This window comes from Salinicola acroporae (assembly GCF_003206615.1).
Taxonomy (GTDB): domain Bacteria; phylum Pseudomonadota; class Gammaproteobacteria; order Pseudomonadales; family Halomonadaceae; genus Salinicola; species Salinicola acroporae.
In genome coordinates, this window is sequence record NZ_PZJW01000011.1 from 56,415 (window position 1) to 143,783 (window position 87,369).

At 62.3% G+C, this 87,369-nt stretch carries 96 protein-coding genes, 4 tRNA genes and 1 pseudogene (1 of these 101 cut by a window edge); 32 read left to right on the plus strand and 69 right to left on the minus strand.

The annotated features are described in order from the left end of the window. The 3 genes in view from DOM54_RS16050 to DOM54_RS16060 are tightly spaced (at most 11 nt apart) and all read left to right on the plus strand, a layout consistent with a single transcriptional unit that may run on beyond the window. Nucleotides 1-419, plus strand: the 3' portion of a protein-coding gene (locus DOM54_RS16050; protein WP_110717309.1) for a phage tail tape measure protein. It extends 2,386 nt beyond the left edge of the window; 419 of the gene's 2,805 nt are visible here — the last part of the coding sequence; its start codon lies beyond the left edge, outside the window; its stop codon occupies nucleotides 417-419. A gap of 11 nt (nucleotides 420-430) precedes the next feature. Further along, the gene (locus DOM54_RS16055; RefSeq protein WP_110717310.1) at nucleotides 431-874 is read left to right on the plus strand and encodes a phage tail protein; all 444 of its coding nucleotides are present in this window, start codon (nucleotides 431-433) and stop codon (nucleotides 872-874) included. Beyond that, entirely contained in the window at nucleotides 871-1,869 is a 999-nt protein-coding gene (locus DOM54_RS16060) for a phage late control D family protein (RefSeq protein ID WP_110717311.1), read from the plus strand. The genes DOM54_RS16055 and DOM54_RS16060 overlap by 4 nt, the downstream gene beginning before the upstream one ends. Here DOM54_RS16060 and DOM54_RS16065 read toward each other — a convergent pair. The 5 genes from DOM54_RS16065 to DOM54_RS16085 all read right to left on the minus strand — a co-directional run bounded on the left by DOM54_RS16065 (nucleotide 1,846) and on the right by DOM54_RS16085 (nucleotide 5,306). Continuing rightward, nucleotides 1,846-2,550, minus strand: a complete 705-nt coding sequence (locus tag DOM54_RS16065) for a hypothetical protein (RefSeq protein WP_110717312.1) — start codon at nucleotides 2,548-2,550, stop codon at nucleotides 1,846-1,848. The genes DOM54_RS16060 and DOM54_RS16065 overlap by 24 nt on opposite strands. An 89-nt stretch (nucleotides 2,551-2,639) precedes the next feature. After that, nucleotides 2,640-3,278, minus strand: a complete 639-nt coding sequence (locus DOM54_RS16070; RefSeq protein WP_110717313.1) for an Eco29kI family restriction endonuclease — start codon at nucleotides 3,276-3,278, stop codon at nucleotides 2,640-2,642. Next, nucleotides 3,275-4,492 carry a DNA cytosine methyltransferase gene (locus DOM54_RS16075; protein WP_240613936.1) on the minus strand — a complete coding sequence of 406 codons (1,218 nt, stop codon included), beginning with the start codon at nucleotides 4,490-4,492 and terminating at the stop codon, nucleotides 3,275-3,277. The genes DOM54_RS16070 and DOM54_RS16075 overlap by 4 nt, the downstream gene beginning before the upstream one ends. After that, nucleotides 4,476-4,913 carry a very short patch repair endonuclease gene (locus DOM54_RS16080; protein WP_110717314.1) on the minus strand — a complete coding sequence of 146 codons (438 nt, stop codon included), beginning with the start codon at nucleotides 4,911-4,913 and terminating at the stop codon, nucleotides 4,476-4,478. The genes DOM54_RS16075 and DOM54_RS16080 overlap by 17 nt, the downstream gene beginning before the upstream one ends. 42 nt (nucleotides 4,914-4,955) lie before the next feature. Beyond that, a complete protein-coding gene (locus tag DOM54_RS16085) occupies nucleotides 4,956-5,306 on the minus strand; it encodes a LexA family transcriptional regulator (RefSeq protein ID WP_110717315.1) in 351 nt (116 codons plus the stop codon). A gap of 414 nt (nucleotides 5,307-5,720) precedes the next feature. Between DOM54_RS16085 and DOM54_RS16090 the strand changes: the two genes are divergently transcribed. Together DOM54_RS16090 and DOM54_RS16095 are read left to right on the plus strand one after the other, a co-directional pair. After that, nucleotides 5,721-6,236 carry an ImmA/IrrE family metallo-endopeptidase gene (locus DOM54_RS16090; protein ID WP_110717316.1) on the plus strand — a complete coding sequence of 172 codons (516 nt, stop codon included), beginning with the start codon at nucleotides 5,721-5,723 and terminating at the stop codon, nucleotides 6,234-6,236. A 26-nt stretch (nucleotides 6,237-6,262) separates the two neighbouring features. Continuing rightward, the gene (locus DOM54_RS16095) at nucleotides 6,263-6,751 is read left to right on the plus strand and encodes a hypothetical protein (RefSeq protein ID WP_110717317.1); all 489 of its coding nucleotides are present in this window, start codon (nucleotides 6,263-6,265) and stop codon (nucleotides 6,749-6,751) included. Here DOM54_RS16095 and DOM54_RS16100 read toward each other — a convergent pair. The 6 genes and pseudogenes from DOM54_RS16100 to DOM54_RS20620 form a co-directional block, all read right to left on the minus strand. Beyond that, nucleotides 6,748-7,011, minus strand: a complete 264-nt coding sequence (locus DOM54_RS16100) for an SOS response-associated peptidase family protein (RefSeq protein ID WP_110717318.1) — start codon at nucleotides 7,009-7,011, stop codon at nucleotides 6,748-6,750. The genes DOM54_RS16095 and DOM54_RS16100 overlap by 4 nt on opposite strands. Nucleotides 7,012-7,164: 153 nt before the next feature. Further along, nucleotides 7,165-9,192, minus strand: a complete 2,028-nt coding sequence (locus tag DOM54_RS20100; protein ID WP_162619901.1) for a hypothetical protein — start codon at nucleotides 9,190-9,192, stop codon at nucleotides 7,165-7,167. A gap of 333 nt (nucleotides 9,193-9,525) precedes the next feature. Then, a complete protein-coding gene (locus tag DOM54_RS16110; protein ID WP_110717320.1) occupies nucleotides 9,526-9,864 on the minus strand; it encodes a hypothetical protein in 339 nt (112 codons plus the stop codon). A 9-nt stretch (nucleotides 9,865-9,873) separates the two neighbouring features. Further along, the gene (locus DOM54_RS16115) at nucleotides 9,874-10,221 is read right to left on the minus strand and encodes a hypothetical protein (RefSeq protein WP_110717321.1); all 348 of its coding nucleotides are present in this window, start codon (nucleotides 10,219-10,221) and stop codon (nucleotides 9,874-9,876) included. 105 nt (nucleotides 10,222-10,326) lie between these two features. Then, on the minus strand, nucleotides 10,327-10,731 hold the full coding sequence (locus DOM54_RS20460) for a S24 family peptidase (protein ID WP_240613938.1): 405 nt from the start codon (nucleotides 10,729-10,731) through the stop codon (nucleotides 10,327-10,329). Between the two features lie 117 nt (nucleotides 10,732-10,848). Next, nucleotides 10,849-10,992, minus strand: a pseudogene (locus DOM54_RS20620) (helix-turn-helix domain-containing protein); the annotation flags it as partial. Between the two features lie 358 nt (nucleotides 10,993-11,350). Between DOM54_RS20620 and DOM54_RS16125 the strand changes: the two are divergent. Genes DOM54_RS16125 through DOM54_RS16175 form a run of 11 tightly spaced genes read left to right on the plus strand, consistent with a single transcriptional unit; the run spans nucleotide 11,351 to nucleotide 16,554 of the window. Continuing rightward, complete coding sequence (locus DOM54_RS16125) at nucleotides 11,351-11,560, plus strand: hypothetical protein (protein WP_110717323.1); 210 nt, start codon at nucleotides 11,351-11,353, stop codon at nucleotides 11,558-11,560. A gap of 51 nt (nucleotides 11,561-11,611) precedes the next feature. Then, entirely contained in the window at nucleotides 11,612-11,800 is a 189-nt protein-coding gene (locus tag DOM54_RS16130; RefSeq protein ID WP_110717324.1) for a hypothetical protein, read from the plus strand. Continuing rightward, nucleotides 11,797-12,042, plus strand: coding sequence for an ogr/Delta-like zinc finger family protein (locus DOM54_RS16135; protein ID WP_110717325.1), 246 nt, complete (start codon nucleotides 11,797-11,799; stop codon nucleotides 12,040-12,042). Before DOM54_RS16130 ends, DOM54_RS16135 begins: the two co-directional genes overlap by 4 nt. A gap of 44 nt (nucleotides 12,043-12,086) precedes the next feature. Next, nucleotides 12,087-12,473, plus strand: a complete 387-nt coding sequence (locus tag DOM54_RS16140) for a hypothetical protein (protein WP_110717326.1) — start codon at nucleotides 12,087-12,089, stop codon at nucleotides 12,471-12,473. 35 nt (nucleotides 12,474-12,508) lie between these two features. Beyond that, nucleotides 12,509-12,928 (plus strand): hypothetical protein, encoded by a 420-nt coding sequence (locus DOM54_RS16145; protein ID WP_110717327.1) that lies wholly within the window; start codon nucleotides 12,509-12,511, stop codon nucleotides 12,926-12,928. Then, nucleotides 12,925-15,294, plus strand: coding sequence for a replication endonuclease (locus DOM54_RS16150; RefSeq protein ID WP_110717328.1), 2,370 nt, complete (start codon nucleotides 12,925-12,927; stop codon nucleotides 15,292-15,294). The genes DOM54_RS16145 and DOM54_RS16150 overlap by 4 nt, the downstream gene beginning before the upstream one ends. A 36-nt stretch (nucleotides 15,295-15,330) precedes the next feature. Then, the gene (locus tag DOM54_RS16155; protein WP_110717329.1) at nucleotides 15,331-15,546 is read left to right on the plus strand and encodes a hypothetical protein; all 216 of its coding nucleotides are present in this window, start codon (nucleotides 15,331-15,333) and stop codon (nucleotides 15,544-15,546) included. Then, nucleotides 15,539-15,760 carry a TraR/DksA C4-type zinc finger protein gene (locus DOM54_RS16160; RefSeq protein ID WP_110717330.1) on the plus strand — a complete coding sequence of 74 codons (222 nt, stop codon included), beginning with the start codon at nucleotides 15,539-15,541 and terminating at the stop codon, nucleotides 15,758-15,760. The genes DOM54_RS16155 and DOM54_RS16160 overlap by 8 nt, the downstream gene beginning before the upstream one ends. Continuing rightward, nucleotides 15,750-15,965, plus strand: coding sequence for a hypothetical protein (locus tag DOM54_RS16165; protein WP_110717331.1), 216 nt, complete (start codon nucleotides 15,750-15,752; stop codon nucleotides 15,963-15,965). Before DOM54_RS16160 ends, DOM54_RS16165 begins: the two co-directional genes overlap by 11 nt. Nucleotides 15,966-15,976: 11 nt before the next feature. Continuing rightward, the gene (locus DOM54_RS16170) at nucleotides 15,977-16,246 is read left to right on the plus strand and encodes a hypothetical protein (protein ID WP_110717332.1); all 270 of its coding nucleotides are present in this window, start codon (nucleotides 15,977-15,979) and stop codon (nucleotides 16,244-16,246) included. Further along, a complete protein-coding gene (locus DOM54_RS16175; protein ID WP_110717333.1) occupies nucleotides 16,243-16,554 on the plus strand; it encodes a hypothetical protein in 312 nt (103 codons plus the stop codon). The genes DOM54_RS16170 and DOM54_RS16175 overlap by 4 nt, the downstream gene beginning before the upstream one ends. On the opposite strand, the gene DOM54_RS16180 is transcribed toward DOM54_RS16175, so the two are convergent. After that, complete coding sequence (locus DOM54_RS16180) at nucleotides 16,549-17,892, minus strand: site-specific integrase (RefSeq protein WP_110717334.1); 1,344 nt, start codon at nucleotides 17,890-17,892, stop codon at nucleotides 16,549-16,551. The genes DOM54_RS16175 and DOM54_RS16180 overlap by 6 nt on opposite strands. A gap of 567 nt (nucleotides 17,893-18,459) precedes the next feature. Here DOM54_RS16180 and DOM54_RS16190 point away from each other — a divergent pair. The 3 genes from DOM54_RS16190 to DOM54_RS16200 all read left to right on the plus strand — a co-directional run bounded on the left by DOM54_RS16190 (nucleotide 18,460) and on the right by DOM54_RS16200 (nucleotide 20,663). Next, a complete protein-coding gene (locus DOM54_RS16190) occupies nucleotides 18,460-18,801 on the plus strand; it encodes a hypothetical protein (protein ID WP_110717337.1) in 342 nt (113 codons plus the stop codon). A gap of 168 nt (nucleotides 18,802-18,969) precedes the next feature. Beyond that, the gene (locus tag DOM54_RS16195) at nucleotides 18,970-19,779 is read left to right on the plus strand and encodes a molybdopterin-dependent oxidoreductase (RefSeq protein ID WP_110717338.1); all 810 of its coding nucleotides are present in this window, start codon (nucleotides 18,970-18,972) and stop codon (nucleotides 19,777-19,779) included. A 134-nt stretch (nucleotides 19,780-19,913) separates the two neighbouring features. After that, nucleotides 19,914-20,663: a metal ABC transporter permease gene (locus DOM54_RS16200; protein WP_110717339.1), complete on the plus strand. Its 750-nt coding sequence runs from the start codon at nucleotides 19,914-19,916 to the stop codon at nucleotides 20,661-20,663. A gap of 52 nt (nucleotides 20,664-20,715) precedes the next feature. Here the strand turns inward: DOM54_RS16200 and DOM54_RS16205 are convergent, their stop codons facing one another. After that, the gene (locus DOM54_RS16205; RefSeq protein ID WP_110717340.1) at nucleotides 20,716-20,943 is read right to left on the minus strand and encodes a hypothetical protein; all 228 of its coding nucleotides are present in this window, start codon (nucleotides 20,941-20,943) and stop codon (nucleotides 20,716-20,718) included. Between the two features lie 154 nt (nucleotides 20,944-21,097). Here DOM54_RS16205 and rapA point away from each other — a divergent pair, with 154 nt between their 5' ends. Further along, entirely contained in the window at nucleotides 21,098-24,049 is a 2,952-nt protein-coding gene (gene rapA / locus DOM54_RS16210) for an RNA polymerase-associated protein RapA (RefSeq protein WP_110717341.1), read from the plus strand. 49 nt (nucleotides 24,050-24,098) lie between these two features. On the opposite strand, the gene DOM54_RS16215 is transcribed toward rapA, so the two are convergent. Continuing rightward, nucleotides 24,099-25,004 carry a TIGR01777 family oxidoreductase gene (locus DOM54_RS16215; RefSeq protein WP_110717343.1) on the minus strand — a complete coding sequence of 302 codons (906 nt, stop codon included), beginning with the start codon at nucleotides 25,002-25,004 and terminating at the stop codon, nucleotides 24,099-24,101. A gap of 813 nt (nucleotides 25,005-25,817) precedes the next feature. On the opposite strand from DOM54_RS16215, the gene DOM54_RS16220 reads away from it, so the two are divergent. From DOM54_RS16220 to DOM54_RS16255, 8 genes are all read left to right on the plus strand, one after another. Further along, nucleotides 25,818-26,735, plus strand: a complete 918-nt coding sequence (locus DOM54_RS16220; protein ID WP_110710491.1) for a MerR family transcriptional regulator — start codon at nucleotides 25,818-25,820, stop codon at nucleotides 26,733-26,735. Between the two features lie 126 nt (nucleotides 26,736-26,861). Further along, entirely contained in the window at nucleotides 26,862-28,298 is a 1,437-nt protein-coding gene (gene phrB, locus DOM54_RS16225; protein WP_110717344.1) for a deoxyribodipyrimidine photo-lyase, read from the plus strand. A 38-nt stretch (nucleotides 28,299-28,336) separates the two neighbouring features. Continuing rightward, nucleotides 28,337-28,777 (plus strand): nuclear transport factor 2 family protein, encoded by a 441-nt coding sequence (locus tag DOM54_RS16230; protein WP_110717346.1) that lies wholly within the window; start codon nucleotides 28,337-28,339, stop codon nucleotides 28,775-28,777. 54 nt (nucleotides 28,778-28,831) lie between these two features. Beyond that, entirely contained in the window at nucleotides 28,832-29,620 is a 789-nt protein-coding gene (locus DOM54_RS16235) for an SDR family NAD(P)-dependent oxidoreductase (RefSeq protein ID WP_110717347.1), read from the plus strand. After that, the gene (locus tag DOM54_RS16240; RefSeq protein ID WP_110717348.1) at nucleotides 29,617-30,945 is read left to right on the plus strand and encodes an NAD(P)/FAD-dependent oxidoreductase; all 1,329 of its coding nucleotides are present in this window, start codon (nucleotides 29,617-29,619) and stop codon (nucleotides 30,943-30,945) included. The genes DOM54_RS16235 and DOM54_RS16240 overlap by 4 nt, the downstream gene beginning before the upstream one ends. Then, entirely contained in the window at nucleotides 30,936-31,706 is a 771-nt protein-coding gene (locus DOM54_RS16245; RefSeq protein ID WP_110717349.1) for a DUF1365 domain-containing protein, read from the plus strand. Before DOM54_RS16240 ends, DOM54_RS16245 begins: the two co-directional genes overlap by 10 nt. Then, nucleotides 31,703-32,980: an SAM-dependent methyltransferase gene (locus DOM54_RS16250; protein WP_110717350.1), complete on the plus strand. Its 1,278-nt coding sequence runs from the start codon at nucleotides 31,703-31,705 to the stop codon at nucleotides 32,978-32,980. The genes DOM54_RS16245 and DOM54_RS16250 overlap by 4 nt, the downstream gene beginning before the upstream one ends. A gap of 19 nt (nucleotides 32,981-32,999) precedes the next feature. Further along, nucleotides 33,000-33,533, plus strand: coding sequence for a DUF2878 domain-containing protein (locus DOM54_RS16255; protein WP_110717351.1), 534 nt, complete (start codon nucleotides 33,000-33,002; stop codon nucleotides 33,531-33,533). Here the strand turns inward: DOM54_RS16255 and DOM54_RS16260 are convergent. After that, a complete protein-coding gene (locus DOM54_RS16260; RefSeq protein ID WP_110717352.1) occupies nucleotides 33,524-35,359 on the minus strand; it encodes a putative bifunctional diguanylate cyclase/phosphodiesterase in 1,836 nt (611 codons plus the stop codon). The two genes, DOM54_RS16255 and DOM54_RS16260, sit on opposite strands and share 10 nt — an antisense overlap. 232 nt (nucleotides 35,360-35,591) lie before the next feature. Here DOM54_RS16260 and fabA point away from each other — a divergent pair, with 232 nt between their 5' ends. Both fabA and fabB read left to right on the plus strand, forming a co-directional pair. Further along, on the plus strand, nucleotides 35,592-36,107 hold the full coding sequence (gene fabA / locus DOM54_RS16265; RefSeq protein WP_110603352.1) for a 3-hydroxyacyl-[acyl-carrier-protein] dehydratase FabA: 516 nt from the start codon (nucleotides 35,592-35,594) through the stop codon (nucleotides 36,105-36,107). Between the two features lie 13 nt (nucleotides 36,108-36,120). Further along, nucleotides 36,121-37,338, plus strand: a complete 1,218-nt coding sequence (gene fabB / locus DOM54_RS16270; protein WP_110717354.1) for a beta-ketoacyl-ACP synthase I — start codon at nucleotides 36,121-36,123, stop codon at nucleotides 37,336-37,338. Between the two features lie 70 nt (nucleotides 37,339-37,408). On the opposite strand, the gene DOM54_RS16275 is transcribed toward fabB, so the two are convergent. Both DOM54_RS16275 and DOM54_RS16280 read right to left on the minus strand, forming a co-directional pair. Beyond that, complete coding sequence (locus DOM54_RS16275) at nucleotides 37,409-38,167, minus strand: lysophospholipid acyltransferase family protein (protein WP_110717355.1); 759 nt, start codon at nucleotides 38,165-38,167, stop codon at nucleotides 37,409-37,411. Further along, nucleotides 38,164-39,075: a sugar nucleotide-binding protein gene (locus DOM54_RS16280; protein WP_110717356.1), complete on the minus strand. Its 912-nt coding sequence runs from the start codon at nucleotides 39,073-39,075 to the stop codon at nucleotides 38,164-38,166. Before DOM54_RS16280 ends, DOM54_RS16275 begins: the two co-directional genes overlap by 4 nt. Before the next feature lie 210 nt (nucleotides 39,076-39,285). Here DOM54_RS16280 and DOM54_RS16285 point away from each other — a divergent pair, with 210 nt between their 5' ends. Continuing rightward, nucleotides 39,286-40,167 carry an SMP-30/gluconolactonase/LRE family protein gene (locus DOM54_RS16285; RefSeq protein WP_110717357.1) on the plus strand — a complete coding sequence of 294 codons (882 nt, stop codon included), beginning with the start codon at nucleotides 39,286-39,288 and terminating at the stop codon, nucleotides 40,165-40,167. A 10-nt stretch (nucleotides 40,168-40,177) separates the two neighbouring features. On the opposite strand, the gene DOM54_RS16290 is transcribed toward DOM54_RS16285, so the two are convergent. The 7 genes from DOM54_RS16290 to DOM54_RS16320 all read right to left on the minus strand — a co-directional run bounded on the left by DOM54_RS16290 (nucleotide 40,178) and on the right by DOM54_RS16320 (nucleotide 51,231). Continuing rightward, nucleotides 40,178-42,265 carry an OPT family oligopeptide transporter gene (locus DOM54_RS16290; RefSeq protein ID WP_110717358.1) on the minus strand — a complete coding sequence of 696 codons (2,088 nt, stop codon included), beginning with the start codon at nucleotides 42,263-42,265 and terminating at the stop codon, nucleotides 40,178-40,180. 191 nt (nucleotides 42,266-42,456) lie between these two features. Then, entirely contained in the window at nucleotides 42,457-42,918 is a 462-nt protein-coding gene (pgaD, locus tag DOM54_RS16295; RefSeq protein ID WP_110717359.1) for a poly-beta-1,6-N-acetyl-D-glucosamine biosynthesis protein PgaD, read from the minus strand. A gap of 14 nt (nucleotides 42,919-42,932) precedes the next feature. Further along, entirely contained in the window at nucleotides 42,933-44,219 is a 1,287-nt protein-coding gene (gene pgaC / locus DOM54_RS16300) for a poly-beta-1,6-N-acetyl-D-glucosamine synthase (protein WP_110717360.1), read from the minus strand. Further along, the gene (gene pgaB / locus DOM54_RS16305; protein WP_110717361.1) at nucleotides 44,216-46,360 is read right to left on the minus strand and encodes a poly-beta-1,6-N-acetyl-D-glucosamine N-deacetylase PgaB; all 2,145 of its coding nucleotides are present in this window, start codon (nucleotides 46,358-46,360) and stop codon (nucleotides 44,216-44,218) included. Before pgaB ends, pgaC begins: the two co-directional genes overlap by 4 nt. Continuing rightward, entirely contained in the window at nucleotides 46,360-48,576 is a 2,217-nt protein-coding gene (gene pgaA, locus DOM54_RS16310; RefSeq protein WP_110717362.1) for a poly-beta-1,6 N-acetyl-D-glucosamine export porin PgaA, read from the minus strand. Before pgaA ends, pgaB begins: the two co-directional genes overlap by 1 nt. A 644-nt stretch (nucleotides 48,577-49,220) precedes the next feature. After that, the gene (gene ssb / locus DOM54_RS16315) at nucleotides 49,221-49,814 is read right to left on the minus strand and encodes a single-stranded DNA-binding protein (protein WP_110717363.1); all 594 of its coding nucleotides are present in this window, start codon (nucleotides 49,812-49,814) and stop codon (nucleotides 49,221-49,223) included. A 34-nt stretch (nucleotides 49,815-49,848) separates the two neighbouring features. Then, entirely contained in the window at nucleotides 49,849-51,231 is a 1,383-nt protein-coding gene (locus DOM54_RS16320; RefSeq protein ID WP_110717364.1) for an MFS transporter, read from the minus strand. Between the two features lie 161 nt (nucleotides 51,232-51,392). Between DOM54_RS16320 and uvrA the strand changes: the two genes are divergently transcribed. Beyond that, entirely contained in the window at nucleotides 51,393-54,245 is a 2,853-nt protein-coding gene (uvrA, locus tag DOM54_RS16325) for an excinuclease ABC subunit UvrA (RefSeq protein WP_110717365.1), read from the plus strand. 427 nt (nucleotides 54,246-54,672) lie between these two features. Here the strand turns inward: uvrA and rplQ are convergent, their stop codons facing one another. The 45 genes from rplQ to DOM54_RS16550 all read right to left on the minus strand — a co-directional run bounded on the left by rplQ (nucleotide 54,673) and on the right by DOM54_RS16550 (nucleotide 86,965). Then, nucleotides 54,673-55,059, minus strand: a complete 387-nt coding sequence (rplQ, locus tag DOM54_RS16330; protein WP_071230729.1) for a 50S ribosomal protein L17 — start codon at nucleotides 55,057-55,059, stop codon at nucleotides 54,673-54,675. Nucleotides 55,060-55,154: 95 nt separating this feature from the next. Beyond that, a complete protein-coding gene (locus tag DOM54_RS16335) occupies nucleotides 55,155-56,153 on the minus strand; it encodes a DNA-directed RNA polymerase subunit alpha (protein WP_110603329.1) in 999 nt (332 codons plus the stop codon). 81 nt (nucleotides 56,154-56,234) lie between these two features. After that, complete coding sequence (gene rpsD, locus DOM54_RS16340) at nucleotides 56,235-56,855, minus strand: 30S ribosomal protein S4 (RefSeq protein WP_110603327.1); 621 nt, start codon at nucleotides 56,853-56,855, stop codon at nucleotides 56,235-56,237. Nucleotides 56,856-56,867: 12 nt separating this feature from the next. After that, complete coding sequence (gene rpsK / locus DOM54_RS16345) at nucleotides 56,868-57,254, minus strand: 30S ribosomal protein S11 (RefSeq protein WP_009723883.1); 387 nt, start codon at nucleotides 57,252-57,254, stop codon at nucleotides 56,868-56,870. 36 nt (nucleotides 57,255-57,290) lie between these two features. Continuing rightward, on the minus strand, nucleotides 57,291-57,647 hold the full coding sequence (gene rpsM, locus DOM54_RS16350; RefSeq protein WP_110717367.1) for a 30S ribosomal protein S13: 357 nt from the start codon (nucleotides 57,645-57,647) through the stop codon (nucleotides 57,291-57,293). Between the two features lie 131 nt (nucleotides 57,648-57,778). After that, complete coding sequence (rpmJ, locus tag DOM54_RS16355; RefSeq protein WP_031384759.1) at nucleotides 57,779-57,892, minus strand: 50S ribosomal protein L36; 114 nt, start codon at nucleotides 57,890-57,892, stop codon at nucleotides 57,779-57,781. Between the two features lie 30 nt (nucleotides 57,893-57,922). After that, nucleotides 57,923-59,257, minus strand: a complete 1,335-nt coding sequence (secY, locus tag DOM54_RS16360; protein WP_110717368.1) for a preprotein translocase subunit SecY — start codon at nucleotides 59,255-59,257, stop codon at nucleotides 57,923-57,925. After that, nucleotides 59,258-59,692: a 50S ribosomal protein L15 gene (gene rplO / locus DOM54_RS16365; RefSeq protein WP_110603323.1), complete on the minus strand. Its 435-nt coding sequence runs from the start codon at nucleotides 59,690-59,692 to the stop codon at nucleotides 59,258-59,260. Between the two features lie 3 nt (nucleotides 59,693-59,695). Further along, on the minus strand, nucleotides 59,696-59,878 hold the full coding sequence (rpmD, locus tag DOM54_RS16370) for a 50S ribosomal protein L30 (protein ID WP_110603433.1): 183 nt from the start codon (nucleotides 59,876-59,878) through the stop codon (nucleotides 59,696-59,698). 6 nt (nucleotides 59,879-59,884) lie between these two features. Beyond that, complete coding sequence (gene rpsE / locus DOM54_RS16375; RefSeq protein WP_071230722.1) at nucleotides 59,885-60,385, minus strand: 30S ribosomal protein S5; 501 nt, start codon at nucleotides 60,383-60,385, stop codon at nucleotides 59,885-59,887. 11 nt (nucleotides 60,386-60,396) lie between these two features. After that, nucleotides 60,397-60,747, minus strand: coding sequence for a 50S ribosomal protein L18 (gene rplR / locus DOM54_RS16380; protein ID WP_110603321.1), 351 nt, complete (start codon nucleotides 60,745-60,747; stop codon nucleotides 60,397-60,399). A 9-nt stretch (nucleotides 60,748-60,756) separates the two neighbouring features. After that, a complete protein-coding gene (gene rplF / locus DOM54_RS16385; RefSeq protein ID WP_110603320.1) occupies nucleotides 60,757-61,287 on the minus strand; it encodes a 50S ribosomal protein L6 in 531 nt (176 codons plus the stop codon). A 9-nt stretch (nucleotides 61,288-61,296) separates the two neighbouring features. Next, nucleotides 61,297-61,689 carry a 30S ribosomal protein S8 gene (gene rpsH, locus DOM54_RS16390; protein ID WP_110603318.1) on the minus strand — a complete coding sequence of 131 codons (393 nt, stop codon included), beginning with the start codon at nucleotides 61,687-61,689 and terminating at the stop codon, nucleotides 61,297-61,299. A gap of 31 nt (nucleotides 61,690-61,720) precedes the next feature. Beyond that, nucleotides 61,721-62,026, minus strand: a complete 306-nt coding sequence (gene rpsN, locus DOM54_RS16395; protein ID WP_110603316.1) for a 30S ribosomal protein S14 — start codon at nucleotides 62,024-62,026, stop codon at nucleotides 61,721-61,723. Nucleotides 62,027-62,036: 10 nt separating this feature from the next. Next, nucleotides 62,037-62,576 carry a 50S ribosomal protein L5 gene (gene rplE, locus DOM54_RS16400; protein WP_110603314.1) on the minus strand — a complete coding sequence of 180 codons (540 nt, stop codon included), beginning with the start codon at nucleotides 62,574-62,576 and terminating at the stop codon, nucleotides 62,037-62,039. 18 nt (nucleotides 62,577-62,594) lie between these two features. Beyond that, nucleotides 62,595-62,912 carry a 50S ribosomal protein L24 gene (gene rplX / locus DOM54_RS16405; protein ID WP_075563676.1) on the minus strand — a complete coding sequence of 106 codons (318 nt, stop codon included), beginning with the start codon at nucleotides 62,910-62,912 and terminating at the stop codon, nucleotides 62,595-62,597. A gap of 14 nt (nucleotides 62,913-62,926) precedes the next feature. After that, the gene (gene rplN, locus DOM54_RS16410; protein ID WP_075571386.1) at nucleotides 62,927-63,298 is read right to left on the minus strand and encodes a 50S ribosomal protein L14; all 372 of its coding nucleotides are present in this window, start codon (nucleotides 63,296-63,298) and stop codon (nucleotides 62,927-62,929) included. Between the two features lie 54 nt (nucleotides 63,299-63,352). Further along, nucleotides 63,353-63,613, minus strand: coding sequence for a 30S ribosomal protein S17 (gene rpsQ / locus DOM54_RS16415; protein ID WP_110603312.1), 261 nt, complete (start codon nucleotides 63,611-63,613; stop codon nucleotides 63,353-63,355). Beyond that, complete coding sequence (gene rpmC / locus DOM54_RS16420) at nucleotides 63,613-63,807, minus strand: 50S ribosomal protein L29 (RefSeq protein WP_071230713.1); 195 nt, start codon at nucleotides 63,805-63,807, stop codon at nucleotides 63,613-63,615. The genes rpsQ and rpmC overlap by 1 nt, the downstream gene beginning before the upstream one ends. Continuing rightward, entirely contained in the window at nucleotides 63,807-64,220 is a 414-nt protein-coding gene (gene rplP / locus DOM54_RS16425; protein WP_035470382.1) for a 50S ribosomal protein L16, read from the minus strand. Before rplP ends, rpmC begins: the two co-directional genes overlap by 1 nt. A gap of 14 nt (nucleotides 64,221-64,234) precedes the next feature. Then, nucleotides 64,235-64,936, minus strand: a complete 702-nt coding sequence (gene rpsC / locus DOM54_RS16430; protein WP_110717369.1) for a 30S ribosomal protein S3 — start codon at nucleotides 64,934-64,936, stop codon at nucleotides 64,235-64,237. A gap of 11 nt (nucleotides 64,937-64,947) precedes the next feature. Continuing rightward, a complete protein-coding gene (rplV, locus tag DOM54_RS16435) occupies nucleotides 64,948-65,280 on the minus strand; it encodes a 50S ribosomal protein L22 (RefSeq protein ID WP_035470378.1) in 333 nt (110 codons plus the stop codon). A 17-nt stretch (nucleotides 65,281-65,297) separates the two neighbouring features. After that, nucleotides 65,298-65,573 carry a 30S ribosomal protein S19 gene (gene rpsS, locus DOM54_RS16440; protein WP_075563680.1) on the minus strand — a complete coding sequence of 92 codons (276 nt, stop codon included), beginning with the start codon at nucleotides 65,571-65,573 and terminating at the stop codon, nucleotides 65,298-65,300. Nucleotides 65,574-65,595: 22 nt separating this feature from the next. Continuing rightward, nucleotides 65,596-66,423, minus strand: coding sequence for a 50S ribosomal protein L2 (gene rplB / locus DOM54_RS16445; RefSeq protein ID WP_110603309.1), 828 nt, complete (start codon nucleotides 66,421-66,423; stop codon nucleotides 65,596-65,598). Nucleotides 66,424-66,439: 16 nt separating this feature from the next. Continuing rightward, nucleotides 66,440-66,736 carry a 50S ribosomal protein L23 gene (rplW, locus tag DOM54_RS16450; RefSeq protein ID WP_110603307.1) on the minus strand — a complete coding sequence of 99 codons (297 nt, stop codon included), beginning with the start codon at nucleotides 66,734-66,736 and terminating at the stop codon, nucleotides 66,440-66,442. Next, nucleotides 66,733-67,338 (minus strand): 50S ribosomal protein L4, encoded by a 606-nt coding sequence (rplD, locus tag DOM54_RS16455; protein WP_110710471.1) that lies wholly within the window; start codon nucleotides 67,336-67,338, stop codon nucleotides 66,733-66,735. The genes rplW and rplD overlap by 4 nt, the downstream gene beginning before the upstream one ends. 14 nt (nucleotides 67,339-67,352) lie before the next feature. Continuing rightward, the gene (gene rplC / locus DOM54_RS16460; RefSeq protein ID WP_110717370.1) at nucleotides 67,353-67,991 is read right to left on the minus strand and encodes a 50S ribosomal protein L3; all 639 of its coding nucleotides are present in this window, start codon (nucleotides 67,989-67,991) and stop codon (nucleotides 67,353-67,355) included. A 138-nt stretch (nucleotides 67,992-68,129) separates the two neighbouring features. Continuing rightward, nucleotides 68,130-68,441 carry a 30S ribosomal protein S10 gene (gene rpsJ / locus DOM54_RS16465; protein ID WP_035470365.1) on the minus strand — a complete coding sequence of 104 codons (312 nt, stop codon included), beginning with the start codon at nucleotides 68,439-68,441 and terminating at the stop codon, nucleotides 68,130-68,132. Nucleotides 68,442-68,616: 175 nt separating this feature from the next. Beyond that, on the minus strand, nucleotides 68,617-69,810 hold the full coding sequence (gene tuf / locus DOM54_RS16470; RefSeq protein WP_110603301.1) for an elongation factor Tu: 1,194 nt from the start codon (nucleotides 69,808-69,810) through the stop codon (nucleotides 68,617-68,619). A gap of 29 nt (nucleotides 69,811-69,839) precedes the next feature. After that, the gene (fusA, locus tag DOM54_RS16475) at nucleotides 69,840-71,960 is read right to left on the minus strand and encodes an elongation factor G (protein WP_110603299.1); all 2,121 of its coding nucleotides are present in this window, start codon (nucleotides 71,958-71,960) and stop codon (nucleotides 69,840-69,842) included. Between the two features lie 18 nt (nucleotides 71,961-71,978). Beyond that, entirely contained in the window at nucleotides 71,979-72,449 is a 471-nt protein-coding gene (rpsG, locus tag DOM54_RS16480) for a 30S ribosomal protein S7 (RefSeq protein WP_110603297.1), read from the minus strand. 116 nt (nucleotides 72,450-72,565) lie between these two features. Beyond that, nucleotides 72,566-72,940, minus strand: coding sequence for a 30S ribosomal protein S12 (gene rpsL / locus DOM54_RS16485; protein WP_110603295.1), 375 nt, complete (start codon nucleotides 72,938-72,940; stop codon nucleotides 72,566-72,568). Between the two features lie 158 nt (nucleotides 72,941-73,098). After that, nucleotides 73,099-77,325 (minus strand): DNA-directed RNA polymerase subunit beta', encoded by a 4,227-nt coding sequence (rpoC, locus tag DOM54_RS16490; protein WP_110717371.1) that lies wholly within the window; start codon nucleotides 77,323-77,325, stop codon nucleotides 73,099-73,101. A gap of 90 nt (nucleotides 77,326-77,415) precedes the next feature. Then, nucleotides 77,416-81,492 (minus strand): DNA-directed RNA polymerase subunit beta, encoded by a 4,077-nt coding sequence (gene rpoB, locus DOM54_RS16495; protein ID WP_110717372.1) that lies wholly within the window; start codon nucleotides 81,490-81,492, stop codon nucleotides 77,416-77,418. 269 nt (nucleotides 81,493-81,761) lie between these two features. After that, the gene (gene rplL / locus DOM54_RS16500; RefSeq protein WP_110603290.1) at nucleotides 81,762-82,133 is read right to left on the minus strand and encodes a 50S ribosomal protein L7/L12; all 372 of its coding nucleotides are present in this window, start codon (nucleotides 82,131-82,133) and stop codon (nucleotides 81,762-81,764) included. A gap of 94 nt (nucleotides 82,134-82,227) precedes the next feature. After that, on the minus strand, nucleotides 82,228-82,731 hold the full coding sequence (gene rplJ, locus DOM54_RS16505) for a 50S ribosomal protein L10 (protein ID WP_110710468.1): 504 nt from the start codon (nucleotides 82,729-82,731) through the stop codon (nucleotides 82,228-82,230). Between the two features lie 269 nt (nucleotides 82,732-83,000). Then, nucleotides 83,001-83,693 (minus strand): 50S ribosomal protein L1, encoded by a 693-nt coding sequence (gene rplA, locus DOM54_RS16510; RefSeq protein ID WP_110717374.1) that lies wholly within the window; start codon nucleotides 83,691-83,693, stop codon nucleotides 83,001-83,003. A gap of 2 nt (nucleotides 83,694-83,695) precedes the next feature. Continuing rightward, nucleotides 83,696-84,127, minus strand: a complete 432-nt coding sequence (rplK, locus tag DOM54_RS16515; RefSeq protein ID WP_110603284.1) for a 50S ribosomal protein L11 — start codon at nucleotides 84,125-84,127, stop codon at nucleotides 83,696-83,698. A gap of 114 nt (nucleotides 84,128-84,241) precedes the next feature. Further along, complete coding sequence (gene nusG, locus DOM54_RS16520; RefSeq protein WP_110603282.1) at nucleotides 84,242-84,775, minus strand: transcription termination/antitermination protein NusG; 534 nt, start codon at nucleotides 84,773-84,775, stop codon at nucleotides 84,242-84,244. An 8-nt stretch (nucleotides 84,776-84,783) separates the two neighbouring features. Further along, nucleotides 84,784-85,152 carry a preprotein translocase subunit SecE gene (secE, locus tag DOM54_RS16525; protein ID WP_110717375.1) on the minus strand — a complete coding sequence of 123 codons (369 nt, stop codon included), beginning with the start codon at nucleotides 85,150-85,152 and terminating at the stop codon, nucleotides 84,784-84,786. Nucleotides 85,153-85,224: 72 nt separating this feature from the next. Then, nucleotides 85,225-85,300: transfer RNA gene (locus tag DOM54_RS16530), tRNA-Trp, on the minus strand. A 152-nt stretch (nucleotides 85,301-85,452) separates the two neighbouring features. Then, nucleotides 85,453-85,527, minus strand: a tRNA-Thr gene (locus DOM54_RS16535). Nucleotides 85,528-85,548: 21 nt separating this feature from the next. After that, a tRNA-Gly gene (locus tag DOM54_RS16540) sits at nucleotides 85,549-85,622 on the minus strand. Between the two features lie 57 nt (nucleotides 85,623-85,679). Continuing rightward, nucleotides 85,680-85,763, minus strand: a tRNA-Tyr gene (locus DOM54_RS16545). 224 nt (nucleotides 85,764-85,987) lie between these two features. Continuing rightward, entirely contained in the window at nucleotides 85,988-86,965 is a 978-nt protein-coding gene (locus DOM54_RS16550; RefSeq protein ID WP_110717377.1) for a biotin--[acetyl-CoA-carboxylase] ligase, read from the minus strand. Nucleotides 86,966-87,369 lie beyond the last annotated feature (404 nt).

The following is an 87,369-nucleotide window of genomic DNA, read 5'->3' on the forward strand; positions in this document are numbered from 1 at the left end:
CGCGCGAGCTGCTCCGGATCCACTCACCGTCCCGCGCGTTCCGGGAGATCGGCGGCCATACCGTCGAGGGGTTCAACCAGGGGCTGGACCAGAAGCGGGACGAACCGGTGAAGCGTGTCGCCGAGATTGCCAGGCGTGTCACCCACGCCGGCGCCGGTATTGCCTTCGGCGCCGCCGCGCTACCGGTGGCGGCGATGCCCGAGATCCACGCCAGCCATAATGTGGCCCTGGACAGCCGGCCGCCGATGGCCACCGCTACACGCAACATCACCCTCGAGGGCGATTCGATCACGCTCAATGTCTACCCCAGCGAGGGTATGAGCGAGCGCGATCTAGCCCGACTGGTCGGCCAGATGCTCGACGAGCGTGATCGCCAGAAAGCCGCCCGAGCACGGCGCCATCTTTACGACAACGATTGAGGTAAACCGCGATGATGATGGTCTACGGCATGTTCGTGTTCTCGCTGGGCACCGCCGCCTATCAGGATTTTCAGCGCCAGACCCAATGGCGAAACGCCAGCCTGTCGCGAATCGGCAAGCGCCCCTCGATCCAGTTTCTCGGCCCCGGTACCGACAGGATCACCCTCGCCGGCGAGCTCTACCCCGAGTTCACCGGCGGCCAGGCGAACCTCGATCAGCTTCGCGCCATGGGCGAACAGGGGGCGGCGTGGCCGCTGATCGAGGGCACCGGCCGCATGTACGGGCTGTACACCATGGACTCGATGGACGAGAGCAGCGCCCGCCACTTCCGCGACGGCGCCGCCTCGCACATCACGTTCTCGCTATCGCTTTCACGCATCGACGACGACCAGCGCGAGCGCCTGGGCACCCTCTCCGGCGCCGCCCTGCGTGCGGCCACCGGGACGCTGTCATGAGCGCCGTCGGACGACCGGCCCGCACGCCGGATTATCGCCTCGCCATCGGCGGTGAGCAGATCACCCCGCACATTCGTGGCCGGCTCCAGCGCCTCACGCTGACGGATCGCCGTGGCCTCGAGGCCGACCAGCTCGACCTCGAGCTGACCGATGATGATGGCCAGCTCGCCTTCCCCCGTCGCGGCGTAGAGATCCACGTCGCCATCGGCTGGGTCGGTGAGCCGCTCACCGATCGGGGAACATTCATCGTCGACGAGGTCGAGCATTCCGGCGCGCCGGATCGGCTCTCCATCCGCGCCAGCAGCGCCGACTTCCGTGGGCAGTTTCCGGTGAAGCGCACGCAGAGCTGGCACCGCACCACGCTCGGTGACATCGTGGCCACCCTCGCCAAGCGCCACGGGCTCAATCCCAGCATCTCGCGTGAGCTCGGCACCGTCGGCATCGCGCATATCGACCAGACCGACGAGAGCGACATCAACTTCCTGACCCGCCTGGCCGAGCGCCATGACGCCATCGCCACGGTGAAAGCGGGCAACCTGCTGTTCATCCGTGCCGGCCAATCGACCACGGCCAGTGGCCTCGAGATCCCACCGATCGTCATTCGCCGGCAGGACGGCGACCGGCACCGCTACAGCGTGACCGATCGCGACAGCTACTCGGGCGTGGTGGCCGCTTGGCACGACACCGACGTCGGCGAGCGACGCGACGTCATCGCCGGTACCGATGACAACCCCAAGCGCCTGCGGCCCATCCATGCGAGCGAGGAAGACGCCCTCGCCGCTGCCAAGGCCGAATGGCAGCGCCTGCAACGTGGTATCGCCGAATTCGGCCTCATGCTCGCCGAGGGGCGCCCGGACATCTACCCGGAGACGCCGGCGCGCTGCGTGGGCTGGAAGCGTGAGATCGAGGAAACTAAGTGGCTACTGGTCGAGGTGCGCCACGATGTCGGCGATGGAGGGTACTCCAGCGAGCTACGATTCGAGATGAGGTCGTGAGCCTGATTTCGCGGGTTCAGGCGACTGAATCTCCAGCGCGAGGCCAATGATCTCGACCTGGTAGCTGTATCTCGCCGTCAGCCGTCTCATGACCAAAGTGGCCAGGGAAAGACCCAATACAAACGACAGCCCCCAAACGGCTAACCAGTCAACGAAGTTCGCCGCGGTGATTTCATGGCTGAAGGTTCTTGAGAAGATATTGAAGCCCCCTACTCTATCCACGAGGTTCAGGGAGAGAAACAGAAGCGAGAACGCGGCGGTTTTCGATCCGAACAGAAAGCTCATGCGTCGCTCCATCCTCGATACCCGTGTCTGCAGCCAGAGCTTCGTATAGGAGAGAACCTCGGAGGGGAATTGCCCGATGGACTCCACGATGTCTAAATCGTGTTCGAATGCGTTTTCCAAGTCCCTGTAAACAATGTGATTCCATCGCCGACAGTACCAAATGAACAATACCAACGGCGACAGTAGGGACAGCGTTGTGATCGCCATGCTTGCAAGCCCAACCCACAAGGCGAAACCAACCGTGCCAGCATCGAGCTCTCCCAGCCATTCCTGATAGGCGGCCAGCCCCGCCAGAATCGAGAACAGAAATAGACCCAGCCCGAGAGTGAAATTAGAGAAGGTGGAGACACCCTGCTCGAACGGTTGGCGATGTTTGTACGGACGGTAGATCTCCATCCGATCGAGCTCGGATAGAAGCTGCTTGCAAGTTTCCAGGGACATTGAGTTAAGTAATTGTGGATAAGATGTGGACGCGCGTGAATAAATCACGCGCTAATCATGGAGTTGTCATCGGGCGGCGGGTTATTCCGCAGGTGATCCTGGGCTTCTCGAATAATCTGGTCTTGATTCTCCATTCGAGGCTGGCACTTATCCGCCCACGGCCTACCAGGGTGCAAAACATCCCATTTTGGACGCAAGCCAGCGTGACGCCCTTTGCCAGGATCATGATTGCCAAAGCCATCGATTAGGTGATTCCAAATCGGAGAAAACTTGGCGATCAGCAACGACTCCCCCAATGGAATCCAGATGTCGTCGACCACCAGAAACCGATAAAAGAAATCCCCCATGTCGAGATTGTCGACCTTGGCGATGCTTTTCTTGTGATCGTTCAAGCGACGATAGAGGGTCTCGGTCGAATCCGGTGACAGCTTGCCCTTGCGAGCCCCCTCCGGCACGGCCTTGCCCACGTAGATCGGAGCGCTGAAGGTGTCGCCCCGGTTGCGCGAGGCGATCTCGTCGTAAGCGGGGAAATCCCCAGCGTAATAGATCGCGTAAACGCCAGCGCCGCTGAACCTCGATAGCTCCCCTAGGGGACGCACTGGCTGACGAAGCATGGCCTGTCCGACACTCTCGCCCAGATGCTTTTTATCGAGGGGATTGAACGGAATGATGTTATCGGTCATGCCAGCTTCCTATGACGCTGGTTCGCCAGTTGCCGCAGTTGAGTCAGCGCGAGTTGCTCCGCGACGGAGCAAGCCACCGCCCGCCCCAAGGCAACGGGAACCGCGTTACCTAGCTGGCGCATCGTTTCTCCCCACGCGCCATGAAACACATAGCTATCGGGGAAGGTCTGCAGCCGGGCCGACTCACGCACGGTGAAATAGCGCACGCTGCCATCATCTCGCACCATCATGTTCTCGCCACCCGGCACGCCATGATCTCCGGCTTTCAACGTCTTCGATGGCAGATCGAGCGGGCTGCCCGTGTGGCCAGGATAGACACGAGCCCCATCCTGGAACTTGTGATTCACGAAACTCTTGGCTCCGCGCTTGCGCGGATCGGGCACGTCCTGAAGTGCGTCGCGAACGGTCCTCCAGGGCTTACGATCCAGCGGGATGAAGCTATCCGACAACTTGCGAATGCGGGACTCGGAACGCGCCGGGCGCGCCGGCCGTTTTTTCAGCGAGATTCCGTGCCGGCCCCAGTACTCGCCCGTCACCCATTGGGAGTGAAGAAGCGCATCCTGCGAGTGCGTCGGCGTGGGGAACGACCACTCCGCGCCCAGATCGGCGCGAAAACCAACGATGAAGACACGCTCGCGCTTCTGGGGCACGCCATAATCGGCGGCGTTCACCAGTGTGGGCACCACGTTGTAGGTTAGCCCGTTGAAATGTTGCGCCCCGGAGGTCTTCTCTTCCTGCAGGCGCTTCAGGTGATCGGCCCACGTCTCGCCCTCGCGGCGTGCCACCTCGGGGAACTCGAGCTGAAGCAAGATGTACTGGTAGTAGTTCGCGAAGCTCGAGCGTGTCAGCCCCTTCACGTTCTCGATGATGAATGCCTTGGGCTTCAACCGGCGCACGACGTCGACCGTGGCCGGGAACATATCGCGGGAATCCCCGAAAGCCTTGTGCCGTCCACCCATGGAGAAGGGCTGGCAAGGCGGCCCACCGGCAAGAAGGTCGATATCCTCCGGCACGCCCGACCAATCGAACTCCCGCACGTCGCCCGACCAGAGAGGCCAACCCTGGACGAGGGGAAAGCCGTTGTTACTGTTCTCGCGAATGGTATCGCAAGCCCAACGGTCCCACTCGACCACGGCCAAGGACTCGAAGCCCGCCAGGGATACCCCCATTGCCAGGCCTCCGGCGCCCGCGAAGAGCTCAACCGATTTCATCATGATCTACTTCCGCTTCGTTGAGGAAATCACGCACGCGCCGCGCCGTGTCTTCCGGGGTGGATAGCTGGCATTCCCAAACGATCAACACTCGCCAACCCATCTCCTGGAGGCGAAGCTGGTTGCGCCGATCGCGCTGCCGGTTAGCCTCCAATTTCTCGCGCCAGAAGGATACCCGGCTCTTGGGCATGCGGGCCAGCTTGCAGCCTTCGTGACGATGCCAGAAACAACCATGCATGAACACCACGGCCCGCCGCGAGGGGAACACCAGGTCCGGCTTGCCGGGCAGGTACTTGGCATGCAACCGGTAGCGAAACCCCATGGCATGCACCATTCGCCGTAGCCGCATCTCCGGTTTGGTATCCTTGCCCCGCACGCGGGACATACGTTCGCTGCGCTCGCTGGGAGTCAGAGTATCGGTCATGTTGGCCTGTACCGTGGCAAGTCCTAACAGGCTAGCACTGGGTCAAGCCACATACCGCCGCGCCTGACTCACCACCACGCCCAGCAGCATCTCCTCCCGCGCGAAGAGAGACTCCCGCCCCTGCAGCGGTATCAGCCGCACCCGGCCGCCGATGCGCCAGGCTCTCGCCAGCAGGTGCTCCCCCTCTACCTTCGCGACGGTGAGATCCTCGTTGCCGATCATCCGACCTTCATCCGCGATCAGCACGTCGCCCTCGATCAGCGGGCCATCGAAGCCGGCGCCCTCCTTCAGCTCCACGGCGAAGCAACTCGGCGGGAAGCTCCCCAGGTCGTAGCCCGCCAACGCTGGATGCCCCAGCCCCATCATCACCGGCCCTAGGTATTGCACCTGCATGACGCTCCCCACGTATCCGACTTATCGTTACCTCGCGAACCTTGGTGGCTCGCTTACCATCATTACTGTATATTCATACAGCAATGCAAAAAAAGAAAGACTACCGCGCTAGGCGACGCTGGTTGGTGACTGGGCCGAGCCTCGCGATACAGCTTGGCGTTTCGGAACGATCGACGTGATACGAAGAAACGCGCGAAACGGGATGGAATTGAAAAGGATGCCAAAAGCCCTGAAACAGGCCCTATCTACCGTTAGCTTCAAATTGGTGTAATTGACACAAAACGTGACAACCGCCATGATTCGTTTCAACGAAAAGTTGAATTTTTAACCCGTGAGGCACGAATCTCGGCGGGTGAACACACCGCCCGAGCTCACGTGAAGGCGGTGTTCTGTTGGTATAGGGGAGGGTTCAGCATGACGACTGAAACCGCGATTCGGACAGCACAGAAAGCGCTCGATATAGCGTGGGATGGCAAGCTGCCCATCGACCCGACTGCCATCGCACGGAGCCTGCAAGTCACCAATGGCGACTCTCGTCTTGCCATCATCATGGAAGGCGACCCTTCGCTCGGGCCCCACAGCGGGCAAGCCGAGTATGTTATGGCACCCGGCGGGGACTACTATCGCTGCACGTATAACAGCCGCGAAGCATCCTATCGGCAGCAGTTCACCAAGGCTCACGAGCTCGGGCACGTGCTCATGGGTCATGTGGTACCGGGTAAAAGCCCTAAACGCGATACGACGTTCAACGCGCCCGCCGGTGATTGGGATGAGGTTGATGCCAACGCCTTCGCGGCCGAGCTGCTGATGCCCAAGGACTACGTGATCCAGATGGCGAACAAGGTCACTAACATTTCCAAATTGGCCGAGATATTTGGTGTCTCGCCAACCGCCATTCGATATCGCCTGCAGAACCTTGGCTTGCTCTAACCCGGCCATTGGCTGATAGTTGACCCATGTCTGTAGACTTTGAAGCCAGTGACAGCGCGGAGCCGGGCAAGCGAGACCCGGCGGGCGACGACTCATACGATGGCGCCCCAACGCGCCAAGGCATCGACGCGGAAGTTCTCAAGCGAAGAAGGGATGGGCGCCGAATGGCGCTCGTTTCCGTCATTGGCATGGGCATTTTCATTGCGATATTTTTTGGGATCGCCACGTGCTTTGCATGGCGATTTTTTCACCTCTATCTCAAGCACCTTCAACTGGTTGGTCACCGAGGTGGGCAACCAGCGCCAGGGCTGGATGGGCTATTGCCTTTCGTCGTCCCGATGATGCCCGCGTTCTTCTTCTCTCTGCTCGGATTGGTCACGCTCATCACCTGCACCCGCTTCATCACCTCCTATGTGAACTCGACGAACGACGACTCGGACGACGCCAACCTGATCGAGCGAATCGCGCGGAGCATCGCCGGTATTCTCCGGGAGCTAAAAGGCGGCGGATCCTAGGCCGGATTCGCCAACCCCTCATCATCCCCCTCGCCCGGCTTGTTAACGCGGGTTGAGACGGCCCAATGCGTAAACGCCTCCGCCGGCACGTGGCGCACGAAGCGCCGGATGGTGTCGCGATCGGTGAGCGCCGGATCGAGCCAGGGCTCGATGCTTTCATTGGTGAGAATTAGCGGCATCCGGTCGTGAACGTCCACCGCTGAACCGCGAGCGGGTTCGGTCAGTATCGCGACGACCCGCTTGCCGTCAGTGCAATTGATGAGATCAAATCGGTGTTTTCATAGAAGAGGATCAGCAACATTTTCTACCGTGAGTTGCATAAAGAAATGGCTGGGGTTCTTAAGATAAAGCAAGCTTCAAAAATCAATCGGAAAGCTAAGACTACATATGACATTGGCAACAATGCTAATGGATCACTGCAAATAATACTCACCTTCGGCAATGAGGGCCTTCCTATAATCGTCCAGCTCGTTAAAAAATCGTATTACGTCTTGCGTCCCTTTTTCATCATAGAAAATCTCTTTAGCCCTAACAAAAACCCCTTCGGCAATATATACATGCTCAATATGCGAAGAAAGATTTTGCATCTTCAATCTCAAACTAAACGGATTATTCAAAAGAAACATAAAATCTCCAACGCAAGGCTTGCCGCAAACCCATTGGCGATAAATAACTCTCTGCTGCGAACCCAAATGTAGCGTAATTTCGTTATCTGTAAAAAACCGCGAAACTGAAGATATATCGGTGACGTATACACCCCCAAGCTGTTTGTCAAACGATAACGGCAACCCATTGACCAAGCATGGAACAATCTTTGTTATACCATGATTGGAACCAAAATACTTTTCCAGTATTTCAGGATGCTTTTCCAATCCTGAACAAAGCCTTTGAATTTGAATAACATGTTCTTGATAATCATCTGACATATTTCTTGATGTGATGGGACTTCTGGGTATTGCCCTGTTTTTACATTCAAACACAAAAAGATGCGCGCCCCACTTTACAGCAAGATCAAACTGGTATTCTTCGCCTCGCCGATTTTCTTTTATCTTTTTCGGTTGAAAGCCTGATTCACTAAACAGCCTGAACAACCTATTTTCCAGTGCCTCACCTTTAGCTGATAACTTTTCTTTATTTCTACCGACATTAGAGATGACCAATTCGTGCAAAAGGGCCTCCTTTAAGGAGGGGCCATAAAGCATATATTGATCTCCAAACTTTATTAATGGAGTGTCGTATAAATCAATGGAAGTCACCCCAAAGGTAATATTTTCTAGAAACATCTTTGCAATACCTGAAGGCAAGCCCCTTTCAACAAGTAATCTCTTGAAAAAATCCTTGTCTTTGATAGGTAGCAGTGATAAAGCCTCTTCCTCAACATAGTTTTCTCTGATGAAATCCTGTAGCGTTGCGTAGCCCTCTAACCATTGTTCTAGGGTCAACCCTAAACACTTGTTCTTTTCATCATCTAAAGACAGAGAAAGCACCCTCTCAGTGACATACCTGCTGGAAAGTCTATTGAGGAGACCTTGATCGCCCCCCCGTTTTGTTGCTGACAGGTGCTCATAAGTAGTGAAATAAACTTCATTCGCGAGCTGACGCACTCTATGTTCCGCACTGACTTCGTAATATCTCAACACTGTTGGACTTTCAATATCTAAATGCTCTCTGACATGCTCCTTGAACTCGTCAGGCACTTTTTGATTGCTATCTGAATAATTCCATGCACGACCACAATGCCTAATATCTTTTTGCATCGTATCAAAGGCTTTCCAGGTCATTGCATTTAAATTTAGCGCGCTTATTTTTACGACCTGATTTTCATCAGGGCTCTTAAACACTCCAAAGTCAAAAGCACTACCCCTCTTCAATTGTTCGATAAACCCTGTGCTCTTTAGCACAAGAAACACAGATCCAAAAACTACAGACATTGCAGAGTCAGGATGCACCTTATTACCTAGACTATCTTCAATTAAATGCGCTGAATTCATGTCGATAACATTCGACACAGAATTCTCTTCTAGGATGTGTCTTGCCTTCCTACCGATGGCCAAATAATCTTCCGCCGCTCTGACTAATGATGCAGAAACAAGCTCGACAGCAGTCATCTCCTTGACGGCCAGAGTATCTGCGCGCCAGTTGAAGAGGTGCAAAAAGTAGGCGTTAATTATAGGAATAATGCTAATTTTTTTGCATGCGTCAACATAGGATTCAGGATGGTTGACTTTTATCTCATGATTTAAACCATCAATAAAAGATTTAACCCATGATGTTTTTTCAAAATCACCATCTTGCACAACTAGATTTTCATTTCGTAAAACCACGTCTACAAAACTGTCTAAACTTAACTCCCGAAGCACCTCGCCACATAGCTTTACTGACTCCTGAAGATTTTCTGATGTCGAGATTTTTTTGAACTTTTTAAGTTTACGCTTAGTCATTTTCTCTCAAAACCTGCCAGGTGCACCCATAAAAAAATATTAATATTTCGAAGAAATATCCTGCCCTCACAGGCCATAGCACCTCGTGCCACATGTGTTGCTAGATTGCGTGTAACTAATAATACCCATGTGTCGAGCCAAGCGTCTTATTTATTATTATAAAAGCCTTCCCACCTTCCGCCATGCCTGCCTGATGATTTCCACTTCCTCCGGCTGCACCAGCTTCCGCTCGTAGGCCGGATTGTCACTGATCAGTATCCACGTGCCGCTGGCGACGCACTGCACCCTCTTTGGTCGTACGAGAAAGCCCATACAGGGTATGGGCGTATCTTCTCAATCAAAGCTGAACGACTTCTTGTTGCTGGCCGCCTGACTTTCCATCTGGACACAGCTCTCGAGCAAACTATAGCTACCAGAGCCACCGACGGTGGCCACATCATCGCAACCGCCACGGATGTTGGCAGGAATCGATGACCACGCGCCTTTCAGGTGGTCGTAGGAAGACTGCTCCATCTGAATGCAGCTGTTGTAAAGCGAATTGCTGAGATCCCCCGTAATACTCGCCACCTCCGTGCAGTGGCTCTCCACATCGTAGCGAGGGATTGAATCAGCGTTGGCCGCGCCCACGACCAACGAAAGGCATAACAACCCAGGTAGAATGAGGCGCTTCATGGAATCACCTCATGCAATGCTTTGGACGTAGGCCGGCGGAACCTGGCCGTAATCGAAAGATTCCTTTTCCTGCTGACCACTGTTCATCGCAGCACCGAAGATTGCCAAGCCGATGAAGTAGATGATCGGCGAGACGACCAGGCTGACGATCAGTTGGGTAATCCCCATGCCAGTACGCCCGCGCGTGATGACCACGATCGCCACGATGAATGCGACGAAATTCAATGGGCAGCCCACGAACAGGCCAATACCTGGAACGGGTAAGAGAAAGCAGATCCAAGCAACGATCAGAAGCGCCCAGACAGCTTTGACGGGAGCCGACTTGGTCGCATCGGCGGAGGTGGTAACGTCAGACATTTGATTTCCCTTGCGTAATGGCGTGGCTCTATCGGCCACTTCTTTTGCCGTTTGAATATGGAGTCTATGACTCCTAGTTATCGGCAGATCCTTGGTATTTCTAAATCAAGCAATCTCCCCCATCCGCGTCCGCACGCGGCCCATCACGTGGACCTCCTGCATCCTGTCCGGGGCGATCATCTCTTTCTCGTAGTAGCTGTTGTCGCTGATTAGCAGCATCGCGCCGCCGGCCAGGCGCTGCAGACGCTTGATGCGCAGCTCGCCGCTCACCCATACCAGGAACACCCCGGCCTGGGCGAAATTGGTGTCGTTGAGGTCAATGAACACCCAGTCGTCGTCGAACAGCGTCGGCTCCATGGAGTCCCCGCGAACGCGAATGCCGGCGAGGCGGGCACCAACGAGACCCATTTGAGTCAGCGTCTCGAAGTCGATCGTGAAGGTGCCGACAACGCTTTCGTTCTCAAGCGACCGCCCAGCTCCAGCGGCGCCCTCAACATCGTAGAGAGGCACGCCAGTTCCAGCCGAAGCCCGTGACGGAGCAAAGGGGATGGCTGATGCGGACTCACCGCCGGCGCGAATCCCAGTCAGCACGTATTGGACGTCCACCCCAACGGAAGATGCAGCCTCTAGATACTCAGCTCTAGGGCTACGCTCGCCACTTTCGTAACTTGCCTGTGCACGTTTGGACACACCACAAGCGCGCGCAAACTCCTCTTGAGAAAGAGAAATTCGCAGCCTCTCATGTTTTAGGCGCTCATGAATGTGCACCATCTTGCATTCTTCCTTTGACAAATGCTCGTACGAGCATTAGGTTTCTCGTTAATGCACAAACGTGCACAAAGGAACGTTCCAGCATCTGGCTCGGTGCGAGCTCCACAGTTGCACACAACTCCACAAAGGAGATTAACACATGAACGTGCACTCACCGGTAACGCGATCACCCAACGGTTGTAGCTGCCAAGTCATGACCCAGATCACTCCACAAGAAAGGGATCAGCTCAAAGAAGTGGCAACGTCCGAAAGCCGCTCCCTTGCAGCGACTGTCCGGCTCCTGACTCTGCGCGGTTTGGAGTTGTACCAGAAAGAACATATCAAAGCCGTCTCCTGACCCGCACAAGGAATCGTCGCCATGTACCAGGACCCGAAGCGTGTTCGTCAACGCGTCACCGTCTATCTCGATCAGTACGAGGTCGATGTCATCCAGTCGTTCGCCAACCTCTACGGTCTCTCCCGAGCCGAGGTGATGCGCTCGATGATGATGAAGGAAGCGGCCGAGCTTCTCGGTATCGGCGACGTCCGGGATACCGGTGTGGGCAGTATCAGGGCAAAAGCAGGCTGACCCAAGCACCACATCCGGCACCACATCCACCGTGCAAAACGAGACGCCCCCATGCCGCAGCAGACCTTCGACATTCATGAGTTCCAGGAAGAGACGCTCGAACGGGTGCGCCAGCAGGAGGGCCTGGAAACCCGCGATCAAGCAGCGGAACTCCTCGTGAAGCGGCGTTTGCGAAGGGGTGGCTTCGAGCTCACCGGCCGAGGCCGCGCACTTTACCCAATTCAAGGAGGTTCTCGGTGAGGATCTGTTGCCCGCACTGCGGCGAAGCGTCGATCACCCGCACCAGCAAGCGCCCGTCGCCGACGCTCTACGAGGTCTACGCGCAGTGCATCAATCCGGCCTGCGGCTGGGGCGGCAAGATCTATGTCGAGTTCGCCAAGACGCTGACGCTGAGCCGCGACCCGAATACAGACATTCGCATCCCCATGGAGCCCGGCCATCGCCGCGCCTGTATGGAGCAACTGGCCGCGCTGAACGGCTGACCGCTAACGCAACGCCCCAAAGGGCTCATCTCAGGAACGACACCATGACCATCACAACGCTCTCCGCCGGCCCCCGGGCCCGGCAGCTACCCCAACTCGACCCGAAAAACGCCGCGACCGGTTATCTCCTGCGCTATTGCCGGGGGCTGAACCGCCGCGAGGCGCTCGAGAACTGCACCCATTTTCTGATGAGCGAGCACGCCATGCCGGAAGCGAAAGCGGAGCTCGCCGCGATTCACGCCAGTGCCGAGCTGGAATCGCTCAATCATGTCGCGTGGCTAGATCTCGAATCCAGCACCGAGCATGTCGTCGTGCTGCGTACCGCCGGCGGCCTACCGATCTCGTTCACCGTTGGCGACCTGCTCGCCACCCGAGAGCAAGCCCGAGACCGGGGTGCGCTTCGCGTCGTTCGCAGCCGCCCCCTGCAGTAACCCCCACGCCCCCATTCGGAACGCGAGGTCTCACCATGGCAGCCGCGACTCAGACTCTCCCCACCGAGGCAAAACGTCACCTGTCGGTCGTCCAGCCGGATGGCCGTGCCGGCTTCGGCGCCCTGCGCGCCGAGCTGCATGCCCGCTGCGCGGACAAGGATCTGGCCGAACTGTGGGCGGACATGCCGACCAACGAGCGCAAGACGGTGCTGGCCAGCGCCCAGATGCAGGCCCGAGATTCACTGCGCGGCATCGGCGAGATGAGTCGGGCCGAGCGCGATGCGATTCGCGCCGCCATCGGTCGCATGAGCCGCTACGCCCAACGCCTGGGCGAGCGGCTCAAGGGCGAGAGCCCGAATCGGGAACTGGCCGCCAACGCCCGCCGGGCCCTCGCCGAGGGTGACACCAAAGCGGCACTGCACTGGATCGCTCTGATCGAAACGGGGGCGCAATGAGCGCCATCGAACGCTCCCGCCAATGGGGCACGGTCGACTGTCTGCCGTGGCGCGAGGCGATCTTCGAGCGCTTCCCCTCGCTGGCCGAGGATCTGGCCGCCGGCTTCCTGCACGTCGCCAAACGCTACGGCAACGCAGCGGGCAACCGCTGGCTGGCCCGTCAGGCGTCCGATCTGATCGAGCCGGCGCACGTCTACAAGCGCTTCCCGGTCATCGCCGACGATCTGCAGCGTGCCTTCATTGGCCGGCGCAATGCCCAGCCCACCACCATCGAGGGCATCCGCGCCGGTTGCGACTGGCTGCGCGTGGTGGAATCCCGCCTCAAGATTGGCGGCCTCAACGCCACCCACGACGATGACGCGCTGGTCGATTACGCCCGGGCGCAGGCCCGGGCCGTCGAGGACGAACGCAACAAGCTGATCGGTGGCATCGCAGAGCACAACCGCCGCCTACGTCTCGGCCTGCTGCCGCCACCCCGGCGCGTTCGCCAGCCGCGTGGCACTTCGCTCTCTGCCCAGTCGCGGTCCATGGCGCACCAGATCGCAGCGGCGCGCAATCCGCTGACGCCACCGCCGGGCGGTATCCCGCTGATGGCGGTGTTCCGTTGGGAGCGAGCGCCGGTCATGAGTCTGGCCGTGGCAGATGAGATGGCGGCCGCCGCCGCGCGCAAGCGCGCCACACTCCACGGTATCGCGCCGCCGCCGGTGAATCAGAAAGCCAGCGTGCAACTGGCCCGGCTGAGCTGCCCTAGCTTTTGGCGCCGCAAGCTGCGCCGGCTGGCCGGGCGACGTCTCGAGCAGGTCCAGCGCGAGGCGTACCGCGTCCACGCCCAGGCCGGCATCTACTGCAGCGACATGACCATCGAGCGCCGCCGCGCCCAGCGTGTGCGCAACCGCACGCTGCTGGAGACGCTCGAGGCGATCAATCAGGAAGGCCAGACCTACACCCTTGCCGAGCTCGCCGAACTTGGGCTGGCCAATCCGGACCATCGCCGCGCGGAGCTGATGCTGCGCATTCGCGATACCGAGGTCGAGGCCCGCCGCCTCGGTCATGTCGGCATGTTCTACACCGTCACCGCGCCCAGCCGCTTTCACCCGGTCAACGCTAACCGCTACACGGACCGCAAGGGCCGGGAGCGCTACCGCTGCCGCCGCAATCCGAAATACGACGGATCGAACCCACGTGAAGCGCAGCAACACATCCAGAAGGTATGGGCGAAGACTCGCGCCAGGTTGGCGCGCGCCAAGCGGGCCATCTATGGCATCCGCGTGGTGGAGCCCCACCACGACGGCACGCCGCACTGGCATCTGCTGGTGTGGATGAAGCCGGAGGACGTGGAGGCCGTCAGCCAGACCCTGCGCGATTACGCCGAGGAAGAGTCGCCGGAAGAGCTGTTCAACCGGTTCGGCAAGACCACCGCCCGCTTCGATGCCAAGCGCATCGATTACTCGAAGGGCACGGCCGCCGGCTACGTGGCCAAGTACATCTCGAAGAACATCAACGGCGAGCAGTTCGCCCGGGCCGGCATCGATGGCGACGAGTTGGACCGCTACGGTCACGATCTCAACAGCGCCGCCCCGCGCATCGAGGCATGGGCCGCCTGCTGGGGCATTCGCCAGTTCCAGTTCGTGGGGCTGCCCAGCGTCACCGTCTGGCGCGAGATCCGCCGCCTCACCGAGAAGCAGGAAGGCGAGCTTCGCAAGTGGGAGGAAGCCACCAACCCGCTGCCCCGCGCGGCGGCCACCTTCCACCGCATCCGCGAAGCCGCCAACGCCGGCCAGTGGGACCGGTTCCTCCGCCTGATGGGCGGCCCCAATACGCCGCGCAAGCTGCAGCCGATCAAGCCGTGGTCGATCCCCGCCTTCCGCACCGGCAAGGGCGACGACGACTTCAGCCACGCCACCGGCGAGCAGCATCGGGAGTTCATAGAGCGCGGCCGCTACGGCGACGAGATCAAGGTGCCGAAGGGCCTCGCCGTCAGCGATGGCAAGGGCCGCGTTTCCGAGTACCTGACGCGCCTCTATCGCTGGAACGTGCGCCCGAAGCGTGCCGCCGCGTCGGGGTTTTTGGGAGGCGGCGAAGCCGCCGACCCTTGGACTTGTGTCACTAACTGTACGGACCCCGGCACGGGGGCCGGCCAAAGCCTCATCCCTCGGAGCCTGCTGACTCCGAAAGAACTCACCCCGGAGGAGTTGGAGGCCCAACTCCAACGCTATCGAGAGTGGCGCGCCAGCGAACACGTCCGCCAAGAGATGGAAGACGCCGACCTCGAGCACCGAATGATCCAGGCCGCCGTCCGGCGGCACAAAAACTACGCCCCGCCGGTGAGGCAGGGCACCCCCGAATATTTCCCGGAAGGGATCTGACAACAACCGCGCCACGCAGGCGCTGAAGGAGAGAGGATGCAAACCCAGCAACACACCGATCGCGCGGTACCGCGCGGCACCCTGCAGGACGCCGGCGAACTCGCCGTACTGGCACCCAATACAGGCGAAACCCGTCACCGCTACGCCATGGTGATCGCCTTCGACAGCGAGGAAGCGCTACGCCAGGCCGTCACCAGTCACCGCTGCGCGTACCGCGACAGCCAAACCGTGGAGGAACTCAGCCATGGCTGATATCGCCGACAACGCCGGTGAAATCATCGAGCGCCATCTCGCCCACTCGCTCGCTCGACACCAGCTACCGGTGACCGTCGCCGGCGCGATGGAGATCGACTGCGAGGAATGCGGCACCGAGATCCCGAAAGCCCGGCGCCAGGCCGCGCCCTGGGCCACCACCTGCATCGACTGCCAGTCGATCCGCGAAGCCAGGGGGCGCCATGTTCGGTGAACGTATCAAGGGGCCGGCGAAAGTCGCGGCCTTGCTGATCCTCGCGCTTGCGATCGGCGTCGCTCTTCAGCTCGGAACCGCGCTGGCTTCTCGCTTCATGCCACGCATCGAAGTGATCGAGATCCACGCGACTGGTCGCGCCGAGACGGCGGACATGACCATTACCGATCCGCGCCCGGCGATGCCGGGCCGGTACCAGTACTGAGAGGTCGAACGATGGCTGGCAATCACCATGCCCGCGCTGCGGGGATTCTCTGCCGGGATCCAGCTTTCAGGCGCTACCTGGATCAGCGAGCCCGCGCCAAGTTCGGCGCGGATGTGCCGGACGGCACACACAGCGAACAGGACGCCGGCGACTGGATCCGGAAGGCGTGCCGCATCGCGAGCCGCGCCGAACTCGATACCAACCAGCAGGCCGGCGCGACGTTCCGGCTGATCCAGAACCGATTCAATCGCTGGAGAGCGAGAAACAAGGAGGCGTCATGAGAGCCACACAGCCTAACCCTGATCAGGCAATCGCCGACGCGCTGGCGCGCGTCAAAGCGGGCGTGGATCCGTCGATGATCGAGCTGCCCGACATCGTGGTGTTCCCGCGGCTGATCCCGGCCATGCCGGCGACGGCGAGAAAGGCGCGTGGTACCGGTACGCTGCTGGGCCGCCCCGGGCCGCGCTTCGTGAAGCGAGGCCACCAGGTCCGCTATCGTCTGTCGGACGTGTATGAGTGGCTGGAGTCGAGCGAGAGCTACGCCAGCACGGCAGAAGCGGCAATGCACCGTGCTGCCACTGCCTCATGACTGCGGAGAACCATCCTTGCCACGCCCGATCTGAGCGAAGAGCTGCACCGCTTGACGCTTGTGATCGGGCTGGAGGTGAGCGTAATACTTGATGGTGGTCTGGATATCGGAATGCGCCATCAGCTTGCTCACCGTCAGCAGATCAACGCCAGCCATCACCAACTGACTCGCGAAGTTGTGGCGCAACGTGTAGAGCGCCAGGTCTTCATGCAGCCGGCCCAGCTTTCGAACGTTCCTCCACGGGCCGCGCATGCCACTCTTGCCCAGTCGCTTCCCCGATGTCGGCGACGGGAACACATAGCCGCTCCGTGGCTTCCCCTGCTGCTCCCACCACGCTTTCAACACGGCCAGCACGTCATCCGATAACGGGAACGTCTGCGGCTCCGGTGTCTGGTGCGCCGTCTTCTCGATGATCTTGCGAATCGTCCCGAACTCGAAATTGATGTGCGGCCACCGTAGCCCCATCAGATCCCCAGGGCGAAAGCCGGTGTAATACATGGTGAGCAACCAGGGGGAGACGTGATCGACGTAGGCGACGCCGTCGAGATCCGGCAGGTAGCCTTTGCCGTGGGCTCGGCTGTTGCGGCGCCGACGACGCTTCTCTCCCTGATACGCTTCCAAGCCTGCGAAGAACCGACCAACTTCGTCGGGCTCCAGGTAGCGCCGGGCTTCGTCCTCCTCGAGATCCTCCTCCGTGAGCGCTGGCTTCTGGAGGCGAACGCCGCTGATCGGGTTGGCGGGGATCACTCCACGGTGAGCGGCGTGATTCAGCAGCGTCTGCAACGCCCCGTAGGATCGGGAAAGCGTCGAATAAGCGAGACCCCGGACGGGTGGCTCGGCATTCAGGTCGCTTGTCTCCATCTTCGCTTGCCAGCGCTCGACATCGCCGCGGTCGAGCCCATCCATCGGACGGTTGAGCCAGTCGGGAAAGTCACGCTCGATCCGCCTGAGCGTGGCGTCGCCATCCTTGCGACGTCGCTGGTGATCGGCGTAATCGCCCCGCAGGTAGACGCCCAGCGTCTGCTGCTGTCGGTAAACCGCCTGGGCTTTCGCCTCCTCCAACACCGCCCGGGGGTCGCCACCACGTGCCACGATCCCAAGCGTCTCGCGGGCGGACTCACGTGCCTGGGCGGCGGTCAGCTCCCCATACCTGCCGAGCGTCAGAACCCGCCGCGTGTTTCCCGTGTTGTAGTAGGAGACACGCAACGCCAGGCCTCGCTGCCCAGCGCGCACGTGATAGCCTCCCAGCTCGCTATCCCACACCTCATCGCCGTTCGGCAGCTCGCGCGTGAGGCGATCGAGCGCCCGCGTAGTCAGCTTTTCGGTGGTTTTACCCATGGCCGTTTCTAGGTTCCATATAGGTTCTGAAAGGAGGATAAAACCGGATAAGTTCGGCAACAACCGGAAAAGACAGCATGCGCGTAACGCGTTGATTTAAATTGTATAGAGTTTTCCACTTGAGATTGTGGTTATCTCAAGTTATCTTATCCACAGGCCTTCGGGAGGCAGAGGTCGTAGGTTCGAATCCTGCTATTCCGACCACCGTATTGCAAAACGCCCGCTCAGGCCCTGCCTGGCGGGCGTTTTTACGTCTGGCCGACGAAGTCGTCCTGCAATGCGCCGCGCATCGCCACCCTGATGCCCGGACGTGCCTCGCGCTGACCTCGCCCGCCGGTCCCACCTAAGAAGCATGGGCAAGCGCGGCCACACTCCCTAAAGTGATAGAGGAGAGTGATGCCGGAGACTGGCTGGAGCGAATCAAGGCGTTCCAGCCCGGGTAGCACGACGCAGAGTCTACGAAGCCGGCGCCTTGTGAAGCCGCTCATCGGGCAGCATCCTCGCCTCTCGCCACCAGCGCTTGCCAGGAGCCCGTTCGCCACCGGCATGCCCGCCAGGAGAATCCTCATGTCCACATGGCTTCGCACCACCACCATCGCGCTCTGCCTTGCCTTGGCCAGCGCCGCGCAGGTCAGCGCACAGGACAGCGAGGCACCGCCCCCCTGGCCGGCGAAAGCCGTCGAGGCGTCCCAGGCGCAGTGCCGCGCCAACATCACCGCCAGTGGCATTGAGGGGCCCAAGGTCGAGCGCTACTGCGAATGCGCCACCAAGGCCCTGCAGGCGCGTTTTTCCGCAGCGGAGGTGCGCAAGATGCAACGCAACTACGATCCAGGCGATGGCGAAGACAGCCGCCCCCCCGAGCTCGACAAGACGCTCGACCAGTGCTCGCCGGTTCTCGAGTCCCAATAACTCCTGGCGGCTGCACACGCCTTGCAGCCGCGACGCGATCGTCCTAGACAAGAGCATGAGCAGGTAAGCGCAGCGAGTCGCACCACCGCAGCGGCCATCGTGGAACGCCTGGCCTGTCGGCACACCAAGGCAGGCGCCATCGACCGTCGATCTCGAGGATACGATTGCATGACGCACGCCACCGCACGCCGGGTTCGGCGCCATCGGCTTCCCGTCCGGCTCTGGCACTGGTTCAATCTTTGGTGCCTGATCGTACTGCTGATGAGCGGCCTGCAGATATTCAACGCTCACCCCGCACTCTACTGGGGCAGCGCTTCGGATTTCTCCGACCCCTGGCTGGAGATGTACGCCATCCGCGGCGCCGGCGGCGAGATCCAGGGCCAGACCGCACTCGGTCCCTGGGTCTTCGATACCACCGGCGTGCTCGGCTACTCCGGCCACGGCGACCAGGCCAGCTTTCGCGGATTCCCGGCCTGGCTGACCCTGCCGAGTCATCAGTACCTGACCATGGGGCGACTCTGGCACTTCTTCTTTGCCTGGCTATTCGCCGGCGCTGGCGCGATCTTCGCTCTCTACGTCCTGTTCAGCGGCCACCTGAGACGCGATCTCTGGCTACCGGCGGCGCAGTGGCGCGGCCCGGTGCTGGCCGATCTGCTCGACCGTGCCGGCGTCGGGCCGCGGGCCCGCTACGTGGTCTTCCACTGCATGGACCAGTTGGGGGGCGAGGACTATTACTACGAGAGCCTGGATCTGAACGAGGCGCGCCACCCGCAGACGATACTCGCCTACTCGCTCAACGACGAGCCGCTACCCATCGCCAACGGCGCACCGCTGCGACTGCGCGCGGAGCGCCAGCTAGGGTACAAGATGGCAAAGTATCTCTCCTCGATCACGCTGGTAGAGAGCTTCGAGTCCATCGCGGGAGGCGCGGGCGGCTACTGGGAGGACCGAGGCTACACCTGGTATGCCGGCATCTGAGGGCGGCGACACCGTCGTGCCGCGGCGGGAGCGATGCTTGACAATCTCGCGCGATCGACTGAACTCGAGATAGCGGCTTTCTCAGAAAACTTAGCCCGATGGCCGCCCCACGATTCGCAAGGAGAAGGATTCTCATGCCAGCTATCCACGCCACTCGCGCGCTTCGCATGGTGCTGTTCGGGCTGACCGTCGGCTGCTTCGCCGCCAGCGCCCTTGCAGCGCAGAACGCTCCCAACCACCTGCGCGGCACCATCACGGCCGTCGACGACGACGGCATTACCGTCGAGTCCCTCACCGATGGCAGCAGCCACCGGGTGACGATCGGCGACGACACCCGACTCGCCGCCGTCAGCAAGAGCAGCCTAGACGAAATAGCAGAAGGAACGTTCATCGGCACCGCCAATATGCCCGGCGAGGATGGGCAGCCGGCGACAGCCCTGGAGATGGTGATCTTCCCGGAATCGATGAACGGCACCGGCGAGGGCGACTATCCCTGGGACATGCCGCGCGGCGCCACCGAGGGCGGATCCGGCGGTGAAAAACTGGGCGGCAGCGGCAGTGGCTCGACCATGACCAACGGCACCGTCAGCGCCACCGACAGCGGTGGCAAGATGGGCGGGGCCTCCAGTGGCTCGACCATGACCAACGGCACCGTGAACCGTGCCGCCGACGAAGACGGCATGATGACGCTGACCGTCGACTATGGCGATGGCAGCAAGCAGATCCGCGTGCCAAGCGATATTCCCACCGTGAAGGTCAGCAAGGGCTCCATGGACGATCTCAAGCAGGATGCGGCGGTCTTCGTCGCCGGAGACATCACCCAGGATCCGATCGAGGCCAAGGCGGTCATCGTCGGGCGCGATGGTACCGTGCCACCGATGTGAATCACCGCCGCAGCCGGCCGCGCCCTCCCGCCTGGCCGCTGACGAGACCCGCTCAGGCGTCGTCGCGCATCCCTTGCCGGCGACGTGCCTTGTTGCGCCGATAGCGCCGTACCAGCGCCAGCCAGCCGGCAGCCACCAGCATCGCGGCAAGCGTCACCCCCTGCCAAGGTCTCGCCTCATCCCCCAGCACGGTTTCCAGCGTGATGATCAGGATGAAGCCCGCCGCCTGGCTGGCGATGGCCATTCGTCGCAGGCCGTCTCGTTGACTTGTTCCCGCCATGCCTCCTCCTCGAGCCCCGGAATGGACGCCGGCGCAGTGTAACGCCGTTGACCAGGCATGCCGAACCCTTCAGTGCTTAAGGCCGCCCCCGGTTTAGGCTAGAATGCGTCGCCCATTCGATCCGTTCCCGCAGCGTACACACGACCGAGGCACCATGAGCGATTTCTCTCCCGGCCAGCGTTGGATCAGCGACGGCGAAACCGAGCTCGGACTCGGCACCATCCTCACCGTCGATGCACGCAGCGTTACCGTGCTGTTCACCGCCAGTCAGGAAACCCGCACCTACAGCGCCCGCCAAGCCCCCCTGACCCGCGTCGTATTCGGGCCTGGCGATCGCATCGACACCGCCGACGGCGGACAACTGGCCGTCGAGCGCATCGAGGAGCGCGATGGGTGCGTGATCTATCATGGCCAGACCGACGACGGCGAGACCGTCTCGCTCAGCGAAGCCAAGCTCTCCGATAGCATGCGTTTCCACCAGGCCCAGGACCGCTTGCTGACCGGGCAGGTCGATCGCAACGACTGGTTCGAATTGCGCTACCGCTCGCTGCACCACCACCAGCGCATCGCCCGCAGTCCGGCGCTGGGGCTCGCGGGACCCCGTATCGATCTGATCCCGCACCAGCTGTACATCGCCGACGAGGTGTCACGGCGTCACGCGCCGCGGGTGCTGCTTGCCGACGAAGTCGGATTGGGCAAGACCATCGAAGCGGGCTTGATCCTGCATCGCCTGCTGTTGACCGGTCGCGTCGATCGCGCCCTGATCCTGGTGCCCTCCAGCCTGACGCACCAATGGTTGATCGAATTGCTGCGCCGTTTCTCGCTGTCGGTCACCCTGCTCGACGAGGCTCAGAGCGAGGCGTTCGACGAAGAGAACCCCTTCGAGAGCGGCCAGTGCATCCTGGCCAGCCAGGAGTGGCTGTTCGCCAACCCCCACCGGCAACGCCAGATCGAGGAGTGCCAGTGGGACCTGCTGATCGTCGACGAGGCACATCACCTCGACTGGTCGCCGCAGGCGGAAGGGCCGGGGTATGCCTGCATCGAGAGGCTCTCGGCGCGTATCGCGGGCCTTCTGCTGCTGACCGCGACGCCGGAGCAGATGGGGCTTGAGAGCCATTTCGCCCGACTGCGTCTGCTCGACCCAGACCGCTATCACGATCTGGAGCGTTTCCGTGAAGAGGAGGCTGGTTACACGGCCGTGGCGGCGGCGATCGAGGCCCTCGAGCAGCTACCGGGAGACGCCGCTGCTCGCGATCGCATCGGCGCCATCATCGACGACGGCGACAGCCGCGCGCTGCTCGAAACGTTGCTGAATCCCGAAAGCGATATCGATCAGCAGCAGAGCGCCCGACGCCAGCTGCGCGAACAGCTACTGGATCGCCATGGCACCGGCCGCGTCATGTTCCGCAACAGTCGGCGTCATGTGGGAGGGTTCCCCGAGCGTCACCTCCATGTCGCGTCGCTGCCGATGCCCGCGGCCTACTGTGACCAGTTTCTAGAGCTGCGCGAGGGTAATGACCATTTTGCCGCCCGCCTGACCGCTGCCGATCTGGGCACCCACGACGCCCGCCTGTATCCCGAAGTGGCATACCGCGCCCTGCACGATGACGCGATCCACGCTGACACGCCATGGTGGCAGTTCGACCCCAGGGTCGAATGGCTGATCGACCAGCTCGAAACACTGGGCAGCCAGCAGAAGGTTCTGGTGATCGCCCATCAACGTCAGACCGCGGTGAATCTGGCCGAGGCGATGCGAGTGCGAGCCGGCATCCAGGCGCCGGTCTTTCATGAAGAGATGAGTCTGGTCGAGCGCGACCGCGCGGCAGCCGCTTTCGCCGACGACGATAGCGGCTGCCAACTGCTGATCTGCTCGGAGATCGGCTCGGAGGGGCGTAACTTCCAGTTCTGCCACCATCTGGTGATGTTCGATCTGCCGTGGCACCCCGATCTCCTCGAGCAGCGCATCGGACGGCTCGACCGCATCGGCCAGCTGCACCCCATCGATATCCATGTTCCGGTGATCGACGGCAGCCCCTCCGAGGTTTTGCTGCGCTGGTATCGGGATGGCCTCGCTGCATTCGAGGCCCCGCACGCCGCGGGCGGTGACGTGCTCGAGGCCTTCGGCGACGCCCTGCGCGAAAGCCTCGACGACGGTCATGAAGAGAGTAACGGCCTGGATTCCCTGATCGAGGAGACTCGCGCCTTCAACGACGCCCGCCTCGCCGAGCGCGAAGCCGGTCGCAACCGTCTGCTGGAGTGGAATGCCTGCCGCCCCGAGCGGGCCGACGCGGTGATCAGCACGGTCGTGGAGCAGGACAACGACAGCGCCCTGCCGCGCTACGTCGACCAGGCGCTGGATGTGTTCGGCGTCGATGGGCGGGATCTCGGCAATGGGCTGATGCACCTCACCCCGGGGGCGCACATGATCGACAGCCTTCCCGGCCTGGCCCAGGGCGACGAGGGGTTCACCGTCACCTACTCGCGGACTAGAGCCCTGGCACGCGACGATATCCAGCGTCTTTCCTGGGAACACCCGCTGGTCATGACCGTGATGGAGCGCGTGCTCGACTCCAGCCTCGGCAACACCGCGCTCGCCCTGCTCAAGCATCCCAGCATCCCCGGCGGCAGACTGATGCTCGAGCTGATCTATCGCACCCACTGCCCGGCGCCGCGCAGACTGCAGTTGGGGCGCTTCCTGCCGGATACCGGGATCCGCGTTCTGCTCGACGAGAGCGGTACCAATCTGTCGGACAAGGTCACGTTCAGCGGACTCTCCCGCAACCTCCAGCGGGTCAAGAAAGGCGTTGCCAGGGAGCTGCTGAAGTCGCGCCATGATCAGCTCCGGGAACTGCTGGCGGAAGGAGAGCGGGAAGCACGACGCGAGCTGCCGACGCTCGTCGAGCGCGCACAGCGGGAGATGCGGGAGACGCTGGACCTGGAACTCTCGCGGCTCAAGGCACTGTCGCAGCACAACGGCGCCATCCGCGACGATGAGCTACGTGCGATGAGCGACGAGCGGCACGCACTCGACACCGTCATCGAGAGCGCAACGCTGCGTCTCGATGCGGTGCGCGTGATCGTCACCGTCGACAAGGATGCACGCTAGGCGGCGCCCGCGACGCGCTGCCAGGAAAGCGGCAATCGCCACCCGCCGCTCAGCGGGAAACGATGGCCGCCAGCGCCTCGTCCAGGGTGGGATAGCGGAAGGTGAAACCGGCTTCCTGCAACCGTCGCGGCAGCATGCAGGCGCCGGTCAGCAGCAGTCGGGACATCTCTCCCAGCCCGAGCTTCAGGAGCGGGGCCGGAACGCATAGCGCTGCGGGGCGATGCAGATGGCGCCCCATCGCACGGGTGAATTCGGCATTGGTCACCGGGTTGGGCGCCGAGCCGTTGAAAGCCCCACTTAACGCGGAGTCCTCGAGCAGGAATTCGATCGCGCCGACCAGATCCTCGCGATGGATCCACGGCATGTACTGCCGCCCGCTGCCGAGACGTCCGCCCAACCCCGCCTTGAACGCCGGCATCATCTTGGCCAGCGTGCCGCCTCCGGCATCCAGCACCAGCCCGGTACGCAGGCAGACGACTCTCACCCCGAATGCTTCGGCCTTGACGGCTTCCGCTTCCCAGGCCCGACACAGGCGATGGGCGAACTCATCGTGAGGCGGGGTGTCCTCGGTCACTTCGCGGTCGCCCTGGTCGCCGTAGAACCCCATGGCCGAACCGGAGACGAGCACCCGGGGTGCCTGCCCCTGCTGCGCCAGACGCTCGCACAGCGCGACGACATCCCGTGTGGCGTGTCGCCGCGATTCGACCAGCCGCGTCTTCTGGGGATCGCTCCAGCGCCGGTCGGCGATCGGTTCGCCGGCCAGATTGACGATGGCCTCGGGCGAGGAGGATGCGAAATCCGTGGCATCGTCGCCAATGCGGACGTCATGGGGAAGCCGCTGGCGAGCCCGCTCGGGATCTCGGGAAACCACCATCACCTCATGGCCGGCCACCAGGGCCCGCTCGATCAACCGTCGTCCGACGAACCCCGTACCACCCGTGATCAACAAGCGCATGATCTTCACTCCCGGTCATACCGAAGTTGTACAATATTCACAGGTTAGCAGCCGGGGCGCTGGCATGCGCTCGTCGATGCCAATCTGCTCCCCTCCTGGACTGGAAGCGGCCTGACGCCATCCGCCCCGATGCTTCCGGCATGCGGTACCAGCGAAGTCCGCTGGCGAGCGACCTTCGAGGCGGCGGAGCAGGATCTCCCGCCGCAGGTCACCCAACCCGCCATGCTCGCCGCCCTGGAACCGAGCGAGCCCTGCCTCCCAACTCACTCGGAATCCGAACCGCCTAGCCGGCCCCCAAGGCATCGCCCGGCTCGTGCCCCTGCCGCCGTTCCTCGCAGCCTGCAGGAGCACGCTCCGGGCCAGCCCGAGCAGATCGCGCGGCGACATCCGACCTCTCTGGATTGGTCCGACTCGGCCGGCCAGCCTCCTGCGTAATTACGGCGCTCGACACCATCGACGAATCGCGAACATCGCTTGGTCAGCCGCCACGCATTGCATCGATGTTGTACAAAACACTTGAACCGTACAACATCTTCACCCATCCTTGGAACATCGAGACTACATCCATCGTCTCGTCACGACTCGTCGAAGTCATCGGCTGCGTGGCGACCGGCGCCCAACCAGGGTGACGGTGACAAGGCATCAGGGCATCATTGCACGTTGAAACCACTGCAAATTGAGAGGGTGCGGCCCCGACAGATGACCGCACCGATGTTCTGGACCGCTCTAGCCCGCGATGATGACTCGCTATATTGATATGGACCAACCCATTCGACGAGACGGCGCACGCAGAGACCTCATGGGAGGACTTGCATGACTTATCAGGCAATGGATTCCAGTGCCGCGCCGCTCTACCCGATTCGTGAAGTATCGCGACTCACTGGAGTCAACTCCGTCACGCTACGCGCCTGGGAGCGACGCTACGGCTTGATTCGCCCCCAGCGGACGCCGAAGGGCCATCGCCTTTACGGACGCAACGACATCGAGCGCGTGGAGCGCATTCTGCAATGGCTCAACCGGGGCGTCCCGGTCAGCCAGGTGCGCGAGCTGCTCGACCAGCCCGAGACCGTGGAGACGCCCGCTCCCCAGATGGGAGATTGGGCCAGCCAGCGTCAGCATGTGATTCAGGCCGTCGAAGCGCTGGACACCGGCCGACTGGAGGTGCTGTTCAATCAGAGCTTGTCGCTCTACCCGGTCGGCCTGTGCATCGCCGAGCTATGGCAGCCCGTCGTTTCCCAGCTCGAGGAACGCTGGGGAGACCAGTACGGCGCCACACTACAGCGCCGCCTGCTGGAATCCTTCTTGCGCACCCGCATCGGGACGCGAATCTACCATGCCAACCAGTTGAGCAACGCAGGTACGGTATTGGTAGCGCGGCTGCCGGATGACGATAGCGGATTCTGGTCCCTGTTGATGGGCCTGACGGCGTCGGCCTCGGGCTATCGCGTTCAGTTGATCGATGGAGAGATGCCGTTGAGCGAGTTTCCGCTCGCCGTCGAACGCCTCGACACCGAGGCGCTTCTGCTTGCCAGCGGCCACGCCGAGCGCAGCGACGTCATCCGCCGCCAGCTGCCGCGTCTGGCGGAACAGTGCGAGGCACCGGTGTGCCTGGTGGGCCCGGTGGCCCGCATTCGCGCCAGCGATCTCGAGAACACCGCCGTCGCCGTGCTGGGCGAAGACATGAGTCAGGCGTTGAGCCGGATGCGAGCGATGATCGACTCCCGCACCTGACTGGTAGCGCCGGCCGGGAGCTCGCCGACATGACCGGTACCGGGGGTGGCGGTGCCATTGCCACGCGGGCGGGCAGCACACGGCGCATGGATGCGCCGTCCATTTACCGGTAACAGGGAAGTGCCCATGTCAGCGACGCAACTGGTCTGGTTCCGCAATGACCTCAGGACTCTCGATCACACGGCGTTGAGCGCGGCGGCCATGAAAGGACCCGTGGTCGGCATCTATCTTGCCTGCAGGCAACAGTGGCGAAGCCATGGCCATGGCGCCAACAAGATATCGTTTCTGCATCGTGGCGTCATCGCGCTGGCGGAGGAGTTGAAAGCGCTCAACATTCCGCTGCTGTATCGCGATATCGATGATTTCGATGCCGCCCCCGGGACACTGCTGGAGGCGGCTCGTCGAGTCGACGCCCAGGCGCTCCATTTCAATCGTGAGTATCCCCTCGACGAGCAGCGACGTGACGAACGGGTAACCGACGAGTTCACCCAGGCAGGTCTTGCCCTCTTCGACTACACCGACCACATCGCCTTCGAGCCAGGCGAGCTGCTGACCGGTCAGGATGAGTACTACAAGGTCTTCACGCCGTTCTCCAGAGCCTGGCATCAGCGCGTCGGTGCCGATCAACTGGCGCTGCGCGACACGCCCCGGCGTCAGGCCAAGCTGGCCATCGCCAGTGACCGGATTCCGGCGCTCGCCGAGCGGGACCGCTCCAACATCGTCTCCCCTGCACCGTCGAAGATCCAGGAGGCACCCTGGCCGGCGGGCCAGGAAGCGGCCGCCGATCGTCTGGCCGATTTTTTGCGGCAGCGGGCGCGCCGCTACAACGACGATCGCGACTTTCCCGCCATTGCCGGTACCAGTGAACTCTCCGCCTACCTCGCTACCGGCATGATCTCTCACCGCCAGTGCCTGCAAGCGGTGATGGCCAACAACGGTGGCCACCTGGCCGATGGGGACGCCGGCCTGGCGAGCTGGACCAATGAACTGGTCTGGCGCGAGTTCTATCAGCATATCGCGGTAGGTTTTCCCCGCGTCTGCCGCCACCGGCCCTTCAAGCTCGAGACCGACAAGTTGAACTGGCGCCACAGCGACAAGGATTTCGCAGCGTGGTGCGAAGGCCGTACCGGCTTTCCGCTGGTCGATGCCGCGATGCGCCAACTGGTCGCCACCGGCTGGATGCACAACCGGCTACGCATGGTGACGGCGATGTTCCTGAGCAAGCACCTGCTGCTCGACTGGCGCCGCGGCGAGGCCTTCTTCATGGAGCATCTGGTGGATGGCGATTTCGCTTCCAACAACGGCGGCTGGCAGTGGGCCGCATCGACCGGTACCGATGCTTCGCCCTACTTCCGGATCTTCAACCCGACGACGCAGTCGCGGCGCTTCGATCCGGAGGCGACATTCATCGCCCAATGGCTTCCGGAGCTGGCCGATCTGCCGGCCAAGAACCGCCACGAACCCAGCGCGGAACAGCGCCACAAGACAGGCTATCCCCCGGCCATCGTCGACCACAAGTTCGCCAGAGAGCGGGCGCTCGAAGCGTTCAAGAATCTAGGCTGATACCGACACGACGCCAATCACGATTCAGGAAGCCTCCAATGACAGCACCCGAAGCGCCCACCATCGAATCGTTGACGCATTTCTGCACCCTCTTCCAGCCCCTGACGTCCAGCGGCTTGCCCGCCCTCGAAGAGTGCTACAGCGACGATGTCGATTTCGCCGACCCCCTGCATCGCCACGTCGGCCGCGACAACCTGATGGCCTATTACGCCGACCTGATGGAAGGCGTCCGCCACTGCCATTTCGAATTCCATGACCGCCAACTCCTCGGTGCCACCAGTTTTTTGACCTGGACCATGGAGTTGGCGCATCCAAGGTTGCGTGGCGGACGTAACATCAGCGTGGCTGGCTGCTCCCACCTGCAGTGGCAGGGTCAACGGGTCTGCCGTCATCGCGATTACTTCGACGTCGGGGCCATGCTCTACGAACACCTGCCCGTGGTGGGATGGATGGTCAAGGGCGTCAAGAAGCGGCTCTGAAGCATCGGCCACCACGACAGGCGATCGGTTTTTTCAAACCAAAGAGGAAGGGGCATGGCGAGTCTCTCGGGAACCCGGCGAATCTGGCTGACGGGGGCGACTTCGGGCATCGGCGAAGCCCTGGCCAAGCGGCTGCTCGCCGACGGTCATCGCGTCGCGTTGACCGCGCGCCGGGAAGAGGCGCTACGGCAGTTGGCGGAGGGATATGACAATGCGCTGGTGGTACCGGCCGATCTCACCGACCGTGACGCCACGCGTCGCGCCGGCAACGCCATCGACGATGCTTTCGGGGGTCTCGATATCGCCCTGCTCAATGCCGGCACCTGTGAATACCTCGATGTCGCCCGCTTCGATGTCGAGCTGGTCGGTAGAGTGTTCGCGACCAACTTCCACGGCACGCTCCATGCCATCGATGCTGCGCTACCCTTGCTGCGGCAAGCCAGGGGCGGCCAGCGGCGACCGATACTGGCGGGCGTTTCCAGCGCAGCCGCCTACCTGCCGCTGCCGCGTGCGGAAGCCTATGGCGCCTCCAAGGCAGCGGTATCCCATTTCCTCGAATCCCTGCGCCTCGACCTCGACGCCGAATCGATCGATGTCAGCGTGATTCATCCGGGCTTCGTCAAAACACCGCTGACCGAGCGCAACGACTTCTCGATGCCGATGCAGATCGAGGTGGATCAGGCCGCCGACTACATCATCGACGGTCTCGAGCGAGGTCGGTTGGACATCCACTTTCCGCGTCGCTTCACGTTTCTGGTCAAGACGCTGGGCATTCTGCCGCCGGCACTACGGCGACGCGTCGGCCTGCGCATCGCCAACCGCCGCCGGGGAGAGTCGGCATGACCCCGCCTCCGCAGTGGATCGCCGTGGTCGGCAGCGGCATCGCCGGCATGACCGCCGCCCACTATCTCTCCCGTCGCCATCACGTCTCGCTGTTCGAAGCCGACTCACGCCTGGGCGGCCACACAGCGACCTTCGATATCGATACCGGTGCCGAACGGCACGCCATCGATACCGGCTTCATCGTCTACAACGATCGTACCTATCCGCTCTTCGAGGCGCTAATGGCTTCGCTGGGCGTCCCGGGCCAGGCGACCGAGATGAGCTTCTCGGTCCACGAGAGCGACCGCGACTTCGAGTACAACGGCCACACCCTGACCAGCCTGTTCGCCCAGCGCCGCAACCTGTTGCGCCCGCGGTTCTATCGCCTGCTCAACGACATCGTCCGTTTCAACCGCCGGGCGACCCGTGATTTCCTGGCCGACCGCCTGTCGCCTTCACTGACCCTGGGCGACTATCTGGCCGGCGAGGATTACGGTGAAGATTTCCAGCGTCGCTACCTGCTGCCCATGGGCGGCGCCATCTGGTCCGCCAGCGAAGCTGGCATGCGTGACTTCCCGGCCCGCTTCTTCGTGCGTTTCTTCCATCATCACGGTCTGCTGTCGCTGACCGACCGCCCCCAGTGGCACACCATCAAGGGAGGCTCGCGAGCCTACATCGCCCCGCTCACCGAGCCCTATCGCGAACGCATCCATCTCTCGACCCCCATCGTCGGCCTGGCCCGGAACGACGACGGTATCAGCCTCCACACGACGGCCGGTGAACGGCGTTTCGACCAGGTCGTGCTCGCCTGCCACAGCGACCAGGCACTTTCCATTCTGGGCAACCAGGCGAGCCGTGCCGAGCGGGAGGTGTTGGGAGCCATCGGTTACCGTCGCAACAGCGTCGTGTTGCACACCGACACCGGCATGCTGCCGCGCCGCCGCCGGGCCTGGGCGAGCTGGAATTACCGCCTCGACGGCCGCGATGCAAAGGCGTGCGTACCCGTCACCTACAATATGAACATTCTCCAGCGGTTGAAAAGCGACACCACCTTCTGCGTAACGCTCAACGACGAGCAGAGCATCGACCCGGCCCGCGTGCTGGGCCGCTACGAGTACGCCCATCCTCAGTTCACGCTCGCCGCGCAGCAGGCCCAGGCTCGCCACGGCGAGATATCTGGTGCTTCCCGACGCACCCATTTCTGCGGCGCCTACTGGCGCAACGGTTTCCACGAAGACGGCGTGTGGAGCGCGCTGCGCGTGGTCGAAGCGATCAACGGCAGCCGACCGTCACCCGCAGCGACAGCGCCCGCGGCAGATCACCAGGAAGGGATGCCATGCCATTGAACGATGCCTGTCCCCACAGTCGTCTCGCCGTGGGCCATCTGCGCCACCGGCGCTTCCTGCCGCGCTGGCACGCCTTCGATTATCGCGTGTGGATGCTGTGGCTGGATCTCGATGAGCTGCCGGCGCTGCTGGCGCGAACGCCAGGTTTCGGCACTCGGCGTGGCGCGCTGGCCCGCTTTCGTCGCGAGGACTATCTGGCGCCGCATGACCTGCCGCTCGCCGACGCTGTCCGGGCGCGCCTCAGGGAGGAACTGGGCAGCGCTCCGACCGGCCCGATCCGCATGCTCAGCCAGGTCCGGCTGTTCGGCATGCTGTTCAATCCGTTGACGCTCTATTACGCCTACGATGACGAGGAGAGGCTTCAGGCGGTTCTCGGTGAAGTCACCAACACGCCATGGCGCGAGCGCCAGGTCTACGCCTGCCGGGTCGACCCGACGCGCCACACGCAGCAGGCCGCATTCGACAAGCGCCTGCACGTCTCGCCCTTCAATCCGATGCAAATGCGTTACCACTGGCGCTTCAACTCGCCGGACGCGCGCCTGCTGATGCACATGGAGACATGGCACCAGGACGCGCGCCATTTCGATGCCACGCTGACACTCACGCTCCAGCCAGCGACGCAAGGCGCGCTGGTGATGGAGCTGGTCAAGCATCCCGGCATGACGCTCAAGACCATCGTCACCATTCACTGGCAGGCGCTCAGACTCTGGCTCAAGCGCACGCCGATCCACGACCATCCCGGACGGGAGACTTCGTCATGACAGCCGCCCGATCACCCTCCACTCACCCCGCCGCGGACGCACCGAGGCTGTCACGCTGGCTGCGCCTCCGCATGCTCAAGGCGCTGGAAGACCTGGAGGGCGGCAGGCTGACGCTGCGCGAACGAGATAGCGTCCACCACTTGGGGCGTGGCGATACTGGCTCATCGACGGTCCATGTCGATATCACCATCCATGATCCGAACGTGTGGCGCCGCTTCGCCCTGGGCGGCACCGTCGGCGTCGCGGAAGCCTATATGGATGGCGCCTGGGAGGTCGACGATCTGGTCGGCCTGGTTCGTCTGTTCGCGCGCAACATCGAGCGCGTCAACGATGGCATGGAAAACGGCACCGCACGCCTGCGCCGCTGGGCCTTGACGGCGCTTCACGCTCTCCAGCGCAATACCACGCGGCGCTCTCGGCGCCATATCGCGGCCCACTACGATCTGGGCAACGAGCTGTTCGCGACGTTCCTGGATCGGGAGCACTGGATGTACTCGAGCGCGGTGTTTCCGCGCGCGGAGGCCACGCTGGAGGAGGCGTCGACACATAAGCTCGATCTCATTCTCGACAAGCTCGCGATCGAACCGCACCACCATCTGCTGGAGATCGGCACCGGGTGGGGCGGACTGGCGATCCACGCGGCCAGGACGCGAGGTTGCCGCGTCACCACCACCACCATCTCGGAAGAGCAGTACGCCTTTACCGCCGAACGTGTCCGCGAGGCCGGACTGGCGGACCGCGTCACTCTGCTGAAGGACGATTACCGGGACCTGGAGGGTCGCTTCGATCGGCTGGTCTCAGTGGAGATGGTGGAAGCCGTCGGTCATCAGTACCTGGGGACTTATTTCGCCTGCATCGACCGACTGCTGAAGCCGGACGGCCTGGCGCTGCTCCAGTGCATCACCATTCGCGATCAACGCTTCGAAACCGCCAAGCGCGAGATGGACTTCATCAAGCGCTATATCTTTCCGGGCGGCTTCCTGCCTTCCCATACGGCGCTGCTCAACGGACTGAGCCGGCACACCCAGCTCAATCTGCTCGACCTGGACGAGATCGGACTGCACTACGCCCGCACGCTGCGGGAATGGCGCCTGCGCTTCGAATCCCGTCTCGACGAGGTGCGTGCACTGGGCTACGACGAGCGCTTCATTCGCATGTGGCGCTACTATCTCTGTTACTGCGAAGGTGGCTTCCTGGAACGAACCATCGGCACCAGTCATCTGCTGCTGGCCAAACCGGAAGCCAGGCGCGCGCCCCTCACCGGTAGCGTGTAGCCGTCGACCGATGAGGGTCATGACCCGCGGTGGAGCGCTCGCCGTCAATACCCTGCTGTTCCAGGGCGGCTGGTTTCTCTGCGTGCTCGGCGGCTCGCCCTGGGCCATCGTCGCGACCCCACTCATCCTTCTCGTTCACTGGCGCTGGCTGGCACGGCCGGGCGAGTGGCGTTGGTGGCTGGGGTTGCTGCTGGTCGGCATCGTCGTCGATGGCAGCCTGGTCGTCGCCGGCGGCATCGAGATGGAAGGGAGTCTTCCCATCTGGCTATGGGCGCTCTGGCCGCTCTTCGCCACGACACTCCATCACTGCCTGTCCTGGCTGTGGCGCTACCGAATCCTGGCTATCACCTGCGGGGCCCTGGGCGGGCCGCTGAGCTATCTCTCGGGGGCGGCGCTGGCCGGAGTCGAGATTCGTTCCTGGGCGCTCGCTATCGAAGCGATCGTCTGGGCCGGTCTCTGCGCTGGCCTGGCTCAGCATCTCGGCAGTCGACGAGCGCCCGGGCACCGCCGACCGGCAGCCGGCTTGAGCCGGGACGACGCCGATCAGGAATAGACGCTGGTGACCGATTGGCGTAGTCGCGTTTCGACCTCGCCGGCAGGCTGCGGCCGCGCGTAGAGATATCCCTGCACATGGCGACATCCTCTTGCCAGCAGGAAATCGCGCTGCTCGGCGGTTTCCACGCCCTCGGCAATGACATCCAGGTTCAGGCCCTGCGCCATCGCCAGCACCGCCGAGGTGATCGCCGCGTCGGCGTGGTCGTGGGGCAGCGCACGAATGAACTCCCGGTCGAGCTTGAGCTTATCGACCGGTAGACGCTTGAGATAGGCCATCGACGAGTAGCCGGTACCAAAATCGTCGATGGCGATCTGCAGCCCTTCACGCCGCAGCGCTTCCAGCCGCGGCGAAATGTCGCCGGCGCGCTCGTCGAGAAGCACCGACTCGGTCAGCTCGAGGCCGAGCAGCCGCGCCGGCACCCGGTACTGGTTCAGCGTCGAGATCAAGTGGGCCTCGAGGTCGCCCTGAATCAGTTGCAGCGCCGACAGATTGACCCACACGGGCAGCACGCTCAGCCCCTGGCTTCGCCAGGTCGCCAGTTGGGCCACAGCCTGCTCGATGACCCAACTGCCCAGCGCGGGCATCAGCCCGTGGCGCTCGGCCAGCGGAATGAATTCGTTGGGCAGGATCAGGCCGTGTTCGGGATGGTGCCAGCGCAGCAACGCTTCCATTCCCACCATGCCGCCATCGTCGAGACGATGCTGGGTCTGGTAGTAGAGTTCGAGTTGCGCCCCCTGGGCCAGGGCCTGGCGCAGCTCATTGAGGATGATCAGGTGGCGGTCGGACTCGATCTCGAGGGAGGGGCGGAAACGCCGGTCATGGTTGCGCCCGTGTCGCTTGGCGCTGTAGAGGGCGGACTCGAGCCGCTGGAACAGGACGTTGGGGTCATTGCCGTCCTCGGGGGCGCGACAGCTGCCGATGGTCAAGCCCAGGTGCAGCGAGTTGTCGTCGATCTCGAAGGGTTCGCTCAGGTGATGGCGCAGGCTGGCAACCCACTTTTCGTGGTCGTCGAAGGTGGTGGTGCGGATGACCATGAACTCATCACCCCCCAGCCGCCCGACGATGCCACCGGCCACCTGCGCCGCCAAGCGCTGGCCGAAGCGCGACAGCAGACGATCCCCGCTATCGACGCCGAGACTGTCGTTGATCGCCTTGAAGGCGTCGATATCGACCAGTGCCAGATCCAGACCTTCTCCCGCGCGCAAGTGGCGCAGGCGCGAGGCCAGCAGATCGTGCAGGCGCCGCCGGTTGGGCAGGCCGGTCAGCGGATCTTCGAAGCCGATGCGACGAAGATCCTGTTCGCGCGCCTTGTGTCGGCTGATATCGGTGAACAGGCCGACGTAGTGGGACACCCGTCCCTTGCGATCATGGCAAGCCTGGACCCGCAGCCACTCGGGGTACTGGTCGCCATGCTTGCGCTGGTTCCAGACCTCGCCTTCCCAGCGACCGGTGGTCTTCAACGTCTGCCAATAGCGGTCGTAGAAGGCCTTGTCGTGGCGCCCGGAGGAGAGCGAAGAGGGGTTGAGCCCGCGAACCTCCTCGGGGGTATAGCCTGTGATCTGGGTAAAGGCAGGATTGACGGTGACAATGCGGTTGGCGGTGTCGGTGATCATCACGCCATCCGGCGACAGCTCGAGGGCCTGCTCGCTGAGGCGGCGACGCTGATGCTCCAGCCGAATCTGGCGCCAGACGTCGGCGACCCCCACCATGACCAGGGCCAGCGCCACCAGCCGCAGCGTCAGCAACGGCAATACGCTAGCGGCAGCCAGTGCCGCTAGGCCCAACCAGGTCAGCGGTCGATTCAGCGTGAAGGAAGGCCACATAAGATGTCGTTTATCGTCGTTATGGTTTGCCTGGCGGCTATCGGATAGATTCCGTTCCCGTCCCGCATCATGCCCCGGCGACGTTCGCCAGGGCAAGCGCCGCGGGGCCCATTGCACCCTGGTTCGCACGAGACTAGGCTTTGGCCGGCGTGCATTCAGCGTCCGCAGCCTTTAGACTGGCCGCGCCTCGGGATGACGAGGCAAACTCTTCTTCGATTCTCGGAACGATCCAGTGACCAGACAGCACTCTTTCAGCCAAGACGATCTGCTGAGATGCAGCCGGGGGGAACTGTTCGGCCCCGGCAACGCCCAACTGCCAGCGCCCAACATGCTGATGCTCGACCGCATCACGCAGATCAACGAGGATGGCGGCAAGTACCACAAGGGCGAGATCATCGCCGAGCTGGATATCCATCCCGACCTGTGGTTCTTCCAGTGCCATTTCCCGGGCGATCCGGTGATGCCGGGCTGCCTGGGCCTGGACGCCATGTGGCAGCTGGTGGGTTTTCACCTCGGCTGGCTGGGGAATCCCGGTCGCGGCCGGGCACTGGGCTGCGGCGAGGTCAAGTTCTCCGGACAGATCCTGCCGAGCGCCGGTCAGGTGTCGTACCACATCGAGATCAAGCGCGTGATCACGCGTCGCCTAGTGCTCGGCATCGCCGACGGCACGCTGTCGGTCGACGGCCAGGATATCTACCAGGCCAAGGACTTGCGCGTCGGTCTGTTCACTAACACTGAGAAATTCTGAGCGGGAGGCTTCCATGAAACGAGTGGTAGTCACCGGCCTGGGTATCGTTTCCTGTCTGGGCAACGACGCCCAACAGGTGCTCGACTCTCTGCGCCAGGGGCGTTCCGGCATTCGCTTCAAGCCGGAATATGCCGAACTCGGCTTTCGTAGCCAGGTCGCCGGTGTCGTCGACATCGACATCGAGTCTCTTGTCGATCGCAAGCAACTGCGCTTCATGGGGGACGCGGCGGCCTATGCCTATATCGCCATGCAGCAGGCGATCGACGATGCCGGGCTCGACGCCAGCGATATCTCCAATCCTCGCACCGGCCTGATCGCCGGCTCCGGCGGCGCATCCAGCGCCAACCAGGTCGAAGCGGCCGATGTGATGCGCGAGAAGGGCCTGCGCCGCGTCGGCCCTTACCGGGTCACCCGGACCATGGGCAGCACGGTTTCCGCCTGCCTGGCGACACCGTTCCAGATCAAGGGCGTCAACTACTCCATCTCCTCCGCCTGCGCCACCTCGGCGCACTGTATCGGCAGCGCCGTCGAGCAGATCCAGCTCGGTAAGCAGGATGTCGTGTTCGCCGGTGGCGGCGAAGAGGAGCACTGGACGCTGTCGTGCCTGTTCGATGCCATGGGCGCCTTGACCACGCACTACAACGACACGCCGGAAAAGGCCTCGCGTCCCTACGACGTGGACCGCGACGGATTCATCATCGCCGGCGGGGGGGGCATGCTGGTGATCGAGGAACTGGAGCACGCCAAGGCCCGCGGCGCCAGGATCTACGCAGAGGTCACCGGCTACGGTGCGACATCCGACGGTCACGACATGGTCGCCCCCTCCGGCGAAGGCGCGGCACGCTGCATGCGTCAGGCGCTCGCCGGGCTGGAAGGCAAGGTCGACTACGTCAACACCCACGGCACCTCGACGCCGGTGGGCGATGTCGCCGAACTCAAGGCGATCCGTGAGGTCTTCGGCGACAGCACGCCGGCAATGAGCTCGACCAAGTCGCTGACCGGTCACTCGCTGGGCGCCACCGGCGTCCAGGAAGCGATCTATTCGTTGCTGATGATGGAGAACCGCTTCATCTGCGCCTCGGCCAACATCGATACGCTCGACGAACAGGCCAGCGGGTTCGACATCGTCCGCCAGCGTCGTGACGACGTCGACATCCGGCGCGTGCTCTCCAACAGCTTCGGCTTCGGCGGCACCAATGCCTGCCTGGTGCTGGATCGCTACGAGAGCTGACCGCCGGCACGCTCGCTGTCGACGTAAAAGGCGCCCCGCGGGGCGCCTTTTTCATGGCCGGATTCACCGTTCAGGAGGGCAGTTCCGCCGGTGCGGCCTTGTCCGGCGAGGCTGGACGCGGCACCTCGGAAATCTCGTTCAGGGTGCTCTCGATCCACGCCTCCATTTCGGCCATTACCTCTTCGGGCTTGCGCCCCACCGTCTCGATCGGCTCACCCACCACGACATTGAGCACCCCCGGCTGCTTGACCCAGTGTCGTCCCCATCGCTCGCCGGCATTGTGCGCCACCGGCAATACCGGCACACCAGTGCGGCAGGCGATGACCGCACCGCTCTTGTTGAAACGGCGCCGCTGCCCTGGCGGGACCCGGGTCCCCTCGGGGAAGATCAGCACCGACAACCCCTCCTCCAGGCGCTGCTTGCCGTGGGAGAGCACCTGGCGCATGGCGGCCGACGGCTTCGAGCGATCCAGCGGGATCGGCCGCAGCAGTCGCACCCCCCAGCCAAACAGCGGGATGTTGAGCAGCTCTTTCTTGAGTACGGTGCAGATCGGCGTCTTGAGCAGTTGCAGGTAGACGGTTTCCCACTCGCTCTGGTGGTTGGCCAGCACCACACAGGGCCCTTCCGGCACACGTTCCCGCCCTGTCACCTGATAGCGAATGCCACAGGTCAGGGAGAGCCAGCCGACGATGAAACGGTTGTGCCAGTTGAACAGCCGAAAGCGCGAGCGTATCGGCAAGGCAAAGCCCACCGGCAGCATCAGCAATCCCGAGACCAGGATTGCCAGGAAGTAACCGATATAGAAGATGATGCTACGAAAGACTTTCATGTGCCGGCCGCTTCCTCTCTGCTGCGACGTTGATCGCCAGTGTCGACCTCATCGTGATCGGGATAGCGCTCCTGACACCACGCATCCAGCATCAGCCCGAGCTCCAGGCGCCAGGACTTCTGATGGATGCCGAAGACATCGAGTAGCCGACGACAGTTGAGTACACGCCGCAGCGGCGTGTCATGATGCTGGTCGAGCCCTTCCAGCCGGCCCAGCGTCGGCGACTCCCCCACGCCCGCCAGTCGCGTCTCCAGCTGTGTCCGTACCACCGAGCAGAAGGTGAAGACGCTGACCGGTTCCGTGCCGCAGAGGTGATAGGTACCCCAGGCGTTGGCGCCACTCTCGAGCTGCAGCAACACGCCCGTCAGGGCGCGGGCCACGGCCACGACGGAGGTCGGACAAACCACCAGGTCCCTGGCCGCCCTGACCGACTCGCCACGCATCAGCGCGTCGATCAATTCGCTCAGCCAGGCATCATCGCCCTCGCGTCCGAACAGCGGCCCCAGTCGCCATATCAGATGCCGCGGATGGCGGCGCACGAGCTCACCGACGGCGACCAGACGGCGCATCGCCTCGTCCCGTGGCCGGGGCAGGACATCCTCGTCGATGGGGACGTCGGCGCCATCCTCATACAGCGCATCGGAGACACACCAGACCAGCGGAATCTGCCGCGCTCGGCAGGCCGCCAGCAACGCCTCCACCCGGTCGGCATGGGCGTAGACCACCGCCGGCTCGCAGCGTCCCGGATCCGCCAACGGGGGCACGATCACGGCATCGGGCTCGACCACCGCCAGCGCCTCGACATCTCCCGTCGGCCACGAGACATAGTCGATATCACCGCGCTGTGCGGAGACGGCGTGCAACGCCCGGCTCAGGCAGTGCTCCGCCTGCAACACCAAACACTTCACGATGGCACCTCGGAACGCCTCATCGCTCTGGAATCCTTACTCTGCTGAGAACTACACTGCCCTGGCCGGTCCCGGACTATGATAGAAGACGCCTTGTCCGCTCGAAGCTCGATGACGGGGAAGTGCCGATCGTGACGGACACCGATAGTGGCAGACATCGATGCCCGCAGGAACCGCTCGACCATTCGCTCACCCATGGAGAGAGTCACCATGAACCAGGATGTCGCCGTCGCCTGGGAGATCGGCGCCGAACTCGGCGAAGGCCCCATCTGGTCCGACACCCTTCGCGCCCTGGTGTTCGTCGATATTCGACGGGCCAGGCTACACGTCTATCATCCCGAAGACGGCGAGCGTCGGAGCTGGGATCTCGAGGAGGCGTGCTGCTGGCTACTGCCTCGAGAAGGGGGCGGCTTCGTTGCCGGCCTGCGCTCCGGGGTTGTCGGACTCGAACTCGACGAGCGAGGGCCTCGCATCGGCAAGCGCCTGACGCCGATCGAATGGCTGCCGGCAGGCGACCGCCTCAACGACGCCGGCAGCGATACGCGCGGCCGCCTCTGGTTCGGCTCCATGGATGACGCCGAAAACGAGATCCGCGGCCATCTATTCCGCCTCGACAGCCGTGGCGTCACCCTGATGGACAGTAAGTATCATGTCACCAATGGCCCCGCCATCAGCCCGCACGGCGACACACTCTACCATAACGACAGCGCGCGCCAGACCGTGTTTGCCTTCGATCTCGACGCCGACGGCGAACTGTCGAACCGTCGCGAGCACATACGGTTGGCCCCGGGCGCAGGTTACCCGGACGGCATGACCTGCGATCGCGAGGGCGGGCTGTGGATCGCGCTGTGGGACGGCGGCCGTGTCGCCCGATTCCACGCCGATGGCTCGCTGGACCGGGAGATAGCCCTCCCCGTCTCACGCCCCACTTCCTGTATCTTCGGCGGCGACGCACTGGACCGGATGTTCGTCACCTCGGCGGCGACCGGCTGCCATGACGAGCCGCTGGCCGGTGCGCTGTTCGAGGTCGCCGTCGATATCGGCGGCATCGCCATCACACCGGTGATCCTGCCCAACGACCCGGCGCTGTAGCACGCCGGGGTCACCCGGCCGCGGGCGCCGCCAGCACGCGGCGGTAGAAGCCGAGGCAGACGACAACGAACACTGCCAGCCCCAGCCACCGGGCGAGACCGGCGAAACCGTCTCCGACCAGCGCTAACGGTGCCGGCGCCCCGCTCAGGCCGATGACACCGGCCAGCAGCACGCCGACCAGGCTCTCGCCGACGATCAGCCCGGAGGCGAGCAGCACGCCACGTCGACGCGGCCGCTCCGAGGTACGTTCGACGTCATCGCCCCGTGCCAGCGCACGGGCGCGGAGCCGGCGGTCGATCAGCCAGCCAAGCATGGCGCCGATCACCAGCGGCATGTTGATGCTCGGCGGCAGGTAGATGCCGATTCCCACCGCCAGCACCGGTAGGCGTGCCTTGCCCCCCCGCCGGCGCAGCCACTCGTCGACACCGATCAGGACGGCGCCGATCGCCAGGCCGATGACGATCATCGTCCATTCGAGGTCGTGGGAGAACACCCCACGCACGATGGCGGTCATCAGCGAGGCCTGGGGCGCCCCCAGGGCCTGTCCGGGGTCCATTCCTTCCCGTGGCATTGCCCCGGCGAAGCCGTAGGCGTTGTAGAGCAGCGAGAGCACAGGCGGGATGACCAGCGCCCCAACCACGCAACCGATGATCAGCGCGACCTGCTGCCGCCATGGCGTGGCCCCCACCAGATAACCGGTCTTGAGATCCTGCAGGTTGTCGTTGGATATCGCCGCCACGGCGAGGATGACAGAGGTCACGAACAGTGCCAGCGCCGTCGGCAGCATGCGCGCCACCGCCGGGTCCAGCACGTCGAACGCATCGCTGACGGCAGTGAAGCCCAGCAATAGCAGTGACACCAGGATGACCGCCACGATACCGATGCCGGAGATCGGGCTGCTGGAAGAGCCGACCAGCCCGGCCATGTAACCGCAGGCGGCCGCGATCAGGAAGCCGAACACGCCCGCGAACAGCACGCTGCCCAGGGTCAGCGTCCAGAACGCGGCGCCGGCCAGCTGCGGTGCCGCACCGTGGAGGAAGATCGCGAAGACCACGGTCAACAGCACCAGCAGCGCTACCGTCAACGCCAGGATGATGCCCGCCGGCAGGTCGCGCTCGGTTCGCGCCTGGTCACGGAACGCGCCCTGGTCGCCGCGCATCGCCCCCAGTGACGTGCGAATGCCGATCAGCATCGGTTTGAACAGCGTCGCCAATGTCCAGACCGCGGCGATCCCGATGGTGCCGGCGCCGATGAAGCGGACCTTGTCGGACCACAGCACCATGCCGGCATCGGCCAGCGACTGGCCTGCCTCCGCCGGGGTGATGCTGGTCAGCCAGGGGACCGCGATCCCCCAGGCGATCAGCGTCCCGATCAGCATTGCCACGCCGCCGACGATGCCGACCAGGTAGCCGGCGCCGACCAGCGCCAGCGAAAATCCGGTCGAGAGCTGGAACGCCGCGCGGCCGACCGAGAACCACACGCTGATGCTATCCGCCAGCACCCGCAAGCCGCCGCTGGCGATCGAGAAGCCGGCCGCAACGATGCCACCCAGCAGAATCTCCCGGGCACCGGGCTCATCCTTGGCGCCACCGGCGCCACGCTGACCGTCATCGGCGGCACGGGCCGCGTCCGGCGTGGTCGCATCGCGGCTGCCGACCTCGAGAATCTCGGCTGCGGCGATCCCCTCCGGATAGGGCAGATCGCTCTGTACCACCATCACCCGGCGCAGCGGGATCGTATAGAGCACCCCGAGGATGCCGCCGATGGCGCAGATCGCCGTGGTCTGCCAGAAAGGAAAGCCCTGCCAATAGCCGATCATCAAGAGCCCCGGCAGCACGAAGATGATCGCGGAGAGCGTTCCCGCCGCCGAGGCCTGGGTCTGGACCATGTTGTTTTCGAGCTTGTTGGCGCCGGCCACGCGTCGCAGCACGGCCATGGAGATGACCGCGGCGGGAATCGCCGAGGCGAAGGTAAGCCCGACCTTGAGCCCCAGGTAGACGTTGGAGGCGGTGAACAGCAGGGTGATGACGGCGCCCAGCACCACGCCTCGCAGCGTCAGCTCGGGCAGACCGGCGTCATCGGGGATACGTTGTGGCATGGAGACACTCTTGAGGTGGAAGGCCGGCCCAGGATCGAGGCGCCACCGTGGTCATCGGGGCAACCTTCATCCGTGGAAACTGGCAGCACAGGCGAATCGTTAGATGGCTATCTAGATGGCCATTCTAGAAGTCCCGCGCTTTTGCGTCGAGGCTGCCGGGCTCACCCGGGCGGGGATCTAGAGCCCCCCTCTTACCGCGCCTCGGTGATGTTGCCCTGGGCATCATGGGTGAGTGTCACCCGGCGATGGCGCTGGAGCTCGGTCACCTGGTCCGAATTCATGCCGAACGAGAGCGCCAGCCGCTCGGAAGTCAGCGGCAGCGCTGGCTGGCGCCGATCGGCGTGCCGGAAGCGGCGGTAGTTGTAGAACGCCCATACCAGCAGCGTGGCCCCCGCGAGCACCGTGATGAACGCGTAGAGTGTCAGCGACGCCCAGCTATGGTCATGGCTGTCGATCACATAGGACTCGAACCGCCCGGCCCCGAAGATCCAGCCGCCAACCGTCGCCAGCGGTAGCAGCAGATAGAGCCACAGCAACCAGCCGATGCCCGCCAGCAGCGCGAATACACTGCGCTGGCGCCGTGATTGCAGGTCGGGACGGTGGATGATTCGAGGCAGCCCGGCGGCCCCTCGCTGGCTGTTCGCCTTCGCCATATCGAGCTCTCCTGTCAGGGTTGGATACCGCGGTCCGGGCTGTTCCAGCGCGCCCGCTGACGCCGAGAGGCCAGCAGGGTCCTGGGCACGGCGACCACTGCCGTGAGCGTCGATAGCACCCAGTAGAGCAGCGGATACCAGATGACCCAGAAGTAGTGGCGGAGAAAGCCCGCACGTTCGTAGCGCTGGTCGATGCTCAGACTGACCAGGAACTGGATCAGGCAGGTGGCACCCAGCAGCAGGCCGTTCCACTGCGGCAACAGCGTTGCGATCTGCCAGCGTGGCGGCAGCGGCACGAACCAGCCGATACAGAACAGCACGGCGATGGCCAGCATGACGTAGGCCCACACCAGGCTGGTGAGATACTCCAGCGCAACCCCCCAGAAGCGGCGCTGGCGCCAGGCCAGCAGTCGCCCGCCGTAACGTAGCATCACCTCGACACCACCCTGGGCCCAGCGCAGGCGCTGCTGCCACAGCCCCTTGAGGGTTTCCGGCATATAGATGTAGCAGAGCGCCTCTGGCTCGAAGCGGATGTCCCAGTGATGGATCTGGAGACGCCACGAGACATCGATGTCCTCGGTGACCATATCGGCACGCCAGTAGCCGATGCTGTCCAGCGCCGCCCGGTTGAAGCCCGTGATCACGCCGGAGACGGTGAAGATGCGCCCGTAGGTGCGCTGCGCCCGCTTGATCAGGCCGATGATCGAGGAGAACTCGCCCACCTGGATCTTGCCCAGCAGCGTCGAGCGGTTGAGGATTCGCGGGTTGCCGGTCACTGCGCCGACGCGCGGTCCCCCGGTCAGATGCTGCATCATCCAGTAGACGGCGAAGGGATGGAGGAGCGCATCACCATCGATGCAGACGAGATAATCCGAAGGCGCCGCCAGCGCACCGGCGCGCAGCGCCACCGCCTTGCCTTGATTGGTCGCGAAATGGATCACACGCAGCCGCTCGTACTTCTCGGCCAGGCGATCGAGGATCTCGCCGGTCTCATCGTGGCTACCGTCGTTGATGGCGATGACGTCGAACCGCGGGTAGCGCGTCGCCAAGGCGTAGCGAATCGTCTGCTCGACCTGATCCGCTTCGTCGAAACAGGGCACCACGATGCTGACGTGAGGGGAATCGGGGCCCAAGGTCTCGAGTCTTGGCGTCATGTCCTTGCCCCGCTCGCGGCGAAGATAGAACCAGAGGCCACCGATGATCCACATCCAGGCCATGAAGATCGGGTAGTAAAAGGCAAAACCGAACATCACGTCCCGCCAATCGATGGCCGAGACCCAGGCTTCGATATCGACGATCATGGTTGACTCCGAAGACGAGAGGTCGAGTAGGGGAATTCGTTGAGGCTCATGCCCTCGAACGTGGGCTGGAAGGCCGGCATGCCGGTGATGAAGTCGTCCGGGTAGTAGGCGAGGTTCAGCCCGCCCCGGCGCACCAACTGATGCATCCACGCCTTGAAGCGCCCAGGCTCGATCCAGCGATCCCGTGCCCAGTCGTAGGCCTGCAGCTCGAATACCGTCTTCCTGAGCCCCATGGGCTGGCGCATCACCTGGTCGACCAGGTCATCCAGCCAGCGGCTGGCGGAGCGGTCATCGCGTGCCATGTCCGCGTCGTCGAGGTAGGGCATCGCCATCAGCGCCACCTCGTCGTAGTTGTCGAGGAAAGGACCCAGCGCCTGGGCAAAGCGCGACTCGGCAGTGGGGTCGAGCACGACCCGCGCGTAGATATTGCGCGCCACCCGGAAACGGTTGCTGAGATTGGCGTACTCGCGCGCGGCGGCGACCGCCTGATGACTGAAGTCGATCAGCGCCCGGGTCTTGTCACGCGCACTCAGGTCGCAGTCGGTAAGCGCCCGCTGACCGCCGGGCCAGCGCGCCGCGGGATCGCAGGCCTGAGCATCTTCGTTTGCGGCGAGATAGGCGTCATCGTGAATCAGGATGCCGTCGATCCCCGGGGTGTTGCGGGCCAGATCGCCATAGATCCCGCGAACGAGCGCCAGTACAGCCGGGCGGAACGGACTCAGCCGGCGGTAGTCGCGATCGGCGATCCGGCTCTTGCCGTCGCTCCCCCTGGCTCGCACCGCCAGTTGCTGCTGACGTTCGGCGTCGGGCAGGTCGAAGGCGAGCAGCGGTAACCAGGCGTAGACATCGACCCCGGCCCGGGTCTTGAGCTGCCAGGCGACACGGTTGAACAGATCGGCGCGCATCGGCAGGTAGTCGTTGGGGAAGTAAAGTGCCGAAGCGGTGCCATCGCCATCCGGATCGGCAAAGGCCTGCAGATAGACCGTGCGCACCTGCATGGCCTGAATCCGGTCCAGCAACGCGCCGAGATTGGCATTGACCTGTTCGGGGTCGGGATCATAGAGATAGTCGAGGTCGACCTGCACGGCCCGTTGAATGCGCCTGGGCGGATCGACGGTCTGCGCGACCTGGGATTCTACGGCCACCGGATCGGGATCATCCATCACCAGGAAGCGACCGAAATCGGGTCCGCTCGATGGGGTCGAGAGACGCTGATCACCGAGACTGAAGGTGAACCGGTAGCCCGCCTCTCTCGCTATCTTTTCGGTAACGGGGTTGGTCGCGCCGTAGGGCCAGACCAGGGTGCGTGGCCGAACCCCGGTGTGCCGCTCGATGATCTCGGCGCTGCGGACCAGGTCGGCGTGAACGCGCCGCCGGTAATCGGCCTCGCTCTCGTACGCGCCACTGGCGGCATCGTAGCGTCGTGTCAGCGCCGCGGGTTCGACGTTACCCTGCGGATTGGCGAGGATGCCGTGGTGGAGGTCATCGGTGTGCGAAGCCACTTCCACCAGCCCCGAGGCCTGCATCTCGCGGACCTGGTCCCAACCCACGAAACCCTCTGCCCCTCTCTCGCGACCGTTGTAGAGAACTTCGTCCGCGGCCCCGCCGCCGTCGCCGCCGATGACCGCCCCCTCCTCGAGCTGCGAGGCCACCGGATCGGTAGCGGCAGCCGCCACCCTGTCGCCACGCCCGACCCGCTCGATCCAGTCGGTCTCCACCGCGAACAGCGCCGGATAGCCGAAAGCCCGTAGCAGCGGGAAGACGCGGCTGTAGAAGCTCGCCAGCCCGTCGTCGAAGCTCAGCAGCACCGCGTTGGGAGGCAGCGGCCGCCTGCCTTCCCGAGCCGCCTCGATGTCGTCCAGGGAGATCGAGTGCCAATCGTTGGCCGCCAGCCAGTCGAACAGCGACGCCAGACGCTCGGTGCTGATGGCGTAAGGGTCACGATCCACGGCGGGCCGGGTATCGTCCCGAACATCATGAAACCCGAGCGTCACGAAATGACCGGCGGGGATCTGCAGCGTCGTCACGTCCCCTGGCAGGCTGGCCAGCGGCTGAGATGACGGCGCTCCCTGGGCCTGCGCTGCCGTCGACAGCGTGCCCAGTAGCGCAACCAGCGCGAAATGGAGCAGGGTCGATCGCATCACAGCACTCCCTCGAAACCTAGCTGTCCGAACCAGCGCGCTTCGCGCTCGCCCTCGTACTCATGACTGCCCCAGCCGACGCCGTAGTTGATCGACCAGGTCCGCGTCAGTTGCCAGACGTGGCCGTAGCGGGCGTCGTAGCCCGGCGCGCTACCGTAGCCGCGTTCCCACTCGGAGGCCGTGCCAAGCGAGACGTTCTGGGTGAAGGCGTGGTCGTAGCGCCGCCAGGTCAGCCAGTCGTGTTCGAGAGTCACTCCGGCGGAGCGGGTATCCGCGGGGCTGTAGTAATCCGTTTCGCTCTGGCTGTTGTGCTCGGCGGAGAGCGAGCCGCGCAGTCGGGTCCGATGATGCGCACTAGCCTGCACGCGCTGGGACAGCCCGGCGGTGACGTCGCTGCGCAGGTTGCCGTCGCTGATGTCCAGTGCGCCCAGCGTCAGCGTCGCCTGACGCGACTCGTTCTGGCGCCAGGTCACCTGCGCCTGGTAGAGGCGTCCCTCTCGATCGCTGCGCTCAGCGCGTAGCGGGGTCTCCGGCGACTGGAACTGGGTCAGCAACTGGTACTGCCAACGATCGTCGAGCCACTGCGACCAGCCGAGCTCGACGCCGGGATCGTCGCTGGCGTTCTCGCCACTCACGCCGGCCCACCAGTGCCGGCGCAACCATCGGCGTTCGATGCCGACACCCCAGCGACTCCGGCGCTCGGCGCCACCGTCGTAATCGCCCCAGCGCCAGGATTGTTCGATGTAGGCGCGGTAGCCATCCTCGTGCCAGGGCGAATTGAGGCGCAGCCGGTATTCACCGTCGCGGCTGCCGTTGACGGCGCTCCCGCCGCGAGAGCGACCGAAGCTGCCCTCCCCCTCGAGGGAGAAGTGCTGACGATCCTGCCATTCGAGATGGTTGCGCCGAATCGCGCTGTCGGTGGGAAACTGCGACACCAAGGGTTCGATAGTGCGGTGCCAGCGCGGGAAGTTCTCGAGGTCCTGGGCATTCTCGGCAATATTGAGCCGCGTGGCCTGATCCCTGGGCGCATAGGCCGCTGCCAGTTCGGCGGTCGACTGCGCCTGTTCGTACCAGCCTCTCGAACGCTGTGCGGTGGACAGCCCATTGATCACGTCGGTGTTGCGCGGCGCCTGCCGATAAAGCGCACGGGCCCGGTCGAGAGCCTCTCCATCATGACGACGATAGGTGGCATCCAGCACCCGCAGGCGGTCGACCTCGCTGCGCTCCCAATTGGGCACCGGAGGCGTCTTGGGATTCGGCCGCGAGCGCCAGATCGGAGTGTCGGCGTCCAACCGGGCGAGCACCTTGGCCGCGGCGTCGTACTCTTCGCTCTCGATCAGGGCGTAGTAGTAGCCGGTCCGCACTGCCAACGGTGGCTGTGCGCCCGACTCGATCACCTCGCGATAGAGGCGTGCGGCCTGCACCGGCTGCCGGCGAGCCAGATAGGCATCGGCAACGGCGGCCCTGGCGTAGACCGGCACATCGACCGATTCACGCTGCAGCGCCTGATAATCGGCAACCACCGCCTCGAAGCGGTTCAACTGGCGCAGCACCACCAGTCGATCGACGCGGGTCCGGTGGCCGGCGTCGCTGCCGAGAGGGAAGCGTTCCAGATTGGCATTCAGGGTATCGAGCGACGCGGTCAGGGCCGCATTACGCGCTCCGTAGCGCTGCCGCCGCTCGTGACGCGCCTGCTCCTGCACCCCATTGCGGATCCGGGCCGTCGCGACATCGGCCCGAAACCGATTCTGCGTGGCCTGCGGCCACTCGGGCCGATAGCGCTTGCGTAACCGCTCGGCGCGGCGATAGGCCCCAAGATTGGACAGGCTGGAGATCATCGTCTGGAGGGCCTGGCGATTGTCCGGGGCATACGTCAGCACTCGCTGCGCCAGTTGCAGCGCAATGGCCGGATGCCCCTGCTGACGCTGGCGTTCCGCAATACCGGCCAGATCGTCGGCATTGGGCCGCCCCGACGGCCCTGGCCGCACGTCTTCGCCATAGGCCGACGCCGGCGCCTCGGCGGGCGGCAAGCGCCCATCCGGAAAGCGCTCGGCTGCCTGGGCTGAATAGACGAAGAGCGACAGCAGGCAGAGTGCGAGCGGTAATCGAGTTGAACAGGCGCGGCAGCGACCGCTGCCGGCGGCGTTCGGCCTCGTCGAGAAGCCAAAGCCTTCGCCGGCCTTCGCGACTCGGCCGCGGAAGCGAGATATTCGCATTACAGGACAGGACCACCGTTATTTCCGTTAACACTCTGTTGCGAGAGCACTCAAATCCGTTGAGTGGGTGCTAAAAAGCCAGGCCAAACTAGAGCTAAAATGGCGGTCTTACAAATTAGTAAATATTGATATATCTGATTCTTTCATTGGCTTGCAAGATCGGCAAAAGCCAACCTGCCAGGACAATGCCTTAGTAGAAAAGATGAAAATTATTTTTAGGCAATTGATTTACAAGACAATTTATCGTCCGCTCAAGTCATGGGCGCTGGGTCATGGCGAGGAAAGCGCCCGCCAGCGCGCCGAGCGACGGGACCAGATTGGACGATAGCGCTCGCTGTCACACCGGTACCCGGCCGAAAGGTCGTTTTTCACCTACAGGTTTTTCCGCGATGGCTTACACCCATAACGCAAGCGCCCCGCAAGGCGGGGCGCTCTGATGACGGCCGGTGCGGCGCGCCAGGGGATCACTGGCTCGATACCCGCAAGGGCGAGCCGTTGGACGCTGGTACCCGAGCCCTAGGTGCTGTCTGACAAGTCGACGAGCGAAGGCCAGGCAAGGCGAAAATCGGCGAAAACGGACCAGGCTGGCGCTCCAGCCGATTTTTGACGCCACATGGACGAGCACAGCACTTTTCAGACGGTGCCTAGAACGGAATCTCGTCATCGAAATCGTCGAAGCTACCGGGGTTCGGCGCACCGTAGTTCGGATTCTGGTTCGGTTGCGGGGCCGGCTGGCTCTGCTGCGGCGGGCGCTGCCCTTGGGGCGGGCGCTGCTGCGGCTGTTGCGGGTTGCCACCGTAACCACCACCCTGCTGCGGCGGCTGGTCGTAGCCGCCATTCTGCGGCGCACCGCCATACTGTCCCTGGGGCTGGGCGTAATCTCCGCCGCCTTGGCCGCCGCCACGAGAGTCCAGCATCTGCATGTCATTGCCGACGATTTCGGTCGAGTAGCGATCCTGACCGTCCTGGCCTTGCCATTTGCGAGTCTGCAGGCGGCCCTCGATATAGATCCGCGAACCTTTCTTGACGTACTGCTGGGCGATCTCCGCCAGCTTGTTGAACAGCACCACACTGTGCCATTCCGTGCGTTCCTGGCGCTGGCCGCTCTGGCGATCGGTCCAGCTATCGGTAGTCGCGATGCGCAGGTTGCACACCGGATTCCCCGAGGGCAGGAAGCGCACTTCCGGATCCTGTCCCAGGTTGCCGATCAGGATGACTTTATTTACACCTCGGGCCATCGTTGTCTCCTCGCATTCCTGCGTTGCGACGCTATCATGCGTCGGTTCGTTGCCATTGGTTGCCTGCGATACGGGCCAACGCCTCCACATCCAGGCGCTGCCGGTCGACCTTGAGATAGGCGACCTGTTCTTCGGGTACGACCACGGCGTCCTCGACCCCGGTCACCGCGACGAAACGCTCGAGTAGTGTATCGAGCATGCCCATGGATTGCTCGTCGAGTGCGATGATCTCGCTGGAGAGATGGCGGGGCGCCGGCATCTTCCAGACCACGGCCAGCCAGATCGCCCCGACCACTGCCGTGCCCAGGAAGACACTCTGGACGCCGAAGCCCTGGGACAGGGCACCGCCCAGCGTCCCGCCAAGAAAGGCGCCGAAGAACTGACTGGTGGAGTAGACGCCCATGGCGGTGCCCTTGGACCCGGCCGGTGCCAGTTTGCTGATCATCGACGGCAGCGTCGCCTCCAGTAGATTGAAGACGACGAAAAAGCCCCAAAGTAGGGTCAGCAGGGCGATGCGATCATTCGCCAGCTCGCCGAAGCCAAGCAGAATCAATGTCATCGCCGCGACGGCGCCGACGAAGACCGGCTTCATCTTGCGATACTTCTCGGCCACGATGACCAGCGGGATCATGCCGACGAAGGCCAGTGCCATCACCGGCAGATAGACCCAGCCATGGTCTGCCGGGGCAAATCCCAGGGCCTCGAGCCGAAACGGCAGCGCCGTGAAGCACGCCGTCAGAATCAGGTGGAGGGCGAAGATCGAGAAATCGAGTCGCAGCAGGTCGCCCTGGCCCAGCGTGGCACGCAATTGACGGCGATCGATGCCGACATCTCGATGGGGCATTCGCTTCGGCGCTCGCGGGACCAGTTTCCACAGGATCAGCAGGCCGCAGGCGGAGAGCGCCGCGGTGAACCAGAACACGCCGGCGAGCCCGCCGACATCCGCGATCAGCGGCCCCACCACCATGGCAATGGCGAACGCGACGCCGATGGAGAGCCCGATGGTCGCCATCGCGGCGGTGCGGATCTCTTCACGGGTCTGATCCGCCAGCAGGGCCATGATGGCGCCGGCGACGGCGCCGCTCCCCTGCAGGCAGCGCCCGATGATGATGCCGGTGATGGACGTGGCACTGGCGGCGACGATACTGCCGATGATGAACAGCAGCAGGCCCCCGGCAATGACCGCCTTGCGACCGACTCGGTCGGAGAGCAGGCCGAAGGGAATTTGAAGAATGGCCTGGGTCAGGCCGTAGCCGCCCAGCGCCATGCCGACAAGCAAGGGGGTGGCGCCGTCGAGATGGTCGGCATACAGCGCCAGCACTGGCAGGACCATGAATAGCCCCAGCATTCGCGAGGCGTACAGGCTGGCCAGCCCGACGATGGCGCGTCGTTCGGTAACGAGAAAACGAGAAGTCATGGAGGTCGCAACGTTGGGTGAACTCGGCGCGAGCCGAGGATGATTCGGGATGAACGGTGCATTTTACCGTTCGCCCTTCTCCAGTGAAAGCAGCCGGCTTTGCCGGGCCTTTGATCCGCGACCTATAATGGTCGTTTCCCGCGTCGCAGCACGAGGTAGTCATGGACAGCATTCTGGTCAGGGGCGCACGGACCCATAACCTGAAGAACATTGATGTCGAACTGCCGCGCGACAAGTTGATCGTGGTAACCGGTCTCTCCGGTTCGGGCAAGTCTTCACTCGCGTTCGACACGCTCTACGCCGAGGGGCAGCGACGTTATGTCGAATCCCTCTCGACCTACGCCCGCCAGTTCCTGTCGATGATGGAAAAGCCCGACGTCGACCATATCGAGGGACTCTCGCCGGCCATCTCCATCGAGCAGAAATCGACCTCGCACAATCCGCGCTCCACCGTCGGCACCATCACCGAGATCTACGACTACCTGCGCCTGCTGTTCGCTCGTGCCGGCACGCCACGATGCCCGGATCACGACGAGGAACTGGAAGCGCAGACCGTCTCGCAGATGGTCGATCAAGTACTGGCGCTGCCCGAGGGCAGCCGGTTGATGCTGCTGGCGCCAGTGGTCAAGGGCCGCAAGGGCGAGCACCTCCAGTTGATCAGCGAGCTGCGCGCCCAGGGTTTCGTGCGTGCCGTGATCGACGGGCACACCGTCGAACTCGATGACGTGCCGGCGCTCGACAAGAAGCGCAAGCACGACATCAGCGTGGTGGTCGACCGCATCAAGGTTCGCCCGGACCTGCAGCAGCGCCTGGCCGAGTCCTTCGAGACCGCACTCAATCTGGCCGATGGCACCGCCATCATCCACTTCATGGATGGCGAGCAGGATGACCTAGCGTTTTCGTCACGCTTCGCCTGCCCGATCTGCGGCTACTCGCTGAGCGAGCTGGAACCCCGGCTGTTCTCGTTCAACAACCCGGCCGGCGCCTGCCCGACCTGCGACGGCCTGGGCGTGCGTCAGTTCTTCGATCCGGACAAGCTGATCAGTCATCCGGAGCTGTCGCTGGCCGAGGGCGCGATCAAGGGCTGGGATCGCCGCAGCATCTACTACTTCAGCCAGTTGCAGGCGGTCGCCGAGCATTATCGGTTCACGCTGGATACGCCGTGGAACGAGCTCGCCCGCCACGAGCGCGACATCGTACTCAATGGCAGTGGCAAGGACGACATCGCCTTCAGCTATGTCAACGATCGGGGCCGCAAGGTGACCCGCGAGCACCCCTTCGAGGGCGTACTGCCCAACCTGGAGCGTCGCTATCGCGAGACCGAGTCGTCGATGGTTCGCGACGATCTGGCCAAGTACCTGGCGGTGCGGCCCTGCCCGACCTGTGACGGGACCCGCCTCAAGCGCGAGGCGCGCCACGTGTTCATCGACGGCAACAATCTTCCGACGTTGACCCGGATGCCGGTGGGCGAAGCCTGGGACTATTTCCGCCAGTTGACGCTTCCCGGAAGGAAGGGCGAAATCGCGGTCAAGATCGTCCACGAGATCCACGCCCGACTCGAATTCCTGGTCAACGTCGGGCTCGACTATCTGACCCTGGAACGCAGCGCCGATACGCTCTCCGGCGGCGAGGCCCAGCGAATTCGCCTGGCCAGCCAGATCGGTGCCGGCCTGGTCGGGGTGATGTACATTCTCGACGAGCCCTCGATCGGCCTTCATCAGCGCGACAACGATCGTCTGCTGCGCACGCTGATACGCTTGCGTGACCTGGGCAATACGGTGATCGTGGTCGAGCACGACGAAGACGCCATTCGCGCTGCCGACCATGTGCTCGATATCGGCCCTGGCGCCGGCGTGCATGGCGGCACCATCGTGGCCCAGGGAACGCCCCACGATATCGAGACGACGCCGGAGTCGTTGACCGGCCAGTATCTCTCCGGGAAACGCTGTATCGAGGTGCCGCCGTATCGCATCCCGGTCAACCCGGACAAGCAGCTTCATCTGCGCGGCGCCACCGGCAACAACCTGCAGGATGTCGACCTGGCGCTGCCGCTGGGGCTGTTTGTCTGCGTCACCGGCGTCTCCGGTTCCGGCAAGTCGACCCTGATCAACTCGACCCTGATGCCGATCGCGGCACGTGAGCTCAATCGCGCCACCACACTGACGGCGGCACCCTATCGCAACATCGAGGGTCTCGATCAGCTCGACAAGATCATCGACATCGACCAGAGCCCGATCGGCCGTACGCCGCGCTCCAATCCCGCCACGTACACCGGTATCTTCACCCCGATCCGCGAACTCTTTTCCGGTACCCAGGAGGCACGGGCCCGCGGCTACAAGCCGGGACGTTTCAGCTTCAACGTCAAGGGCGGGCGCTGCGAGGCGTGCCAGGGCGAGGGGATGATCAAGGTGGAGATGCACTTCCTGCCGGATATCTACGTCCCCTGCGACGTCTGCAAGGGCAAGCGCTACAACCGCGAGACGCTGGAGATCCACTACAAGGGCAAGAGCATTCACGAAGTGCTCGAGATGACCATCGAGGAGGCGCTGGAGTTCTTCAGCCCGGTGCCGGCCATCGCCCGGCGCCTGCAGACGCTGATGGACGTGGGGCTCTCCTACGTCCGCCTGGGCCAGAGCGCCACCACCCTCTCCGGCGGCGAGGCGCAGCGCGTCAAGCTGGCTCGCGAGCTGGCCAAGCGCGACACCGGCCAGACGCTCTACATTCTCGACGAGCCCACCACGGGACTGCATTTCGAGGATATCCGCCAATTGCTTGGCGTGCTGCATCGGCTACGTGACCATGGCAACACGGTGGTAGTGATCGAGCATAACCTCGATGTGATCAAAACTGCCGACTGGATCATCGATCTGGGCCCGGAAGGTGGCTCCGGTGGTGGGCGCATCATCGCGGAGGGCACGCCGGAACAGGTGGCGGGGCTCGAGCACTCCCACACAGGCAATTTCCTGGCTCCGTTGCTGCCCGCTCCCAAGGCGCGCAAGGCCAAGCGGGCCTGAGCCCCGCCATATAGGCGAGCGCCATATGGCGGCTCTGCTCAACGTTGCAGGTAGATTTTGCCGGCAAGCCGTGGCGAACCAGAGTTGGGACCAGCCCCCAATAGCGCGACAGAGCGCTGGGCCCGCTATATCGCGCCTTGAGCTGCTGGAGGCGGCCGTTGCTGTTCCGCCATGCTCAGCAACGCGTCAGAGACGATCGGCTACGGTGAATGGCCGGCTCCTCTGGCCGTGAGCGCTGGGCGCTCTCAGGTGTTGTGAGCGCGCGCTGCCGCTGGGGCGACTTGCTGCCCTGGACTTGCCAGGTCGCTTGCATGGGCCCACAGAAGCCGCTCCGCAGTGGGGCCCCGGGCCTGACCTTCGCGCCAAAAGAAAACCGGCTGCCCAATCACTTGGGCAGCCGGTTTTTATCGTGCAAGAAGCGTGGGACTTATTCGTCGCCAGCGGCTTCTTCAACGACCGGACGATCGACCAGCTCGATGTAGGCCATCGGTGCGTTGTCGCCAGTGCGGTAGCCGCACTTCAGCACCCGGACATAACCGCCCGGGCGATTGACGTAACGCGGACCAAGCTCGTTGAAGAGCTTGCCGACGGCTTCCTTGGAGCGGGTGCGGCTGAACGCCAGACGGCGGTTTGCCACGCTATCCTGCTTGGCCAGGGTGATCAGCGGCTCGATATGACGACGCAGCTCCTTGGCTTTGGGCAGGGTAGTCTTGATCACTTCATGCTCGACCAGCGAGATGCACATGTTCTTGAACATGGCGTGCCGATGCGAGCTGGTCCGATTCAGATGACGACCACTCTTACGATGACGCATGATTGCTATTCCTTACCAAACTGGTGATTCGAGTCGGCACACTGGGTTCGACGCTGACACGAAGGCAGACACCTGGGCGTCTGCACGCGTCGTCGTTAGGCGGAAGCCTTGTCGTCTTTCAAGCTCGCCGGCGGCCAGTTCTCCAACCGCATACCGAGCGAAAGACCGCGCGAAGCCAGCACGTCCTTGATCTCGTTCAAGGACTTCTTGCCAAGGTTCGGCGTCTTGAGCAGCTCGACTTCTGTGCGCTGAATCAAATCGCCAATGTAGTAAATATTCTCGGCCTTCAGGCAGTTGGCGCTGCGAACCGTGAGTTCGAGATCATCCACGGGGCGCAGAAGAATCGGATCGATCTGATCTTCTTCCTCTTCGATTTCCTGCTCTCTGTCGGCCTCGAGATCGACGAAGGCGGCCAGCTGTTCCTGAAGAATGGTCGCACTGCGGCGAATCGCTTCTTCCGGATCCAGAGTGCCGTCGGTTTCGAGATCGATGACCAGCTTATCGAGATCGGTGCGCTGTTCGACACGAGCCGCTTCGACCGCATAGGACACGCGGCGAACTGGGCTGAACGTCGCATCCAGCTGCAGACGACCGATGGCACGGGATTCGTCCTCGTCGGAGAGACGCGCATCGGCGGGCTCGTAACCGCGACCCCGAACGATCTTCAGCTGCATTTTCAGCTCGCTGCCATCGTTGAGGTGGGCAATCACGTGATCCGGGTTGACGATCTCGACGTCATGGCCGACGGCAATATCGCCTGCGGTCATGACACCAGGGCCCTGCTTGTTCAAGGTGAGGACGGCTTCGTCGCGACCATGCATCTTGATGGCCACGTCCTTGAGATTCAGCAGAATCTCGATGACGTCTTCCTGAACACCCTCGATGGCGCTGTATTCGTGCAACACGCCTTCGATTTCCGCTTCGACAACGGCACAGCCGGGCATCGAAGAGAGCAGGATGCGACGCAGCGCATTCCCCAGGGTATGGCCGAAACCACGTTCGAAGGGTTCCAGCACGATCTTGGCGTGATGTGCACTGACCTCTTCGACCTTGATGTCGCGGGGACGGAGAAACTCTGTCACTGAACGCTGCATATGAACACCTTCCCAGGCTGCCAAACGAATATCGGTACTCCAGGCGGAAACCGGGCCGCCTGAACGGCCCGGCTCCAAGCCTTACTTGGAGTACAGCTCGACGATCAGGTTTTCGTTGATGTCGGCAGACAGGTCGCCGCGTTCCGGGACAGCCTTGAAAGTGCCTTCCATCTTCTTCGAGTCGATGTCGATCCAGGTCACGTCGCCGCGGTTGGCAGCGATGGACAGGGCCTGCTGGATACGGGCCTGGTTCTTGGCCTTCTCACGAACAGAAACGACGTCGCCGGGGCGCACCTGATAGGACGCCACGTTGACGGTACGGCCGTTGACCGAAATCGCCTTGTGGCTGACCAACTGACGTGATTCGTTACGCGTGGAGCCGAAGCCCATGCGGTAGACCACGTTGTCCAGTCGGCATTCCAGCAACTGCAGCAAGACTTCACCGGTCGCGCCTTTCAGGCGAGCGGCTTCCTTGTAGTAGTTGCGGAACTGGTTTTCGAGCACGCCGTAGATACGACGCACTTTCTGCTTCTCGCGAAGCTGCAAGCCGTAGTCGGAAAGACGCTGACGGCGCTGGCCGTGCACACCCGGGATCTGCTCGGATTTGCACTTCTTCTCGAAGGGAGTGACACCGCTCTTGAGAAAGAGGTCGGTACCCTCACGACGAGACAGTTTACACTTGGGACCTAGATAACGAGCCATGAGTCTGTCTCCTTAAACGCGGCGTTTCTTCGGCGGACGGCATCCGTTGTGCGGAATCGGCGTCGCGTCAGTGATGCTCTGTACACGGAAGCCGGCGGCATTCAATGCACGCACGGCAGACTCACGGCCAGGACCGGGGCCCTTGACCAGCACGTCGACGTTTTTCACACCATACTCGGCTGCAGCAGTCGCTGCACGTTCACTCGCCACTTGAGCTGCGAACGGGGTGCTCTTGCGAGAACCACGAAAACCCGAACCACCGGCAGTTGCCCAAGAAAGCGCATTGCCCTGGCGGTCTGTGATCGTCACGATCGTATTGTTAAAAGAGGCATGGATGTGTGCGACCGCATCCACGACCTGCTTTTTAACCTTTTTACGGTTACTACGCGGGTTAGCCATGTTGATGTATCCTGATCTTAAACGCCGGAACGTTAATTACTTACGAATCGGTTTACGCGGTCCCTTACGGGTACGCGCATTGGTCTTGGTACGCTGACCACGCAGCGGTAGACCACGACGATGGCGCAGACCACGGTAGCAACCCAAGTCCATGAGACGCTTGATATTCAGCGTCACATCACGGCGAAGGTCGCCTTCTACGGTGTACTTACCCACTTCGGTACGCAGGGTGTCGAGCTCTTCGCCTGACAGTTCCTGAACCTTGGCGTTCGGTGCGATGCCGGCAGCGACACAGATACTCTGTGCACGCGTGCGGCCAATCCCGTAGATGTAGGTCAGCGAGATCGCCGCATGCTTGTTGTCCGGGATATTGACGCCTGCAATACGGGCCATCAGCTTACTCCGAATGTTGAGCGGCTTGCTCGTTTAGTCGTCCACAAAGGGCGCAATAGCATACCCCTTAACCTCTCTCAAGGCAAGGGATATGCCACGGCCCGCTTTTTACTCGCAGCGCTAGGGTCAAATCAGCCCTGGCGTTGCTTGTGACGCGGCTCGGTACAAATCACGCGAACCGCACCGTTGCGCCGAATGATCTTGCAGTTACGGCACATTTTCTTTACAGAAGCTCGAACTTTCATCGTTCTCTCCAAATGCTCTCTGGCGGAGGCTCAGCGCGTCAGACCACCGCTACCGTAGCCTTTCAGGTTCGATTTCTTCATCACCGACTCATACTGATGAGACATCAGATGCGATTGAACCTGGGCCATGAAGTCCATGATTACCACGACCACGATCAGCAGCGACGTCCCGCCGAAGTAGAACGGCACCTGCCAGGCCACCACCAGGAACTGCGGCATCAACGAAACCAGCGTGATGTAGAGCGCCCCGAACAGGGTCAGCCGTGTCATCACCTTGTCGACGTAGCGCGCGGTCTGCTCACCCGGGCGGATCCCCGGCAGGAAAGCCCCTGACTTCTTCAGGTTGTCGGCGACATCCTTCGGATTGAACACCAGCGCCGTGTAGAAGAAGCAGAAGAACAGCACTGCCGCGGCAAACAGGATGATGTACAACGGCGCACCGGGGGCGAGTTGCTGCGATGCCACCTGCAGCCACTCGAATCCGTCGCCCTGGCCCAGCCACTGACCGATGGAACCCGGGAACAGCAAGATACTCGACGCGAAGATCGGCGGAATCACACCCGCCATGTTGACCTTCAGCGGCAGGTAACTGCTCTGCCCCGCATACATCTTGTTGCCGACCTGACGCCGCGGATAGTTCACCGTGATACGGCGCTGGCCGCGCTCGATGAACACCACGAAGGCGACCGTTGCGATACCCAGGATCGAGAGCGCCAGCAGCGGCAACACGTTCCACGCACCGTCATTGCGAGCCAGCTCGAACGATTGACCGATCGCGCTGGGCAGGCCAGCCACGATGCCGGAAAAGATGATCAACGAGATACCGTTGCCGATCCCCTTCTCGGTAATCTGCTCGCCCAGCCACATCAGGAATACCGCACCGGCCACGAACGTCACGATGGCCGTGAAGTAGAAGCTGACATCACCCGAATAAGCGACGCCCTGACCGACCAGACCAACTGACATCCCGGTCGCCTGGATCAGGGCCAGCAACACCGTGCCGTAGCGGGTGTACTGGTTGATCTTGCGGCGGCCGGCCTCGCCCTCTTTCTTCAGCGCTTCAAGCTGAGGCGATACCGCGGTCAGAAGCTGCATGATGATCGACGCGGAGATATACGGCATGATCCCCAGCGCGAAGATACTCATGCGCTGCAGCGCACCCCCCGAAAACATGTTGAACATGCCCAGGATGGTGCCCTGGTTCTCCCGAAACAGGGCAGCCAGCTGGTCAGGATCGATGCCGGGGACGGGGATGTGGGCACCGATGCGGTACACCACGATCGCGATGAAGACGAAACGCAGGCGCGCCCACAGCTCGCTGAGACCGCTACCCATGTTCGCCGGCATTTTTCCTGACTTAGCCATTTAGTCCTCTACCTTGCCACCGGCCGCTTCGATCGCAGCGCGTGCACCTTTGGTGACCTTGAGGCCACGCACGGTAACCGCCTTGCTCAACTCGCCGGACAGAACGACCTTGGCGTACTCGGTAGCATTCTTGAGCACGTTGGCCTTCTTCAGGCTGGCGAGGTCAGCAACGTCGCCCTCGACCTTGGCCAGCTCGGCCAGACGGACTTCTTCGGACACCAGCGACTTGGCCGAGGTGAAACCGAACTTCGGCAAGCGGCGCTGCAAGGGCATTTGACCGCCCTCGAAACCCGGCTTGACCGAACCGCCGGAACGGGACTTCAGACCCTTGTGGCCACGGCCACCGGTCTTGCCCAGGCCAGAGCCGATACCGCGGCCAAGACGCTTTTCAGCGTGCTTGGAACCCGGCGCCGGGCTTAAGCTATTGAGTTTCATGGATTACTCTCCCTCGACTCGAACAAGGTAGTTGACCTTGTTGATCATGCCGCGAACGGCGGGGGTGTCTTCCAGCTCGACCGAGTGCCCAATGCGACGCAGACCGAGACCGGTCATGGTCGCCTTGTGCTTCTGCAGGACACCGATGGTGCTGCGGGTCTGGGTGATTTTGATCGTCTGTGCCATGGTCACTTACCCCGCCAGCTCTTCGACAGACAGGCCACGCTTGGCGGCGATGTCTTCCGGAGATTGCATGGATTCGAGCCCCTTGATGGTGGCACGAACCACGTTCACCGGGTTGGTGGAACCGTAGCACTTGGCCAGAACGTCATGCACACCGGCCAGTTCGAGGACGGAGCGCATGGCACCGCCGGCGATGATACCGGTACCCTCGGAAGCGGGCTGCATGAACACCTTGGAAGCGCCGTGACGGGCGCGAACCGGGTACTGCAGCGTGCTGCCACTGAGACTGACCTTGACCATATTTCGGCGTGCCTGGTCCATGGCTTTCTGGATCGCGACCGGCACTTCACGTGCCTTGCCGCGACCGAAGCCAACCCGGCCGTTGCCATCGCCAACGACGGTCAGCGCGGTGAAACCGAAGATACGGCCACCTTTGACCACCTTGGCGACGCGGTTGACCTGCACCAACTTCTCTTGCAGGTCTCCGCCCTTCTGTTCGTTATTCGCCATCGTTAAACCCTTTAGAATTGCAGACCGCCTTCGCGTGCGGCATCAGCCAACGCCTTGACACGCCCGTGGTACTGGAACCCTGCGCGGTCGAAGGCAACCTGAGAGATGCCGGCATCCTTGGCGCGCTCGGCAATCAGAGCACCCACCTTGGCAGCCGCGTCAGCGTTGCCCGTGGCACCTTCGCGCAGGCTCTTGTCCAGCGTGGAAGCGCTGGCAAGGACCTTGCCGCCGTCCGGTGAGATGATCTGCGCGTAGATGTGACGCGGTGTGCGGTTGACGCACAAGCGGTTCACACCCAGATCGCGGATCTTGGCACGGGCGCGGCGGGCACGACGGAGACGAGATTCTTTCTTCGCGTTCATAACCCTGCCTTACTTCTTCTTGGCTTCTTTGCGGCGGACACGTTCGTCGCTGTAACGAACGCCTTTGCCCTTGTAGGGCTCCGGCGGACGGAAAGCGCGAATTTCCGCGGCCACCTGACCGAGTTTCTGCTTGTCCGCGCTTTTCAGCACGATCACGGTATTCTTCGGCGTTTCCGCCGTGACACCTTCGGGCAGCGTGTAGTCGATCGGGTGTGAGAAACCGAGTGTTAGGTTCAGCGTCTTGCCACTAGCCTGGGCACGATAGCCGACGCCATTGATTTCCAGCGACCGAGTGAAACCCTCGGAGGCGCCGGTGACCATGTTCTGGACCAGGGCACGCGTGGTGCCGACCATGGCCCAGGACTTCGCCTGTTCGCTCGGGGCGAAAACCAGCTGACCATCTTCCTGAGTGATCTTCACGTCGGGATGCACGGTCAGTTCAAGCGTGCCCTGGCCGCCCTTGACGGACAGCTGGTCGCCGTCGAACTTCACGTCGACGCCGCTGGGCAGTTTAACCGGATACTTGGCTACGCGAGACATTACTCACTCCTAGAATACGGTGCAGATGACTTCACCACCGACACCCGCCTGGCGTGCGGCACGATCGGTCATGACACCTTGGGAGGTGGTGACGATCGCCACACCCAGACCGTCCGCGACCTTGGGCAGTTCACTCTTGCCCTTGTAGATCCGCAGTGACGGCTTGGACATACGCTGGAGGTGCTCGATGACCGGCTTACCCTCGAAATACTTGAGGGTCACGGTCAGCTCGGGCTTGGTGCCCTCGGAGACCGTCGCGTCGGTGATGTAGCCTTCCTGCTTGAGTACGCGGGCCACTTCAACCTTGAGCTTGGAAGACGGCATGGTAACCGTCTCCTTGGTGGCCATCTGCGCATTGCGGATACGGGTAAACATATCCGCCAGAGTATCTTGCATGCTCATTACATTGCGCTCCTGAATTCCTCGACGTGGCTTACCAGCTGGACTTCTTCAGTCCAGGGACATCGCCACGCATGGCAGCTTCGCGCAGCTTGTTACGGGCCAGTCCGAACTTGTTGTAGTAACCGTGCGGACGGCCGGTAACGCGGCAGCGGTTGCGCTGACGGACCTGACTGGAGTCCCGCGGCAACTGTTGCAGCTTCAGCTGAGCGTCGAAGCGCTCTTCGTCAGAAGCGTTGACGTCATAGATGACGGTCTTGAGCGCGGCACGCTTGGCGGCGTATTTGTCGACCAGCTTTGCGCGCTTGAGCTCACGCTCAATCATGCTTTTCTTTGCCATGAATCCACCCTTATTGCTTGAACGGGAAGTTCAGCGCGCTAAGCAGCGCACGACCTTCTTCGTCGGTGATGGCGCTGGTCGTAATGGTGACATCCAGACCACGAATCCGGTCGATCTTATCATATTCGATCTCCGGAAAGATGATCTGCTCCCGTACGCCCATGGAGTAGTTGCCACGCCCGTCGAAGGATTTCGGGTTCAGACCGCGGAAGTCACGTACGCGAGGAATCGCGATGTTGACCAGACGATCCAAAAAGTCCCACATCCGTTCGCGGCGCAGCGTCACCTTGACGCCAATCGGCCAGCCTTCGCGGACCTTGAAGCCAGCGATGGACTTGCGCGCCTTGGTCACTACCGGCTTCTGACCGGAGAGCTTCTCCAGGTCGCCGACAGCATTGTCGATCAGCTTCTTGTCGCTGGTCGCTTCGCCGATGCCCATGTTCAGGGTCACTTTGGTGATCCGGGGCACCTGCATAACGTTGGCATAGCTGAACTGCTCTTTGAGCTGAGCCATGACCTCGTTCTGATAACGTTCTTTCAAGTTCGCCATTTTGCTACCCGACTCGCGTTAGGCGTCGATCTGCTTTTGCGTCGACTTGTAGATACGTACCTTGGTACCGTCTTCCTGCAGTTGGAAGCCGACGCGATCCGCCTTGCCGGTCTCCGCATTGAAGATGGCCACGTTGGACGCATGGATCGGAGCCTCACGCTCGACGATACCCCCCGGGTTGCCAACCATAGGATTGGGCTTGGTGTGGCGCTTGATCATGTTGACGCCCGAAACGACGTAACGGTCGTTCTCGAGGACGCGCTTGATCGTGCCACGCTTGCCCTTATCCTTGCCGGCGATGACGATGACTTCGTCGTCACGTTTGATCTTGTGCATATCCGCCTCGCTCCTTACAGCACTTCGGGCGCCAAGGAAATGATCTTCATGAACTTCTCGTTACGAAGTTCACGAGTTACCGGTCCGAAGATACGGGTGCCGATCGGCTGTTCGTTGGTGTTATTCAACAGAACCGCCGCATTTCCGTCGAAGCGGATCAGCGAACCGTCGTTACGACGGACACCGCTGCGCGTACGCACGACCACCGCCTTGAGGACCTGGCCTTTCTTGACCTTGCCCCGCGGGATGGCTTCCTTGACCGTCACTTTGATGATGTCGCCAACGCGGGCATAACGACGGTGTGAACCGCCCAGCACCTTGATGCACTGCACCCGGCGCGCGCCGCTGTTGTCGGCGACATCCAGCATTGTCTGCGTCTGAATCATTGGTTTTCTCCAAACCTAATCTGACTGCACTGGTTCAGAAGGCGCCTGTCGGGCTCAGCCCTTGGCCTGCTCGACCACCTCGACCAACGTCCAGGCCTTCTTCTTGGACAGCGGACGGCATTCCTGAATGGAAACCGTGTCGCCGAACTTGGCCTGGTTCGTCTCGTCGTGGGCGTGCAGCTTGGTGGAGCGCTTCATGTACTTGCCGTAGATCGGATGACGCTCGCGGCGCTCGATCAATACGACAATCGACTTTTCCATCTTGTCGCTCACGACCTTGCCGGTGAGCGTCCGAGCTTTGCTTGCTTCAGCCATTATTGGTCACCTGCCTTCTGGTTGAGCACAGTCTTGACGCGAGCGATGTCGCGACGAACCTGCTTGAGCAGGTGCGTCTGGCTCAGCTGGCCGGTGGCCTTCTGCATGCGCAGGTTGAACTGCTCGCGGAGCAGTTCGAACAGCTGCTCCTGCAGCGCATCGACTGACTTTTCACGCATTTCGTTGGCTTTCATCACATCACCGTCCGTTTCACAAAGGTGGTGGAGATGGGCATTTTCTGGGCCGCCAGAGAGAAGGCTTCACGCGCCAGCTCTTCGGAAACACCCTCGATTTCGTAGAGCACCTTGCCCGGCTGAATCTGGGCCACCCAGTACTCGACGGAACCCTTACCTTTACCCATACGAACCTCGAGAGGCTTGTTGGTAATCGGCTTGTCCGGGAATACGCGGATCCAGATCTTGCCACCACGCTTGACGTGACGGGTGATTGCACGACGACCCGCTTCGATCTGACGTGCGGTGATACGACCGCGATCGGTGGCCTTGAGACCGAAGTCCCCGAAGCTCACCTTGCTGCCGCGATGTGCCAGGCCGCGGTTACGACCTTTCTGCACCTTGCGGAACTTTGTACGCTTGGGTTGCAACATCGATCAGTCTCCCCTTACCTGGAACCTTTCTTCTTCGATGCGGGCGCCTGAGCTTGCTGCTTCTGCTTGGCACGCACCTCTTCGATGCCCCCGAGGATCTCGCCCTTGAAGACCCAGACCTTGACGCCGATGACGCCGTAGGTGGTGTGGGCTTCATAGGTGGCGTAATCGATATCGGCACGCAGCGTATGAAGCGGCACGCGGCCTTCGCGATACCATTCGGTACGCGCGATTTCGGCACCACCGAGACGACCGGAGAGCTGCACCTTGATGCCGCCGGCACCCAGACGCATGGCGTTCTGGACGGAGCGTTTCATGGCGCGACGGAACATCACGCGACGCTCGAGCTGACCGGCGATGTTCTGCGCGACCAGAGCGGCATCCAGTTCCGGCTTGCGGACTTCTTCGATGTTGACGTGCACCGGCACACCCATCATGCGGGTGACATCCTGGCGCAGACGATCGACGTCCTCGCCCTTCTTGCCAATCACGATGCCCGGACGGGCAGTGTGAATGGTGATACGGGCGTTGTTAGCCGGACGTTCAATGGTAATGCGGCTCACGGAGGCGTTCTTCAGACGCTCTTCGAGGAAGCGACGCACTTCCAGATCGTTGTTCAGCTTGTCGGCATAGGCACCGCGCTCGGCATACCAGACCGAGGTGTGATCCTTGACGATGCCCAGTCGGATACCGACTGGATTGACTTTCTGACCCATCTGGTCGACTCCTACTTCTCGGCTACCTTGACGGTGATGTGGCAGGTGCGCTTCAGAATGCGATCCGCCCGGCCTTTGGCGCGCGGTTGAATGCGCTTGAGCGTCATGCCCTCATCGACACAGATGGTCGAGACACGCAGCTCGTCGATGTCCATGCCGTTGTTTTCTTCCGCATTGGCAATCGCGGACTGCAGCACCTTCTTGACCAATTTCGCGGCTTTCTTCGGCGAGAAGGTCAGCACGTCGAGCGCTTCGGCGACCGGCTTACCGCGCACCTGGTCAGCCACCAAACGGGCCTTCTGGGCGGATAAGCTCGCGCCACGCAACTTAGCAGCGACTTCCATCTCTTAATCCTCTTGGCTTACCGTTTGGCTTTCTTGTCCGCTGCATGACCGCGATAAGTGCGGGTAGCGGCGAACTCGCCCAACTTGTGGCCGACCATCTCCTCGGAAACATGCACCGGGACATGCTGGCGACCGTTATGTACCGCAATGGTGAGCCCGACCATGTTGGGCAGGATCATCGAACGACGCGACCAGGTCTTGATCGGTTTGCGATCGTTCTTTTCCGTTGCGACGTCGACCTTCTTCAACAGATGAAGGTCGATAAAAGGACCTTTCTTCAGTGAACGTGGCACAGCCGTTACCTCTTAATGTCTGTTACTTGGACTTGCGGCGACGAACGATGAGTTTGTCGGTACGCTTGTTCTTGCGGGTCTTGTGGCCCTTGGTGGGAATCCCCCACGGGCTGACCGGATGACGACCGCCACTGGTACGGCCTTCACCGCCACCGTGCGGGTGGTCCACCGGGTTCATTGCGACACCGCGAACAGTCGGGCGCACCCCTCTCCAACGTTTCGCACCAGCCTTGCCCAATTGACGCAGGCTGTGCTCTGAGTTACCGACTTCACCCAAGGTAGCGCGGCACTCGGACAGCACGCGACGCATCTCGCCGGAGCGCAGACGCAAGGTTGCGTAGTTGCCTTCACGAGCCACCAGCTGAGCGCTGGCTCCGGCACTACGCGCGATCTGCGCACCCTTGCCCGGCTTCAATTCGATGCAGTGCACCGTGGAGCCGACCGGAATGTTGCGCAGCGGCAGCGCGTTGCCACGCTTGATGGCGGCGTTGACACCGGACTCCACCACGTCGCCGGCTTTGAGAGCCTTGGGCGCGATGATGTAGCGGCGCTCGCCGTCCATGTACTTCAGCAGCGCGATGTTGGCGCTACGGTTCGGATCGTATTCGATACGCTCGACGGCGGCCTTGATGCCATCCTTCGTGCGCTTGAAATCGATCAAACGATAGTGCTGACGATGACCACCACCGACGTGACGCGTGGTGATGCGGCCATTGTTGTTACGACCACCCGACTTCGACTGCTTCTCGACAAGCGCACCGTAGGCGCGACCCTTGTAGAGCTCGTCGTTGACGACTTTGACGACGTGACGACGACCGGCGGAAGTGGGTTTTGTCTTGACTACTGCCATGATCCGTACTCCTGCCTTACTCGGCGCCAGAGAAGTCTTCGAGCGTCTCGCCCGCAGCCAGGGTCACGTACGCCTTGCGGTAACCCTTGCGCAGACCAGTGCCGAAGCGAGTGCGTTTGGTCTTGCCCTTGACGTTGAGCACGGAAACACCGGCGACTTTCTTGCCGAACAGCGCTTCGACGGCTTTCTTGATCTCGGGCTTGGTCGCGTCCTGGGCCACCTTGAACACGTACTGATTGTTCTCGGCGGCGAGCGCGGCCTTCTCGGTCATGTGAGGTCCGAGCAGAACCTTGTATACGCGTTCCTGGTTCATCCCAGCTTCTCCTCGAATTTACGCAGAGCGGAGACGGTCATCAGCACCTTGTCGAAGGCGATCAGGCTGACCGGATCGGCTGCCGCAGCATCAACCACATCGACGTTGGGGATGTTGCGCGCGGCCAGATAGAGCTTCTCGTCGATCTCTTCGGTAACGATCAGCACTTTCTCGAGCTTCAGCTCGTTGAGCTTGCCGACCAACTCCTTGGTACGGGGCGCTTCGACGGCGAACTCTTCGACCAGCACCAGACGCTCCTGGCGAACCAGCTCGGACAGGATCGAACGCATCGCCGCACGGTACATCTTGCGGTTGACCTTCTGCGTGTAATCCTGCGGACGAGCGGCGAAGGTGACACCACCACTGCGCCACAGCGGCGAGCGGATGGTGCCGGCGCGCGCACGGCCGGTGCCTTTCTGGCGCCACGGCTTCTTGCCGCCGCCACGCACGTCGGAACGGTTTTTCTGGGCACGGGTACCCTGGCGGCCTGCCGCCAGGTAGGCGGTGACGACCTGGTGCACCAACGCTTCGTTGAAGTCTTTGCCAAAGGTCTCTTCGGACACTTCGACGGTGCCTGCGGCACCTACGAGATTCAGATTCATCGGTCTCAGTCCCCTCAGCGAGCTTTCACGGCACTGCGCACGACGACATCGCTGCCGGGTGCACCGGGCACGGCGCCCTTGATCAACAGAAGATTACGCTCGGTATCGATACGCACCACTTCCAGGGTCTGGACGGTGACGCGTTCGTTGCCCAGCTGACCAGCCATCTTCTTGCCTTTGAAAACGCGGCCTGGGGTCTGGCACTGACCGATGGAACCCGGCGCACGGTGGGACAGCGAGTTGCCGTGGGTGTTGTCCTGGGTACGGAAGTTCCAGCGCTTGACAGCGCCCTGGAAGCCCTTGCCCTTGGACGTACCGGTCACATCGACCTTCTGACCAGCTTCGAAGAGGGATACGGTGAAGGAACCGCCCAGCTCGGGAGTCTCATCGTCTTCGGAGAGACGGAACTCCATCAGGGAACGGCCTGCCTCGACACCCGCCTTGGCGTATTGACCAGCAATCGCCTTGGAGAGGTGCTTGGCTTTGCGGGAGCCAGTTGTAACCTGCACCGCACGATAGCCGTCAGACTCTACGGTCTTGACGCTCGTGATGCGGTTGGGCTCAACCTCGATAACGGTTACGGGCACGGATGCGCCATCTTCGGTGAAGACACGGGTCATGCCCGCTTTCTTACCGACCAAACCGATAGTCATGTTCAGTCTCCTTTAGTGTACGGGGCTATCACCCGCTATGGCTGCCCTTTCCAGAGCATTCCACTAGCACATTGTGTGGCGTCTCACGACGCGGCGGATGCTGTCGAACTCAGCGCCCGCTAGTGTCTAGTGTTGGTTTCAGTCGAGTTTAATCTGCACGTCAACGCCGGCGGCGAGATCGAGCTTCATCAGCGCGTCGACGGTCTTTTCCGTCGGCTCGACGATATCGAGAACGCGCTTGTGCGTGCGAATCTCATACTGATCACGCGCATCCTTGTTGACGTGCGGAGAGATCAGGATGGTGTAACGCTCGCGATTCGTCGGCAGTGGGATCGGACCACGTACCTGGGCGCCAGTGCGCTTGGCCGTATCCACGATCTCCTGAGCCGACTGATCGATCAGCCGATGGTCAAACGCTTTCAGCCGAATGCGAATCTTCTGGTTCTGCATTTACCTTATGCTCCACTGGATGCTGACGGCGCGAGCCGTCGACCCACGCGTTCAAAGGACGCGCATTATAGGAGAGCCCCGATCGAGAGTCAAACACCCTCTCCACCAAAGGCTACCGAATCCACATAGAAAAAGGGGCGCGTCAGCGCCCCTTCCTTGGCAATCACCGAAAGTGTTACTCGATGATCTTGGCGACCACGCCAGCGCCGACGGTACGACCGCCTTCGCGGATAGCGAAGCGCAGGCCGTCTTCCATGGCGATCGGTGCGATCAGGGTCACGACCATCTGGACGTTGTCGCCCGGCATGACCATCTCGACGCCTTCCGGCAGTTCACAGGTACCGGTCACGTCAGTGGTCCGGAAGTAGAACTGCGGACGATAGCCCTTGAAGAACGGGGTGTGACGACCACCTTCTTCCTTGGACAGGACGTAGACTTCGGCCTCGAACTTGGTGTGCGGAGTAATGGTGCCCGGCTTGGCCAGGACCTGACCACGCTCGACGTCGTCACGCTTGGTACCACGCAACAGCGCACCGACGTTCTCACCAGCACGACCTTCGTCGAGCAGCTTGCGGAACATCTCGACACCGGTAACGGTGGTCTTGGTGGTGTCGTGGATACCGACGATCTCGACTTCATCGCCAGTCTTGACGATACCGCGCTCGACACGACCAGTAACGACCGTACCGCGACCGGAGATGGAGAACACGTCTTCGATCGGCATCAGGAACGGCTGGTCGATGGCACGCTCCGGCTCCGGAATGTACTCGTCCAGCGACTTGATCAGGTTGGCAACGGCGGTGGTACCCATGCCATTGTCGTCCTTGCCTTCCAGCGCCATCAGCGCGGAGCCGATGATGATCGGAGTGTCGTCGCCCGGGAAGTCGTACTCGTTGAGGAGTTCGCGAACTTCCATCTCGACCAGCTCGAGCAGCTCTTCGTCATCGACCATGTCGGCCTTGTTCAGGAACACGACGATGTACGGAACGCCAACCTGGCGGGACAGCAGGATGTGCTCGCGAGTCTGCGGCATCGGGCCGTCAGCAGCGGAGCAGACCAGGATGGCGCCGTCCATCTGCGCAGCACCGGTGATCATGTTCTTGACGTAGTCGGCGTGCCCCGGGCAGTCGACGTGCGCGTAATGGCGAACTTCGGACTGATACTCGACGTGAGCGGTCGCGATGGTGATACCGCGCTCGCGCTCTTCCGGAGCGTTGTCGATGGAGTCGAACTGACGCCATTCGCCACCGAAGACTTCGGCGGAGACACGGGTCAGAGCTGCCGTCAGAGTCGTTTTACCGTGGTCGACGTGACCGATGGTGCCGACGTTGACGTGCGGTTTGGAGCGTTCAAATTTTGCCTTAGCCACTGCTATAACCTCTTTACGTTAGCTAACGGTTAACCGTTCTGATTGATGACGGCATCAACGACGCTGGAGGGCGCCTCTTCGTAATTCGCAAACTCCATGGTGTAGCTTGCGCGTCCCTGGGTCTGAGAACGCAGATCGGTTGCATAACCGAACATCTCAGCCAACGGAACCGTGGCGCGAATGACCTTGCCAGAAGAGGAGTCATCCATGCCCTGCACAAGGCCACGTCGGCGGTTGAGGTCGCCCATGACATCACCCATGAAATCCTCGGGAGTCACGACTTCGACCTTCATTACCGGCTCGAGCAACACGGCCTTAGCCTTACGAGCACCTTCCTTGATCGCCATGGACGAGGCGACCTTGAACGCAGTCTCGTTGGAGTCCACGTCATGGTAGGAGCCATCGAACAGCGTCACCTTGACGTCGATCATCGGATAACCCGCGATAACGCCGTTCTTGAGCTGTTCGTAAGCCCCTTTCTCGACGGCCGGCACGTACTCTTTGGGTACGACACCGCCGACGATCTCGGACGCGAACTTGAAGGACATCTCCTCGTCCTCGCCCTTGTCTTCGGCCGTCAGCGGCTCGATGCGCAACCAGACGTGACCGTACTGGCCGCGACCGCCCGACTGACGAACGAACTTGCCTTCCTGCTCCACCGACTGGCGGATGGTTTCACGATAGGCAACCTGCGGCTTGCCGATGTTGGCCTCGACCTTGAACTCGCGACGCATGCGGTCGACGATGATGTCGAGGTGCAACTCGCCCATGCCCGAGATGATGGTCTGGCCGGTCTCCTCGTCTGTCTGAACGCGGAAGGAAGGATCCTCCTGCGCCAGCTTGCCGAGGGCGACGCCCATCTTCTCCTGATCGGGCTTGGACTTCGGCTCGACGGCGACCGAGATGACCGGTTCCGGGAACTCCATCCGTTCGAGAACGATCTTGTCGTTCAGGTCACACAGCGTGTCGCCGGTCGTGACGTCCTTGAGACCGATACAGGCAGCGATGTCGCCGGCGTAGACCTCTTTGATCTCTTCGCGCGAGTTGGCGTGCATCTGGACGATACGGCCGACACGCTCTTTCTTCGACTTCACGGAGTTGAAAATGCTGTCGCCGGATTTCAGCACACCGGAATAGACGCGCATGAAGGTCAGCGTCCCGACGAAGGGATCGGTCGCGATCTTGAATGCCAGTGCCGCGAAGGGCGCGCTGTCATCCGCCTCGCGCGTGGCGATGGTGCCATCCTTGTCATCGAGCTCGCCCTCGATCGCCTTGACTTCGGTCGGCGACGGCAGGTATTCGATGACGCAGTCCAGAACGGCCTGAACGCCCTTGTTCTTGAACGCAGAGCCGCAGGTCACGAGAACGATCTCGTTGGCCAGGGTACGCGCGCGCAGACCGGCCTTGATATCCGCGATGGACAGGTCGCCCTCTTCCAGGTACTTGTCCATCAGCTCTTCGTTGGCTTCGGCAGCAGCCTCGACCATCTGCTCGCGGTACTTCTCGGCAGTCTCCTGCAGGTCGGCCGGAATATCGACCAACTCGTAGTTCATGCCGAAGTTCTCCTCGTCCCAGAGAATCGCTTTCATCTGGATGAGGTCGACCACGCCCTTGAACTCGTCTTCCGCGCCCCAGTTGATCTGGATCGGGACGACGTTGGCGCCCAGGCGGTCCTTCAACTGGTCCAGCACCATGTAGTAGTCGGCGCCGGCACGGTCCATCTTGTTGACGAACACCATGCGTGGCACTTCGTACTTGTTGGCCTGGCGCCAGACGGTCTCGGTCTGCGGCTGCACGCCGGAAGAGCCGCACAGCACGACGACCGCGCCATCCAGAACGCGAAGCGAACGCTCGACTTCAATCGTGAAGTCGACGTGCCCCGGCGTATCGATGATGTTGATGCGGTGCTCGTCGAACTGCTTGCTCATGCCCTGCCAGAAGCAGGTGGTCGCCGCGGAGGTGATCGTGATGCCACGCTCCTGCTCCTGCTCCATCCAGTCCATGACGGCAGCGCCTTCATGGACCTCACCCACCTTGTGGGACAGGCCGGTATAGAACAGGACACGCTCGGTAGTCGTCGTCTTGCCAGCGTCGACGTGGGCAACGATACCGATGTTGCGATAACGCTTGAGTGGTGTCTTGCGTGCCACGATGGAAGTCCCCGTTGATTAGAAGCGGTAGTGAGAGAAGGCCTTGTTGGCATCTGCCATGCGGTGCACGTCTTCACGCTTCTTCACAGCAGCGCCTTTACCTTCGGCGGCGTCCAGCATTTCGCCAGCAAGACGTTGCACCATGGTCTTTTCACCACGGCTGCGGGCGGCATCGACCAACCAGCGCATGGCCAGCGCCTGGCGACGTGACGGGCGAACCTCGACCGGCACCTGGTAGGTCGCACCGCCGACGCGGCGAGACTTGACCTCGACCATCGGCTGAATGGCCTCCAGCGACTTGTCGAAGATGTCCAGCGGCGCTTCGTTACTGCGCTCGGCAACCCGGTCCAACGCGCCGTAAACGATACGTTCAGCCACGGACTTCTTGCCGCTGATCATCAGGTGGTTCATGAACTTGGCCAGGCGCTCACTTCCGAACTTGGGATCGGGAAGGATCTCGCGCTTAGCGGCAACTCTTCTTCTTGGCATGATAAGCCCTCTAGTTAAGGGTCGTTCAGGTAAACCCGGCACGGCTCATCGCGGGTGGGCGATAGCGGCCGACCTTACTCTTATCTGACCGATAATGATTGGTGACAGCGTCCGGATCAGGACTTGGGACGCTTGGTGCCGTACTTGGAACGGCCCTGCTTACGGTTCTGGACACCGGAGGTGTCGAGCGCACCGCGCACGGTGTGATAACGCACACCCGGCAAATCCTTGACGCGACCGCCACGGATCAGGACCACGGAGTGCTCCTGCAGGTTGTGGCCTTCACCGCCGATGTAAGAGCTGACTTCGTAGCCGTTGGTCAGACGCACGCGGCACACCTTACGCAGCGCCGAGTTCGGCTTCTTGGGCGTAGTGGTGTAGACGCGGGTGCAGACCCCACGACGTTGCGGGCAAGCCTGCAGCGCCGGCACGTCGCTTGTCTCGACGGGGCGCTTGCGCGGCTTGCGCACGAGCTGGTTGATCGTTGCCATAATGTTTAGCTGACTCCAATGGGTTGCCTTGCCTCATGCCGGGGTGTTCGTGCATGAATCGCTTGCACTACCCCTACATAAAGGCTGCGCATTCTAATCAGTTGTCATGAGACCCGTCAAGGCCACCCACCCGAAGGTGGGCGGCCCGGGATCACGACCTATAGATCGTCGTCATCGGCATCGAGCGCGGTGAGCTGGGCACCCAGCTCCTGCTCGACGTCGAACGCCGACGGCTGCAGCGTGCGCTCGGACTCCTCGCGCTTGCGACGCCGCTCGTCGTGATGGGCGAGCCCGGTACCTGCCGGGATCAGGCGTCCCACCACCACGTTCTCCTTCAGGCCGCGCAGGTAGTCGCGCTTGCCCGTCACCGCGGCTTCGGTCAGCACGCGAGTCGTCTCCTGGAACGAGGCCGCGGAGATGAACGACTCGGTGGCCAGAGACGCCTTGGTGATACCCAGCAGCAGCCGCTCGTACTTGGCCGGGAACTTCTCTTCCTGCTCGAGACGGGCATTCTCCTCGAGCACCCGCACCAACTCGACCTGGTCGCCCGGGATGAAGGTCGAGTCGCCGGCGTCGGTGATCTCGACCTTGCGCAGCATCTGACGCACGATGACTTCGATGTGCTTGTCGTTGATGCTCACGCCCTGCAGGCGATAGACGTCCTGGATCTCGACGGTGATGTACTTGGCCAGTTCCGCCACGCCCAGCAGCCGCAGAATGTCGTGCGGGTTGCTCGGGCCGTCGGAGATGACTTCGCCCTTCTCGACCGTCTCGCCCTCGAACACCCCGATCTGACGCCATTTCGGGATCAGCATCTCCAACGGATCGCCCTCTTCCGGGGTGATCGTCAGACGACGCTTGCCCTTGGTCTCCTTGCCGAAGCTGATCGTACCGCTGATCTCGGCGAGGATGGATGGCTCCTTCGGCTTGCGCGCCTCGAACAGGTCGGCGACGCGCGGCAGACCACCGGTGATGTCCTTGTTGCCGGACGCTTCCAGCGGGATACGCGCGATGACTTCACCCACGCCGATCTCGGTGCCATTCTCCACCGCGACGATGGCACGGCCAGGCATCAGGTACTGCACCGGCGTGTTGGAGCCCGGCAGCGTGACGTGCTGACCATCCTCGCCCACCAGCATGATCATCGGACGCTTGTCGCGGCCGGAGGCCGGACGTGCCGCCGACTCGATCACCTCGATGTTGGACAGGCCGGTCATTTCGTCGACCGTGCGGGTCATGGTCAGACCTTCGGTCATGTCCGTGAACTGCGCCTTGCCCTGCACCTCGGCCACGACCGGGTGGGTGTGCGGATCCCACTTGGCGACGACCTGGCCGCCTTCGACGTGATCGCCATCCTTGACCGACAGCTCGGCACCGTAGGGCAGCTTGTAGTACTCGCGCTCACGGCCGTGGTCGTCGGCGACGGCCAGGGCACTGGAGCGGGAAACCACGATCAGCTTGCCATCGGCGCGTTCGACCGACTTGATGTTGTGCAGGCGCACGCTGCCGCCGTGCTTGACCTGCACGCTGTCCACCGCCGAGGCCCGCGATGCCGCACCCCCGATGTGGAACGTACGCATGGTCAGCTGGGTACCCGGCTCACCGATCGACTGGGCAGCGATGACACCCACCGCCTCGCCGATGTTGGCTTGGTGGCCACGGGCCAGATCACGACCGTAACAGGCCGAACAGACGCCATGAGACGTCTCGCAGCTGATCGGGCTGCGCACGATGATCTCGTCGACACCCATGGTGTCGAGACGCTCGCACCAGGCTTCGTCGAGCAGGGTGCCGCGCGGGATCAGTACGTCGTCGGTTTGCGGATCGATGACGTCCTGCGCCACGACCCGGCCGAGCACACGCTGTGCCAGCGAGACGATGACGTCGCCGCCCTCGATCACCGGATGCAGGGTGAGCCCCTCTTCGGTGCCGCAGTCCTCTTCGGTAATGACCAGATCCTGGGCCACATCGACCAGACGCCGGGTCAAGTAACCGGAGTTGGCAGTCTTGAGTGCCGTGTCGGCCAGGCCCTTACGCGCGCCGTGGGTCGAGATGAAGTACTGGAGTACGTTCAGACCTTCACGGAAGTTGGCGGTGATCGGCGTTTCGATGATCGAGCCGTCCGGCTTGGCCATCAGGCCACGCATGCCGGCGAGCTGACGGATCTGGGCCGCGCTACCACGGGCACCGGAGTCAGCCATGATGAACACGCTGTTGAACGAGTCCTGCTCGACCTGGTTGCCGTCGCGATCGGTCACGGTCTCTTTCGAGATACCGGCCATCATCGCCTTGGCCACCTTGTCGTTGGCCTTGGACCAGATATCGATGACCTTGTTGTACTTCTCGCCCGCGGTCACCAGACCGGAGGAGAACTGGTCCTCGATCTCCTTGACCTCGTCCTCGGCCGCGTCGACGATCTCGGCCTTGGCATCCGGGATGACGAAGTCGTTGACGCCGATGGAGGCGCCGGACCAGGTCGCCAGACGGAAGCCGGTGTACATCAGCTGGTCGGCGAAGATGACCGCGTCCTTGAGGCCGGTGCGGCGATAGACTTCGTTGATCAGACCGGAGATCGCCTTCTTCTTCATCGGGCGGTCGACCAGCTCGAACGGCATCCCCTTCGGCAGGATGCGGAACAGCAGCGCCCGGCCGACGGTGGTTTCCTTGATCGAGACGGTCTCGGTCAGCTCGGTGATCTCGCCATCCTTCTCGTCGGACAGCCACTCGGTCAGGCGGACCTTGACCCGGGCGTGCAGCGACACGTTCTGGGTCGCGAAGGCGCGATCCAGCTCGTTGAGGTTGGCAAATGCCTTGCCTTCACCCTTGGCGCCGATACGTTCGCGGGTCATGTAGTAGAGACCCAGCACGACGTCCTGCGACGGCACGATGATCGGCTCGCCGTTGGCCGGCGACAGCACGTTGTTGGTCGACATCATCAGCGCGCGCGCTTCGAGCTGGGACTCCAGCGTCAGCGGCACGTGGACGGCCATCTGGTCACCGTCGAAGTCGGCGTTGTAGGCGGCACACACCAGCGGGTGCAGCTGGATCGCCTTGCCTTCGATCAGCAGCGGCTCGAATGCCTGGATACCCAGACGGTGCAGGGTCGGGGCACGGTTGAGCAGTACCGGGTGTTCGCGGATGACGTCGGCGAGGATGTCCCACACTTCCGGCAGCTCGCGCTCGACCATCTTCTTGGCGGCCTTGATCGTGGACGCCTGCCCACTGCCCTGCAGCTTGGAGTAGATGAACGGCTTGAACAGCTCGAGCGCCATCTTCTTGGGCAGACCGCACTGGTGCAGACGCAGGGTCGGGCCCACGGTGATGACCGAACGGCCGGAGTAGTCGACGCGCTTGCCCAGCAGGTTCTGACGGAAACGACCCTGCTTGCCCTTGATCATGTCGGCGAGCGACTTCAGCGGGCGCTTGTTGGAACCGGTGATGGCACGACCGCGGCGACCGTTGTCGAGCAGCGCGTCCACAGACTCCTGCAGCATGCGCTTCTCGTTGCGCACGATGATGTCGGGCGCATTGAGGTCGAGCAGCCGCTTGAGGCGGTTGTTGCGGTTGATCACACGACGATAGAGGTCGTTGAGATCGGAGGTCGCGAAGCGGCCACCATCCAGCGGCACCAGCGGACGCAGGTCCGGCGGCAGCACCGGCAGCACTTCCATGACCATCCACGCCGGCGCATTGCCGGACTTGTAGAAGGCTTCCAGCAGCTTGAGGCGCTTGGAGAGCTTCTTGATCTTGGTCTCGGAGTTGGTCTGCGGAATCTCCTCGCGCAGCCGATCGATCTCCTCTTCCAGATCGATATCCTTGAGCAGGGCCTGCACGGCTTCGGCGCCCATGCGCGCATCGAAGTCGTCGCCGAACTCTTCCAGCGCCTCAAAGTACTGCTCGTCATTGAGCAGCTGGCCGCGCTCGAGGGTGGTCATGCCCGGATCGATCACGACGAACGATTCGAAATAGAGCACGCGCTCGATATCGCGCAGGGTCATGTCCAGGAACATGCCGATGCGTGACGGCAACGACTTCAAAAACCAGATGTGCGCCACCGGCGAGGCCAGCTCGATGTGGCCCATGCGCTCGCGGCGTACCGCGGCCTTGGTCACCTCGACCCCACACTTCTCGCAGATGATGCCGCGATGCTTCATGCGCTTGTACTTGCCGCACAGGCACTCGTAATCCTTGACCGGCCCGAAGATCTTGGCGCAGAACAGCCCGTCACGCTCAGGCTTGAACGTACGGTAGTTGATGGTCTCCGGCTTCTTGACTTCGCCGTATGACCAGGAGCGAATCATCTCTGGCGACGCGAGGGTGATCTTGATCGCGTCGAACTCGTCAGATTGCGCCTGTGACTTGAGGACTTTCACCAAATCTTTCATGGGATCGCTCCGTTGCGGAGTTGTCATGAGCGGGGCCGCGAATCACTCGCTCGCCCCGCAAACCGTCGCTATCGATCGACTGTGCCGGTCTTAGCTTTCCAATTCGATGTCGATACCCAGCGAGCGGATTTCCTTCACCAGCACATTGAAGGATTCCGGCATACCGGCCTGCATGGTGTGGTCGCCATCCACGATGCTCTTATACATCTTGGTACGACCCTCGACGTCATCCGACTTGACGGTGAGCATCTCCTGCAGGGTGTAGGCGGCGCCGTAAGCCTCGAGCGCCCACACTTCCATCTCCCCGAAGCGCTGTCCGCCGAACTGCGCCTTGCCGCCCAGCGGCTGCTGGGTGACCAGCGAGTAGGAGCCGGTGGAACGCGCGTGCATCTTGTCGTCGACCAGGTGGTTGAGCTTGAGCATGTACATGTAGCCCACGGTCACCGGGCGATCGAACGACTCGCCGGTACGGCCGTCGTAGAGCGTCATCTGGCCGGAGTCCGGCAGATCGGCGAGCTTCAGCAGGTGCTTGATCTCGTGCTCCTTGGCGCCGTCGAACACCGGCGTGGCGATCGGCACGCCACCGCGCAGGTTCTTGGCCAGGGTGATGATCTCGTCATCGGTCAGGGAGTCGATGTCTTCCTGACGCGTTTCCTGGGTGTTGTAGACCTGCTTGAGGAAGCCGCGAATCTCGCTGACCTGCTGTTCACGGGCGTCGCGCAACATCCGGTCGATCTTGACCCCGAGGCCGTGAGCCGCCATGCCCAGGTGGGTCTCGAGGATCTGACCGACGTTCATGCGTGACGGTACGCCCAGCGGGTTGAGCACGACGTCGACCGGCTGGCCGTTGTCGTCGAACGGCATGTCCTCGATCGGCATGATCGCGGAGATGACACCCTTGTTACCGTGACGCCCAGCCATCTTGTCGCCCGGCTGGATGCGACGCTTCACCGCCAGATAGACCTTGACGATCTTGAGCACGCCCGGCGCGAGGTCGTCGCCCTGGGTGAGCTTGCGCTTCTTGTCCTCGAAACGCTCGTCCATCTCCTTGCGGCGGTTTTCCAACTGCTCGTCGGCCTGGGCGAGGAGCTCGTTGAGCGTCTCGTCCTGCATCCGCAGCTTGAACCACTGCTGGCGCGGCAGCTCGTCGAGATAGTCTTCGCTCAGGACATCGCCCTTCTTGAGCTTGGGCCCGCCATTGACTGGCTGGCCGTCCAGCGTGCGCTGGAGACGCTCGAAAGTCGCTTCCTCGGCGATGCGATAGGTCTCCTGCAGGTCACGCCGCACCTCGTCGAGCTGCTGTTGCTCGATGGAGAGCGCACGGGAGTCCTTCTCGACGCCATCGCGGGTGAACACCTGGACGTCGATGACGGTACCGCGCATGCCGGTCGGCGCGCGCAGCGAGGTGTCCTTCACGTCGGACGCCTTCTCGCCGAAGATCGCCCGCAGCAGCTTCTCTTCCGGCGTCAGCTGGGTCTCGCCCTTGGGCGTTACCTTGCCGACCAGGATGTCGCCGGCACCGACCTCGGCGCCGATGTAGACCACGCCGGCCTCGTCCAGCTTGCCCAGCGCCGACTCGCCCACGTTGGGGATATCGGACGTGATCTCTTCCGCACCCAGCTTGGTGTCGCGCGAGACACAGGTCAGTTCCTGGATATGGATCGTGGTGAAACGATCGTCCTCGACCACCCGCTCGGAGACGAGGATGGAGTCCTCGAAGTTGTAGCCGTTCCACGGCATGAACGCGAGGCGCATGTTCTGGCCCAGGGCCAGGTCACCCATGTCGACGGACGGGCCATCGGCGAGGATGTCACCCCGCGCCACCTGGTCGCCCGGGCGCACGATCGGGCGCTGGTTCTGGCAGGTGTTCTGGTTGGAACGCACGTACTTGGTCAGGTTGTAGATGTCGACACCGGCTTCGCCACCGATGATCTCATCTTCGTTGACCCGAACCACGACGCGCTTGGCGTCGACGGAATCGATCACGCCGCCACGACGGGCCACGGCGCAGACGCCGGAGTCACGCGCCACGAAGCGCTCCATCCCGGTACCTACCAGCGGCTTGTCGGCACGCAGGGTCGGTACCGCCTGGCGCTGCATGTTCGAGCCCATCAATGCGCGGTTGGCGTCGTCGTGCTCTAGGAACGGGATCAGCGCGGCGGCGACCGAAACCACCTGGCGCGGCGACACGTCCATCAGGGTCACCTTGTCCGGTGCCATGAAGGTGGTCTCGCCCTTGTGACGCACCTGGACCAGATCGTCGATCAACTTGTTGCTCTCGTCGACCGTCGCCGAAGCCTGAGCAATGATGAAGTCGCCTTCCTCGATCGCGGAAAGATGCACGATCTCGTCGGTCAGCTGGCGATCCACGACCTTGCGATACGGCGTCTCGAGGAAACCGTAGCTGTTGGTCTTGGAGTAGGTCGCCAGCGAGTTGATCAGACCGATGTTCGGACCTTCAGGGGTCTCGATCGGACACAGGCGGCCGTAGTGCGTGGCGTGAACGTCACGCACCTCGAAGCCGGCACGCTCACGGGTCAGACCGCCCGGCCCAAGCGCGGAGACACGACGCTTGTGGGTGACCTCGGAGAGCGGGTTGTTCTGGTCCATGAACTGGGACAGCTGCGAGGAGCCGAAGAACTCCTTCACTGCCGCCGCCACCGGCTTGGCGTTGATCAGATCCTGCGGCATCAGGCCTTCGCTCTCCGCCATGGAGAGACGCTCCTTGACCGCACGCTCGACACGCACCAGACCGACACGGAACTGGTTTTCCGCCATCTCGCCGACACAACGGATACGACGGTTGCCCAGGTGATCGATGTCGTCGACTTCGCCGAAGCCGTTACGAATGTTGATCAGCTCTTTGAGGACATCGAGGATGTCCTGGTTGTCGAGCACGCCGGAGCCGGTATCGGACTCGCGACGCAGACGACGGTTGAACTTCATCCGGCCGACGCCTGATAGGTCGTAGCGGTCTTCGGTGAAGAACAGGTTGTGGAACAGCGTCTCGGCTGCTTCCTTGGTCGGCGGCTCACCCGGACGCATCATGCGGTAGATCTCGACCAGCGCTTCCAGCGCGGAGCGAGTGGTGTCCACCTTCAGCGTATCGGAGATGAACGAGCCCGCGTCGAGATCGTTGGTGTAGAGCGTCTCCAGCTTGGTGACACCGCCCTGCCCCAGCTTCTCGACCAGTTCCGGCGTCAGCTCGGTATTGCACTCGCAGATCAGTTCGCCGGTATTGGCATCGACCTGATCCTTGGCCAGCGTCTTGCCGAACAGATAGTCCATCGGCACCTGCAAGCGCTCGATTCCGGCGCTTTCCAGCTGACGGATGTGCTTCTGGGTGATGCGGCGACCTTCTTCGACGATGACGTTGCCGTCGGTACCCTTGATGTCGAAGGTCGCGGTTTCACCACGCAACCGTGACGGCACCAGCTCGACGAAAATGCCGTCGCTTTCGATATGGAAAGTGCTGGTATCGAAGAAGGTCTCGAGGATCTCCTCGGCACTCATGCCGAGCGCGCGCATCAGCACGGTCGCCGGCAGCTTGCGGCGACGGTCGATACGCACGAAGACGTTGTCCTTCGGATCGAACTCGAAATCCAGCCAGGAGCCGCGGTAAGGAATGATCCGTGCGGAATAAAGCAGCTTCCCGGAGGAATGGCTCTTGCCCTTGTCGTGATCGAAGAACACGCCCGGCGAGCGGTGGAGCTGGGAGACGATAACACGCTCGGTACCGTTGACGACGAAGGTACCGTTCTCGGTCATCAGGGGGATCTCCCCCATGTAGACTTCCTGCTCCTTGATGTCCTTGATGGCCTTGTTCGAGGACTCTTTGTCGTAGATGATCAGGCGAACCTTGACCCGCAGCGGTGCCGAATAGGTCACGCCGCGCAGCTGGCACTCCTTGACGTCGAAAGCCGGGGTGCCGAAGCGATAACTGACATACTCGAGCGCCGCATTCCCTGAAAAGCTCTCGATCGGAAATACGGACTTGAAAGCCGCATGGAGACCGGTCTCGAGACGCTCTTCCGGCGCCCGGTCCTGCTGGAGAAAGTCGTAATAGGAATCAAGCTGGATGGCCAGCAGGTAGGGCACATCCATTACTTGAGGCAGTTTGCCGAAATCCTTGCGGATGCGTTTTTTCTCAGTGTATGAGTAAGCCATCTGTATTCCCCAGCTTGTTCACCATGGGTGACCGGTGCGTGGTCGGCGCTCCCTAACGCGGGCTACCCCCGTTAGGCGCTGACGGCAAGCCTCCCAACACAGGGAGCTCGCCGTCGGAATTCGTCTAGTGGCTACAATCCTGAACCGGGAGGTCGACCCCGGACCAGGCGTACTAACGCCAGGCTAGCAAAAACAGAAAAAGGCCGGCAGCGGGTAGGCCCGCCACCAGCCGTGGCGCTTACACAGCGCGTGAAGCCGTGAGCACAGAGTTACTTGAGCTCCACAGAAGCGCCAGCTTCTTCCAGCTTCTTCTTGGCTTCTTCGGCGTCGTCCTTGGACAGACCTTCTTTCAACGTCGCCGGAGCGCCGTCGACAGCGCCCTTGGCTTCTTTCAGGCCAAGACCGGTGATTTCGCGAACGACCTTGATGACGTTGACTTTCTTGTCACCGGCAGCGGTCAGAACGACGGAGAACTCGGTCTGCTCTTCGGCAGCAGCTTCACCGCCGCCGCCAGGACCGGCGACGACAGCGGCAGCTGCAGAAACGCCGAACTTCTCTTCCATTGCAGAAACCAGTTCCGCAACTTCCATCACGGACATTTCGGCAACGGCGTTGATGATGTCTTCTTGAGAAAGTGCCATTTTCAGATTCCTAAACTTTGCGGAGCCCCAGCCGGTATCGGCCAAGCGCTCATTAATTCAACAGTCGATCCAGTCTGCGCGAACGAGCTGCCAATCAGGCAGCTTCTTCCTGCTTCTGGTCGCGAAGTGCTGCAAGCGTACGAACCAGCTTGCCGGCAGAAGCTTCCTTCATGACGGACATCAGCTTGGCGATCGCTTCATCGTAGGTCGGCAGCGTTGCCAGACGGTCGATATCAGCAGCCGGGATCATCTCCCCTTCGTAAGCCAGCGCCTTGACTTCGAAATCCTTCTGCGTCTTGCCGAACTCCTTGAACAGCCGCGCCGCAGCGCCGGGGTGCTCGTAGGAGAAGGCCAGCAGCGTCGGGCCTGCGAAAGTCTCGTTCAGGCACTCCCATGAAGTCCCTGACAGCGCGCGGCGCGCCAGCGTGTTGCGAACAACACGAATCTGGACGCCATTCTCGCGAGCCTGTTTGCGCAGATCGGTCATTGCGCCAACGGTCACACCGCGAGAATCGGCAACTACGACGGAAAGAGCGTCCTTAGCGGCTTCACTGACCTCGGCAACAATCGCTTTCTTGCCTTCGAGTGCTAGTGGCACAGTGGTTACTCCTTCGTGCCGGGGCGACGGCGTCGCGACCCGGTGGTTACCATCTCTTTCACCCGTCTTCGGTGAAAGTCTTGGATGATGGCTGCACACCTGACTCGGCGAGCAACACCATCTGCGCAGGCCCCCGTTCGGGGCATTAAGTCAGCGGCTAGCGCTGTCACCTGCGGTCTTTGACGGTGCCCCGCCCCACTCCGTCAAGACGACGCGAGTCGTCGAAACAGCGCACGGGGACCGCAAAGTTATTGCCTGGTTATCGCCGGTCACGCGTAAGCGCTGTGATCGACGGTCAGACCCGGGCCCATGGTGCTGGACAGGGTCAGTTTCTTGAGATAGATGCCCTTGGACGTGCTCGGCTTGAGGCGCTTGAGGTCGTTGACCAGCGCTTCCAGGTTGCCCTTGAGCGCGTCAGCAGGGAAGTCGACCTTACCGATGGAGGCATGGATGATGCCGTTCTTGTCGGTACGGAAACGGACCTGACCCGCTTTGGCATTCTTGACCGCGGTGGCGACGTCCGGCGTCACGGTGCCGACCTTCGGGTTCGGCATCAGGCCGCGCGGGCCGAGGATCTGGCCCAGCTGGCCGACCACACGCATGGCATCCGGGGCAGCGACGACGACGTCGAAGTTCATGTTGCCTTTCTTGACGTCTTCGGCCAGATCTTCCATGCCGACGATGTCGGCACCGGCTTCCTTGGCGGCGTCGGCGGCAGCGCCTTGCGCGAACACGGCGACGCGGACGTCACGACCGGTTCCGTTGGGCAGCACGGTGGCGCCACGCACGACCTGGTCGGATTTACGCGGATCGACACCCAAGTTGATGGAAACCTCGACAGCTTCCTTGAACTTGACCGTGGACACTTCGGAGAGCAGCGCGACAGCTTCTTCGAGGGTGTGGACCTTGCCCGGCTCGACCTTCTCGCGAATCATCTGAGCGCGTTTTGTCAGCTTTGCCATGATCAGAGGCCCTCCACGTTGAGGCCCATGCTGCGAGCACTGCCAGCAATGGTACGAACGGCGGCGTCAAGACTGGCAGCCGTCAGGTCCGGCTCCTTGGTCTTGGCGATTTCCTCAAGCTGCTCACGAGTCACGGTGCCGACCTTGGTCTTGTTCGGCACGCCGGAACCGGATTTGATGCCTGCCGCTTTCTTCAGCAGTACGGCCGCCGGCGGCGTCTTGGTGACGAAGGTGAAGCTGCGGTCGGAATAGACCGTGATCACGACCGGCGTCGGCAGGCCCGGCTCAATTTCTTGAGTCGCGGCGTTGAACGCCTTGCAGAATTCCATGATGTTGACGCCGTGCTGACCCAGCGCGGGGCCCACGGGCGGACTCGGGTTGGCCTTGCCAGCTGCAACCTGCAGCTTGATGTAGGCCTGGACTTTCTTAGCCATTTTGAACTCCAGTCGGGTACGGACGCCTTGCGGCTCCCCAATTCAGCCGACACGACGGTCGGCAACGATAACGCAGCACCGAATGGCGCCGCGATGTACTCAGTGCACCGCCGGTTAGTCCTTGACCACCTGGACGAACTCCAGCTCTACCGGCGTCGAACGCCCGAAGATCAGCACGCTGACCTGCAGACGACTCTTTTCATAGTTGACCTCTTCCACGACGCCGTTGAAATCGGCGAAGGGGCCATCGACGACACGAACGGTCTCGCCTGGCTCGAAGAGTGTCTTGGGGCGTGGCTTGTCGGTGCCATCCTGGACGCGGCGCAAGATCGCATCCGCTTCTTTCTGAGTGATCGCGGCGGGCTTCTCCGGCGTACCGCCGATGAACCCCATCACGCGCGGTGTCTCATTGACCAGGTGCCATGTCTGTTCGTTCATCTCCATCTCGACCAGCACGTAGCCGGGATAGAACTTGCGCTCACTCTTGCGGCGCTTGCCGTCACGCATTTCGACGACTTCTTCGGTCGGCACCAGGATGTCACCAAACTGGTCTTCGACCTCGTAGAGCTTTACCCGCTCGATCAGCGAGCGCATCACCTGCTTCTCGAAACCGGAATAGGCGTGAACGACGTACCAACGCTTGGACATGAAAACTCCTAGCCAATGATTCCGGACATCGCCCAACCCAGGACGGTATCGATAAGCCACAGCAGCAGCCCCACGACGAGAACGGCCGCCAGTACGATCAACGTCGTCTGGATGGTCTCCTGTCGGGTCGGCCAGACCACTCGCTGAATCTCACGCTTGGAACCCCGCGCCAGATCCATCAATGCCTGCCCCTTTGCCGTGGTCAACGCGATCGCGGCGGCAACACCACAAATGACGACGACGCCCAGCACGCGGTATAGCAACGCCTGGTCCGCGAACCACGCATTGCCGCCAACCGCGACTGCCAGCAGCAACACCACGACGACCCACTTGGGGGTGTCGAAGCGTGACTCCTGCACCTCGGCGTTGTGCTTCATGAAAACTCCTCAACTCAAGGCGCGATAACCGAACAAGACAAGATATCAAATACAAGCCAGCCTGGGGAAGACTGGCAGGCCAGGAGGGAATCGAACCCCCAACCTGCGGTTTTGGAGACCGCTGCTCTGCCAATTGAGCTACTGGCCTGCAACTACACTTCCGAGAAGCACCCGGAAATTAGGAGGGCGCTATGATAGCGAAGAGATGCCAGAAAAAGCAATCCCATCCGGCATTTTTCTTTCTCACCAAAAAAGCGAGCTCCTGGCTCGCTTTTCGCACATCAGCATCGATGATTGAAATGGAGCTCATGGACGGAATTGAACCGTCGACCTCACCCTTACCAAGGGTGTGCTCTACCCCTGAGCTACATGAGCCTAAATCACTTCAACATCAAATGGAGCGGGTAGTGGGAATCGAACCCACACCATCAGCTTGGAAGGCTGAGGTTCTACCATTGAACTATACCCGCCTACCCGCTCTGACTTCGGCTTGCCGAAACAGACCGGCAAAACTACCGCAATAAAACTGGTGGAGAGGGAAGGATTCGAACCTTCGAAGCTTTCGCGGCAGATTTACAGTCTGCTCCCTTTGGCCACTCGGGAACCTCTCCATAACGGCGACAGATTTTACACTGCCCCTCATTGATGTCAAGCGCCTGTTTTTATTGCGATAACAGGCTCAGACATCAATGGCCTTGCGCACAAAGCGGGGCGCATTGTGTCAAAGCAGGATGCCGAATGCAAGCTCGAATGCCATCTTTTCGCCCAACCCCTGCCCCACCCACGCCATGTGGCGTCGATTCCCCTTTCCGTCCATTACCGGCTGCTGACCGGGTCACACCGGCCGAATGCTTATCTCGCCCCCCGTGAGGGCCTGCAGACCAGCTTCGGACTTCACGATCAGATTGCCGCTATGGTCCACTTCAACGGCTTCGGCGGTATAGGACGTTGCCCCCTGGTGAATCTGGATGGATCGCCCCGCGTAGGCATGCCGCCTGTTCCAGTCCGCTCGCCAGGCGCCGAAACCCTGGCGCTCGAATTCGGGCAGCATCATCAGTAGCGACTCGATCAACGCCGCCGCGAGATGATTACGCGAGGGCGTGTGCACCACGTCGGCTAGCGCGCCTACTGGCTGCCCCGCGGCTTCTCGAACGGTATCGCTTGCAGAGACGTTGAGGCCAATCCCAATGACCACTTCGCAAGGTCCCTCCACATCCCCGGTTACCTCAAGGAGAATACCGGCAAGTTTCTGCCATTCGCCATCGACGGCAAGCAGAACGTCGTTGGGCCATTTCAGAGCGACGTCGACCCCCAGATCGCTGGCGACGTTAGCCAGAACCACCCCGACGGCCAGGCTCAACCCCTCGAGGGCCGCCACGCCAGACTCGAATCGCCAACCCACCGACAGGATCAGGCTCGCCCCCCAACTGGTACTCCAGACCTTCCCACGGCGGCCGCGCCCCGCTGTCTGGCTCTCCGCAAGGCACACTTCGCCGTGACCCGCGCCATGGCGAAAGCGATCACGCAGAAACGTGTTGGTAGAGTCGAGAACGTCCTCGACGAAAAGGCGTTTGAGATGGCGTCGGGTTGCGGCCGACAGCCGAGAGACGATGCAGGCGCCGTCGAGCGACTCCAGCGGATTGACCAGTCGATACCCCCGCCCCTTGACCGCCTCCAGCGGCAAGTCCATCGCCTCCAGCTTCTTGAGCTGTTTCCAGACTGCAGTACGGGACACACCGAGACGCTCACCCAACTGCTGGCCGGAATGGTAGTTGCCGTCACTGAGCAAACGAATCAGGTCACCGATACTCATCAGGATACGCCTAGCGCCAAAACCGATATTCTAGCGAAGTTCGCAGTTTATCGATAACGCAGCCCTCAGCGATGATCCGCCGGACAAAGCCAAACCCCGGCTTCTTCCGAAGCTGGGGTTGAATAGAAGCCTGGCGATGACCGAGGCGGCGCCCCGCGACTTGACTCGTCTTATCCCGAGCCCAGCCCTTCGGGCCCGCCGACGCGGCTCCTGGTTGCTCCCGACGCTCGCTCCAGGGGAACTCCCAGATCGACTCCATTTCTGGCATGGCCTGAGCGCCGAGATAGAAGCTAGACGGGTATCCGGACGGCGCTCTGCGATTGTCACGCGGGTCGATCCGCGTCGCGGCCTCACGGGTCAAGGACGGGCCCGTCTCTCTTCCGAGGGTGCCGCCATAAAAAAAC

Coding starts and splice junctions, on each gene's coding strand:
- DOM54_RS16155 (WP_110717329.1), top strand. CDS start 15,331: ATGCAAACCCAGCAACACACCGATCGCGCGGTACCGCGCGGCACCCTG.
- DOM54_RS16240 (WP_110717348.1), top strand. CDS start 29,617: ATGACCCCGCCTCCGCAGTGGATCGCCGTGGTCGGCAGCGGCATCGCC.
- rplB (WP_110603309.1), bottom strand. CDS start 66,423: ATGGCAGTAGTCAAGACAAAACCCACTTCCGCCGGTCGTCGTCACGTC.
- rplP (WP_035470382.1), bottom strand. CDS start 64,220: ATGTTGCAACCCAAGCGTACAAAGTTCCGCAAGGTGCAGAAAGGTCGT.
- rplF (WP_110603320.1), bottom strand. CDS start 61,287: ATGTCTCGCGTAGCCAAGTATCCGGTTAAACTGCCCAGCGGCGTCGAC.
- DOM54_RS16205 (WP_110717340.1), bottom strand. CDS start 20,943: ATGGCGGGAACAAGTCAACGAGACGGCCTGCGACGAATGGCCATCGCC.
- DOM54_RS16215 (WP_110717343.1), bottom strand. CDS start 25,004: ATGCGCTTGTTGATCACGGGTGGTACGGGGTTCGTCGGACGACGGTTG.
- phrB (WP_110717344.1), top strand. CDS start 26,862: ATGTCAGCGACGCAACTGGTCTGGTTCCGCAATGACCTCAGGACTCTC.
- DOM54_RS16220 (WP_110710491.1), top strand. CDS start 25,818: ATGACTTATCAGGCAATGGATTCCAGTGCCGCGCCGCTCTACCCGATT.
- pgaC (WP_110717360.1), bottom strand. CDS start 44,219: ATGATCGTCGATATCGAAGCCTGGGTCTCGGCCATCGATTGGCGGGAC.
- DOM54_RS16075 (WP_240613936.1), bottom strand. CDS start 4,492: ATGATGAAATCGGTTGAGCTCTTCGCGGGCGCCGGAGGCCTGGCAATG.
- rplX (WP_075563676.1), bottom strand. CDS start 62,912: ATGCACAAGATCAAACGTGACGACGAAGTCATCGTCATCGCCGGCAAG.
- DOM54_RS16190 (WP_110717337.1), top strand. CDS start 18,460: ATGTCCACATGGCTTCGCACCACCACCATCGCGCTCTGCCTTGCCTTG.
- DOM54_RS16165 (WP_110717331.1), top strand. CDS start 15,750: ATGTTCGGTGAACGTATCAAGGGGCCGGCGAAAGTCGCGGCCTTGCTG.
- rplD (WP_110710471.1), bottom strand. CDS start 67,338: ATGAATCTGAATCTCGTAGGTGCCGCAGGCACCGTCGAAGTGTCCGAA.
- DOM54_RS16110 (WP_110717320.1), bottom strand. CDS start 9,864: ATGAAGCGCCTCATTCTACCTGGGTTGTTATGCCTTTCGTTGGTCGTG.
- rplW (WP_110603307.1), bottom strand. CDS start 66,736: ATGAACCAGGAACGCGTATACAAGGTTCTGCTCGGACCTCACATGACC.
- DOM54_RS16180 (WP_110717334.1), bottom strand. CDS start 17,892: ATGGGTAAAACCACCGAAAAGCTGACTACGCGGGCGCTCGATCGCCTC.
- rplO (WP_110603323.1), bottom strand. CDS start 59,692: ATGAAACTCAATAGCTTAAGCCCGGCGCCGGGTTCCAAGCACGCTGAA.
- rpsJ (WP_035470365.1), bottom strand. CDS start 68,441: ATGCAGAACCAGAAGATTCGCATTCGGCTGAAAGCGTTTGACCATCGG.
- rplC (WP_110717370.1), bottom strand. CDS start 67,991: ATGACTATCGGTTTGGTCGGTAAGAAAGCGGGCATGACCCGTGTCTTC.
- ssb (WP_110717363.1), bottom strand. CDS start 49,814: ATGGCCCGAGGTGTAAATAAAGTCATCCTGATCGGCAACCTGGGACAG.
- DOM54_RS16320 (WP_110717364.1), bottom strand. CDS start 51,231: ATGACTTCTCGTTTTCTCGTTACCGAACGACGCGCCATCGTCGGGCTG.
- DOM54_RS16260 (WP_110717352.1), bottom strand. CDS start 35,359: ATGTGGCCTTCCTTCACGCTGAATCGACCGCTGACCTGGTTGGGCCTA.
- DOM54_RS16275 (WP_110717355.1), bottom strand. CDS start 38,167: ATGAAAGTCTTTCGTAGCATCATCTTCTATATCGGTTACTTCCTGGCA.
- DOM54_RS16235 (WP_110717347.1), top strand. CDS start 28,832: ATGGCGAGTCTCTCGGGAACCCGGCGAATCTGGCTGACGGGGGCGACT.
- DOM54_RS16090 (WP_110717316.1), top strand. CDS start 5,721: ATGACGACTGAAACCGCGATTCGGACAGCACAGAAAGCGCTCGATATA.
- pgaA (WP_110717362.1), bottom strand. CDS start 48,576: ATGCGAATATCTCGCTTCCGCGGCCGAGTCGCGAAGGCCGGCGAAGGC.
- rpoC (WP_110717371.1), bottom strand. CDS start 77,325: ATGAAAGATTTGGTGAAAGTCCTCAAGTCACAGGCGCAATCTGACGAG.
- secE (WP_110717375.1), bottom strand. CDS start 85,152: ATGAAGCACAACGCCGAGGTGCAGGAGTCACGCTTCGACACCCCCAAG.
- uvrA (WP_110717365.1), top strand. CDS start 51,393: ATGGACAGCATTCTGGTCAGGGGCGCACGGACCCATAACCTGAAGAAC.
- rpsL (WP_110603295.1), bottom strand. CDS start 72,940: ATGGCAACGATCAACCAGCTCGTGCGCAAGCCGCGCAAGCGCCCCGTC.
- rpsN (WP_110603316.1), bottom strand. CDS start 62,026: ATGGCAAAGAAAAGCATGATTGAGCGTGAGCTCAAGCGCGCAAAGCTG.
- DOM54_RS20100 (WP_162619901.1), bottom strand. CDS start 9,192: ATGACTAAGCGTAAACTTAAAAAGTTCAAAAAAATCTCGACATCAGAA.
- DOM54_RS16125 (WP_110717323.1), top strand. CDS start 11,351: ATGTACCAGGACCCGAAGCGTGTTCGTCAACGCGTCACCGTCTATCTC.
- DOM54_RS16160 (WP_110717330.1), top strand. CDS start 15,539: ATGGCTGATATCGCCGACAACGCCGGTGAAATCATCGAGCGCCATCTC.
- DOM54_RS16140 (WP_110717326.1), top strand. CDS start 12,087: ATGACCATCACAACGCTCTCCGCCGGCCCCCGGGCCCGGCAGCTACCC.
- rpsG (WP_110603297.1), bottom strand. CDS start 72,449: ATGCCAAGAAGAAGAGTTGCCGCTAAGCGCGAGATCCTTCCCGATCCC.
- nusG (WP_110603282.1), bottom strand. CDS start 84,775: ATGTCCAAGCGTTGGTACGTCGTTCACGCCTATTCCGGTTTCGAGAAG.
- DOM54_RS16115 (WP_110717321.1), bottom strand. CDS start 10,221: ATGTCTGACGTTACCACCTCCGCCGATGCGACCAAGTCGGCTCCCGTC.
- rpmD (WP_110603433.1), bottom strand. CDS start 59,878: ATGGCACAGACGATCAAAATCACCCAGACCCGCAGCACCATCGGTGTC.
- DOM54_RS16060 (WP_110717311.1), top strand. CDS start 871: ATGAGCGCCGTCGGACGACCGGCCCGCACGCCGGATTATCGCCTCGCC.
- rpoB (WP_110717372.1), bottom strand. CDS start 81,492: ATGGCTTACTCATACACTGAGAAAAAACGCATCCGCAAGGATTTCGGC.
- DOM54_RS16145 (WP_110717327.1), top strand. CDS start 12,509: ATGGCAGCCGCGACTCAGACTCTCCCCACCGAGGCAAAACGTCACCTG.
- DOM54_RS16070 (WP_110717313.1), bottom strand. CDS start 3,278: ATGACCGATAACATCATTCCGTTCAATCCCCTCGATAAAAAGCATCTG.
- DOM54_RS16095 (WP_110717317.1), top strand. CDS start 6,263: ATGTCTGTAGACTTTGAAGCCAGTGACAGCGCGGAGCCGGGCAAGCGA.
- rapA (WP_110717341.1), top strand. CDS start 21,098: ATGAGCGATTTCTCTCCCGGCCAGCGTTGGATCAGCGACGGCGAAACC.
- DOM54_RS16175 (WP_110717333.1), top strand. CDS start 16,243: ATGAGAGCCACACAGCCTAACCCTGATCAGGCAATCGCCGACGCGCTG.
- DOM54_RS16335 (WP_110603329.1), bottom strand. CDS start 56,153: ATGCAGCGTTCAGTGACAGAGTTTCTCCGTCCCCGCGACATCAAGGTC.
- rpsQ (WP_110603312.1), bottom strand. CDS start 63,613: ATGGCTGAAGCAAGCAAAGCTCGGACGCTCACCGGCAAGGTCGTGAGC.
- DOM54_RS16250 (WP_110717350.1), top strand. CDS start 31,703: ATGACAGCCGCCCGATCACCCTCCACTCACCCCGCCGCGGACGCACCG.
- rplK (WP_110603284.1), bottom strand. CDS start 84,127: ATGGCTAAGAAAGTCCAGGCCTACATCAAGCTGCAGGTTGCAGCTGGC.
- DOM54_RS16195 (WP_110717338.1), top strand. CDS start 18,970: ATGACGCACGCCACCGCACGCCGGGTTCGGCGCCATCGGCTTCCCGTC.
- pgaB (WP_110717361.1), bottom strand. CDS start 46,360: ATGCGATCGACCCTGCTCCATTTCGCGCTGGTTGCGCTACTGGGCACG.
- DOM54_RS16230 (WP_110717346.1), top strand. CDS start 28,337: ATGACAGCACCCGAAGCGCCCACCATCGAATCGTTGACGCATTTCTGC.
- DOM54_RS16170 (WP_110717332.1), top strand. CDS start 15,977: ATGGCTGGCAATCACCATGCCCGCGCTGCGGGGATTCTCTGCCGGGAT.
- rpsD (WP_110603327.1), bottom strand. CDS start 56,855: ATGGCTCGTTATCTAGGTCCCAAGTGTAAACTGTCTCGTCGTGAGGGT.
- DOM54_RS16150 (WP_110717328.1), top strand. CDS start 12,925: ATGAGCGCCATCGAACGCTCCCGCCAATGGGGCACGGTCGACTGTCTG.
- rplE (WP_110603314.1), bottom strand. CDS start 62,576: ATGGCGAACTTGAAAGAACGTTATCAGAACGAGGTCATGGCTCAGCTC.
- DOM54_RS16255 (WP_110717351.1), top strand. CDS start 33,000: ATGACCCGCGGTGGAGCGCTCGCCGTCAATACCCTGCTGTTCCAGGGC.
- rplA (WP_110717374.1), bottom strand. CDS start 83,693: ATGGCAAAGCTGACAAAACGCGCTCAGATGATTCGCGAGAAGGTCGAG.
- rpsC (WP_110717369.1), bottom strand. CDS start 64,936: ATGGGTCAGAAAGTCAATCCAGTCGGTATCCGACTGGGCATCGTCAAG.
- DOM54_RS16080 (WP_110717314.1), bottom strand. CDS start 4,913: ATGACCGATACTCTGACTCCCAGCGAGCGCAGCGAACGTATGTCCCGC.
- DOM54_RS16065 (WP_110717312.1), bottom strand. CDS start 2,550: ATGGAGATCTACCGTCCGTACAAACATCGCCAACCGTTCGAGCAGGGT.
- rpmC (WP_071230713.1), bottom strand. CDS start 63,807: ATGAAAGCCAACGAAATGCGTGAAAAGTCAGTCGATGCGCTGCAGGAG.
- rpsH (WP_110603318.1), bottom strand. CDS start 61,689: ATGAGCATGCAAGATACTCTGGCGGATATGTTTACCCGTATCCGCAAT.
- DOM54_RS16290 (WP_110717358.1), bottom strand. CDS start 42,265: ATGCCACAACGTATCCCCGATGACGCCGGTCTGCCCGAGCTGACGCTG.
- rpmJ (WP_031384759.1), bottom strand. CDS start 57,892: ATGAAAGTTCGAGCTTCTGTAAAGAAAATGTGCCGTAACTGCAAGATC.
- rplL (WP_110603290.1), bottom strand. CDS start 82,133: ATGGCACTTTCTCAAGAAGACATCATCAACGCCGTTGCCGAAATGTCC.
- rplQ (WP_071230729.1), bottom strand. CDS start 55,059: ATGCGTCATCGTAAGAGTGGTCGTCATCTGAATCGGACCAGCTCGCAT.
- pgaD (WP_110717359.1), bottom strand. CDS start 42,918: ATGGCGAAGGCGAACAGCCAGCGAGGGGCCGCCGGGCTGCCTCGAATC.
- rplR (WP_110603321.1), bottom strand. CDS start 60,747: ATGAACGCGAAGAAAGAATCTCGTCTCCGTCGTGCCCGCCGCGCCCGT.
- rpsE (WP_071230722.1), bottom strand. CDS start 60,385: ATGGCGAATAACGAACAGAAGGGCGGAGACCTGCAAGAGAAGTTGGTG.
- rpsM (WP_110717367.1), bottom strand. CDS start 57,647: ATGGCCCGTATTGCAGGCGTCAATATCCCGGACAACAAGCATGCGGCG.
- DOM54_RS16055 (WP_110717310.1), top strand. CDS start 431: ATGATGATGGTCTACGGCATGTTCGTGTTCTCGCTGGGCACCGCCGCC.
- fabB (WP_110717354.1), top strand. CDS start 36,121: ATGAAACGAGTGGTAGTCACCGGCCTGGGTATCGTTTCCTGTCTGGGC.
- rplN (WP_075571386.1), bottom strand. CDS start 63,298: ATGATTCAGACGCAGACAATGCTGGATGTCGCCGACAACAGCGGCGCG.
- DOM54_RS16085 (WP_110717315.1), bottom strand. CDS start 5,306: ATGCAGGTGCAATACCTAGGGCCGGTGATGATGGGGCTGGGGCATCCA.
- DOM54_RS16550 (WP_110717377.1), bottom strand. CDS start 86,965: ATGAGTATCGGTGACCTGATTCGTTTGCTCAGTGACGGCAACTACCAT.
- rpsK (WP_009723883.1), bottom strand. CDS start 57,254: ATGGCTAACCCGCGTAGTAACCGTAAAAAGGTTAAAAAGCAGGTCGTG.
- DOM54_RS16200 (WP_110717339.1), top strand. CDS start 19,914: ATGCCAGCTATCCACGCCACTCGCGCGCTTCGCATGGTGCTGTTCGGG.
- secY (WP_110717368.1), bottom strand. CDS start 59,257: ATGGCTAAGTCAGGAAAAATGCCGGCGAACATGGGTAGCGGTCTCAGC.
- rplV (WP_035470378.1), bottom strand. CDS start 65,280: ATGGAAGTCGCTGCTAAGTTGCGTGGCGCGAGCTTATCCGCCCAGAAG.
- DOM54_RS16285 (WP_110717357.1), top strand. CDS start 39,286: ATGAACCAGGATGTCGCCGTCGCCTGGGAGATCGGCGCCGAACTCGGC.
- DOM54_RS16130 (WP_110717324.1), top strand. CDS start 11,612: ATGCCGCAGCAGACCTTCGACATTCATGAGTTCCAGGAAGAGACGCTC.
- DOM54_RS16245 (WP_110717349.1), top strand. CDS start 30,936: ATGCCATTGAACGATGCCTGTCCCCACAGTCGTCTCGCCGTGGGCCAT.